Source organism: Oxalobacteraceae sp. CFBP 8761 (assembly GCA_014841595.1).
In the GTDB taxonomy this organism is placed as follows: domain Bacteria; phylum Pseudomonadota; class Gammaproteobacteria; order Burkholderiales; family Burkholderiaceae_D; genus Telluria.
Window position 1 is genome coordinate 2,585,713 of sequence record JACYUE010000001.1, and the last position, 115,343, is coordinate 2,701,055.

Annotated in this window: 98 protein-coding genes and 1 tRNA gene (2 of these 99 only partly in view); 45 read left to right on the forward strand and 54 right to left on the reverse strand. The window is 65.1% G+C overall.

Annotated features, from left to right (window positions below; translation table 11 throughout):
* On the forward strand, nucleotides 1–250 hold the 3' portion of the coding sequence (locus IFU00_11195) for a metallophosphoesterase (GenBank protein ID MBD8542848.1). Its footprint begins 860 nt before the window's first position; 250 of the gene's 1,110 nt are visible here — the last part of the coding sequence; its start codon lies beyond the left edge, outside the window; the stop codon is at nucleotides 248–250.
* A 28-nt stretch (nucleotides 251–278) separates the two neighbouring features.
* Here IFU00_11195 and IFU00_11200 read toward each other — a convergent pair whose 3' ends face one another.
* The gene (locus tag IFU00_11200) at nucleotides 279–1,379 is read right to left on the reverse strand and encodes an MBL fold metallo-hydrolase (GenBank protein ID MBD8542849.1); all 1,101 of its coding nucleotides are present in this window, start codon (nucleotides 1,377–1,379) and stop codon (nucleotides 279–281) included.
* A gap of 269 nt (nucleotides 1,380–1,648) precedes the next feature.
* Here IFU00_11200 and IFU00_11205 point away from each other — a divergent pair, with 269 nt between their 5' ends.
* The 6 genes from IFU00_11205 to IFU00_11230 all read left to right on the forward strand — a co-directional run bounded on the left by IFU00_11205 (nucleotide 1,649) and on the right by IFU00_11230 (nucleotide 5,899).
* Complete coding sequence (locus tag IFU00_11205; GenBank protein ID MBD8542850.1) at nucleotides 1,649–2,815, forward strand: exo-alpha-sialidase; 1,167 nt, start codon at nucleotides 1,649–1,651, stop codon at nucleotides 2,813–2,815.
* Complete coding sequence (locus tag IFU00_11210) at nucleotides 2,816–3,544, forward strand: hypothetical protein (protein ID MBD8542851.1); 729 nt, start codon at nucleotides 2,816–2,818, stop codon at nucleotides 3,542–3,544.
* Entirely contained in the window at nucleotides 3,534–4,361 is an 828-nt protein-coding gene (locus IFU00_11215; GenBank protein MBD8542852.1) for a hypothetical protein, read from the forward strand. The genes IFU00_11210 and IFU00_11215 overlap by 11 nt, the downstream gene beginning before the upstream one ends.
* A 77-nt stretch (nucleotides 4,362–4,438) precedes the next feature.
* Nucleotides 4,439–4,876: a DUF2384 domain-containing protein gene (locus IFU00_11220; GenBank protein ID MBD8542853.1), complete on the forward strand. Its 438-nt coding sequence runs from the start codon at nucleotides 4,439–4,441 to the stop codon at nucleotides 4,874–4,876.
* On the forward strand, nucleotides 4,873–5,562 hold the full coding sequence (locus IFU00_11225) for an RES family NAD+ phosphorylase (GenBank protein MBD8542854.1): 690 nt from the start codon (nucleotides 4,873–4,875) through the stop codon (nucleotides 5,560–5,562). Before IFU00_11220 ends, IFU00_11225 begins: the two co-directional genes overlap by 4 nt.
* 16 nt (nucleotides 5,563–5,578) lie before the next feature.
* Entirely contained in the window at nucleotides 5,579–5,899 is a 321-nt protein-coding gene (locus tag IFU00_11230) for a DUF2288 domain-containing protein (GenBank protein MBD8542855.1), read from the forward strand.
* Nucleotides 5,900–5,944: 45 nt separating this feature from the next.
* On the opposite strand, the gene IFU00_11235 is transcribed toward IFU00_11230, so the two are convergent.
* Entirely contained in the window at nucleotides 5,945–7,966 is a 2,022-nt protein-coding gene (locus tag IFU00_11235) for a bifunctional 2',3'-cyclic-nucleotide 2'-phosphodiesterase/3'-nucleotidase (GenBank protein MBD8542856.1), read from the reverse strand.
* A 133-nt stretch (nucleotides 7,967–8,099) separates the two neighbouring features.
* Between IFU00_11235 and prfB the strand changes: the two genes are divergently transcribed.
* The 3 genes from prfB to lysS all read left to right on the forward strand — a co-directional run bounded on the left by prfB (nucleotide 8,100) and on the right by lysS (nucleotide 11,477).
* A protein-coding gene (prfB, locus tag IFU00_11240) for a peptide chain release factor 2 (protein MBD8542857.1) occupies nucleotides 8,100–9,204 on the forward strand; the annotation gives its coding sequence in 2 pieces (ribosomal slippage) (nucleotides 8,100–8,180 and nucleotides 8,182–9,204; 1,104 coding nt in all).
* A gap of 13 nt (nucleotides 9,205–9,217) precedes the next feature.
* The gene (locus IFU00_11245; protein ID MBD8542858.1) at nucleotides 9,218–9,889 is read left to right on the forward strand and encodes an HAD family phosphatase; all 672 of its coding nucleotides are present in this window, start codon (nucleotides 9,218–9,220) and stop codon (nucleotides 9,887–9,889) included.
* Nucleotides 9,890–9,941: 52 nt separating this feature from the next.
* Nucleotides 9,942–11,477: a lysine--tRNA ligase gene (gene lysS / locus IFU00_11250; protein ID MBD8542859.1), complete on the forward strand. Its 1,536-nt coding sequence runs from the start codon at nucleotides 9,942–9,944 to the stop codon at nucleotides 11,475–11,477.
* 58 nt (nucleotides 11,478–11,535) lie between these two features.
* Here the strand turns inward: lysS and IFU00_11255 are convergent, their stop codons facing one another.
* The gene (locus tag IFU00_11255) at nucleotides 11,536–12,915 is read right to left on the reverse strand and encodes an LOG family protein (protein ID MBD8542860.1); all 1,380 of its coding nucleotides are present in this window, start codon (nucleotides 12,913–12,915) and stop codon (nucleotides 11,536–11,538) included.
* Between the two features lie 302 nt (nucleotides 12,916–13,217).
* Between IFU00_11255 and IFU00_11260 the strand changes: the two genes are divergently transcribed.
* The gene (locus IFU00_11260; protein ID MBD8542861.1) at nucleotides 13,218–14,723 is read left to right on the forward strand and encodes an MFS transporter; all 1,506 of its coding nucleotides are present in this window, start codon (nucleotides 13,218–13,220) and stop codon (nucleotides 14,721–14,723) included.
* A 437-nt stretch (nucleotides 14,724–15,160) separates the two neighbouring features.
* On the opposite strand, the gene IFU00_11265 is transcribed toward IFU00_11260, so the two are convergent.
* On the reverse strand, nucleotides 15,161–17,407 hold the full coding sequence (locus IFU00_11265; GenBank protein ID MBD8542862.1) for an oligopeptide transporter, OPT family: 2,247 nt from the start codon (nucleotides 17,405–17,407) through the stop codon (nucleotides 15,161–15,163).
* A 205-nt stretch (nucleotides 17,408–17,612) separates the two neighbouring features.
* Between IFU00_11265 and IFU00_11270 the strand changes: the two genes are divergently transcribed.
* Nucleotides 17,613–20,081: a penicillin-binding protein 1A gene (locus IFU00_11270; GenBank protein ID MBD8542863.1), complete on the forward strand. Its 2,469-nt coding sequence runs from the start codon at nucleotides 17,613–17,615 to the stop codon at nucleotides 20,079–20,081.
* A 96-nt stretch (nucleotides 20,082–20,177) separates the two neighbouring features.
* Nucleotides 20,178–20,537 carry a DUF1428 domain-containing protein gene (locus IFU00_11275; protein MBD8542864.1) on the forward strand — a complete coding sequence of 120 codons (360 nt, stop codon included), beginning with the start codon at nucleotides 20,178–20,180 and terminating at the stop codon, nucleotides 20,535–20,537.
* A gap of 14 nt (nucleotides 20,538–20,551) precedes the next feature.
* Here IFU00_11275 and IFU00_11280 read toward each other — a convergent pair whose 3' ends face one another.
* A complete protein-coding gene (locus IFU00_11280; protein ID MBD8542865.1) occupies nucleotides 20,552–21,778 on the reverse strand; it encodes an AMP-binding protein in 1,227 nt (408 codons plus the stop codon).
* A 193-nt stretch (nucleotides 21,779–21,971) separates the two neighbouring features.
* On the opposite strand from IFU00_11280, the gene IFU00_11285 reads away from it, so the two are divergent.
* The 7 genes from IFU00_11285 to IFU00_11315 all read left to right on the forward strand — a co-directional run bounded on the left by IFU00_11285 (nucleotide 21,972) and on the right by IFU00_11315 (nucleotide 28,320).
* Nucleotides 21,972–22,355, forward strand: coding sequence for a phosphonate transporter (locus IFU00_11285; protein MBD8542866.1), 384 nt, complete (start codon nucleotides 21,972–21,974; stop codon nucleotides 22,353–22,355).
* Complete coding sequence (locus IFU00_11290; protein MBD8542867.1) at nucleotides 22,352–23,716, forward strand: diguanylate cyclase; 1,365 nt, start codon at nucleotides 22,352–22,354, stop codon at nucleotides 23,714–23,716. Before IFU00_11285 ends, IFU00_11290 begins: the two co-directional genes overlap by 4 nt.
* On the forward strand, nucleotides 23,706–25,484 hold the full coding sequence (locus IFU00_11295) for a bifunctional diguanylate cyclase/phosphodiesterase (protein MBD8542868.1): 1,779 nt from the start codon (nucleotides 23,706–23,708) through the stop codon (nucleotides 25,482–25,484). Before IFU00_11290 ends, IFU00_11295 begins: the two co-directional genes overlap by 11 nt.
* Before the next feature lie 140 nt (nucleotides 25,485–25,624).
* Nucleotides 25,625–25,885, forward strand: coding sequence for a hypothetical protein (locus IFU00_11300; protein MBD8542869.1), 261 nt, complete (start codon nucleotides 25,625–25,627; stop codon nucleotides 25,883–25,885).
* 119 nt (nucleotides 25,886–26,004) lie between these two features.
* On the forward strand, nucleotides 26,005–26,274 hold the full coding sequence (locus IFU00_11305) for a hypothetical protein (protein ID MBD8542870.1): 270 nt from the start codon (nucleotides 26,005–26,007) through the stop codon (nucleotides 26,272–26,274).
* Between the two features lie 90 nt (nucleotides 26,275–26,364).
* Nucleotides 26,365–27,372 carry an HDOD domain-containing protein gene (locus IFU00_11310; GenBank protein ID MBD8542871.1) on the forward strand — a complete coding sequence of 336 codons (1,008 nt, stop codon included), beginning with the start codon at nucleotides 26,365–26,367 and terminating at the stop codon, nucleotides 27,370–27,372.
* Nucleotides 27,373–28,320: a 5'-nucleotidase gene (locus IFU00_11315; GenBank protein MBD8542872.1), complete on the forward strand. Its 948-nt coding sequence runs from the start codon at nucleotides 27,373–27,375 to the stop codon at nucleotides 28,318–28,320.
* Here IFU00_11315 and IFU00_11320 read toward each other — a convergent pair.
* Entirely contained in the window at nucleotides 28,317–29,636 is a 1,320-nt protein-coding gene (locus tag IFU00_11320) for a 1,4-beta-D-glucan glucohydrolase (GenBank protein ID MBD8542873.1), read from the reverse strand. The two genes, IFU00_11315 and IFU00_11320, sit on opposite strands and share 4 nt — an antisense overlap.
* A gap of 157 nt (nucleotides 29,637–29,793) precedes the next feature.
* Between IFU00_11320 and mfd the strand changes: the two genes are divergently transcribed.
* The 3 genes from mfd to IFU00_11335 all read left to right on the forward strand — a co-directional run bounded on the left by mfd (nucleotide 29,794) and on the right by IFU00_11335 (nucleotide 34,645).
* A complete protein-coding gene (mfd, locus tag IFU00_11325; GenBank protein ID MBD8542874.1) occupies nucleotides 29,794–33,240 on the forward strand; it encodes a transcription-repair coupling factor in 3,447 nt (1,148 codons plus the stop codon).
* A gap of 8 nt (nucleotides 33,241–33,248) precedes the next feature.
* Complete coding sequence (serB, locus tag IFU00_11330) at nucleotides 33,249–34,091, forward strand: phosphoserine phosphatase SerB (GenBank protein MBD8542875.1); 843 nt, start codon at nucleotides 33,249–33,251, stop codon at nucleotides 34,089–34,091.
* A gap of 107 nt (nucleotides 34,092–34,198) precedes the next feature.
* Nucleotides 34,199–34,645 (forward strand): hypothetical protein, encoded by a 447-nt coding sequence (locus tag IFU00_11335; protein ID MBD8542876.1) that lies wholly within the window; start codon nucleotides 34,199–34,201, stop codon nucleotides 34,643–34,645.
* Between the two features lie 329 nt (nucleotides 34,646–34,974).
* Here the strand turns inward: IFU00_11335 and IFU00_11340 are convergent, their stop codons facing one another.
* The 3 genes from IFU00_11340 to IFU00_11350 form a co-directional block, all read right to left on the reverse strand.
* Nucleotides 34,975–35,550, reverse strand: coding sequence for a DUF1349 domain-containing protein (locus tag IFU00_11340; GenBank protein MBD8542877.1), 576 nt, complete (start codon nucleotides 35,548–35,550; stop codon nucleotides 34,975–34,977).
* Nucleotides 35,551–35,588: 38 nt separating this feature from the next.
* On the reverse strand, nucleotides 35,589–35,969 hold the full coding sequence (locus IFU00_11345) for a hypothetical protein (GenBank protein ID MBD8542878.1): 381 nt from the start codon (nucleotides 35,967–35,969) through the stop codon (nucleotides 35,589–35,591).
* A gap of 65 nt (nucleotides 35,970–36,034) precedes the next feature.
* Nucleotides 36,035–36,841, reverse strand: coding sequence for a DUF72 domain-containing protein (locus tag IFU00_11350; protein MBD8542879.1), 807 nt, complete (start codon nucleotides 36,839–36,841; stop codon nucleotides 36,035–36,037).
* 143 nt (nucleotides 36,842–36,984) lie between these two features.
* Here IFU00_11350 and trxC point away from each other — a divergent pair, with 143 nt between their 5' ends.
* Entirely contained in the window at nucleotides 36,985–37,422 is a 438-nt protein-coding gene (trxC, locus tag IFU00_11355; GenBank protein ID MBD8542880.1) for a thioredoxin TrxC, read from the forward strand.
* A gap of 73 nt (nucleotides 37,423–37,495) precedes the next feature.
* Nucleotides 37,496–37,858, forward strand: a complete 363-nt coding sequence (locus tag IFU00_11360) for a hypothetical protein (GenBank protein ID MBD8542881.1) — start codon at nucleotides 37,496–37,498, stop codon at nucleotides 37,856–37,858.
* A 31-nt stretch (nucleotides 37,859–37,889) separates the two neighbouring features.
* Here the strand turns inward: IFU00_11360 and IFU00_11365 are convergent, their stop codons facing one another.
* The 4 genes from IFU00_11365 to phaC all read right to left on the reverse strand — a co-directional run bounded on the left by IFU00_11365 (nucleotide 37,890) and on the right by phaC (nucleotide 43,130).
* Complete coding sequence (locus IFU00_11365; protein ID MBD8542882.1) at nucleotides 37,890–39,050, reverse strand: cystathionine beta-lyase; 1,161 nt, start codon at nucleotides 39,048–39,050, stop codon at nucleotides 37,890–37,892.
* A 12-nt stretch (nucleotides 39,051–39,062) separates the two neighbouring features.
* Complete coding sequence (gene rimO, locus IFU00_11370; GenBank protein ID MBD8542883.1) at nucleotides 39,063–40,424, reverse strand: 30S ribosomal protein S12 methylthiotransferase RimO; 1,362 nt, start codon at nucleotides 40,422–40,424, stop codon at nucleotides 39,063–39,065.
* A gap of 174 nt (nucleotides 40,425–40,598) precedes the next feature.
* On the reverse strand, nucleotides 40,599–41,165 hold the full coding sequence (gene phaR / locus IFU00_11375) for a polyhydroxyalkanoate synthesis repressor PhaR (GenBank protein MBD8542884.1): 567 nt from the start codon (nucleotides 41,163–41,165) through the stop codon (nucleotides 40,599–40,601).
* Nucleotides 41,166–41,369: 204 nt separating this feature from the next.
* Nucleotides 41,370–43,130: a class I poly(R)-hydroxyalkanoic acid synthase gene (gene phaC, locus IFU00_11380; GenBank protein ID MBD8542885.1), complete on the reverse strand. Its 1,761-nt coding sequence runs from the start codon at nucleotides 43,128–43,130 to the stop codon at nucleotides 41,370–41,372.
* Nucleotides 43,131–43,191: 61 nt separating this feature from the next.
* Here phaC and IFU00_11385 point away from each other — a divergent pair, with 61 nt between their 5' ends.
* Nucleotides 43,192–43,437 carry a hypothetical protein gene (locus IFU00_11385; GenBank protein MBD8542886.1) on the forward strand — a complete coding sequence of 82 codons (246 nt, stop codon included), beginning with the start codon at nucleotides 43,192–43,194 and terminating at the stop codon, nucleotides 43,435–43,437.
* A 24-nt stretch (nucleotides 43,438–43,461) separates the two neighbouring features.
* On the opposite strand, the gene pgeF is transcribed toward IFU00_11385, so the two are convergent.
* Nucleotides 43,462–44,247: a peptidoglycan editing factor PgeF gene (pgeF, locus tag IFU00_11390; protein ID MBD8542887.1), complete on the reverse strand. Its 786-nt coding sequence runs from the start codon at nucleotides 44,245–44,247 to the stop codon at nucleotides 43,462–43,464.
* The gene (locus tag IFU00_11395; protein ID MBD8542888.1) at nucleotides 44,244–45,341 is read right to left on the reverse strand and encodes an RluA family pseudouridine synthase; all 1,098 of its coding nucleotides are present in this window, start codon (nucleotides 45,339–45,341) and stop codon (nucleotides 44,244–44,246) included. Before IFU00_11395 ends, pgeF begins: the two co-directional genes overlap by 4 nt.
* A 65-nt stretch (nucleotides 45,342–45,406) precedes the next feature.
* On the opposite strand from IFU00_11395, the gene IFU00_11400 reads away from it, so the two are divergent.
* Nucleotides 45,407–46,246, forward strand: a complete 840-nt coding sequence (locus IFU00_11400; protein ID MBD8542889.1) for an outer membrane protein assembly factor BamD — start codon at nucleotides 45,407–45,409, stop codon at nucleotides 46,244–46,246.
* Nucleotides 46,247–46,301: 55 nt separating this feature from the next.
* Here IFU00_11400 and yaaA read toward each other — a convergent pair whose 3' ends face one another.
* A complete protein-coding gene (gene yaaA, locus IFU00_11405; protein ID MBD8542890.1) occupies nucleotides 46,302–47,072 on the reverse strand; it encodes a peroxide stress protein YaaA in 771 nt (256 codons plus the stop codon).
* Between the two features lie 36 nt (nucleotides 47,073–47,108).
* Between yaaA and IFU00_11410 the strand changes: the two genes are divergently transcribed.
* Together IFU00_11410 and IFU00_11415 are read left to right on the forward strand one after the other, a co-directional pair.
* Nucleotides 47,109–47,576, forward strand: a complete 468-nt coding sequence (locus IFU00_11410; GenBank protein ID MBD8542891.1) for a putative toxin-antitoxin system toxin component, PIN family — start codon at nucleotides 47,109–47,111, stop codon at nucleotides 47,574–47,576.
* Nucleotides 47,577–47,612: 36 nt separating this feature from the next.
* The gene (locus tag IFU00_11415) at nucleotides 47,613–48,770 is read left to right on the forward strand and encodes a pyridoxal phosphate-dependent aminotransferase (protein MBD8542892.1); all 1,158 of its coding nucleotides are present in this window, start codon (nucleotides 47,613–47,615) and stop codon (nucleotides 48,768–48,770) included.
* Between the two features lie 30 nt (nucleotides 48,771–48,800).
* Here the strand turns inward: IFU00_11415 and IFU00_11420 are convergent, their stop codons facing one another.
* The 18 genes from IFU00_11420 to IFU00_11505 all read right to left on the reverse strand — a co-directional run bounded on the left by IFU00_11420 (nucleotide 48,801) and on the right by IFU00_11505 (nucleotide 69,184).
* Complete coding sequence (locus IFU00_11420) at nucleotides 48,801–50,132, reverse strand: HlyC/CorC family transporter (protein MBD8542893.1); 1,332 nt, start codon at nucleotides 50,130–50,132, stop codon at nucleotides 48,801–48,803.
* A gap of 108 nt (nucleotides 50,133–50,240) precedes the next feature.
* Nucleotides 50,241–51,287 carry a tetratricopeptide repeat protein gene (locus tag IFU00_11425; GenBank protein MBD8542894.1) on the reverse strand — a complete coding sequence of 349 codons (1,047 nt, stop codon included), beginning with the start codon at nucleotides 51,285–51,287 and terminating at the stop codon, nucleotides 50,241–50,243.
* Nucleotides 51,284–52,174: an AAA family ATPase gene (locus IFU00_11430; GenBank protein MBD8542895.1), complete on the reverse strand. Its 891-nt coding sequence runs from the start codon at nucleotides 52,172–52,174 to the stop codon at nucleotides 51,284–51,286. Before IFU00_11430 ends, IFU00_11425 begins: the two co-directional genes overlap by 4 nt.
* The gene (mshL, locus tag IFU00_11435; protein ID MBD8542896.1) at nucleotides 52,174–53,991 is read right to left on the reverse strand and encodes a pilus (MSHA type) biogenesis protein MshL; all 1,818 of its coding nucleotides are present in this window, start codon (nucleotides 53,989–53,991) and stop codon (nucleotides 52,174–52,176) included. Before mshL ends, IFU00_11430 begins: the two co-directional genes overlap by 1 nt.
* A 39-nt stretch (nucleotides 53,992–54,030) precedes the next feature.
* Nucleotides 54,031–54,393 (reverse strand): hypothetical protein, encoded by a 363-nt coding sequence (locus tag IFU00_11440; GenBank protein ID MBD8542897.1) that lies wholly within the window; start codon nucleotides 54,391–54,393, stop codon nucleotides 54,031–54,033.
* Nucleotides 54,378–55,070: a hypothetical protein gene (locus tag IFU00_11445; protein ID MBD8542898.1), complete on the reverse strand. Its 693-nt coding sequence runs from the start codon at nucleotides 55,068–55,070 to the stop codon at nucleotides 54,378–54,380. The genes IFU00_11440 and IFU00_11445 overlap by 16 nt, the downstream gene beginning before the upstream one ends.
* Before the next feature lie 8 nt (nucleotides 55,071–55,078).
* Complete coding sequence (locus tag IFU00_11450; GenBank protein ID MBD8542899.1) at nucleotides 55,079–55,738, reverse strand: hypothetical protein; 660 nt, start codon at nucleotides 55,736–55,738, stop codon at nucleotides 55,079–55,081.
* Complete coding sequence (locus tag IFU00_11455; GenBank protein ID MBD8542900.1) at nucleotides 55,735–56,664, reverse strand: agglutinin biogenesis protein MshI; 930 nt, start codon at nucleotides 56,662–56,664, stop codon at nucleotides 55,735–55,737. The genes IFU00_11450 and IFU00_11455 overlap by 4 nt, the downstream gene beginning before the upstream one ends.
* A gap of 240 nt (nucleotides 56,665–56,904) precedes the next feature.
* Nucleotides 56,905–57,363 carry a prepilin-type N-terminal cleavage/methylation domain-containing protein gene (locus tag IFU00_11460; protein ID MBD8542901.1) on the reverse strand — a complete coding sequence of 153 codons (459 nt, stop codon included), beginning with the start codon at nucleotides 57,361–57,363 and terminating at the stop codon, nucleotides 56,905–56,907.
* Between the two features lie 271 nt (nucleotides 57,364–57,634).
* Nucleotides 57,635–58,882 carry a type II secretion system F family protein gene (locus tag IFU00_11465; GenBank protein MBD8542902.1) on the reverse strand — a complete coding sequence of 416 codons (1,248 nt, stop codon included), beginning with the start codon at nucleotides 58,880–58,882 and terminating at the stop codon, nucleotides 57,635–57,637.
* A gap of 18 nt (nucleotides 58,883–58,900) precedes the next feature.
* Nucleotides 58,901–60,604 (reverse strand): Flp pilus assembly complex ATPase component TadA, encoded by a 1,704-nt coding sequence (gene tadA / locus IFU00_11470; GenBank protein ID MBD8542903.1) that lies wholly within the window; start codon nucleotides 60,602–60,604, stop codon nucleotides 58,901–58,903.
* 266 nt (nucleotides 60,605–60,870) lie between these two features.
* Nucleotides 60,871–61,704 carry a PEP-CTERM sorting domain-containing protein gene (locus tag IFU00_11475; protein ID MBD8542904.1) on the reverse strand — a complete coding sequence of 278 codons (834 nt, stop codon included), beginning with the start codon at nucleotides 61,702–61,704 and terminating at the stop codon, nucleotides 60,871–60,873.
* A 359-nt stretch (nucleotides 61,705–62,063) separates the two neighbouring features.
* Nucleotides 62,064–64,376 carry a carboxy terminal-processing peptidase gene (locus tag IFU00_11480; protein MBD8542905.1) on the reverse strand — a complete coding sequence of 771 codons (2,313 nt, stop codon included), beginning with the start codon at nucleotides 64,374–64,376 and terminating at the stop codon, nucleotides 62,064–62,066.
* Between the two features lie 221 nt (nucleotides 64,377–64,597).
* Complete coding sequence (locus IFU00_11485) at nucleotides 64,598–65,143, reverse strand: hypothetical protein (protein ID MBD8542906.1); 546 nt, start codon at nucleotides 65,141–65,143, stop codon at nucleotides 64,598–64,600.
* A gap of 49 nt (nucleotides 65,144–65,192) precedes the next feature.
* Nucleotides 65,193–65,744 (reverse strand): thymidine kinase, encoded by a 552-nt coding sequence (locus IFU00_11490; protein ID MBD8542907.1) that lies wholly within the window; start codon nucleotides 65,742–65,744, stop codon nucleotides 65,193–65,195.
* A 90-nt stretch (nucleotides 65,745–65,834) separates the two neighbouring features.
* Nucleotides 65,835–68,099, reverse strand: a complete 2,265-nt coding sequence (locus tag IFU00_11495; GenBank protein ID MBD8542908.1) for a penicillin acylase family protein — start codon at nucleotides 68,097–68,099, stop codon at nucleotides 65,835–65,837.
* A gap of 31 nt (nucleotides 68,100–68,130) precedes the next feature.
* Complete coding sequence (locus IFU00_11500; protein ID MBD8542909.1) at nucleotides 68,131–68,922, reverse strand: hypothetical protein; 792 nt, start codon at nucleotides 68,920–68,922, stop codon at nucleotides 68,131–68,133.
* Nucleotides 68,923–69,099: 177 nt separating this feature from the next.
* Nucleotides 69,100–69,184 (reverse strand) — tRNA-Leu (locus IFU00_11505).
* A gap of 247 nt (nucleotides 69,185–69,431) precedes the next feature.
* On the opposite strand from IFU00_11505, the gene paoA reads away from it, so the two are divergent.
* From paoA to IFU00_11525, 4 genes are all read left to right on the forward strand, one after another.
* Nucleotides 69,432–70,079 (forward strand): aldehyde dehydrogenase iron-sulfur subunit, encoded by a 648-nt coding sequence (gene paoA, locus IFU00_11510; protein MBD8542910.1) that lies wholly within the window; start codon nucleotides 69,432–69,434, stop codon nucleotides 70,077–70,079.
* Nucleotides 70,076–71,029, forward strand: a complete 954-nt coding sequence (locus IFU00_11515; protein ID MBD8542911.1) for a xanthine dehydrogenase family protein subunit M — start codon at nucleotides 70,076–70,078, stop codon at nucleotides 71,027–71,029. Before paoA ends, IFU00_11515 begins: the two co-directional genes overlap by 4 nt.
* A 3-nt stretch (nucleotides 71,030–71,032) precedes the next feature.
* Nucleotides 71,033–73,240, forward strand: a complete 2,208-nt coding sequence (locus IFU00_11520) for a xanthine dehydrogenase family protein molybdopterin-binding subunit (GenBank protein ID MBD8542912.1) — start codon at nucleotides 71,033–71,035, stop codon at nucleotides 73,238–73,240.
* A gap of 153 nt (nucleotides 73,241–73,393) precedes the next feature.
* Complete coding sequence (locus IFU00_11525) at nucleotides 73,394–75,595, forward strand: xanthine dehydrogenase family protein molybdopterin-binding subunit (protein MBD8542913.1); 2,202 nt, start codon at nucleotides 73,394–73,396, stop codon at nucleotides 75,593–75,595.
* Here IFU00_11525 and IFU00_11530 read toward each other — a convergent pair.
* Genes IFU00_11530 through IFU00_11540 form a run of 3 tightly spaced genes read right to left on the reverse strand, consistent with a single transcriptional unit; the run spans nucleotide 75,552 to nucleotide 77,190 of the window.
* Complete coding sequence (locus tag IFU00_11530; protein MBD8542914.1) at nucleotides 75,552–76,553, reverse strand: GGDEF domain-containing protein; 1,002 nt, start codon at nucleotides 76,551–76,553, stop codon at nucleotides 75,552–75,554. The genes IFU00_11525 and IFU00_11530 overlap by 44 nt on opposite strands.
* Nucleotides 76,554–76,557: 4 nt before the next feature.
* Nucleotides 76,558–76,767 (reverse strand): hypothetical protein, encoded by a 210-nt coding sequence (locus IFU00_11535; GenBank protein ID MBD8542915.1) that lies wholly within the window; start codon nucleotides 76,765–76,767, stop codon nucleotides 76,558–76,560.
* 15 nt (nucleotides 76,768–76,782) lie between these two features.
* Complete coding sequence (locus tag IFU00_11540; protein ID MBD8542916.1) at nucleotides 76,783–77,190, reverse strand: hypothetical protein; 408 nt, start codon at nucleotides 77,188–77,190, stop codon at nucleotides 76,783–76,785.
* Nucleotides 77,191–77,319: 129 nt separating this feature from the next.
* Here IFU00_11540 and IFU00_11545 point away from each other — a divergent pair, with 129 nt between their 5' ends.
* Nucleotides 77,320–77,997, forward strand: a complete 678-nt coding sequence (locus IFU00_11545) for an SOS response-associated peptidase (GenBank protein ID MBD8542917.1) — start codon at nucleotides 77,320–77,322, stop codon at nucleotides 77,995–77,997.
* Between the two features lie 135 nt (nucleotides 77,998–78,132).
* The gene (locus IFU00_11550) at nucleotides 78,133–78,504 is read left to right on the forward strand and encodes a DUF1566 domain-containing protein (protein ID MBD8542918.1); all 372 of its coding nucleotides are present in this window, start codon (nucleotides 78,133–78,135) and stop codon (nucleotides 78,502–78,504) included.
* A gap of 42 nt (nucleotides 78,505–78,546) precedes the next feature.
* Here the strand turns inward: IFU00_11550 and IFU00_11555 are convergent, their stop codons facing one another.
* Complete coding sequence (locus IFU00_11555) at nucleotides 78,547–79,992, reverse strand: M20/M25/M40 family metallo-hydrolase (protein MBD8542919.1); 1,446 nt, start codon at nucleotides 79,990–79,992, stop codon at nucleotides 78,547–78,549.
* A 100-nt stretch (nucleotides 79,993–80,092) separates the two neighbouring features.
* Complete coding sequence (locus tag IFU00_11560; GenBank protein ID MBD8542920.1) at nucleotides 80,093–81,229, reverse strand: metallophosphoesterase; 1,137 nt, start codon at nucleotides 81,227–81,229, stop codon at nucleotides 80,093–80,095.
* A gap of 197 nt (nucleotides 81,230–81,426) precedes the next feature.
* Between IFU00_11560 and IFU00_11565 the strand changes: the two genes are divergently transcribed.
* From IFU00_11565 to IFU00_11585, 5 genes are all read left to right on the forward strand, one after another.
* Nucleotides 81,427–81,918 carry a hypothetical protein gene (locus tag IFU00_11565; GenBank protein MBD8542921.1) on the forward strand — a complete coding sequence of 164 codons (492 nt, stop codon included), beginning with the start codon at nucleotides 81,427–81,429 and terminating at the stop codon, nucleotides 81,916–81,918.
* Between the two features lie 475 nt (nucleotides 81,919–82,393).
* Nucleotides 82,394–83,362: a serine/threonine protein kinase gene (locus IFU00_11570; protein ID MBD8542922.1), complete on the forward strand. Its 969-nt coding sequence runs from the start codon at nucleotides 82,394–82,396 to the stop codon at nucleotides 83,360–83,362.
* On the forward strand, nucleotides 83,359–85,719 hold the full coding sequence (locus IFU00_11575; GenBank protein ID MBD8542923.1) for an FtsW/RodA/SpoVE family cell cycle protein: 2,361 nt from the start codon (nucleotides 83,359–83,361) through the stop codon (nucleotides 85,717–85,719). Before IFU00_11570 ends, IFU00_11575 begins: the two co-directional genes overlap by 4 nt.
* The gene (locus tag IFU00_11580; protein MBD8542924.1) at nucleotides 85,680–87,245 is read left to right on the forward strand and encodes a hypothetical protein; all 1,566 of its coding nucleotides are present in this window, start codon (nucleotides 85,680–85,682) and stop codon (nucleotides 87,243–87,245) included. The genes IFU00_11575 and IFU00_11580 overlap by 40 nt, the downstream gene beginning before the upstream one ends.
* 7 nt (nucleotides 87,246–87,252) lie before the next feature.
* Nucleotides 87,253–87,729 (forward strand): SH3 domain-containing protein, encoded by a 477-nt coding sequence (locus IFU00_11585; protein ID MBD8542925.1) that lies wholly within the window; start codon nucleotides 87,253–87,255, stop codon nucleotides 87,727–87,729.
* Nucleotides 87,730–88,214: 485 nt separating this feature from the next.
* Here the strand turns inward: IFU00_11585 and IFU00_11590 are convergent, their stop codons facing one another.
* A complete protein-coding gene (locus IFU00_11590) occupies nucleotides 88,215–89,837 on the reverse strand; it encodes a DUF4214 domain-containing protein (GenBank protein MBD8542926.1) in 1,623 nt (540 codons plus the stop codon).
* 235 nt (nucleotides 89,838–90,072) lie between these two features.
* On the opposite strand from IFU00_11590, the gene IFU00_11595 reads away from it, so the two are divergent.
* Nucleotides 90,073–90,627 carry a hypothetical protein gene (locus tag IFU00_11595; protein ID MBD8542927.1) on the forward strand — a complete coding sequence of 185 codons (555 nt, stop codon included), beginning with the start codon at nucleotides 90,073–90,075 and terminating at the stop codon, nucleotides 90,625–90,627.
* Nucleotides 90,628–90,756: 129 nt separating this feature from the next.
* On the opposite strand, the gene IFU00_11600 is transcribed toward IFU00_11595, so the two are convergent.
* From IFU00_11600 to IFU00_11620, 5 genes are all read right to left on the reverse strand, one after another.
* A complete protein-coding gene (locus IFU00_11600) occupies nucleotides 90,757–91,488 on the reverse strand; it encodes a hypothetical protein (GenBank protein MBD8542928.1) in 732 nt (243 codons plus the stop codon).
* 70 nt (nucleotides 91,489–91,558) lie between these two features.
* Nucleotides 91,559–93,688: an EAL domain-containing protein gene (locus IFU00_11605; protein MBD8542929.1), complete on the reverse strand. Its 2,130-nt coding sequence runs from the start codon at nucleotides 93,686–93,688 to the stop codon at nucleotides 91,559–91,561.
* 32 nt (nucleotides 93,689–93,720) lie between these two features.
* Nucleotides 93,721–94,662: a polysaccharide pyruvyl transferase family protein gene (locus IFU00_11610; protein ID MBD8542930.1), complete on the reverse strand. Its 942-nt coding sequence runs from the start codon at nucleotides 94,660–94,662 to the stop codon at nucleotides 93,721–93,723.
* Between the two features lie 21 nt (nucleotides 94,663–94,683).
* Nucleotides 94,684–95,970 carry a hypothetical protein gene (locus IFU00_11615; protein MBD8542931.1) on the reverse strand — a complete coding sequence of 429 codons (1,287 nt, stop codon included), beginning with the start codon at nucleotides 95,968–95,970 and terminating at the stop codon, nucleotides 94,684–94,686.
* Between the two features lie 264 nt (nucleotides 95,971–96,234).
* Nucleotides 96,235–96,711 (reverse strand): GNAT family N-acetyltransferase, encoded by a 477-nt coding sequence (locus IFU00_11620; GenBank protein ID MBD8542932.1) that lies wholly within the window; start codon nucleotides 96,709–96,711, stop codon nucleotides 96,235–96,237.
* A gap of 177 nt (nucleotides 96,712–96,888) precedes the next feature.
* Between IFU00_11620 and IFU00_11625 the strand changes: the two genes are divergently transcribed.
* Nucleotides 96,889–97,869, forward strand: coding sequence for a protein phosphatase (locus tag IFU00_11625; protein MBD8542933.1), 981 nt, complete (start codon nucleotides 96,889–96,891; stop codon nucleotides 97,867–97,869).
* A gap of 138 nt (nucleotides 97,870–98,007) precedes the next feature.
* Nucleotides 98,008–99,603, forward strand: a complete 1,596-nt coding sequence (locus IFU00_11630; protein MBD8542934.1) for an FHA domain-containing protein — start codon at nucleotides 98,008–98,010, stop codon at nucleotides 99,601–99,603.
* A gap of 201 nt (nucleotides 99,604–99,804) precedes the next feature.
* On the opposite strand, the gene IFU00_11635 is transcribed toward IFU00_11630, so the two are convergent.
* From IFU00_11635 to IFU00_11670, 8 genes are all read right to left on the reverse strand, one after another.
* Nucleotides 99,805–100,695 (reverse strand): pirin family protein, encoded by an 891-nt coding sequence (locus tag IFU00_11635; GenBank protein ID MBD8542935.1) that lies wholly within the window; start codon nucleotides 100,693–100,695, stop codon nucleotides 99,805–99,807.
* A gap of 69 nt (nucleotides 100,696–100,764) precedes the next feature.
* Complete coding sequence (locus IFU00_11640; GenBank protein MBD8542936.1) at nucleotides 100,765–103,047, reverse strand: SUMF1/EgtB/PvdO family nonheme iron enzyme; 2,283 nt, start codon at nucleotides 103,045–103,047, stop codon at nucleotides 100,765–100,767.
* Nucleotides 103,048–103,054: 7 nt separating this feature from the next.
* Nucleotides 103,055–105,109, reverse strand: coding sequence for a hypothetical protein (locus IFU00_11645; GenBank protein MBD8542937.1), 2,055 nt, complete (start codon nucleotides 105,107–105,109; stop codon nucleotides 103,055–103,057).
* A 149-nt stretch (nucleotides 105,110–105,258) separates the two neighbouring features.
* Nucleotides 105,259–106,263, reverse strand: coding sequence for a hypothetical protein (locus tag IFU00_11650; protein ID MBD8542938.1), 1,005 nt, complete (start codon nucleotides 106,261–106,263; stop codon nucleotides 105,259–105,261).
* Complete coding sequence (locus IFU00_11655) at nucleotides 106,260–107,339, reverse strand: hypothetical protein (GenBank protein ID MBD8542939.1); 1,080 nt, start codon at nucleotides 107,337–107,339, stop codon at nucleotides 106,260–106,262. The genes IFU00_11650 and IFU00_11655 overlap by 4 nt, the downstream gene beginning before the upstream one ends.
* Before the next feature lie 30 nt (nucleotides 107,340–107,369).
* Nucleotides 107,370–107,927 carry a hypothetical protein gene (locus IFU00_11660; GenBank protein ID MBD8542940.1) on the reverse strand — a complete coding sequence of 186 codons (558 nt, stop codon included), beginning with the start codon at nucleotides 107,925–107,927 and terminating at the stop codon, nucleotides 107,370–107,372.
* Nucleotides 107,918–109,204, reverse strand: coding sequence for a hypothetical protein (locus IFU00_11665; GenBank protein ID MBD8542941.1), 1,287 nt, complete (start codon nucleotides 109,202–109,204; stop codon nucleotides 107,918–107,920). Before IFU00_11665 ends, IFU00_11660 begins: the two co-directional genes overlap by 10 nt.
* Before the next feature lie 91 nt (nucleotides 109,205–109,295).
* Nucleotides 109,296–112,382 carry a hypothetical protein gene (locus IFU00_11670; protein ID MBD8542942.1) on the reverse strand — a complete coding sequence of 1,029 codons (3,087 nt, stop codon included), beginning with the start codon at nucleotides 112,380–112,382 and terminating at the stop codon, nucleotides 109,296–109,298.
* Between the two features lie 225 nt (nucleotides 112,383–112,607).
* On the opposite strand from IFU00_11670, the gene IFU00_11675 reads away from it, so the two are divergent.
* Together IFU00_11675 and IFU00_11680 are read left to right on the forward strand one after the other, a co-directional pair.
* Complete coding sequence (locus IFU00_11675; GenBank protein ID MBD8542943.1) at nucleotides 112,608–112,844, forward strand: hypothetical protein; 237 nt, start codon at nucleotides 112,608–112,610, stop codon at nucleotides 112,842–112,844.
* Between the two features lie 163 nt (nucleotides 112,845–113,007).
* Nucleotides 113,008–113,589: a YXWGXW repeat-containing protein gene (locus IFU00_11680; protein MBD8542944.1), complete on the forward strand. Its 582-nt coding sequence runs from the start codon at nucleotides 113,008–113,010 to the stop codon at nucleotides 113,587–113,589.
* A 9-nt stretch (nucleotides 113,590–113,598) separates the two neighbouring features.
* On the opposite strand, the gene IFU00_11685 is transcribed toward IFU00_11680, so the two are convergent.
* On the reverse strand, nucleotides 113,599–115,343 hold the 3' portion of the coding sequence (locus IFU00_11685) for a S9 family peptidase (GenBank protein ID MBD8542945.1). 190 nt of this gene lie beyond the right edge of the window; 1,745 of the gene's 1,935 nt are visible here — the last part of the coding sequence; the start codon falls outside the window, past its right edge; it ends in the stop codon at nucleotides 113,599–113,601.

Sequence of the window (115,343 nt, forward strand, 5' to 3'; positions counted from 1 at the left end):
CCCCGACCCTCTACTAATCGAGCGCGCTGCGCAAAAGGACATCGACCTGATGCTGTCCGGGCATACCCACGGCGGCCAAGTCTGGCCATTCACGTATCTGGCCCAGCGCGAGTTTCCCTATCTGGTGGGCTGGTACCGCATCGGCCACATGCAGCTTGTGGTCAGCCGCGGTGCCGGTGGCTGGGGCCCGCGCATGCGGCTCTGGCAACCCGGCGAGATTCTCAAGCTGACCCTGCGCGCCCAGCCTTGACCCAGGGGCATGAGCACCCCGCCGCCACTCACGGCGCGATGGGTGGCCTGTACGTTTGCCCGTGCCGCATCACGAAGAACGCATCGTCCGCCACACCCTGCGCCGCGCGCGCCAGTGCCAGGTCGCGCGGCGCCTGGTCGAGGCGCTCCTGCCCCATCGGATAGGTCCCCCAATGCATGCCCACGCTGCGCTTGACGCGCAGCTCACGGTGGATGCGCACCGCCTCGTCGGGACTCACGTGCGAATTGCGGTACCACAGCGGCTGGTAGGCCCCGATGCCGATGGCCGCGAGATCGAAGCCACCGAAGCGCGCGGCGATGTCGCCGATGTCCTTCGAATAGCCCAGGTCACCCGAGAAGAAGAATGCAAACCCCGGGCGCGTGACGGCAAAGCCGCCCCACAGTGTCGCGTTGCGGTCCCACAGCGAGCGGGCCGACCAGTGATGCACCGGCAGCAGGTGCAGTTCCAGCCCCCGGTATGCCGTCTTTTCCCACCAGTCGAGCTTGACGATGCGCGAGCGGTCGCCCCCCGTCACGTTCTTCGCGAGCCAGATATCGACGCCCAGCGGCGCCACCAGCAGCGGCGGCCCGCCCGGCTGGCGGTACAGCGCGCGCAGCGACGCCTTCGACAAGTGGTCGTAGTGAGAATGACTGAGCAGGATGACGTCGATGCGCGGCAAGTCGGCCAGCGCCACACCGGGCGCCTGATGGCGCCTGGGTCCCGCGAACGGCAGCGGCGAAGCACGCTCGTCGAACACGGGGTCGATCAGGATGTTCACGCCGGTTCCGCTCTGGAACAGGAACGTTGCGTGGCCGATCCAGGTCAGCGCCGGTTCGCTGTGATTGGCGTGAATGAAGGCCAGGTCGGGCGCCACCGGCGCGATCGGCGCAAGCGGTGCACGCACGGCGGCGTCCTCGGTCCAGTTGGCGATCCGCGCCGCCCAGCCCTCGAAGAAGCCGCGCGGCGGCCGCTGATACGCAGGGTTGGCTGGATAATTGTTCGCAAAGCCTTCGACGCGATGATGGGTTTTGGCGGCGTCGTAATAGGGATTATGGTGCGCGCAACCGGTTGCAAGCAGAGCGCACGCAAGAACGGAAGCAGTCAGCAATGGCGTCAGTATGGTGCGCATGCGGCAATACCCGAACGGTCAAAAAGGCCAGTATAGGCGGTGTTACCGACGACGCGCGGGATGCGAATCGTCGCGTCGTTTCGGCGCGTAACGACGCGTCTTTTATCAGCGCCCAATGTTCTTTCTCGCTGCTTTACGGTAGGATAGCGCCTTTTCCCGGTCACGATCGTACGCTGGCGCCCGCGACATTGGCATGACTTTACCGGTGAAAAATTCATTGCCCGAACCCCGTGCGCAACGCACTTGCCGGGTTCTTCGACTGGAAGCGAATGGAGAAGTCCGCGATCCCCCGGCCGCCTAGACATCATGCGATCCTTCTCGGCGGCCTGCTGCTTGCCGTGCTGGTGCTCGTGATCGCCGCGGAGGCGCTGCGCTGGCGCGGCGCGTCTGGTGCAGCTGCCATGCCCACCGTGACCACGGCGAGCCCTGGCCGCGTGACGCTCACCGAACTCTCGCACGCCCACATCCCCGCGCCGCGCGGCATGCCATCGGCCCACGCCAGCACGCTGGCCGCCCTGCCAGGCAATCGCATGCTCGCGTTCTGGTGGGCCGGCAGCCGCGAGAGCGGTCCGGATGTCAAAGTCTTTGCCTCGACCTGGGCCCACGGTGCGTGGAGCGCGCCAAGGATGGTCGCCAGCCGCGATACGCTGGGCGCCGAACTGGGTTTCGGCGTGCGCCGCATCGGCAACCCCGTCGCCTGGACCGACCGCGCCGGCAAGATCCACCTGTACGTGGTGGCCACGGGCCTGGGCGGCTGGGCCGCCGCGCGCATTGCGCACCTGGTGTCGAACGACCAGGGCGCTACCTTCCACGTGCGCCGGATCCTGCCGACCTCGCCCCTGTTCAACACCAGCGCGCTGGTGCGCACCGCACCGCTGATGCTGAGCGATGGCGGCTGGTGGCTCCCCGTGTATTTCGAGATCGGCAACAAGTACCCGATGCTGATGGCGTTCGACGCCGACGGCAACCCGACCACGCTGGCGCGCATCGGTAACAGCACCACGACGCTGCAGCCGGCCCTCGTGGCCATCTCGAAGAACGAAGTGCGCGCCGTGATGCGCGACGACAGCGAACAGCAACTGGTCCAGCATGCGGCAAGTCTCGATGGCGGCGCCACCTGGCGCGATCTGCCGGCGCTCGACCTGCCCAATTACAGCACGTCGGTCGCCGCGATACGCCTTTCCAGCGGCCAGTTCCTGATGCTGCATAATCACGTCGAAGGCGGCGCGTCGGCGCGCAGCATCCTGCGCCTGTCGATCTCGGACGACATGCGCAGCTGGCGCACGATCGCCGACATCGCCAAGGGGCCGGCCGGCGACGAATTTTCGTACCCGTCGATGCAGCAGGTCGGCAACGAACTGCACATTACCTACACCTGGCAGCGCCAGGCGATTGCGCACCATCGCTACCGTATTCAACCGGAAGGTTCCACCTAGATGACACTGCCGGATCTCGCAAGCCAGATCGTGTACGGCCGCATTGGCTGGGCGATTGTCGCCGCCACCGTGGCCTGCGCGCTGTGGCGCGGTGCGGCGCCGCTGTCGCGCACCGGGGTGGCTGCCATCCTTGGCGGCACACTGGCCCTGATGGCGCTGCCCGGCAACCTGTCGCCCGCCTGGTACCTGGGTCTGGCGTTCCAGTATCCGAGCGGCCTGCTGGTAGGCTGCTGCCTGGTCCGCCTGACGGAGCGCTGGAACGGCGCCCGCCGCAGCGCGGCCATGCCGCCATCGCTGGCAGGGGTGCTGGCCGTGGCCGGAACGCTGCTGTACGTCGACGCAGTCGGCTTTCTCACGAGCGGTTACTATTACGCCGGTTTCGGCAGCGTCCTGGCGCCGCTCGTCGCGGTCATCCTGGCCGGCGCCTGCGCACTGGCGATCGTGCGGCATCATGCACGCGGGACTGCGGCAGCGGTGCTGGGCGCGGTCGTCCTGTTCTCGGTGCTGCGCCTGCCAAGCGGAAATCTGTGGGACGCCCTGCTCGACCCGCTGCTGTTTGGCTGGGCCATTGCGGCGCTGCTGGCCGGCGCGCTGCGCCGCAGGGGGCGCCGCGTCGCTGATCGCAGCCCATCAAGTCATAGCGATCCCGATTCCGCACCGGGCCCCGCGCTGCAGCCAATCGCGGCTGAACATTTTACGTCTCTGAAGGAGCAAGTTGGTGGTCAATAAGTTAGCAGTCAATCATCCCTGGTACAAACATCCGGTCATCATTTCGGCCACCATCATCAACGCTTTCATTCTGCTGCTGGCACTGGCATGGTCGGGCAATCCGCATGAGCTCTCGCGCCTGCTGGTCGAGGATGGCATCGTCGAATGGATGCAGTTCCTGGCGTTCTCGCTCACATCGGGCTTGCTCGGCTACGTGGCGGTGGACCGCTGGAAGAACGGCGGCATGCGGCTCGAAGTGCTGGTGCTGCTTGGCCTGACCGGTCTGGTGGCCGTGGCTGCACTGGAAGAAATCAGCTGGTTCCAGCGAATCCTGCAGATCCAGTCGCCCGAGTTCTTCCTGCAAAATAACCGCCAGGCCGAAACCAATCTGCACAACCTGGGTTTTGGCGAGGAAAGCCTGCACAAGGCCGTGCTGCTCAAGGTCATCCTGATTTCGGGCCTGATCCACAACCTGTTCCTGCCGCTGCTGGCGCGCAAGCGCCCTGCCGTGCGCACCTTCGTCGAGCGCTTCGGCCTGTACCTGCCGCCGCTGGCCGCCTCGATTCCGTACCTGGTGCTGGTGATCCTGTCGCACCTGCTGATCGACCATCCGCGCAAGGGCGAACTGGGCGAGACGTTCGGCGCCGTGCACTACCTCGCCACCGTGTTCGGCGCCTACTTCGTTGGCGTCGCCTACGACAAGAAGCCGCTGTTTGCGGGCCTGGATGCCCGCCGCGTCTCGGTGTTGTTTACGCTGCTGATGTTCTATCTCTTGATGACGGGCTGGATGCTCAGCGCCGGCGCTGGCGCGATCGTCACCGCGGTTGGCGCCGACTGAGTCGATCGTGCGCCAGCCGTACGGGGCTTGCGATCGATCCCGAATTGGAGTATAAATACTCCAAAACCGGAGGAATCATGAGCCTTGCCTATGCCTACCCCAAGAGCCGTTTCGAGCCGGCGACGCTGGTCGACCTGACATCCAAGGCCGAGCGCGAGCGTTTGTCGCGTTCGGCCCTGACGGGCTTTTTCCGGCTTGCCGCCGCCTGGGGCCTGCGTGACGACGATGCGCGCGAGCTGCTCGGCGGCCTGTCATCGTCGTCGTTCTACGACTGGAAGAAAAACCCCGACCGGGTGCTCGAAGTCGACCGCATCACACGCATCTCGTACCTGCTCGGCATCTACAAAAGCCTGCACATCCTGTATGGCGACAAGCTCGCCGACGAATGGGTGCGCCTGCCCAACACCAACCCGATTTTTGTCGGCCGCACGCCGCTCGCCTTCATGCAGGCCGGCGGCCTGCTGGCGATGCAAACCGTGCGCAAGCTGCTCGACGCCAGGCGCGGCGGCCTGTGAGCTCGCACGTCACGCCAAGGCTGACGCTGCTGCGCCAGCTCGATACCTGCCGCCTGATCCCGTCGCGCTTCGCCGATGTCGAAGACTCGGTGCTCGCCCCCCTGGCCGACAGCGACGACGCGCTGCGCGACCTGTTCGACCTGGATAACGCCACCAATGAACGCCTGCGCGCCGAATCCGGCCAGGCCCCTGGCATCGGCATGGACGAACTGGTGTTCGGCGTGCCGAACTTCCGGATCATCAACGCTGCGTTTACGTATGCGCGCCCGGAAGGCAGCCGTTTCAACGACGGCGAACGTGGCGCCTGGTACTGCGGGTTCGATGCGGCCACGTCGCTGGCCGAAGTCATCTTTCACAAGACCGTCGAATACGCCGAAATCAACCGTTTCGATGACAGCGTCAGCTACCAGTGCCTGCTGGCCGACTTCAGCGCGACCTTCCACGACCTGCGCGGCATCGCCGCTTTCGACGATTGCCTCGACCCGGCCAGCTACGTGGCCTCGCAGGCTCTGGCCAACGAGTTGCTGGCCGCCGGTTCGCTCGGCGTGATCTTCCCCAGCGTGCGCCAGGCCGGCGGCACGTGCCTGGCGTGCTTCCGCCCGGCGCTGGTGGGCAACGTGCGCAAGGCGCACACCTATCGTTTAACATGGGCGGGTTCGCCGCAACCTGCGGTCGAGATTCTTTGACCAGATGACCATGCACATGAAGACCAAACCCGAGAACGACACCGAACTGCACGACAAGATCAACCGCGAGACCGGCCGCGTCGCCTGGAGCGAGCTGCAACGCCACTTTGCCAGCGGCAGCGTGGTGTGGGTGTCGAGCACACTGGACCTGATCGATGTCGCACTGCGCATCGCGCACGACGACCGTGACAGCATCACGCGCTGGATGGGCGATGGCCAGGTGGCCAAGGTCAGCGACGAGCAGGCGCAAGCCTGGCTGGCGACGGATGCGACGCTGTGGGCATCGGTCGTGAGCCCGTTCGTGCTGGTGCAGGACGAGAAAAAGCCGGTGCACTGAAAAAAATGCCGGCCCTCGGGCCGGCATTTATGAAGGCAAAACGGCTTACTTCGACAGCTCAACCGCGTACAACGCCGTCCCCTTGCCGCTGCCATCGTCGGCCTTTACCTGGCTGACATTGCCGAGCCCCGCTTCGCGTGCCAGCCCTTCCAGGCCTGGCGCCGAATGGAATACCACCTGCCCCTTCGTCTCGACCCGTGCAAACCGCCAGCTGCGCGCCGCGCCATGCGACGCGCGCGTCAGTTCTTTCGCTGCGCGGATGTGCGCGATCAGGATGTCGCGGTTATTGTCGGGCGACGCGATGACGACATTGCTGCCATCGAGTCCCGGGAAGCCGCCACCGCCACTGGCGCGGTAGTTGTTGGTCGCAACCAGGAACGCCTGCGCCGGCGCCACCGGTTTACCCAGATACGTCAGGTTCACAATGCGCTCGCCCGGCTTCCTGGTCACGTCGATCTCGTAGCTGACATCCTTTGACGTGATCGTGTCGAAGTTAAAACTCGGGAAGCGCGTGTTGACCAGCTCCTGCGGCGCGGCTACCGCCGGGTCGATCGTGTTGAAACGCTGCGCCGCCGTCTCCAGCCACGCCTTCAGACCTGCGCCATCGACCTTCACCGCATACAGCGAGTTCGGGAACAGGTACAGGTCGGCCGCGTTGTTCAGCGCCAGGTCGCCGGCCGGCACGTCGGTGTAATCCGTCACGCTCGGAAACCCCGCCTTGAACGGCGCCGACACCGACAGCACCGGCACGCCGGCGTACTGCGGCAGGTTGGTCTTGACGTAGTTGCTCACGTACTCGGCCTGCGCGCGGTTGACGACTTCAAGCGCCGACGGGTCGCCCACGTCAGCGAAATAACTCGTCATGCGAAACGCCGAGCGCCCCACCGGCGTTTTCACGTACGCGATCGTCGCCTCGTGCTCGGCGCGCACCAGGGCGGCTACTTCAGCATCCGGTTCGACAAAGGTCTTGGGTCCCGTTTGCGTGGCGCGTGCCTGCACGGCGGTCTTGTCCTTGTCGACCGCCCAGGTCTTGCCGTCATAGGTCAGGTGCAGCTGGACCACGCCCAGGTGCTTGCCCCACTGGCTCGGCATCACGGTCGGCACGCCGTGCACCAGCCCTCGCACCTTGTCCACGCCCGGCAGGTTAAATTGCGGGACCGTGCTGTCGGCATTCGGGAACAGCTGGTGCGCGTGCCCCATCAGCATGACGTCGATGCCCGGCACCTTGGCCAGATGCCAGTTGGCGTTTTCCATGGCCGGCGAATACGGGCTGTCGTCCAGGCCACCGTGCGACAGCGCCACGATCAGCTGCGCGCCTTTCTTGCGCATCTCGGGGATGTATTTTTCCGCCGTTTCGCGCACGCCGGCGGTGACCACGCGGCCTTCCAGCCAGCGCTTGTCCCACGCCATGATGTCAGGCGGCGTGAAGCCGATGATGCCGACCTTTACCAGCGTTTCGACCGGCTTGCCATCGGGGCCGCGCGCCGTGATCTTCTTGTCGATGATCCGGTATGGCGCAAACAGCGGCGCTTTTGTTTGCAGGCTGTTCACGTTGGCCAGCACGATCGGGAACGCCGGACCGGCGCAGCGCGGGCCCTTGTCGACGCCCTTGACCTGGAACTGGCTGCCCGTGATCCGGTTCAGGAACGGCAGTCCGTAGTTGAATTCGTGGTTGCCAACCGTGCCGCCTTCATAGCCCAGCGCATTCATGATCTTGTAGATGCCCAGCACCTCGTTGCAAGCGGGCGGTTTGACCAGTGCCTGGTAGTCGGCGAACGCCGTGCCCTGGATCGTGTCGCCGTTGTCGAGCAACAGCGTGTTGGCGAATTCCTTGCGCGCCTGCCGGATCAGCGTGGCGGTGCGATCGACGCCGATCGAGGGCTCGGCAGCCAGCTTGTAATAGTCGTAGCCGACGACGTTGGCGTGCAGGTCGGACGTTTCCAGCACGGCCAGGACGGCGGTGGCGCCGGCGGGCGCTTTGGCCGCATAGGCAGGAGCATTGAACAGCAATGGAGCGAAGGTGGTGACGAGCGCGGTGCCGATCTGATAACGCAGGGAGCGGTTCATGGGTAATCCGGGTAACGAGACCGCGCGATGGTACCCCTTGCCCTGCCGCCGGGCAAGCCATAGCGCTACATTGGGGCTACGCGTCGGGTATAATCCCCGGTTCGATTCAACCCACATTGAGACTGCCGATATCATGGAAGCCGAACGCATCAACGCCATTTCCGCCCTGCTGAACGACCTGACGGGTCGTGAGGCCGAACTTCGGAGGTATCTTTGACTTCGATAAGAAGTCAGAGAAACTAGAACAGGTCAACCAGGAGCTGGAAGACCCGGCGATCTGGAATGACCAGAAGCGCGCCCAGGAAATGGGCAAAGAAAAGAAGGCGCTCGAGGGCGTCGTGCTGACACTCGAAAAAGCCAAGGCCGATCTCGCCGACGCCCTGGACCTGTTCCAGATGGCGCGCGAAGAAGGCGACGAAGACACGATGGAAGCCGTCGCGGGCGACGTCGAGGCGATCCAGAAGATCATCGAGGCCATGGAATTCCGCCGGATGTTCTCCAATCCGATGGACCACGCCAGCTGCTTCATCGACATCCAGGCCGGCGCCGGCGGCACCGAGGCGCAGGACTGGGCCTCGATGCTGCTGCGTCAATACCTGCGCTACTGCGAACGCAAGGGCTTCAAGGCCGAGATCCTCGAGCAGTCCGACGGTGAAGTCGCGGGCATCAAGACCGCCACCATCAAGGTCGACGGCGAATACGCGTATGGCCACCTTCGCACCGAAACGGGCGTGCACCGCCTCGTGCGCAAGTCGCCGTTCGACTCGGCCAACGGTCGCCACACGTCGTTCACCTCGCTGTTCGTGTACCCCGAAGTCGACGATTCGATCGAGATCGAAATCAATCCGGCCGACGTGCGCATCGATACCTACCGCGCGTCCGGCGCCGGTGGTCAGCACATCAACAAGACCGACTCCGCAGTGCGCCTGACGCACGGCCCGTCGGGCATCGTGGTCCAGTGCCAGAACGACCGCTCGCAGCACCGCAACAAGGCCGAAGCCTGGGACATGCTGCGCGCCAAGCTGTACGAACTCGAACTGCGCAACCGCATGAGCGAGCAGCAGAAGCTCGAAGACTCCAAGACCGACGTCGGCTGGGGCCACCAGATCCGTTCTTACGTGCTGGACCAGTCGCGCATCAAGGATTTGCGTACTGGCTTCGAGACCGGCAACACCAAGAACGTCCTCGACGGCGATCTTGATGATTTCATCTCGGCGTCCCTGAAGCAAAACGTATAAAGGCTTTCATCGCATGACGACACCCGCCCGCGCGCTGATCTTCGACATGGATGGCACCATCGTCGACAACATGGACTTCCACACCCGTGCGTGGATCACGTTCTTTGCGCGGCGGGGCCAAACCATCGAGCCCGATGCGTTCTTTCGCGACACGGCCGGCCGCCAGGGCAAGGAAATCCTGCGCCACTATCTGGGCGCAGAGCTGGACGACGACGCACTGGCCAAGCTGAACCACGAAAAGGAAGTGCTGTACCGCGAGCTGTATGGCCCGCACCGGCGCACGATCGACGGCTTCGACGCCTTCATCGACCGCGCACGCGAACAGGGCTGGGCCCTGGCGGTGGCCACGTCGGCGTCGCCAGGCAGCGCCCGTTTCATCCTCGACGAGATGGACCTGCAGCGCAAGTTCGATGCCGTCGTCGTCGGTACCGTGGATGTCCCGCGCGGCAAACCGCACCCTGACGTGTTCCTCAAGGCCGCCGACCGCTGCAGCGTACTGCCAGCGCACTGCATCGTGTTCGAAGATGCGCCGCTGGGCGTGGAAGCCGCGCGCCGCGCGGGCATGCGCGCCGTGGTGCTGACCACCACGCTGCCCGCCGAGGCGTTTGCCGAATTTGATAACGTCATTGCGATCGTCAACGACTTCACGCAGCTGGACGTTGAAGCGCTGCTCTCGCTGTCTTAATTACTGCGCGCCGTACCGGCGGCATGCTCAACCAATATCAACCACCACCACTATGACCACCGAGAATCAAGAACAGGCACCATTGCCAGGCGCCGACGAAAACAAGATCATGGCCGAGCGCCGCGTCAAGCTGGCGGCGATCCGCGAGAAAGGCGTCGCATTCCCGAACGACTTCGTCCCTCAGCACAAGGCGGCCGACCTGGTCCAGGCGTATGGCGAAAAAACGCGCGAAGAACTCGAAGCCGAGCCGATCCCGGTGGTGCTGGCAGGCCGCATGATGCTGCGCCGCGAAGCAGGCAAGAAAGCGGCGTTCGCCACGCTGCAGGACAGCTCGGGCCCGTCGGCCAGCGGCCGCATCCAGATCTACATCACGCTCGACAGCGCCGGCGAAGCCGCGATGGACGAACTGCGCAGTTATGATTTGGGCGACATTCTGGGCGTCGAAGGCACGCTGTTCAAGACCAAGGTCGACGAACTCACGGTCAAGGTCAGCCAGCTGCGCCTGATCACGAAGGCGATCCGTCCGCTGCCGGACAAGTTCCACGGCCTGGCCGACCAGGAAACGAAGTACCGCCAGCGTTACGTCGACCTGATCATGAACGAAGACACGCGTCGCACGTTCAAGGCGCGCACCGCCGCGATGTCGTCGATGCGCCGCTTCATGGAAGACAACGGCTTCATGGAAGTCGAAACGCCGATGCTGCACCCGATCCCGGGCGGCGCCGCGGCCAAGCCGTTCGTCACGCACCACAATGCGCTGGACATGGAAATGTACCTGCGCATCGCACCGGAGCTGTACCTCAAGCGCCTGGTGGTCGGCGGGTTCGACCGCGTGTTCGAAGTGAACCGCAACTTCCGCAACGAAGGCGTCTCGGTCCGCCACAACCCTGAATTCACGATGATGGAATTCTATGCGGCGTACACCGACTACAAGTGGATCATGAACTTCACCGAACAGGTGATCCGCCAGGCCGCGGTCGACGCGCATGGCAGCGCCGTGCTGTCGTACGGTGGCCGTGAGCTGGACCTGTCCAAGCCGTTCCAGCGCCTGACCATCATCGAGGCGATCGACAAGTACGCGCCGGGCTACACGCCGGAGCAGCTGAACGACGCCGAGTTCATCAAGACCGAACTGAAGAAGTTCGGCGTCAAGCCATTCGCCACCGCCGGCCTGGGCGCGCTGCAACTGGCGCTGTTCGAAGAAACCGCCGAAGCGCAGCTGTGGGAGCCGACCTTCATCGTCGACTACCCGGCCGAAGTCTCGCCACTGGCGCGCGCATCGGACACCCGCGCCGGCGTGACCGAACGCTTCGAGCTGTTCATGGTCGGCCGCGAGATCGCCAACGGCTTCTCGGAGCTGAACGATCCCGAAGACCAGGCAGCGCGCTTCCTGGCGCAGGTCGAGGCCAAGGATGCGGGCGATGAAGAGGCGATGTTCTACGACGCCGACTACATCCGCGCGCTGGAATACGGCATGCCGCCGGCAGGTGGTTGCGGCATCGGCATCGATCGCCTGATGATGCTGATTACCGATTCGCCGAACATCCGCGACGTGCTGCTGTTCCCGCACTTGCGCAAGGAAGACTGAGTAACCGGGCGTTGACGCTTGAATGAAAAAGGCCGCCTTCGGGCGGCCTTTTTTTTGCTTACTGCACGATCGTGTAGCAAGGCGTATAAGCCTTGCCCGGCAACTTCATGCGGCTTTGTTCGACGAACGACGCCAGCAGCGCATCCATCGGCCCCATGATCGCGGCTTCGCCACGGATCTCGTACTTCCCGAATTGCTCGATCGCGCGGATCCCCTCTTCCTTCACATTCCCGGCCACCACGCCCGAAAATGCCCGGCGCAGATTGGCCGCCAGCAGGTGCGTCGGGATACCCCGGTGCAGGTCGAGGTTGCGCATGTTCTCGTGCGTCGGGCGGAACGGCTTCTGGAATTCGTGGTCGATCTTCAGGCGCCAGTTGTAATAGTAGGCGTCGCTGTGCGCCTTGCGGAAGGCCCGCACTTCGCTGATGCCCTTGACCATTGCGACGGCTACCGCATCCGGATCGTCGATGATGATCTGGTAGCGCTTCTGCGCCGCCTCGCCCAGCGTCAGCGCCAGGAAGGCGTCGATCTGCGTGAAGTAGTCGCGCGACGATGCCGGGCCGGTGAAGATCAGCGGGAACGGGATCTCGGCGTTATCGGGATGCAGCAAGATACCGAGGATGTACAGGATTTCTTCGGCCGTGCCCGCACCGCCCGGGAACACCACGATACCGTGGCCCGTGCGCACGAAGGCTTCGAGGCGCTTTTCGATGTCCGGCATGATCACCAGGTCATTGACGATCGGGTTCGGGGACTCGGCCGCGATGATGCCCGGCTCCGAAATGCCCAGATAACGACCGCCCGACAGGCGCTGCTTCGAATGGCCAATCGTGGCACCTTTCATCGGCCCCTTCATCGCGCCCGGGCCGCAGCCGGTGCAGATATCGAGTTCGCGCAGGCCGAGCGCGTAGCCGACCTTCTTCGTGTAGTTGTACTCGATGCGCGAAATCGAGTGGCCGCCCCAGCACACGACCAGATTGGGATTGCGCTGCGCCTGCAGCACATTGGCGTTGCGCAGGATGTGGAATACGGCATCGGTGATGCCGTCAGTGCGGGTCAGGTCGAACTTCGGGTTGTCGGTGACGTCGAAATTGACGAACACGATGTCGCGCAGTACGGCGAACAGGTGCTCGTGAATCCCGCGGATCATTTTGCCATCGACGAACGCGCTGGCCGGCGCGCCGCGGATATCGAGCTTGATGCCGCGCTCGCGCTGCAGGATGCTGATGTCGAAGCTCGCGTACCGCTCGAGCAGTTCCTTGCCGTCGTCGATGTCGCTGCCGCTATTGAGTACTGCAAGCGCACATTTGCGAAACACGTCGTACAGGCCGGTGCGGCCGGTGTCGAGCAGCTTGCTGACTTCGGATTTGGACAGCACTTCGAGCTGGCCTTCCGGCGAAATCAGCGTGTCGACGACCTGCCGGCTTTCGGGGGACAACTCGGTATCTACTACGGGTAATTCACTTGCTGCTTGCGTCATGGTCTGATGTCCTCGTTCGATTCTGTGATGCGGACTGCCAATAATCTGACCGTCCTGTACAGCAATATACGCCAATCCGATGGCGCATGCGCGCCCCAAAACAGGGTGCAGTGCACCATGTTCGGGACCCGTTGGCGCACCGGCAAAAAAGCTTCGTATGATGCAGGATATGCACTAGAATGCGTGCCTATTGGAACGTTCGCCCGTCGAATAGCGCCATATAACAATTACCTTGTCATTACATTTTCGGGAGGAACCGCATGAGCGGTGCAGCTACTACCCCAGCTCGGGGACCTCTTCCAGAGTTCAAGCAGATCATGGGCCATCCAGCACCGCTGTGGATGCTGTTCATGACGGAATTCTGGGAGCGCTTCGCTTTTTATGGCATTCGTTGGGCACTCGTCCTCTACATCGTCGGCCAGTTCTATGCCGGCGACGCGGCTGGCCAGGCCAGTGCCAACCTCACCTACGGTTCCTACCTCGCGCTGGTGTATGCCGGCGCCGTCTTCGGCGGCTATGTGGCCGACCGCGTCATCGGTTATCAACGCTCGATCCTGGTCGGCGCCATCTTCATGGCAGCCGGCCTGTTCATGATTTCGATTCCGAACCAGGACGTGTTCAAGCTGGGCCTGGCGACCATCATCGTCGGTAACGGCATGTTCAAACCGAACATCTCGGCCATGGTTGGCCAGCTGTACGCGCTGAACGACACCCGTCGCGATTCCGGCTTCACCATCTTCTACATGGGCATCAACGTCGGCGCATTCTTTGCACCGATCCTGACCCAGCTGCTGGCTGAAAAAGTGTTCGGCACCGCCGCCATGCCAGCGTACAAGATCGTGTTCCTGGCCTCGGGCATCGGCATGCTGATCTCGCTGGTCTGGTTCTTCATCGGCCGCAAGACGCTCCAGGGCATCGGCGCACCGGTCGGCGAACTGGCCAGCCCAAAGCGCCTGGCCGTCGTCATCGTCGGTTCGCTGATCGTGATCCCGATCGTCTACATGCTGCTGCAAGCAGGCGCCGCCAACCTGCAGATCCTGCTGACGGTCCTGTTCATCGGCCTGGCCGCGATGCTGATCATCGAAGGTATCCGCGAAGGCAAAGTCGCCCGCGACAAGACCTGGGCGATGATGATCATCTTCTTCTTCAACGTCCTGTTCTGGTGCTTCTTCGAGCAGGCCGGCAGCTCGTTCACCTTCCTGGCCGATAACATCGTCGACCGCGACCTGAACGGCTGGACCTTCCCTGTCGCCTGGTTCCAGTCGGTGAACTCGGTGGCCATCATCGTCTTCGCACCGATCATCGCTGCCGTCTGGGTCTGGCTGGGCAAGCGCAACGCCAACCCATCGATCCCGCGCAAATTCGGCCTGGGCCTGATCTTCAACGGTATCGCGTTCGGCCTGCTGGTCTACGCCCTGTCGCAGCTGATCGACGGTAACGGCAAGATCCCGTTCTGGACACTGTTCGCCGTCTACGTGATCCAGTCGGTCGGTGAGCTGTGCCTGTCGCCAATCGGCCTGTCGATGGTCACCAAGCTGGCCCCTACCCGCCTCGTCGGCCTGGGCATGGGCGGCTGGTTCCTGTCGACCGGTATCGGCAACAACCTGTCAGGCATCTTCGCCTCGCACGTCTCGGGTGAAACCGGCATGACGGTGGCATCGGCGCTCGACGGCTACAACTTCGGCCTGCTGTCGCTGCTGGGCGGCGGCATCCTGCTGGTGCTGCTGGCACCGGTGATCCAGAAGCTGATGCACGGCGTGAAGTAACAGCGCTACGCACGAACAAAAACGGCGGCCTGCGGGCCGCCGTTTTCGTTTCAACCACCTCACATCGCTTGGAGGCAAAAGCGCGGTCAAAAAGCCGGGGTCAGGTCTGACATTCGGACACGATCTCAACCAACAGCCGGGGTCAGGTCTGACATTCGGACACGATCTCAACCAACAGCCGGGGTCAGGTCTGACATTTGGACACGATCTCGACAGTCGGGGACTCGGAACTAGCTGGTCCGTAGCCATGCCAATACTGGCAACGCGGCTTTGGAAGTGTCTAAGGCTGAGGCCGTGTCCGAATGTCAGACCTGACCCCAGCTGTTGCCTTGCTAATACTGGCAACACGGCTTTGGAAGTGTCCAAGGCTGAGGTCGTGTCCGAATGTCAGACCTGACCCCAGCTGTTGACTTGGCGGCTGCGCGCCCCGGTCCGTCCTACTTCACTGGCTTTTCACGCGCCACCCAGAACAGCAGGCCGACGATTACCGCATATGGCAGCATGCTCAGCACGTTGGCGCTGTCGCCGGCGAAGAACGGGTTGTAGGCTTCGGCCCAGCGCGCCGCGGCGGCGTCGAAGTCGGTCAGCACGCCCGCCGTGATCGCGATGATGATCCCGGCCAGCGCGCCGCCAGCGATATAGCCCGATGCCAGCAGCACGCCCGAGCTGCGGTCGTTTGCTGCCTGGCGTTCTTCTTCGTTCAGGCCCACATTCTGCGGCAGCTTGTTGTTGCGGCGGTCTGCCAGCCAGCGCACCGTGCCGCCAATGGCGATCGGCAGCGTCGCCACCAGCGGCAGGTAGACGCCCACCGAAAACGCCAGCGATGCGATCCCCGCCATTTCCAGCACGATCGCGATCATCACGCCAAACAGCACGAGCGTCCACGGCAGCTCGCGGTCCAGGATGCCCTTGATGATGTACGACATCAGCACCGCTTTCGGCGCATCGTATTTCTTCACTTCGGTGCCGTCGGGCCGCGTCTTGTGGTGGCCGTTGATGCCCGGGTCGACCAGGTACACGGCCTTGCCTGCGTTGTCGACGAAGTACTTGCCGGCCGGGCCGCCGACCGTGTCGGTCTTGTGCCAGACCTTATAGGTGTTCTTGTCCGTGTCGGCTTGCGGACCATGCAGCGTGCCGGTGTCGGTCAGCTTCGACGCATCGACCGTCAAGCCAGGCGCCACCTGCGCTGCCGGCACGTAGACGGTGCCCGCGTCGTTCAGCTTGAGCAGCACCGGCCCCAGGATCAGCGCCGATGCAAACGCGCCGCACAGGATCGCGTACTGCTGCATGCGCGGCGTGGAGCCGACCAGGTAGCCGGTCTTCAGATCCTGCGACGTCGTGCCGGCATTGCTGGCGGCGATGCAGACGATGGCGCCGACCGACAGCGCGGTCACATAGTACTGGCCGCCCGTCCAGCCCATCAGCAGGAAGATCAGGCAGGTAAACAGCAGCGTGGCCACGGCCATCCCCGAAATGGGATTGGACGACGACCCGATCTCGCCGACCAGCCGCGACGACACGGTCGCGAACAGAAAGCCGAATACCAGGATCAGCACCGCACCGAGCACGTTCATGTGCAGCGGCGCGGCCAGCGAAATCACGGCGACAATCGCGAGGCAACCGATGACGACCCACTTCATCGGGATGTCGCGGTCGGTGCGCAGCGACGCATCGGCGCTGCTGCCATTCTTCATGCCCGCCAGGCCGCCGCGCAAGCCATTCCAGATCGTCGGCAGCGAGCGCGCCAGCGAGATCAGGCCGCCCGTGGCGACGGCGCCGGCGCCGATGTAGAGAATATAGGCGCTACGGATATCGTCGCCCGTCATGTCGCGGATCGGGATCGTGCCGGGCGAGAGCGGCGTGCTGGCCAGCTCGCCGAAGAACTTGATCATCGGGACCAGCATCAGCGACGCCAGCACGCCGCCGGCCGCCATCGTGAAGGCGATGCGCGGCCCGATGATGTAGCCCACGCCCACCAGCTCGGGAGAGATCTCGGCGCCGATGCTGCCGGTCTTGAGCGGCGCGCCGAACTCGAAGTTGACCGTGTCGCGCCAGCCCTTGAACGACACGCTGAGCGTCTTGTACAGGATGCCGATGCCAAAGCCGCCGAAGATCAACAGCGCGCGGCGCTTGGCGATGCGGACTGCGTCGCTGCCGGCAATGCGTACTTCGCCTGCCGCGTCGCGCGAGACGTCGGTGGCCGCAGCCTTGAGCACTTCGGCGCAGGCCGTGCCTTCCGGGTATTTCAGTTCGCGGTGCTGATCGACGATCAGCGTGCGGCGCAGCGGAATCATCATCAGGATGCCCAGCAGGCCGCCGAGCACGCCCACCAGCAGCACGCGCGAGATTTCCAGGTCGAAGCCCAGGATCAGGATCGCCGGCATGGTCACGCCCAGGCCGAAGGCCAGCGATTCGCCGGCCGAACCGGCCGTCTGCGCGATGCTGTTTTCCAGGATCGTCGATTCGCGCGCGCCGAGCTGCCTGGCCACGCCGAACAGCGTGATGGCGATGACCGCCACCGGGATCGACGCGCTGACGGTCAGCCCGACCTTGAGCACCAGATAGAGCGACGACGCGCCGAAGATCATGCCGAGGATGACGCCCATGATCAGAGCGCGCGGCGTCATTTCGGCCAGTTGGGCATGAGCGGGAATATAGGGTTTAAAACTTGAATCGGGCGGCATGGTGTCCTTGGTTGCGGGCGTAGCTCGCCGCTGCGGACGAACCGAAAGCAGGAATATCGCACATGCACGTACGGAAAGAAAGCGCGCGCTGAAAGCGGACTATAATCGCCCGATCCTGGCCCGTCACGTGGTCCGCAGCAAGTTTTAAAGTGAGAGTTCGGCATTGAAAGCGACCAACCAACAGTCCGGAAAAACCCTGCTGGGCATGAAGCGCGCGTACGCGTACGTGCTGATCTTTTTCGCCGCGCTGGTGCTGATCGCGGCCGGCCTGGCCATCGGCGTGTGGAGCGCGATCAGCGCCAAGGTGCCGCCGATCGATGCCGTCACCGACTACCGTCCCAAGATCCCGCTGCGCATCTACACGCAAGACAATGTACTGATCGGCCAGTTCGGCGTCGAGCACCGCGACTTTGTCCCGATCGCGAAAATCCCCACGATGATGAAAAGCGCCGTGCTCGCGATCGAGGACACGCGCTTCTATGAACACGGCGGCATCGACTTCATCCGCGCGATGGGCGCGGCCCGTGCCAACCTGCGCGGCGGCTTCCGCCAGGGCGCATCGACCATCACGATGCAGGTCGCCCGCAACTTCTTCCTCACCAACGAAAAGACCCTCTCGCGCAAGCTGACCGAAGTCGCCCTGGCCTACAAGATCGAAGGTTCGCTGACCAAGGACCAGATCCTCGAGCTGTACATGAACCAGATCTACCTGGGCCAGCGCTCGTATGGTTTTTCGAGCGCTGCGCGCAGCTACTTCGGCAAGACGCTCGATCAGCTGTCGCTGGCCGAGACGGCGATGCTGGCCGGCCTGCCGCAGAATCCGGCGCGTACCAATCCCGTGTCGAACCCGAAACGCGCCGCGGCGCGCCAGCACGCCATCCTCAAGCGCCTGCTCGAACTGGGAACGATCACCCAGGCGCAGTACACCGCGGCCCTCGCCGAACCGCTGCGCGTCAAGCGCGACGCCGGCCAGAAATTCGACACGCCGGCCCAGTATGTCGCGGAGCTGGCGCGCCAGGCGGTCTACGAACAGTTCGGCGAAGAAGCCTACACGCGCGGCATCGTGGTCACGACAACGATTCGCGCGGCCGAGCAAAAGGCCGCATACGAATCGGTGCGCCGCAACGTGCTGGCCTACGATGGCCGCCATGGCTACCGGGGCCCCGAGGCGCGCGTCGAGCTGCCGCAGGACCCCGAGCAGCGCGACGAAGCCATTGCCGATGCGCTGCAGGCGCGCCGCTCCAGCGACGGCTTGCTGGCCGGTGTCGTGCTGGCGGCCAGCCCGAGCCAGGTGCGGGTGACGCTGCTGTCCGGCGAAGACGTCGTCGTCAAGGGCGCCGGTCTGAAGTTCGCCAGCCCGGGCCTGCAGCCGACGGCGCGCGAGTCGCTGCGGATCACGCCGGGCGCCGTCATCCGCGTCAGCAAGGACAAGGCCGGCGACTGGGCCATCGTGCAGGTGCCGCAAGTCGAGGCGGCGTTCGTCGCGATCGACGCCGACACGGGCGCCTACCACGCGCTGGTCGGCGGCTTCGACTACAACCTGCACAAGTTCAACCACGTGACGCAGGCGTGGCGCCAGCCGGGATCGAGCATCAAGCCATTCGTGTATTCGGCCGCCCTTGAAAAAGGCTACTCACCCACCACCCGCATTCTCGATGCGCCGATCGAACTGCCCGGCGCCAGCGAAGACAATCCGTGGCGCCCGCAGAACGACGACGGTGTGTTCGACGGCGAAGTCACGCTGCGTCAGGCGCTCGTCAAGTCGAAGAACGTGCCAACGGTGCGCGTGCTGCGCGCGGTGTCGGTCGATTTCGCGCACCAGTATCTCGAGCACTTCGGCTTCGACCTGGCCCGCCACCCGCGCAACTACACGATGGCGCTGGGCACGGGCGCCGTCACGCCGCTGCAGCTGGCCGGCGCGTACTCGGTGTTTGCCAACGGCGGCTACCGCGTCAAGCCCTACCTGATCCAGCGCATCGTCGACGGCAATGGCAGCGTGATTGCCGATGTGCCGCCGTCGCAGGGTCCGCAGGAAGCCAACCGCGTCATCACGGCGAGGAATGCCTTCGTCGTCGACAGCATGCTGCGCGATGTGGCCCGCTTCGGCACTGCCGCCGGCTCGGCCAAGCAGCTCGGCCGCACCGACCTGGCCGGCAAGACCGGCACCACGAACGATGCCATTGACGGCTGGTTCGCCGGCTACGCGGGCAAGGTAGTGGCGGTATCGTGGATGGGCTACGACGAACCGCGCTCGCTGGGCGGCCGTGAATTCGGCTCGACGCTGGCCATGCCGATCTGGATCGACTACATGCGTGTGGCGCTGGCCAAGGTGCCACCGCAGGAGCGCACGCCGCCGGAGGACCTGGTCAACGATGGCCGCGACTGGATCTATCCCGAATACGCCGATGCGGCCGAGACCCGCACCATCGACATCGCAGTCGCGCCGCCGGCTGCGCCCATGGACGAATTCCAGCAGCCGCTCGACGACGCGCCGCTCGAGGGACCGTCGCCGCTCGAGGCCCTGCCCAATGTCGCGCCCCCGTCGCCGCCGGTGCAGCCGCCGCTGCAATCACCGCAGCAATCACCGCAGCCGGCACCGCAAGCACCGCAGCCGCCACCACTGCCCCCGCAACAACCCCCGCAAGCACCGCCCCCCGACAACAGCGTGTGGTAGCCTGATGTTCCCGCCACCACTGGCGGGAACATCGTGGACCGTGTACTGGTGGGTCACAGGCGCGCTCCGCGCATCCAACTGTCCAGGGAGATCCACATGGCATATGTCGATGGTTTTGTCCTTCCGCTTCCCACCTCCAGCATCGAAGCATATCGCGCCCAGGCGCAGCTGGCCGGCGCCGTCTGGCGCGAGCATGGCGCGCTCGAATACCGTGAATGGATCGCGGACGATGTCCCGTCCGGCGAACACACGTCGTTCCCGCGAAGTGTACAACTCGAAGAAGGCGAAACGGTGATCCTCGCCTGGGCCGTCTATGAATCGCGCGCCCACCGCGACGCGGTCAACGAAAAGGTCATGAACGATCCGCGCCTGGCCGCCATGATGCAACCGGGCGGCGTACCGTTCGACGTCAAGCGCATGTTCTTTGGCGGCTTCGAAAGCTTCGTCGCGCTGTAGGCCCGCGCACGCCGCTAGACGTCGCTGTCGATGATCCAGTCGGCCAGCTTGCCGCTCGCCCCACGCGGCAGGCGCGGTCCGAATGAATAGGCCCCCGGGCATTCGGGCGCCGTCAGGCGCTCGCTCAGCCAGGCATGCAAACTGGTCTGCAAACCGGCGTCAAGCGTGACGCCGTCACGCACCACCACGAAGGCCTTGAGCCGCTCCCCTTCATCAGGCCGCATGCGGCGTACGCTCGCCTCCAGCACGGCCGGATGCAGCCGCAGCACATCGGCAACATAACCCGGGAACACATTGACGCCGCCGACCTGCACCGCCTGGTCGATGCGCCCGTCCGGCTGAAAACGCCCGTCGTCGCGCCACGCCAACCGGTCCTGCAACAAGGCTGGCTGGCGCGTCCCGTCCGGACACTGGCGCGTCAGGCCATCGCCCTGGCCAGTGCGCGACCAGTACGGGAACAGCAGATAGCCGCCCTCCGGTTCGTCGCGCCAGCCGACGCCGGCGGTCTCCGAGCTGCCATACACCTGCACCAGCCGCGCCAACCCCGTGCCGAGCGCCGCCCGGGCCACCTCGGGCGGGCACGGCGCCGTCGACGTCACACCGACCACGTCCGGCGCCAGCGGCCCGGCAGCCTGGCCGAACGCGCGCCACAGATCGGGATGCCCGATGACGAGATCGCCCGCCCTCAACTGGGCCGCCAGCGCCGCCGGCGCATGGCCGCGCAGGTCGCACACGTCGATACCCAGGCGGCGCGGCAGCAGGACAGTAAACAGGAAGCCATAGATATGGTGCGCCGCCACCAGGCTGACGATGCGCCGGCGGCCGGGCAGCAATTGGGCGAGCGCCTCGACCTCTTGCCACAACAAGGCCAGCGGATGCGTGCATGGCTTGGGGGCGCCGCTGCTGCCTGAAGTGCGAAACGTCAGCGCACTCCCGTCAGCTTCCAGGCCGGCGCGCGCCGCGTCCAGCCAGTCTGCCAGGCGCGTTTGCACCAGCAATGGCGCGTCGGCCGCCCCCTGCAGGTGCAATTGGGTTTCCAGCGCCGACGCCAGTCCCATCAGCTCGAGGGAATCGGCGCCCAGATCGCCGCGCAGATCGAGCGACGCCGGCCAGGGCTGCGCCAGCGTCTGCCTGCCGGGCCGCAGCGCCGCCAGTTCGGCGCCCAGCAGGTCGGCGACCACGCGCTGCAGGCTGGTCCCGTCCCGCCACCAGCAGGCCGCATCATCCGGTTTGTGTGTCATGAAATGTGAGAACATGAAGAGGAAGGCATGGTGACGTTGAAACACAAGGCTGTCAATTTGCCGGCGACTGTGGTGAAACACACATTCTCGCAATTAAATAGTGAATTGTTGCAATCGGGCAATTGACACGGGTTTATTGCACATGGCAACATCAATGACCAACATCCAATGGCCGCGCGTCGGCATCCAATTCATGATTTTTGCCTTTGACTTTCCCGAGATGGCCAGCCGACTCGACGCGTGTTCTTCCGAAGAACTGGACCAGCTCGATTTCGGCGTCATCGGTTTCGACGCGAACACCGAGGTCACCCGCTACAACGCGTTCGAGTCGCAAGCCGCAGGCCTGTCGCCTCAGCGCGTCCTGGGCCACCCGCTGTTTACGAACGTCGCACCGTGCATGAACAACTTCATGGTGGCGCAGCGTTTCGATGACGCGCTGGAACAGAACAGTGCCCTCGACGAAACCATCGACTACGTGCTGACGCTGCGCATGCGTCCCGTCAAAGTCGCGTTGCGCCTGCTGTCCACCCCGGGCAGCGCGACGCGCTACGTCCTGGTCAAGCGGCAGCCAAAATGACTGACGACCTCGCCCAACTCAGCGCGGAATACGAGGCGCTGATCCAGTTCCTGTATCTCGCGCCGGTTGGGCTGGTCCAGCTCGACGCCGACGGTGAGATCGCCATGATCAACCCGATCGCGGCCCAACTGCTGATGCCGCACTCGCGCAATGGCGGACTCGATAACCTGTTCGTCGCGCTCGAGGACATCGCACCCGACCTGCGCAATCTGTGCCAGCAAAGCACGGTCCAGAGCGGCAAGATCTGCGACGGCATGCACGTGCACCTGCATGCCGGCAGCGGCTGCAGCAAGCGCATGCCGCAGATCCTGTCGATCACGCTGCTCCGGCTCGATGCCAGCCGCATCATGGCCGTCATCGACGACATCACCGAGCAGGTACGACGCGAATGCCGCCAGCGGCAGAACGACGCCTGGCTCAATGCGGTCCTGACAGGTATCACCGATTACGCATTGGCCAGCCTGGACTCCCAGGGCCGCCTGTGCGAATGGAACCCGAGCATCGGCCGCGTAACCGGCTTCGGCCCGGACACCGAGGGCCAGAGCTACACGATGTTCTATCCGGAAGATGCGATCACGCCCGAGCGCGCACTGGACCGCCTGCGCGAAGCCGATGCCGATGGCTGGGCGCTGGACGAAAGCCGCCTGCTGCGCGCCGACGGCAGCGCATTCTGGGGCAGCGTGATGATCGCACCGCTGCCGGAAGCCGATCGTGACGCCGCCGATGGCGCACCTGGCCTGCCGTGCGAAGAAGGCCCGGCCTACTGCCTGATCCTGCGCGACGTGACCGACAAGCGCGACATCGCCGAGCGGCGCCGGCGCGAAGCATTCAGCGACCACCTCACTGGCCTGGCCAACCGCCGCGCGCTGTTCGACGCCGCCAGCCAGGAGTTCGAACGCAGCCGCGCCGCGCCGCGGCCGACGGCGATGATCATCCTCGACGCCGACCACTTCAAGGCCATCAACGACCGCTTCGGACATCCGGGCGGCGATGCCGTGCTGCAGCACCTGGCGGCGATCCTGCTCGACTTCTTCCGCGAAGTCGACGTCGTGGCGCGCATCGGCGGCGAGGAATTCGCCGTGCTGCTGCCGTCGACCGACCTGGCACATGCGCTGGATCTGGCCGAACGCCTGTGCGCGCGCGTCGCGCTGGACGCCAAGAGCTTCGACGGCCAGGCGATCGTGTGCACGATCAGCGCCGGCGTGGCAGTCGCCCTCGACGGCCATGGCGGCGTCGACCTGCTCATCAAGCAAGCCGACCAGGCCCTGTACACCGCCAAGCGCGCAGGCCGCAACCGCGCCCTGGCCTGGCAACCCGAAGCCGCCGTTGCTACTCCCCAGGAGGCGCTCGATGGAGCCTAAAGTGCAGCATGAGGCGGTCGATGCCTACGAAGCGCTGGTGCAGTTCCTGTACCGGGCGCCGATCGGCCTGGCCCAGACCTCGCTCGACGGCACGGTCGACATGCTCAACCCGATGGCGTCGCGGCTCCTGATGCCGCTGGCCACCGCGCAGGGCCTGGACAACCTGTTCGACGTGCTCGCGCCCGTGGCACCGCACCTGGCGTCGATGGTCGAGGCATTTCTCGAACCGTCCGGCATGATCTGCGAAGGCCTGCGCCTGCCGGTGGGCGTGCCGCACGCCGCCAGCGGCAGCCTGCAGGTACTGGCACTCAACCTGATGAAGCTCGACCCCGAACGCCTGATGGCGACCGTGGCCGACGCCACGTTCGAAGTGCAGCGCGAGCAAGAGGTGCTGTCGCGCCGCCTGCGCAACGCCGCGCGCACCGACAACCTGACCCGCATGCCCAACCGCGAAGCGGTGCGCGACGCGCTGCAGCACCTGCTGGCGCAGCCGGTGTCCGACGTCGGCTTCGCGGTGCTGACCCTGAACTGCGACCGCTTCCGCCAGCTCAACGACAGCCTGGGCCAGGCCGTCGGCGACCATCTGCTGATGCACATGGCCGACCGCCTGCGCGGCGCGCTGCGCCCGGCGCTGGGCCGTATTGAACCAGGCACGCAGGCCGGCCAGCTGGCAGCCCGCACGGGTGGAGACGAATTCGTCGTCCTGCTCGACGGCCTGCGCGGACGCGCCGACGCCGAGCGCATCGCGCTGCGCCTGCTCGACGCACTGGCCCACCCGTATCTGGTGGATGGCCACGACATCGTCTGCGGCGCCAGCGTGGGCCTGGCCTGGAGCCAGGACGACCCGGAGATCGCACTGCGCGAGCCGGACGACGTGCTGCGCGACGCCGGCATCGCGATGGTCGAGGCCAAGCGGGCCGGCGGCAACCGCCACGTGGTATTCGCGCCAAGCATGCGCGAACGCGCTGCGCGCCGCGCCGGCATCGAAGCCGAACTGCGTCAGGCCCTGGTCGAAGAACAGCTGTTCGTCGTGTACCAGCCGGTCGTGCGCCTGCTGCCGTGCGGCGGTGTCGATTACGCCGCCGGAGTCGAGGCGCTGGTACGCTGGCGCCATCCGGTGCGCGGCATCGTGCCGCCGATCGACTTCATTGAAGTGGCCGAGGAATGCGGCCTGATCGGCATGCTGGGCGACTTCGTCCTCGAACGCGCCTGTCGCGATTTTCTCGACTGGCGCGCGCGCCTGGGCGACCGTGCCCCTGGCCTGATGGCCGTGAACCTGTCGCGCGCGCAGCTGGCGCAACCGGGCTGGATCGACGGCGTACGCCGGATCCTGCGCGACACCGGCATGCCGCCGGGCTGCCTGCAGCTGGAAGTGACCGAAAGCCTGGCCGCCCAGGACCAGGATATCCAGCAGCGCCTGCACGACCTGAAGGCGCTGGGCATCCAGCTGGCGCTCGACGACTTCGGTACCGGTTATTCATCGCTGTCGAGTTTGCACCTGCTGCCGGTGGACACGGTCAAGATCGATCGCTCGTTCGTCTGCCAGGCCGATACCAGCGCCCACCATCGCGTGCTGATCGAAGCCACCGTCAAGGTCGCCCGCAGCCTGGGGATGACCACGGTGGCCGAGGGCATCGAAACGCAGTCTCAGCTGGACGTGGTCCGCAATCACCTGTGCGATAAGGTACAAGGCTATTTCTACAGCAGACCGTTACCAGCCCCTGAGCTGCTGGCCTGGCTGGCTACGCACGACGCAGAAGTTCATTGACCCCTGTACTGAGCCCTGCACTGACGCCTGCGCTGACGTGCGCTGGGCGTGTCGTCCTACAAGAATGAACTCTCCGTTCCTATTCGTGTGAACCCGCGGTTGCTTGATGATAAAACAACTTAATCATCACGGAGACAACCATGACACGCACCCTCGGAACCGCACTGATCGCAGGCATGATGGCTTTTGGCCTGGCAGCATGCGATACGCCAAGCAAGACGACCGACAGCATGTCGGGCTCGAGCAGCACGATGTCGACCACCGGCTCGGTGCAGACCCCAAGCACCACCGCAGGTCAGGGTAGCTGGAATTCGGGCGCCACCGGTGCTACCGGCGTGAACAGCGCCTCGGGCACCACCAGCAACAACGAGCCAGTCACCAACTCGGCCACCGGCCGCTGATCCAGAAGAAGCAGCAGAAGCACGAACCCACAGCGGCACACCGTGCGCGTGGGTAGTCAGTCGGTCACCCGCGGGTGGCCGCACCTGACCACGTCATTCCACTCTCAAGGAGCAACGCGATGAAAACTCTTCACACTGCACTCATTGGCGGCATCATGGCTCTCGCACTGGCCGGTTGCAATACCACCGACACCATGGGCACCAGCAGCAGCGGTTCATCCTCGATGGGCACCACGGCTGCCGGCTCGACCGGCAACGCGACGGTCGATGCACAAATGGGCATCACCCCAACCGATGGCACCAATGGCGGTGCGCCAATGGCCACTGGCACTGCCAACACGCCAACCAACACTGGTCACACAACGACCAGCTCGGACACCAGGAAGTAATTTCATTCACGCATGGCCGGGTCGCCGGTCGTGTATCGGGCTGGCGCGGTAGAATCGCTCCATGCCCACACCTTTCCCGATGTCCTCCCCATGAAGCGCTGGCTCGCTCGCCTGTTTGGTGCCGCGCCCGCAGGGCCTGTGGCCCATCCTCCCGCCCCGCCTACCTTGCCGCCGTCCGATGCGGCAATCACGCCACTCGCCGACGATTCGACTGCACTCGATCTGGATCTCGCCTTTTTTCACTGGTTGGCCGGTCCACACGTGACGGGCGCAGCAGGCGACGAAACCCTGGTGCTCGACGAACTGGCGCGGCTCGTACGCGATCCGCACACCGCAAGCACCCTCGTCCCGCGCGTCCCGGCCGTGATCCCGCAAGTGCTGCGCAGCCTGCGGAGTGATTCCGCCTCGTCGGCTGACCTTGCACGCCAGGTGGCGCAGGATACCGTCCTGGTTGCGGAAGTCATCCGCGAAGTCAACAGCCCTTATTACCAGCCCGGCACGCCGGTGCGTAATCTGGAGGGTGCGTTGCTGCTGCTTGGCCAGAACGGCTTGCGCATGCTGCTGGCGCGCGTTGCGTTTCGCCGGATTATCAGCCTGCAGACCAGCCGCCTGGCACGCCTCGTCGCACCGCAATTGTGGAACCAGTCCGAGAAATGCGCGCAGGCGGCGAGCCTGCTGGCACCTGGCCATGGCGCCGATCCGTTCGAAGCTTACCTGGCAGGGCTGATGCACAATGTCGGCCTGGTCGTCGCCCTGCGCGTGATCGATGGCCTGCTGCCGGCCGGCGGCCTGCCCGACAGCGATGCTTTCGGCCTGCGTCTGGTGCACGCCGCGCGCCTGATCTCGGCCGGGATTGCTGGCCAGTGGGAACTGCCACCGGCCATCGGCCACGCCATCGCGCATCTGGGCGATGCCGCGACCGTGTCCACCAGTCTGCCCGCCGCGCTGGGCGAGGCCGACCGCCTGGCCAAGCTGCACATGCTGGCCGGGGGCGGCCAGCCGGCATTCGTGGCCGCCGTGGCTGCCTTGCCTGAGGACCTGCGGCAGGTCTACGACACCTTCAACGACACCGACAACGCCGACCAGCAGGACGCCTGAATGCCCTTTCCCATCGAAGAAAAACTCGTGATCGGCGTTGCCTCCAGCGCGCTGTTCGACCTGTCCGACTCGCACCAGGTCTATCTGGACGAAGGGCCGGAAGCCTACCGCAACCACCAGGCGTGCCAGCGCGACGTGATCCTGGCGCGCGGGGTCGCGTTCCCGTTCATCCGGCGCTTCCTGAGCATCAACCGGTGCTTTCCGCAGCAGGCGCCCGTCGAAGTGGTGCTGTTCTCGCGCAATTCGCCAGAAACGGGTCTGCGCGTGATGCGTTCGATCGCCCACTATGGGCTGGACATTTCGCGCGCCGTGTTCATGAGCGGCAAATCGCCCTACCCGTATCTGCCGGCATTCAACACGGCCCTGTTCCTGTCCGCGAACGAAGAGGACGTCAAGAGCGCCATTGCCGTCGATTACCCCGCTGGTCTGGTGCTGCCATCGGCGATCGCCGACGAGGAAGACGACATCGAGCTGCGGGTGGCGTTCGACTTCGACGGCGTCATCGCCGACGATGAGTCCGAAACGGTCTACAAGCGCAACAACGACCTGGGCGAATTCCACGCCCACGAAACCCTGCACATGGCGCGCCCGCACCAACCTGGCCCACTGGCCGGCATGTTTCGAAAGCTGGCCATGCTGCAGCAGCTCGAGCACGATGCCCAGCAGGCCGACCCGGACTACCGCCGCATCGTGCGTATCGCCATCATCACGGCGCGCAGTGCCCCGGCGCACGAGCGCGTCGTCACGACGCTGGGCAGCTGGGGCGTCTCGGCCGACGAGACGTTTTTCCTGGGCGGGATGGACAAGGCGCGCGTGCTGTCGGTGTTCAAGCCGCACATCTTTTTTGATGACCAGCTCACGCATCTCAAATCCGGCCCGGGCGGCAGGATCCCGATGGTGCACGTGCCGTTTGGCGTCGCGAACCGGCGCGTTGTTGAGGGTTCCTAGAGCCGCGACAGCGCCATCAGGCGGTCGAGTTCAGGCTGCATCGCCTTCGCCCAGATCGCGTAGCCTGCTTCGTTCGGATGCAGCAAGTCGGGCATGATGGTTTTGCTCAAGGTGCCGTCCGGCGTGAGGAAGGCGCGGTTCACGTCCAGGAACACGATGCGATTGCCATCGGCCAGTGATGGCAATTGCGCATTGATCGACTCGTTGATGCGCCGGAGCGGGCTCTCGGGCGTCGCGTCGCGCGGGAAGATCGCCACCAACAGGATGCGCGTGCGCGGCAGCCGTTGGCGAAGCTCGTCGAGATTGCGGCGGATGCCCGCCACGGTATTGGCCGGGAAATCGCCGCGCAGTCCCGTGTTGTTGGTGCCGATCATCAGCACCGCCACCTTCGGATCGAGCCCGTCGACGGCGCCATTCTGCAATCGCCACAAGACGTTTTCGGTGCGATCGCCCCCAAAACCGAGGTCCAGCGCATCGTAGCGCGCATAGTGCGTCTGCCAGATCGGCATCCCTTCCTTCTCCCAGCCCTGTGTGATCGAGTCGCCGATGAAGACCAGTTGCGGGCTGCGCGCTGCTCGCACCATCTGCTGCGCCTCGTCCAGTTTCTGGCGATGGCGGGGCAGCCACCAGTCGATCGACCAGGCTTCGTCGAGTTTGGCGGGCGTGACGGCGACCGTGCGCCAATCTGCGCATGCCATATTCGGCGTGCCGCCCGGTGCGATGGCCACATTGGCGATGCTGACCTGGCCGCTACCGGTGCCTTCCAGCGCAAACGGCCGGGCCACCTGCGAGAAATCGTCGCCATCGCGCGCGAAGCACGACAGTGCGAGTACGACACGCTGCCAGCCCTTGCCCTGGGCGGCGCGCCCCGGCAGCACGTACGGCACCTGGCGCTCGCACGACGGACCGCACCCGACCTTGACCATGAGGCCACCGGCGTCGAGCGCATCGACCTTCAGGTCGAACGCCAGCGTGCCGCGCGCGATAAATGGCCGCAGGTCCTGCGGGGCCGTCTGCAAGGCCACGCCGCTTTTCCAGATCTTGCGCCATTGCAGCGTGAGCGCGGCGCCGCCGTCGGTCCGCTTGCTGCGCGCGAGTTCGATGGCGCTGTCGTTGAAAGTCGTGCGCAGCGCGGCGTCGGCGGTGACCATCTCGCCTTCCAGCGGGTGCGTGGTATCGGGCGCCAGCGCCACGATCTCGACACCGGGTCGCGGCGCATCGCCCAGCAGGACTACCGGCGCTGGCGGCGCCGCGCCGACTGCTGCACTCAGCAGGCATGAAACAATCAGGGGCAAGGCAGCAAAGGCTGGGCGCATCGTGTCTCCGTCATTTTTATGTTAGCGCAATCATGCCCGTGATCCGGCGTCAGGACAAGCTGTCGATCTCCACTCGGCGCGGCGGGTAAGCACGCGTTCGACTATAATTGGCCACCACTTTCCAGCGCATTTTTCACGGATATCTCAAGCACGCGGCATGCCTTTCGACCTCGAGAAACACCTCCCCAAAGCAGGCCATCGTTTCGTCCTGCCGCTCCTTCACGGTTCGTCCGACGCCTACGCGCTGGCGGTTGCCGCCCTTGCTCTCAAGGCCCAGGGCCAGATGCTCACCGTCGTCGTGGCCAATGCCAGCGACGGCCAGCGGCTGCTCGATGAAATCCCGTGGTTCGCCGATGGCAAGCTGGCCTGCCACCTGCTGCCGGACTGGGAAACGCTGCCGTACGATGCGTTCTCGCCGCACCAGGACCTGGTGTCCGAACGCCTGGCCACGCTGCACGAAATCCGCAATGGCCAGTGCGACGTGCTGATGGTGCCGGCGACCACGGCGCTGGTGCGCCTGGCGCCGCCGTCGTTCCTGGCGGCCTACACGTTCTTCTTCCGCCAGGGCGAGCGCCTCGACGAAGCACGCCTCAAGGCGCAGCTGACGCTGGCCGGTTATACGCACGTGTCGCAGGTGATGTCGCCGGGCGAGTACTCGGTGCGCGGCGGCCTGATCGACCTGTTCCCGATGGGCTCCGCCCTGCCCTACCGGCTTGACCTGTTTGGCGACGAGATCGAATCGATCCGCACGTTCGATGCCGATACCCAGCGCTCGTTGTACCCGGTACGCGAAGTGCGCCTGCTGCCAGGCCGCGAATTCCCGATGGACGAAGCGGCAAGAACCGGCTTTCGCGGCCGCTGGCGCGAGCGCTTCGAGGGCGACCCGTCACGCTCGCCAATTTATCGCGACATCGGCAACGGCATCGCCGCGGCGGGTATCGAGTACTACCTGCCGCTGTTCTTCGACACCACGTCGACGCTGCTGGATTACCTGCCCGACGGCGCGTCGCTGGCACTGGTCGGCGATATCGAGGGCGCCATCAACCGCTTTTGGATGGACACCGAGTCGCGCTACCGCTTCCTGAAAAGCGACCGTGAGCGACCGATCCTGGAGCCGACCGAACTGTTCCTGAGCGCCGAGCAGTTCTTCACCTGTATCAAGCCGCATGGCCGCTGGAACATCGCGCGCGATCCGCTGGCACCGGCCTCCGAACTGTCGGCGCCGATTCCCGACGTCGCCGTCAACCGCCGCCTCGACGATCCGCTGGCCAGCCTTCGCACGTACCTGGAGCGCAGCGACACGCGCGTGATGATCTGCGCCGATTCGGCCGGCCGGCGCGAAACGCTGCAGCAGTACTTCAGCGAATACCGGCTCGATCTGGTACCGGTCGAAGGCTTCGAGGGCTTCCGCGCCAGCGACGCCCGCCTGGCGCTGGGCGTGGCGCCACTGCAGGCCGGGTTCGAGCTGCTCGATGCGGGCGCCGGCCACCTGGTGTTCATCACCGAGACCGAGCTGTATGCCGGTTCGGGCCGGCGCGCCGGCAAGAAGAAGCAGGAAGCGACCAGCCAGGTCGAGTCGATGGTACGCGACTTGTCCGAGCTCAAGATCGGCGACCCGGTCGTGCACATCAACCACGGCATCGGGCGCTACATGGGCCTGACCAGCATGGACCTGGGCGAAGGCGAGACCGAATTCCTGCACCTGGAATACGCGAAAGACACGAAGCTGTACGTGCCGGTGTCGCAGCTGCACGTGATCGCGCGCTACTCGGGCACGGCGGCCGAAGACGCGCCGCTGCACTCGCTCGGCTCGGGCCAGTGGGAAAAGGCCAAGCGCAAGGCCGCCGAGCAGGTGCGCGACACCGCCGCCGAACTCCTGAACCTGTACGCGCGCCGCGCGCTGCGCCAGGGCCATGCGTTCGAGTATTCGAATGTCGACTACGAAAACTTCTCGCAGAGCTTCGGCTTCGAAGAGACGCCCGACCAGGCTGAGGCGATCCACAACGTCATCAAGGACATGACGTCGGGCCGCCCGATGGACCGCCTGGTGTGCGGCGACGTCGGCTTCGGCAAGACCGAGGTCGCGCTGCGCGCCGCCTTCATCGCCGTCATGGGTGGCAAGCAGGTCGCGATTCTGGCACCGACGACACTGCTGGCCGAGCAGCATGCACAGACCTTCGCCGACCGCTTTGCCGACTGGCCTGTGAAGATCGCCGAGCTGTCGCGCTTTCGCACCGGCAAGGAGATCAACAACGCGATCAAGGGCATGGCCGACGGCACGCTCGACATCGTCATCGGCACCCACAAGCTGCTCTCGCCCGACGTGAAGTTCACACGTCTGGGCCTGGTGATCATCGACGAAGAACACCGCTTTGGCGTGCGCCAGAAAGAAGCGCTGAAATCGCTGCGCGCCGAAGTCGACGTGCTGACGCTGACCGCCACGCCGATCCCACGCACGCTAGGCATGGCGCTGGAAGGCCTGCGCGACTTTTCGATCATCGCCACCGCGCCGCAAAAGCGCTTGGCGATCAAAACCTTCGTACGGAGCGAAGACGGCTCGATCATCCGCGAGGCCTGCCTGCGTGAACTCAAGCGCGGCGGCCAGATCTACTTCCTGCACAACGAAGTGGACACCATCGAGAACCGCCGCGCGATGCTGCAGGAGCTGCTGCCCGAGGCCCGCATCGGCGTGGCCCACGGCCAGATGCACGAGCGCGACCTGGAAAAAGTCATGCGCGACTTCGTGGCGCAGCGCTTCAACATCCTGCTGTGCACGACCATCATCGAGACCGGCATCGACGTGCCCACCGCGAACACGATCATCATGCACCGCGCCGACAAGTTCGGCCTGGCGCAGCTGCACCAGCTGCGCGGGCGCGTGGGCCGCTCGCACCACCAGGCATATGCGTACCTCCTGGTGAGCGACGTGCAGAACCTGACCAAGCAATCGCAGCGCCGCCTGGACGCCATCCAGCAGATGGAAGAACTGGGCAGCGGCTTTTACCTGGCGATGCACGACCTGGAAATCCGGGGCGCGGGCGAAGTACTGGGCGAGAACCAGTCCGGCGAGATGCTGGAGATCGGCTTCCAGCTGTATTCGGACATGCTCAACGAGGCGGTGCGCTCGCTCAAGGCCGGCAAGGAACCCGACCTGGCTGCACCGCTGTCGTCGACCACCGAGATCAATCTGCACGTGCCCGCCCTGCTCCCGGCCGACTACTGCGGCGACGTGCACGAGCGCCTGTCGATCTACAAGCGCCTGGCCAACTGCGAAAGCGCGGACCGTATCGACAGCATGCAAGAGGAGCTGATCGACCGCTTCGGCAAGCTGCCCGAGCCCGTGAAGGCGCTGGTCGAGACGCACCGGTTGCGCATCGCCGCCAAGGCCGTGGGCATCGTCAAGATCGACGCCCACGGCGAAGCGGCCAGTCTGCAGTTCATGGAAAAGCCGCCGATCGATCCAATCAGGATCATCACGCTGATCCAGAAGAACCGCCACGTCAAGCTGGCCGGCCAGGACAAGCTGCGCATCACGGCCAGCATGCCTGACCTGTCGGCGCGCGTGAACCAGATCAAACAGACCATCAAACAACTACTCGCATGAACACGACGATGAATCTGGTGCTGCAAGGCCCGCAGGCCGATCCCGCCACACTGGCACGCCTGGCGCAACTGGCCAATCCGCAGCGCACCACGGGCCTGGGTGCGCATGCGTTGCGCTGTGAAGGTGTAGCGTTCGACGCCGACCTGAAAGCCCGTGTCGACGCTGCTGCGTTCGAGGCGGGCGTGGACGCCACCTTCATCGCCGCTGGCCGCTCGCTGGCCGACGTGCGTCTGGTGGCGATGGACATGGATTCGACGCTGATCACGATCGAGTGCATCGACGAAATCGCCGACATGCAGGGCCTCAAGCCGCAAGTGTCCGAGATCACCGAGGCAGCGATGCGGGGCGAGCTCGATTTCTCGGAAAGCCTCAGGCGCCGCGTGGCCTTGCTGGCGGGGCTGGACGCGGGCGCGCTGCAGCGGGTGTACGACGAGCGCCTGCGCATCTCGCCGGGTGGCGAAACAATGCTCAAAGCCGTGCAGGCGGCCGGCATCAAGACGCTGCTGGTGTCGGGTGGGTTCACGTTCTTCACCGAGCGTCTCGGCGCGCGCCTGGGGCTGGACTACACACACGCGAACGTGCTCGAGATAGCGGATGGCAAGCTGACCGGCCGCGTCGTCGGCGGGATCGTCGATGCGGAAGAAAAGAAACGTACCGTCGAGCGCGTGTGTGCTGAACTGGGTATCTCGCCGTCGCAGGCAGTCGTGATGGGAGACGGCGCCAACGACCTCAGCATGATGGGCATTGCCGGGCTGTCAGTGGCGTTTCGCGCCAAGCCGGTCGTGCGCACGCAGGCCGATGTGGCGTTGAATTTTTCCGGGCTGGACGGGTTGCTGACGATCCTGGCTTGATGCGCAGCCAAGCATGTGTAGCGGTTGTTTGCACGCTGTAACAGCGTGTAAAACCGTGCGCCGCCTTGTGCGCGAGCTCGTATGATGGCTTGATCAGGAGGAGCGCCATGAAAAATCTTGCCATCATTATCGTGTCTCTGGGCGCGCTGGCCGGTTGCGCCGCGCCAGGCCCCTACTACAGCAATCAAGGCTACGCCCAACCGGGAGATCCGAGCCAGTGGCGTGTCGTGTCCGTGACACCCGTGCCAATCGGTACCGGTGCGCGCGTGGCATCGTCGGGAGGCAGCACCGTCACCTCGACGCCTGTGCCTGCGACGAGCTATTCGACGCCTTACTACACGCCGCAGCAACCGGTGTATGTCCAGCAGCAACCAGTGTATATCCAGCAACAGCCGGTGTACGTGCCACAGCCGGTGTATGTCGAGCAGCCAAACTACTGGTATCCGCCGATCTCGATCGGACTGGGTTTCGACTTCGGCCGCAGCAGCTGGCGCGGCCACCGCGGCCGGGGCTGGGGCGGCCATATCGGATCGCATTTCCCATACCGCAGGTAATCCCCAACAAAGCCGGCCGATGCCGGTTTTTTTTCATGCAGAAAAGCGGGGGTCAGGTCTGACATTCGGACACGATCTCTGCAGAAAAGCGGGGGTCATGCAGAAAAGCGGGGGTCAGGTCTGACATTCGGACACGATCTCGACAATGAGGTAAGCGGAACCAGCTGGCAACGGGCTATGCTGATACTTGTCATGACGCCGGTCGATTAGCCCAAGGCTGAGGTCGTGTCCGAATGTCAGACCTGACCCCGGCTCTGCCTTGGACTGGCCTAAGGCTGAGGTCGTGTCCGAATGTCAGACCTGACCCCGGCTGTGGCACGGCGCTGCGCTTAGGACAGATCGTGCAACTCTTTTTGCAGTGCCGGTTGTACCGAGAACTTGCTGAACAGTACCTCCAGGCCACCACGTTGCGGCGTGCAGCACATGGGGCCGACGACGTAACGATCCGCGACGGGAAACGGTGCCAGGCGTAGCATTGGCCACACGATCCCATCGACCGAATACTGTGCCCTGACAGTGCCGGCACTAACCGTCACACGGATCCAGAAGCCGTCGCTGATGGACGGTGCAGGCATCACCGCCCAGTCTGACTTTTCATCGGTCAGCACGGTGCTGAGCATTAGCTGATCATCCGAGTACTCCACACCGATCTTGATCCAGCGGGTCTCGTCGATTCTCACCATCAAGCCGGCCTGGTCGTACAAGGACTGGAAGTCCGCGCGCACATGTAGTTGGGCGGTAAATGCATGATCGACGGGCCTGCCAAAGAAGTGGCCGTTATCATGAATGAAATCGTATTGGGTGATGCGCCAGAAGTCCGTGTTCTCGCTGGTGATGACCTTTAACGTGTCGTGGTCGATCCGGCATTCGGGTGGCGTGTGAAGCCAGGTGCATTCGTCGAACATGTCATCTCTCTTTCGTACTGTCTCGCTGCGATCAGCGATTAACTGCCAAATAGATCGTGCGCATCAAGGATGGCCCAGGCAATCTCGGGCCGCGTGGTCAGGCAGCGCCGCACTGCGGCCGGCACGGATTGCCGCACCTTCTTGCACAGACCAGGGCGGTCTTCGAGCACGATCACGATGCCGCGCACGCTGCGCACTTCGTTTGGCCCCGGTGCGATGTGCAGCGTTGCGCCGATGTTCTTGTGGATCAGCCCCTGCACGTGCTGCAGATCAGCCAGACTGTCGACGCGTTCGATCCGCTCGATCAGCTTGAGTTCTTGCTGGCGCGTGATCGTCAGCGGTCGCTGATCCAGATGCGGGTCGGCCAGCACGCGCGCCCGGTCGCAGACGCAGGCGCCTGGCGGGCACTCGACCCGCATAGGCACGGCAGCAGGCTGCGGGCCTGCAATCGTGCCCGGCTCTGACTGGACGGCGGTGGATGAGTTCACTCGGATAGCGCGGTGACGTTTGGATTCGCTGATTCTACCCTGCCCCGGTCACCCGACGGACCCACTTCGTGCCCCATCAGTTCGAGCGCATTGGGCACGGCCGCGCCCTCGGCTGTATTGTCGAAGATACACCACACCGTGCGTCCCGCCGCGACATCGCGATCGAGACGGTGACGCCAGCGGGCGATCTCGTCGCCCGGATAGGCCGAATAATAGATGCGCGGCGCGCCGTGCAGGCGCACGTAGACGTGGGCGTCGCTTGTCGGCTCGTGCTCCCCTGGCTGGCCGGCGGCAGGATCTGCGATGACGCGCACTACCCCGCACTCGCGCAGCGTCGCCGTGGCAGCCTCCGAAAACCAGCTCGCGTGCCGCGCTTCGAACGCAATGCTGCACCCGAAACGCTCACGCACTTGCCCGAAGAACGCATGTGCCAGCACGTCATCAAAGCCAAAGCGTGGCGGCAGCTGGACCAGCAGGCAGCCGAGCTTGTCGCCCAGCATGCCGACTTCGCCCTGGAACCGGTCGAGCAATGCATCGACATCCCGCAGACGGGCGTCATGCGTGATCGCGCGCGGCACCTTGACAGCGAAGCGGAAGTGCTCGGGCACGCTGGCGGCCCAGCGCGCATACGTCTCGGGTTTGTGCGGCCGGTAGAACGACGAATTGATTTCCACCGCCGGAAACACGGCGGCATAGCGCTCAAGGTGGCTGCCCTCTGCCGGAAACGCGGCGAAGTCCTTGCTCCCAAGGCTCCAGCCAGCGCAGCCGACCAGCAGGTTGCCGGGCGTATTCTGCTCAGGCATACGATCGTCTCATTTATATTATTGCAATCATTCTAGCGAGCGAAGGCGGCAAGCGGCGCATGGCAGCGCTGGCAACGTCCGGGCGACGTCAAGGCCGGGCCCCGCTTACAATAACGGCATCATATCGACCGGAGGACGCCAGCATGACCGAACCAACCCACATCGTTTGCCCCCACTGCGACGCCGTCAACCGCATGCCGCAGTCGCGCCTGCAGGACGCGCCAACCTGCGGCAAATGCGCGCAGCCCCTGTTCACGGGACGTCCGCTGGACGTCGACAGCGCGCGCTTCGAGCGTCATATCGGCCGCAACGATATTCCCGTGCTGGTGGACTTCTGGGCCGAATGGTGCGGCCCGTGCAAGATGATGGCGCCGGCGTATGCCCAGGCGGCCGGGCAACTCGAGCCGGCCGTGCGCCTGCTGAAAGTGGACACCGAGCGTGCACAGGATCTGTCGGCGCGCTTCGCGATCCGCAGCATCCCGACACTGGCGCTGTTCAAAGGTGGCCGCGAGATCGCGCGCCAGTCCGGCGCGATGGATGCGGTGCGCCTGACTGCATGGGTGCGCCAGCACACCGGGTAAGGCGGCGCCAGCGACCGCAGGTGGTGCTGCTACAATGGCAACAAAGGGGGATGTCCCCGCACGAGGAGACGGTATGTCGCAAGAACTGATTCTGGAACGAGGCGTCGAAGACAACAAGCACTGGGCGCGCATCCTGTATGTGATCCACGCGCTGACGTTCTTCTTTTCGCTCGGCATGCTGTCGATCGTGCCGGTGATCGTCAACTACGTGAAGCGCCCGGACACAGCCGGCACCATGGTCTACACCCACCACACGTGGATGATCCGCTCGTTCTGGTGGTACGTGGTCTGGATGGCGGTTGGCGCGGTGCTGTTCGCCACCATTATCGGCATCCCTGCCGCGTGGGTGGTGTGGCCCGTGGCGTGGATCTGGAAAGCGTATCGCCTGATCCGCGGCTTCATTGACTTGAACAACAACCGTGCGATGCCGGTGTAAAAAAATGGGGCCAGTGGCCCCATTTTTCATGTCATAACGCGTCAAAAGCCTGGGCCAGATCGGCGATCAGGTCGGCCGGGTCTTCCAGCCCCACATTGAAGCGCACCAGTACCCCGCCATCCCACTGATCCCGCAAGCTGCTGATCCGATATGGCATCACGAGGCTGTTGGGTCCGCCCCAGCTGTAGCCGATGCCGAACAGCGTCAGCGCATCGACCATGCGATCGACCTGCGCCTCGTCGAAGCGTGCGTCGAATACCACCGAGAACAAACCACCCGCGCCCGTGAAATCGCGCTGCCAGAACGCATGGCCCGGGCAATCCTCGAATGCCGGATGCAGCACCTTTGCGATCTCGGGCCGCCCCTTGAACCAGGCGGCCAGCTCGCGTGCGCTGGCGTCGTGCCGCTCGAAGCGCATCTTCATCGTCGGCAAGCCGCGCTGCACCAGATACGCATCGTCGGGGCTCACGCCCAGGCCCAGGCGCATGTGCGCCAGCGCCAGCCGGTCGTTGAGCGCCCGGTCGCGCGTGATCACGGCGCCCATCAACAGGTCGGCGCCGCCCGACTGGTACTTGGTCAGCGCATGCATGACGATGTCGGCGCCAAGATCGAACCCGCGCAGCGCCAGACCTGCCGACCACGTGTTATCAAGCGCCACCAGCACGCCCCGCGCGTGCGCCGCATGGCACAGCGCCGGCAGATCCGGCACTTCCATCGACACCGAGCCTGGCGCTTCGGCCCACAGCAGCTTGGTGTTCGGCTGGATCAGCGCGGCGATGCCGGCGCCGATCATCGGATCGTAGTAGCGCGCGGTGACGCCGAAATCGGCGCTGAGCCAGCGGCCCAGTTCACGGTTCGGGTTGTAGACGTTCTCGGGCAACAGCACATCGTCGCCGCTTTTGAGCAGCGCAAAGTCGACCATCGCGATGGCGGCCAGGCCCGACGGCGTGAGCAGGCAGTGATTGCCGCCCTCGATCTCGGCCAGCTTGCCTTCGAGCGTGAACGTGGTCGGCGTGCCGTGCAAGCCGTAGGTATAGGCGCTCTTGTCTTTCCACTGACTCGCGCGCATCGCCGCCGTGTTCGCAAACAGCACGGTCGACGCGCGGTGCGTGGCCGGCGGGAAAGCATCGAACCCCGCCGGTGCGACATAGTCGCTATGCACCAGCGTGGTCTGGATCGACTTGGCGCTCATGAGCTCAGCCGCTTAGACTGGATTGGCCCACAAATCGTGCGCATCGGCCTTTGTGATGACGACATCGGCGAACTGGCCGACGACCAGTTTGCTCTTGCCCGGCACGAGTGGCCGCTTGATGTGCACGACGCCATCGATCTCGGGCGCATCGGCGCTCGAACGGCCGATCGCTTCGCGGGCGCCCACTTCGTCGATCAGCACGCGCAGCGTCTTGCCGACCTTGGCCTGCAGGCGCTTGGCCGAGATCTCTTCTTGCAGCAGCATGACGCGCGCGCGGCGCTCTTCACGCACTTCTTCCGGCACCGGATTGTCGAGCAGGTTCGCGGTCGCGCCTTCGACCGGCGAATAGGCAAAGCAACCCAGACGGTCGATCTGCGCTTCTTTCAGGAAGTCGAGCAGGTACTCGAATTCGGCCTCGGTCTCGCCCGGGAAGCCGGCGATGAAGGTCGAACGGATCGTCAGGTCCGGATTCATCGAACGCCATTTCAGGATGCGCTCGAGGTTGCGCTCGCCGCTGGCCGGGCGCTTCATGCGCTTCAGGACATCCGGGTGCGCGTGCTGCATCGGGATGTCGAGGTACGGCAGCACGTGGCCATCGCCCATGAACGGGATCGCATGGTCGACGTGCGGGTACGGATAGACGTAGTGCAGGCGCACCCAGGCGTCGTACTGGCGCGCGAGCTGGCCCAGCGCTTCGACCAGCTGCGTCATGTGCGTCTTGATCGGGCGGCCATTCCAGAAGCCGGTGCGGAACTTGACGTCCACGCCGTAGGCACTGGTGTCCTGCGAGATCACGAGCAGTTCCTTGACGCCCGACTTGAACAGGTTCTCGGCTTCGACCAGCACTTCGTCGATGCGGCGCGAGACCAGATCGCCGCGCATCGACGGGATGATGCAGAAGCTGCAGCGGTGGTTGCAGCCTTCGGAAATCTTCAGGTAGGCATAGTGCTTCGGCGTGAGTTTCACGCCGTGGTCCGGCACCAGGTCGATGAACGGATCGTGCGGTTTCGGCAGGTGCAGGTGGACCGAGTCCATCACCTCGGCCAGTGCATGCGGGCCGGTCACGGCCAGCACCTTCGGGTGCACCTTGGTGATGATGTCGTCGCCGGCAGCATCCTTCTTGGCGCCCAGGCAGCCGGTGACGATCACCTTGCCGTTTTCGGCCAGCGCTTCGCCGATGGCGTCGAGCGACTCCTGCACGGCAGCGTCGATGAAGCCACAGGTATTGACGATCACGAGATCCGCACCGTCGTACGAGTTGGCGGTCTGGTAGCCTTCGGCGCGTAACTGGGTCAGGATCTGCTCGGAATCGACCAGCGCTTTCGGGCAGCCAAGCGAGACAAAGCCGACCTTCGGCGCGATCACGCCGGGCATGGGCGCCGGAATGATGACGCCAGGCGCCTTGGCTGCGGCAGCCAGGCTGCTAGAGTTGGCGGAAGGACTACGACGAAGTTCAGTCATGGGCAGCGGAAAAGTGTTTGGGCAATCCGCGATTGTACCTGAACCGGGCCTCGAAGGTGAGACCCTGCTGCCGCAATACCAGGTGGTTTATTTCTTGTCGGTCGGCGGGGGCGTCATGCCCGGGAATGGAAACACACCGAACATCGCCTTGCTCTGGCTCTGCATCTGTTCCTGCATCTGGATGAACAGGTTCTTGCTCTGGTCGATGTAGTTGTTCATCATGCCCTGCATCATCGGACCTTGGACGTTCATGAACTGGGTCCACATCTCGGGGCTGAATGGCTTGCCCTCGATGGCGCCGGCGGCGTTGCTGGTGAATTTGTGCTGGATGTCGGTGAAGGCCTGGACGTTCTTCTCCAGGTACGAGCCCATCATGCCCTGCATCGCGTGGCCGTAGTAGCGGATGATTTGCGAGAGCACCGAGCTCGAAAACATCGGCACGCCGTTGGCTTCTTCTTCGAGAATGATCTGGAGCAGGATCGCGCGCGTCAGGTCTTCGCTGCTCTTGGCATCGACCACCGTGAAATCGTCAGCGTCGAGCACCAATTGCTTGACGTCCGACAGCGTGATGTAGGAACTGGTCTGCGTGTCGTACAGACGACGGTTCGGGTATTTCTTGATCAGGCGTTCTGCACTCTTCTTCACACTGCTCATCTCTGGTTCCATGGTTTGCGGCGCCGCTTCGTAAGCCGCGCACTTATGATTATTCTGGCCAGCGTGGCCGGCCCGTCTCCACCCGACCCACGGCCGGATCGACCGTGGGGGATAACAGACACCTTACCATGCAATTGTGGCGGTTGCAGCAATTACCAGATGCATCACAAGTATGGCTTTTATGTCAATACGCGCCGCTGACGGTCAGTCGCCCCTGACCTGCACATAGCGCCCCGGCGCAGGCTCGGACGGTGGATAGTCGCTGCTGCCAGCGACGCCTGGGGCCGGCATTTGCGCGCCGCCGTTCTCCGCCAGAAATTTTGCCCACTCTGGCCACCAACTGCCTTTGTGCTCTGCAGCACTCTCGAACCACGCGCCATCCGTCTTTGGCCGCGACTTGCCGCCCTTGTCGTTGGCCCAGTAACTGCGCTTGTTTTTCGAGGCCGGGTTGATGACACCGGCGATATGGCCCGATGCACCCAGTACGAAGCGGTTCGCCTTCGGATTGCCGGGGTTGAGCAACTGCATCGAGGCGAATGCCGCCGTCCATGGCACGATATGGTCTTCCTTCGAGCCGTAGACGAACACCGGCGCGTCGATGGCGCCCAGGTTGACCGGCACGCCGCACACCGTCAGCGCGCCCGGGTGCTTGAGCTTGTTCTCCAGGTACATATTGCGCAAGTACCAGCAGAACATCGGCCCTGGCAAATTGGTGCTGTCGGCGTTCCAGTACAGCAGATCGAATGCCGGCGGTTCCTTGCCCTTCAGATAGTTTTGCTGGACATAGTTCCAGACCAGATCGTTCGGGCGCAGCGACGAGAAGGTCGTCGCCAGGTCGCGGCCCGGCATCAGGCCGCCGGCAGCGAGCTTCTGCTCGCGCAGCGCCACCTGGGTTTCGTCGATGAACACCTCGAGCACGCCGGCGTCCGAAAAATCCAGCAGCGTGGTCAGCAGCGACAGGCTGGCGGCCGGCTGGCGGCCGCGTGCGGCCAGCACGGCCAGCGCCATGGCGGCGATGGTGCCGCCGACACAGAAGCCGAACACGTGCGCTTTTTCTTGCCCGGTGATCTCGGCGACAACGTCAAGCGCGCGGATCGCGCCGTCTTCGACGTAATCGTCCCAGCGCAGGTGCGACTGGCTGCGGTCCGGATTACGCCAGGACACCATGAACACGGTATGGCCCTGCTCCACCACGTAGCGCACCAGTGAATTTTCGGGCTGCAGGTCGAGGATGTAGAACTTGTTGATGCACGGCGGGATCATGACCAGCGGCACGCTGTGCACGTTCGCCGTGGTTGGCGTGTACTGGATCAGCTGGAACAAGTCGTTTTCAAACACGACCTGACCAGCCGTGTTGCCAACATTGCGGCCCACTTCGAAGGCTGTTTCGTCCGATTGCGAAATGCGGCCCTTCTGCATGTCGGTCAGCATATTGGTCAGGCCTTTGGTCAGGCTTTCGCCCTGGGTCTCGATCATCTGCTGCTGCGCTTCCGGATTCGTGGCCAGGAAGTTGGCCGGCGACATCGCGTCGATCATTTGCTGGACCGAGAAGCGCAGCTTCTGGCGCTCGCGCGGGCCAACCTCGATCGCATCGGCCATGGCCATCATGCATTCGGCGTTCAGCAGGTACGAAGCGGCCGAGAACGCCGACAGCGGATTATTGCGCCATTCGGCTGCAGCGAAGCGCCGGTCGCTCAGTTCGGGCGTCTTGCCCAACATGACGTCTTGCCACAGCTGCGTTGCTTTCTTGAGATAATCGTCACGGATCGCTTCCATGCGGGCCGTGTCGATGCCGGCGCCGGCATCCTTGAGGAAGCCGGCCAGCGGACTGGTGCCGCCCGGCGCGGGCATCGTCGGCATGGCCGGCATGGTGGACATCATCGTCATCCAGGGCTGCCAGGCGGCAGGATCGGACCATTGGGACAACCAGGCGGCGGCAAGCGCTTGTGGATCAGGCATGTTCATGTGGGCATCCGTTGTTAGAATTGCGTCTCTTCAACCAAGTACGACAACCGGGAACTACAGCATGTGGATTGTTGCCATTGCCTGGATCTATGTCGTGGTGCTCATGGCAGCAACTGAGCCGACCGTCGTGGGCGGCATCATGACCTTCGTGTTTTATTGCGCACTGCCATTATCCATACTTTTTTATATCACTGGCGCGAGACGCCGCCGCGTAGGCAGGCAAACGCCGCAGTCACGGCGTAACGTTGGTACGCGGCGTGAATCGCCTTCGGACGACATGGATGACGGCGGCGGTGATGGCGACTGAGCCGTACCGCATCGCGCGCCGGATCTATTTGAGCCAAATGAGGCTAGCCTGGCGGCCGGTCACGCCATCGCGGCGATAGGAATAAAAGCGCTCCGGCGCACTGGCCGTACACAGCCCGCCACCATGCACGCGTTCGACACCGTCACGCGCCAGCATCAAACGTGCGAGCGTGAACATGTCAGCGAGGTATTTACCGGGGCGACCCGGGTAGGCAGAGAAACAGGCACGTGTTGCGTCGCCCGGCAGCGTCGCGGCAAATGCCGCCACTACGTCGTCGCCAACCTCGAACGCGGCGGGACCGATCGCCGGCCCCATCCACGCTGTGATCTCGCCCGCGCCGGCCGCACGCATCGCGCGCACGGTGGCGCCCAGCACGCCACCAGCCAACCCGCGCCAGCCAGCGTGCGCTGCGCCCACCACCTTGCCATCCAAGTCGGCAAACAGCACGGGCAGGCAATCGGCAGTCATGATGCCGCAGACGACGCCAGGCATCGTTGCGATGCTGGCGTCGCCCGTGCGCACGGGCTGGCCTGGACCCACGGTGCCGGCGTCAACGACGTCGGCGCCATGCACCTGGGCGATCCAGGCCGGGCGGCCCGGCAGCCAGTCTTGCAGCAAGGCGCGGTTGGCGGCGACCGCCTCAGGCGCGTCGTTCACGTGAAGGCCCAGATTCAGGCCCCCACCGCCCTTGCCGTCATCGTACGGACCGACGGAGACGCCGCCATCGCGGCTGGTCGCCAGCGCGCCGACGGTTGCCGGCAAGTCAGGCCAATCGGGCCAGACCAGCGCTGACCGGTCCAGCGTGCTCATGCGCGGTAGGTGACGACGCCGTTGTCGTCGTCGGCGGCATCATCGATCGCCGTGCCGAACTCACCCAGTTCCGGCTCTTCGATGCCCGCACGCGCGATCAGCTCGGCGAAATCGTCGGCCAGCGGCACGGTCCATTCGCATTGCTCACCGGTGGCCGGATGCACGAGACCCAGGCGGCGCGCCTGCAGCGCCTGGCGCGGGAACACGGGCGTCAGGTGCCGCTTGCCATACACCGCGTCGCCGACGAGCGAAAAGCCCAGCGACTGCATGTGCACGCGAATCTGGTGGGTGCGACCTGTTTCCAGGCGGCAGCGCACCAGCGTGACGGGACGCCGATCGAGCTCGCCCGAAATGACACGCTCGTAATGGGTGATCGCCGGCTTGGCGAACGGGCTGCTCGAGACCGCCATCTTGACGCGGTCTTTGGCATCGCGCCCCATCGGGCTGTCGATCGTGCCCGACAGGCGCGGCGTGCCCCACACCAGCGCGAAGTATTCGCGCTTGACGGTGCGTGCCTGCAACTGGCGCACGAGGTCGGTTTGCGCGGCGAGCGTTTTACCGACGACCATCAGGCCACTGGTATCCTTGTCGAGACGGTGGACGATGCCGGCGCGCGGCACGCCGACCAGTTGCGGGCAGTGGTGCAGCAAGCCGTTGAGCAGCGTGCCGGTCCAGTTGCCCGAACCCGGGTGCACGACGAGGCCCGCCGGCTTGTTGACGACCATGATGTCGTCGTCTTCGTACACGATGGTGAGATCCATCGCTTCCGGCGCGAACGCCGTGTCTTCAGGCGCAGCTTGTGGCACGACGACAATGGCTTCATCGCCATAGGCCGTGTCCTTGCCCCGGGCCGGTTTACCGTCAACCGTGATGTGGCCGCTTTCAAACCATTGCTGCAGGCGGCTGCGCGAGAACTGCGGCACGAGGCCGGCCACTACCTTGTCGAGGCGCTGGCCGCAGTGTTCCTCTTGCAGCGCCAGGGTAATGGGCGACAGATCGGTGCCTGGCAACGGGACGAACCCGATCTCCAGTTCATCGTCAAAATCAGGGTCAATCGGTAAATCCGCCGGATTCGGCGCAGGAGTTAATATCACGTGAGTCCCATCGGCTATAATCAGCCGTTCGTTGAATCTAGGTAAAACATTTCTTGCAAAAAGCTATGCAAAAAAAATTGTCTGTGTTGGTCGCTACTTGCGCCCTCGTCGGTCTGTCGGCATGCAGTATGCTGCCTAAGGCCAAGGACGAGTCCAAAAACTGGTCGGCGGAGAAATTATACGCTGAGGCGCGCGAAGAGATGGCAGGTGGGCACTACGAAGCCGCAATCCCGTTGTTCCAGCGGCTCGAAACCAACTTCCCATTCGGCGTGTACGCAACACAAGCGCAAATGGAAGTGGCGTACGCCCACTACAAGTCGGCTGACCAGGCGCAAGCGCTGGCGGCGGTCGAGCGCTTCATCAAGCTGCACCCGAACCACCCCCAGGTCGACTACATGTACTACCTGCGTGGCCTGATCAATTTCAACGATCAGCTCGGGTTCTTCAGCTTCGTGTACTCGCAGGACCCGACCGAGCGCGATCCGCGTGCAACGCGTGAAGCGTTCGCGGCGTTCAAGGCGCTGGTCGACAAGTACCCGAACAGCAAGTACGCGGCCGACGCAACCGAGCGCATGAGCTACTTGATCAATGCGATGGCCCAGTACGAAGTGCACGTGGCGAATTATTACTACCGCCGCGGCTCGTACCTGGCGGCGCTCAATCGTGCCCAGGATGCGGTGACCAACTACACCGACGCTCCGGCGCGTGAAGAAGCGCTGTTCATCATGATCCGCGCGTACGACAAGCTCGGCATGCCGCTGCTGCGCGACGATACGCAGCGTGTGTTCGCGCTGAACTATCCGGACAGCTACTTCCTGAACCCGAACGCACGCGGCGATGCGCCGTGGTGGAAGTTCTGGTCCAAAGGTGGTGCCAAGGCGGCGCCGAAGGATGCGGTGCAGTAAGCGCCGGGTCCGTCAAAGAACAAAGGCGCCACGCGGCGCCTTTGTCGTGTCTGCTCTACACTGCGATGCGGCGCCGGAACACCCACGCGCGCTCGCTTGAAGCCGCCGGCTCGAAGGCATAGCCGTCGACATCGAAGTCCTTGAGCCCCTCCGGATCGGTGATGCCGTTCTCGGTGGCATAGCGCGCCATCATCCCGCGCGCGCGCTTGGCGTAGAACGAGATGATCTTGTAGTTGCCATTTTTCCAGTCCTGGAACACGGGCTCGATGACGGGCGCGGCCAGCAGCCTGGGCTTGACCGACTTGAAGTACTCGGTCGAGGCCAGATTCACCAGCGCCGTCGAGCCGTTTACGGCCAGTTGCTGATTCAGGGCGGTGGTGATCGTCTCGCCCCAGAACGCATACAGGTCCTTGCCGCGCGGGGTGGCCAGCCGGGTACCCATTTCCAGGCGATACGGATGCATCTGGTCGAGCGGGCGCAGTACGCCGTACAGGCCCGACAGGATGCGCACATGGCGCTGGGCAAACGTCAGCGCCTCCGTGTTCAACGTGCGCGCATCGAAGCCGGTGTACACGTCGCCATTGAACGACATGATCGCCGGCCGCGCTTGTCCATGATCGGCATCCCAGTGGGCGTAGCGCCCGACGTTGAGCATCGACAGCGCGTCGGACAGGTCCATCAGTTCGCTGATCGAGGCGGGCGAATGGCCGCGCAGGACTTCGATCAGTTCGCCCGCGTGGGCAATGAAGTCGGGGGTGGACTGGTGCGGCGTGGTCAGGGGCGATTCGAGATCGAGGGACTTGGCGGGAGACAGGACAATCAGCATGGCCGTACGAAACTTTTCCATAAATAAACAACCGACATGATAACCGCTCCAGCCCCAACCATCGTCATCGACACCAATGTGCTGCTCGACCTGTTCGTGTTCCACGATCCGCGCTGGGCCGACCTGCTTGCCGCCATCGAATCGAAGGAGATCGACGCCATCACACGCGCCGACTGCCGCGCCGAATACCTGGCCGTGCTGCACTACCAGCACCTGCCGCTGGACGACGACAGCCGCCTGGCCGCCGCCGCCCGCTTCGACGCGCTGCTGCGCCTCGTTGACGTCGATTCGAAAGCGATCCGCCTGCCCGTGTGTACCGACCGCGACGACCAGAAATTTATGGAGCTCGCACGCGACGCCGGCGCGTCGATCCTGATCAGCAAGGACAAGGCGCTGCTCAAGCTGGGACGCAAGACGACGCAGGCGGGCCTGTTTCGCATCATGCTGCCCGAGGTGTGGGTCGCCACGTGGCGCCAGGCCAGGGCAGAAGGCACGCTAGAATAAGGTTTTATCCCATTTGCTTTCGATCAGGATGCATTCATGAGCCTTCCACCGCTGGTCTCCCGCCTGCCGCACGTCGGCACCACCGTGTTCACCCGCATGTCGCAACTGGCCATCGACCATGGCGCCGTCAACCTGGGCCAGGGTTTCCCCGATTTCGCGTGCGACCCGGCGCTGGTCGACCTGGTGACCGACGCGATGCGCGCCGGGCATAACCAGTACCCGCCAATGACCGGCCTGCCGGCACTGCGCCAGGCGATTGCGGCCAAGATCGAAACCACCTACGGCCAGCGCTACGACGCCAACAGCGAGATCACCGTCACCGCCGGCGCCAGCCAGGCGATCCAGTCGGCGATCCTGGCCGTCGTGCACCCGGGCGACGAGGTGATCGTCATCGAGCCGGCCTACGATTGCTATGCGCCGGCCATTGCGCTGGCAGGTGGCGTCGTGGTGCCGGTGACGATGCGGCTGGACGCCGATGGCTACCGCGTTGAATGGAACGACGTGCGGGCAGCGGTCACGCCGCGCACACGCATGGTCGTCATCAACACGCCGCACAACCCGACCGGCACGATCCTGCGCCAGGCCGATCTCGAGGCCCTAGTGGCGATCGTGCAGGACACGCAGATCCTGGTGCTGTCGGACGAAGTGTATGAACACATGGTGTTCGACGGCGAGCCGCATGCATCGGTGGCGCGCCACCCGGCGCTGGCCGAACGCGCATTCGTCGTCTCGAGCTTCGGCAAGACGTTCCACGTGACCGGCTGGAAGATCGGTTACGTGGCCGCACCGGCTGCGTTGATGATCGAGTTTCGCAAGGTCCACCAGTACAACGTCTTTTGCGTCAACGCGCCGATGCAGCACGCGATTGCCGCCTACCTGCAGGACCCGGCGCCGTGGCGCGACCTGCCGGCGTTCTACCAGGCCAAGCGCGACCTGTTCCGCGAGGGGCTGGCGGCGTCGCGCTTCACGCTGCTGCCATCGGACGGCACCTACTTCCAGTGCGTGCGCTACGACGCGATCTCGAGCCTGAGTGAAGCGGAGTTTGCCGAATGGCTCACGCGCGAGATCAAGGTCGCCGCCATTCCTGTTTCGGCGTTCTACAGCCAGCCGAAGGAATCGCACGTGGTGCGTTTCTGCTTCGCGAAAAAAGACGAGACGCTGCAGCTTGCGCTGGAGCGTCTCGCACGGTTGTAGGCGCAGTCGTAAGCGCAGTTTCGCCGATACCTAGTGGGCGGCAGGCGTCGCCGCCCCGAGCGCCTTCTGCCCCGGGTCGAGGCGCTTGACCAGTATCTGGTCGATGCGGTGATGGTCGACGTCGAGTACCTCGAAACGCATGCCTTCGTACTCGACGCTGTCGGTCTGCTTGGGCACCTTGCGCAGCATGAACATCATGAAGCCGGCTGCCGTTTCGTAGCGCTCTTCTTCGGGCAGCGACTGCAGGTCGATCACGCGCTTCATCTCGGCCACCGGCGTGCTGCCGTCGATCAGCCACGAGCCGTCTTCGCGCTGCATCGTTTGCTGGTCCGCTTCCAGCGGGCTGCCCCAGCGCCCCATCACCGTCACCATGATGTCCGACAGCGTGATCACGCCGACGACGAACGCATACTCGTTGATCACGACCGCGAAGGTCTCCTTGCTGGAGCGGAAGCGGTCCAGCAGCTCGGACAGCGTCAGGCTGTCGGGGATGATCAAGACCGTACGGATCGTCGATTCGCTCAGGTGGAAGTGCGACTGGTTGTTCAAGAGGCGCACCAGGATGTCGCGGGTGTCGACATAGCCGACCACGCGGTCGATCACGCCATCGCAGACAGGGAATTTCGACAACGAATGCGCAGCGATCTTCTGGCGCACGCTTTCTTCGGGCTCGGTCAGGTCGAAGAACACGATGTTTTCTCGCGTCGTCATCGTCGACGTCACGGCGCGCGACTCGAGTTCGAACACGTTCTCGATGAAGTGCTGCTCCTGCTTTTGCAGCACGCCGGCCTGCGCGCCCGCTTCGACCACGGCCGAAATTTCATCGAACGTGATGCGGTCTTCGCGCGTCATGTTGATGCCGAAGAGCTTGAACAAGCCGTTGGCGATCACGTTCAGCGTCCACGAGAACGGTTTGAACAGGCGGATGACGAACAGCACCGGGCGGATCACCGCCATCGCCGTCGTCTCGGGCGAGATCAGGGCCAGGCGTTTGGGCATCAGGTCCGAGAACAGCACGAACAGCGTGGTGACGAACACGAACGACAGCGTGAAGGCGATGTTCTCGCGCCCCGGGCCCGTGTAGACCACGGACAGCCACTCGAGGAAGAACGGGCGCAGCGCCCCTTCGCCCAGAATACCGCCGAGGATCGCAATGGCGTTCAGGCCGAGCTGCGAGGCGGCGAAGAAGTCGGCCGAATGCGCCTGCAGTGCCATGACCTTGCGGGCACGGTCGTCGCCCGCCTCGGCCAGCAATTTGAGTTTGATTTTGCGGGCGCCTGCCAGCGAGATCTCGGTGAGCGACAGGAAGCCCGCCGCAAGCACCAGCACGGCCAGCAAGGCCAAATGTTCGAACAAGTTCATGGACACCCGGGGTACTGTTATTGGGTCACGCTCGTTGACCGGGGAGCTGCGCAGGGGTACCTGCGCAGGCATGACACTTTACCATGCCCGCCCTCCCCGACGGCGGCCTCAACGACCGAGTTGGCCCAGCCGACGCTCGACGAAGGCCTGCAGTTCAGGCGACAGCGTCCCGCTGGCCTGGGCCTGCGTGAAGGCAGCGCGGCTTTCGGCGTCGCGCTTGTCGGCCTGCAGCGCGATGCCCAGGCCCATCCACCAGACGCCATTGCCGGGCGAGCGCTTGAGCGCGGCCTGGTAATGGTCGGCCGCTTCATGGACACGACCTTCGCGCTGCAGCACACCGGCCAGGAATGCGTGGTACTCGCCATTGCCCGCCGCATAGGGCAGCGTGCGCATCAGGGTATCGATGGCCGGCCCGCCCCGTTCGAGCTGCAGGCGTGCCAGCAGCATCGCCAGCGCCGGCTGGCGCGCGTCGAGCGCGAGCGCGGCCTGCAACTGGCGCATCGCATCGTCCGGACGGCCAGCCTCGATCAGCAGGCCGACCAGCGTCTGGCGCGCTGCTTCGTGGCGCGGATCGATCTGCAGGCCCGCCTGCAGCGTGGCGATCGCCTCGGTCACGCGGCCGTCTTCGAGCACAGCGAGCGCGCGCCGGTAGGCGTTTTCGGCCCGTTGCGATGGCGTGTCGGTGCGACCGGCTGCCGGCGCAGCCGGTGCATTCTGCACCACGGAGACCGTGCGTGGCGCGGGCCTGGCGGTTGGTGCCGCAGCGACCGGCGCGGCACGCCTGGCTGCCGGTGCCGGTGCTGGTTCCGGTGCCGGCTCTGGTTCCGGTGCCGGCACCGGCGCAGCTGGCGCCACATCGACCACCTGCACCGGCGCTGCCGCCGGCATGTCCACCACCACCGCCGTGCGTGCCGGGACTGGCGCAGCGGCCAGCACGGCAGGCGCCGGTGTCGGCGCAGGCGCCGTCTGCATCGTCTTCCAGCCGGCGACACCTGCGCCGACCGCCAGCAGCGCGCCACCGACCAGCGCCGCACGCAGCGCCGGTCCGCGCCGCTCCGGTGCAGCCACGGGCCGCACGTCGGCCGGCAGCGGCGCCGCGCCAGGCTGGCCGGCGCGCGCGTCGAGGTCCTTGAGCATCTTGTTAATCAGGCTCATGGCGCCACCACCCAGGCAAACACGCCGAGGGCGCCCATGATGATCGCGCCGCCCGTCAGCCACTGGCGGATCGCGCGCCCCACGCCCACCGTGTCACGCGCGGCGATGGCAACATGGCCTCCCGCGACCTGCTGCTTACCCTGGCCGTAACTGAGCATCATCGCCTTGTGCGCCATGATGTTGACCAGGCGCGGCACGCCCCCGCTGGCCCTGTACAGGCTGCGGATCGCGGCGCTGGAAAACAGCCGCGCGCCGGTGAAACCGGCCACGCGCAGCCGGTGCGCCACGTAGAAATCGATGTCGTCGCGATTCAATGGTCCCAGGTGGTAGTGGAACGTGATGCGCTGTGCCAGCTGGCGGATCGAGTCCAGTTGCAGCTTGCGATTGAGTTCGGGCTGCCCGAACAGGACGATCTGCAGCAGCTTGCGCTTTTCCGTTTCCAGGTTGGTCAGCAGCCGCAGGGCTTCCAGGCTGTCGACGGGAATCGCCTGCGCTTCGTCCAGGCACAGCACGACGCGCAGGTCCTGCGCGGCCAGTTGCAGCAGGCGCAGGTTGATTGCCTTGAGCAGCTGGTGCTGGTCGACATCACGCTCGAGCACGATCTCCAGTTCGTCGGCCAGCGCCAGCATCAAGGTGCGCGGTTCGAGATACGGGTTCGGGATGTAGGCCGTGACGAACCCTTCCCCCAGCGTCGCCATGAACTTGCGGCACAACAGTGTCTTGCCGGTGCCGACTTCACCCGTGATCTTGATGAAGCCTTCGCCGCTGCGCGCCGCCACCAGGAGCGTGTTGAGCGCTTCCTGCGAGCGCGGGCTGCCGAAGAAAAAGCTGGTGTCCGGCGTGATCCCGAACGGCAGCTCGCGCAGGCCAAAGTGCGCCGCGTACATCAGTCAACGCCCCAGCCGGAAGCACGGCTGCGTGGATCGAGCTGCTCGATGCGGCGGCTCGCGTCCATCATGTCTTCGCTCCAGTCGCTGGCGCCTTCGACGATGGTCGGCTTGATCAGCACGACCAGCTCGCGCTTCTGGTTGGTCCGGTTCTTGTTGCGGAACAGGTTACCGAGCAGCGGGATCTTGTCCGCGCCCGGCAGCTGGTCGGTGTCGCCGGTGGATGCCTGGCGCATCAAGCCACCGATGGCAACCACCTGCCCGTTGCGGCCGCGCACGATGCTGTCGAGTTCCGACGTGCTCGATGCCGCCAGCGGCAAGCGCAGCGTGCCGCCCGAGCCCAGGTCGACATCCTTGTTGACGGTGGTCACCTGGCTGACCGACGGGTGCACGTGGAGCAGGATGTTGCCGTTGGCGTCGATCTGCGGTGTCACGTCGAGCACGACGCCGGAGAAGAACGGCTGCACCGTCACGCTCGGGCTGACGATGCTGCCGTTGTCGCCGGTCGTGATGTTGTTGGTCACGCCGGTGACGAAGAATTCATCGGTGCCGATCTTGAGCACGGCCTTCTGGTTGTTGACCGCCGCAATGCGGGGACTCGACAGCACGTGCACGCTGCCCTGCGACTCGAGGAACGTGATCAGCGCCGCGAAGTTATTCGTCTGGAAGGCGAAGCCGAACAACGAACCGGCCGCCGTGGCAGCATTCGACAGCGAGAAGCCGGTGCTGGCCGCGAGGCCCTGGCCGCTGTTGATGACAGGCGGCTGGCCGCCCGTGTACGGCAGTGGCGCCAGGTTGGCGCCGGGCGAGATCAGGCCACCGGAAACGCGGTTCGGGTGCGAGCCGCGGAACGATGCGAACGAGGCCCAGTTGATGCCGCTCTGGAAGCTGTCGTTGAGTTCGACCTCGAGGATCTTGGCTTCCAGGATGACCTGGCGGTCGACCGACAGCTGGGTGGCCTTCAGGTAGGCGTCGACGTTGCGCAATTCGTCCGGCATCGCGCGGATCACGAGCACGCCCGATTGCGGGCTGACGACGACACTGCGACCGCCTTCGGTCGAGCCGACGATGGCGGCAATCGACAGCTTCAGGTCGCCCCAGAAATCGTTGTCCGAGCGCGTGCGCACATCGGTGCTGTTGGTCTGGGTCTGGCCGTTGCCGTTGTTACCGTTGTTGTTGCCGTTGTTACCGTTGTTGTTGCCGTTATTGCCGTTGTTGTTGCCGTTGTTCTGGCTGCCGTTGTTGCCGCCACCATTGTTATTGTTGTTGCCATTGCCGGCGTCGGCTACCGACGTGGACGACACGCGCAGGTTGGACGTGCCGCTGCGCTGCGCCGTCAGGTAGTTCACATGGAACATCCGGGTCTGCATCGTCAGCGGGCGGATCGCGATGCGGGCGCCGTCGATCTTGTAGTCGTAGCCGTACATGTCGCGCACCGCTTCCAGCGTTTCGACCAGCGTCACGTCCTTCAGGTTGGCGCTGATATTGCCTGTCACGTCCGGGTGCACCAGCATGTTGTAGCGGGTGCCGGCCACGATCGAGCGGAAGAACTGCTGCGCCGGGACGTTGTTGAAGGCGACGTTGAAGCGCTCTTCCAGCGCCGGGCGCGCCTTGGGCAACTGGCTGGCGAGCGTCGCTGCCGGTGGCAGCAGCGCATTGGCCACCGCATCGTCCACCGCAGGGCGGGCGCCCTGCTGGGTGCTGGCTTTGGTCAGCTCTTTCGTGATCGCGTCATAGGTGGCGTTCTGTGGCGCGCTCTGGCAGCCGCCGAGGAGCACGGTGACGGCAAGCGCCACGGCCAGCGCGCGCGGCGCCATTACAAACTTGGGTGTCATGGTGGGTGGGTACTTCATCGGTTAGCGGGCAACCGGCGTCATGCCGGACAGCGGTGCATCCATGCGCAGCACCTGGCGCGCGTTGCCGCGCATGAGGATGACCTCGCCAGGCTTGATACTCGTGATCCGCGCGCCCTTGTAAAACTCGCCCAGGCGCAGCGTCTCGCCGTCGATGACGGCGACGTGGCGCCCGCCCGCATGCGGCGCGATCAGCACTGATTGCAGGCGCGGGACGTCGCGCTGCACGGCCGGATCGAGCGCGATCCGGTCCATGCCGGCCGGCGGGCGGGTCGGGTCCTGCAACGGCTGCGCGACGGCAGGCAGCTGGCACAGCGCGAGGCAGGTCAGCACGGTCTTGGTCAGGTTCTTCACAGCTTCATCCATTGTCGGTCCAGGCTGAGCGTATGCAGCGTGAGCGTCAGGCGCGCGGTTGGATAGGTTTCGACGTCGAGCTGGGCGCGGCCCCAGAACATCCGCGTCGGCATCGCGTCGAGTGTGCTCATGTAGTCGACCATGTCGAGGTAGTTGCCGCGCACCGTGACTTCGACGCCGTGCCGGTACAGCAACGGCACGTCGCCCCCCGCTGCAGGCGCAGCGTCTGCTGCGGCAGCCGGGGCGGTAGTAGCGCCCGGTGCGGCCAGCGGTTCGGCCGGCAACGTCCGCATCGAGACGAGCTTGAGGCGGCCGTTGGCGCGCAGAATGCTTTCGACCAGTGGTCCCATGCGCTCGGGCGGCACCAGGCCGTGTTCGAGCGCCAGCAGCTCGCTGCCCAGTTGCCCCATCTCTTGCTGCATCGTGTTCAGGCGCGTGCGTGCCTGGGCGTCGGGGTCGATCCGGGAACCCTCCACACGCGCCGTGATCTCGCCATCGATGGCGGCACTCGCGGCCTGCTGCTGCTCGATCTGCGTGCGCAGCGCTGCCTGTTTTGCGTCCTGCGGCGCCAGCACGAACGTGTGCCCGGCAAATGCCAGCACGGCGATGGTGGCGCCGAACACCATGCCGCGCTCGCGCAGCGACAGGGCGTCGATCCGAGCCGCAAGTTGGAGCACGCGCTGCTTGATCGACGCGCTCATGGCCGTGGCTCCTCGGCGACCGACTGCAGGCTGAATTCGACATACGGTGCGGCGCGGGTGACGGGCTGGCCGTCCGCACCGGGCACGGCTGCTGGCACTGGCAGCGCCGCCGCTTCGCCGATTTGCAGGCTGGCGAACGACTTGCCCTGCATCAGGGGCTCGCTCGTCAGGCGATTCAGGTAGCCAGGCACCATGGCCGGGTCCATGGCACGGCCGCGGATGCCGATCTGGGCGCCGCCCGCGTCGACTGTCACGCCGGTCAGCCACAGACCCGGCATGCTCTGGCGCGCGAGCGCCTTGAAGTAGCCGCCGAAGCCGTTCGTGTCACCCAGTTCGCCCCGTGCCAGAGCGCCCGATACATGGCGCATGGCGGCCAGCTTGCGGTCGGCGCCAAGGAGCTGGTCCGCCATCGTCGCGTCTTTCGCGCGCGGCACGAATTCGGTGTTGACCGAGGCCAGGCGTGCTTGCCGCTTGTCGAGCTGCACCGCACCGGCATCCGCCTGCCGCTGCAGTTCGGCCGTCCGCATGCTCCCCATGAGCGCCAGGCCGGCGATGCCGACGACGATCACGCCGGCGGCCAGCGCCAGCTGCGCTGCCGACAGCACGTGCTTTTGCGGCTGGAACGCCGGATTGAACAGATTGATTTGCTGGGTCATGCGCCCTCCCCGTCCCGCAGCGCGGCGCCGATGGCCAGGAAGAAGCGTTGCTGCTGGGCCAGGTCGGCCAGCTCGGGCGTGCGTGACAGGTCGAACAGGGTGGCCAGGTTCAGCGTTTCTACCGGCGTGTACAGATTGCTGGACAGGTATTCGTCGAGCCCCGTCACGGCCGATGGGCCAAGAATGAGCTTGGCGATGCTGATGAACGAATACTGGCGCTCGAAATGGTCGAGCGAGCGCTGCAGCTCGAGCGTGATCTTGTCGAAGCTCGCATGCTTGCGGTCGTGGTCCGGTTCGAGCAATTGCGCCAGCGTGACATCGAAGCGGCGCGACAGGTACAGCTCGCCGCGGTACGACACCGTCAGCAGACTGCCATCAACGCCAAACGACAGCATGGCGATGCCACGGCCTTCCGGCTCGAGCATGGCCGACACATTGCGCTGGGCCATTTCCGGGATATCGATGGCGGCCAGTTCGACCTTGGCATCCAGGAACAGTTTCTGGCGCGGCGCAATGATGCTGTTTTTCGCCGCGATGACGAACACCGATTGCTGCGCGCGCGAGTTGGCGTCCAGCGCAATGTCGAGCACGTCGATGGTCGCTTCGGCGGCGGGAAAGTCGAGGACGTCTTTCAGGCGCCAGCGCATCGCCGTTTTCATTTCTTCGCGCGGCACGCTGGGCGCTTCGACGTTGAGGATCTGGTAGTCGCCGCCGGTGAGCAGCGTGGTGCAATGGCGCCCCGCTGCCTGCGCGTCGCCTGCCAGCTTGTCGATCGTATCGCGCGATACACCGGTGGCCGCCTGGACGGCGAGCACAGTCGCCTGGGCGCCAGGCGTCTTCGCCACGCTCGCAACGAACACATTGTCGCCAGCGATGGCAAAACTCAGCCAGCCAATTTTTTTCTTGGATTTCTTAAACAAACGCATGCAGGCCGCAATCTGGTCGCACTATGGGTCGTTACCGACAATTTCTTGATTATAGACAAGAGTGATTGAGGGCAATTACAAAAAGACGCACGGTAAGTGAAGTTATTTCCGGCGTGTGGCTAGCAAGCCACCGATTTCGCCGCTCCCGCTTTCCACGCCTGGTGCCATCCAGCGCTGACGAGGGCTGCGCCATAAAAAAAGCGCTGCCGCAGCAGCGCTTTCTCGATCAGCTCACAAGGATCATTCGCACTTGGTGCTGATCACCTGGATGACCGGTGCCGGGACAGCGGCGGTCGCTTCGGTGTAGCGCACGTTGCAGGTGTTATCCAGGGCTGCCGGCATGTTCAACGGCGTGAACGTGACGGTCTGACCATTGATTGCCGGCTTGTAGTCCTTGTCGCTCAGACCCGCTGCCGCGCCAATGGTGGCCACGCTTGGGTAGCCATTGACCATCTTGATGGTCTCGCCTTCGACAACGATGTCGGTGGCATTGGTAATCAGGAATTTGCCACGCAACATCGACGACGCTGCGCTCAGGGCACCGCGGGCGCCCTGCAGCGACGCTGCACGGGCATCGCCGCTCAGGCTGGCGAATTTCGGCAGCGCCGTTGCTGCCAGAATGCCCAGGATGACGATCACGACGATCAGTTCGATCAGGGTGAAACCGCCTTGCGCGCCTTTGTTGAAACCTTTGTTCATCGCTACTCTCCGTATGATTGAAAGGAAAAAATTCCTTTCGACTGGTTGATCGAGGACCGGTGCACCAAGGCACGCCGTGGACCGATCCTCCTGATATCTTCGCCCTCATCCAGGCCTGACGGCAGAGAGCGCATAAAGAATTCTACATTGACCCTAGGAAATTTCGATATCCAGGAAGAACTTTCCACAAAGTATTTTGAGCTAGTGCGACTTTTCCGCCCGGCAAGCCTTATTTTGGTGCCATTACGCAACACTCGGCTGCGACCCTGTGTTATTTCGGATGCAATGCCGCCTGTCCCAGATCCCAGATTGGCAGGAAAATACCCAGCGCCAGTATCAGCACCATGACACCCAGGAAGGTGATCAGGATTGGCTCTATCTGGCTCGAGAGTGTCTTGAGCTCGTAGTCGACTTCGCGCTCGTACATCAGGGCGATCTCGTCCATCAAGTCATCGATCGAACCGGTTTCCTCGCCCACGGCGATCATCTGCAGCACGATCGGCGTAAACACGTTCGCAGCGGTTGACGTGCGCAGGATGCTCTCCCCGCGCTCAACGCCGTCGCGCATCTGGTCGATGCGCGAACTGAGGTAGGCGTTGTCCGCCGTCTGCGACACCACCGTCAATGCCTGCACGATCGGTACGCCGCTGCGCAGCGACAGCGCGAAGCTGCGCGCGAAACGCGCCATCGTCCCTTTGTGGATGATCTTGCCGGCAATGGGCAGGCGCAGCTTGACGCGGTCCCAGACCAGCCGGCCATTTACCGTGCGGGTCCATGCCTTGAAGCCGACAATGGATGCAACAGTCACGCCGGCGAGCGCCGGCCACCACGCAATGGTGAATTGCGAGGTCGTCAGCAGGACGCGCGTCATCAGGGGCAGTTCGGCACCAAACGACGCGAACACCGAGGCAAACTTGGGGATCACGAAAATATTCACGACGACCATCGCCAGCACCATGGCGATCACGACAAAGGTCGGATAGCGCAGCGCCGTCTTGACGCGCTCGCGCATGTCGCGATCGAACTCGAGGTGGTCGAACAGACGCAGGAATACTTCTTCCAGGCGCCCCGTCATTTCACCGACCTTCACCATCGACAGGTAGAACGGCGTAAAGACGAGCGGGTGACGGCCCATCGCGATGGACAGCTCACGGCCGGCGTCGAGTGACTCGCGCAGGTCCTTGATGATGCGCGCGAACGCCGGGCTGATGGCTGACTCCTGCAGCCCGGCCAGCCCGCGCATGATCGGCACGCCCGATTTCAGCAGCGTGTAGATCTGGCGGCTGAACAGTTGCACGTCCATCGACGTGACCTTTTTCTCGAACAGGCGCTCGCGCCAGCCCACGCTGCTGCTCCCGGCGCCACCACTGGTCGCGCGGCGCTTGGTCACGCTGATCTCGAGCGGCGTCACGCCGCTGCCGAACAGCTGGTCGGCGACGGCGCCGCTGTCGGCGCCTTCGAGCACGCCCTGGAGCAACACGCCGCGTCCGTCGCGGCCTTTATAGGCGAAAAATGGCATCGTTTATCGGTCCCCGGCTCAATCGTCGAACTGATTACTGACCCGCATCGCCTCGGAGATCGTCGAGCGTCCCTGCACGGCCAGGCTTACCGCATGGCGGCGCAGCGTGTCGCCGCGCATCTCGGCCTGGGCCACTTTCAGGAAGTGTGCCGGATCGGGATGGTTGACGGCCTCGGTCACGGCGCGCGTCATTTCCAGCAATTCGTAGACGCCGGTACGGCCCCGGTAGCCGGTGCCATTGCAATGCGAGCAGCCTTTGCCGTGGAAGAAGCGCGTGGTCGCGGCGAGTTCCTTCAGTTCGGAGCGCAGCCACTCGACCTCGTTTGCGGCCGGCTGGTAGTCGACCGTGCAGCTCTCGCAGATCACGCGCACCAGGCGCTGGGCCAGCACGGCCTGCAGCGAGCCACCGACCATGTAGCGCGGCACGCCCATGTCCATCAGGCGCAGCGGCGTGCTGGCGGCATCGTTCGTGTGCAGCGTCGAGAGCACCAGGTGACCCGTCATTGCGGCGCGCAGGCCGATCTGCGCCGTTTCCTGGTCGCGCATCTCGCCCACCAGCACGATGTCCGGGTCTTGGCGCAGTGCCGAGCGCAGCACGCGCGCGAAGGACAGTTCGATCTTGTCGTTGACCTGCACCTGGTTGATGCCCGACAGGCGGTACTCGACCGGGTCCTCGACCGTGATCAGTTTTTTCTCGACCGAATTGAGTTCGGCCAGCGCGCTGTAGAGCGTCGTCGTCTTGCCGCTACCGGTCGGCCCGGTCACCAGCACCAGCCCGTTCGGGCGCGCGACAATCGCGCGGAAACGCTCGACCAGGCGTGCCGGCATGCCGATCGCGTCCAGGCGCAGATTGGTGCCGCCCTGGTTCAGCAGACGCATGACGACCGATTCGCCGTACTGCGTCGGCATCGTCGAGATACGCACGTCGATACGCTGGTTGCGCACCTTGACGGCAAAGCGGCCATCCTGCGGCAACCGTTTTTCGGAAATGTCCAGGTCGGCCATCAGCTTGAGGCGCAGCGCCAGCGGCGTGGCCACCTTCAGGTCGGCCTCGGTCTGCAGATGCAGCACGCCGTCGATGCGGAAGCGAATTTGCAGGCGCCCGTCCTGCGGTTCGATGTGGATGTCCGATGCACGCACCTGGGCAGCATCGTCGAACACCGATTGCAGCAGCTTGACGATCGGCGCTTCTTCGAGGCCCGGGTTGGCCGCCAGCGCGCCGAAGTCGATGGACACGTCGCCCAGGTCGGCCTCGACTTCGCGGGCCAGACCCGTGATCTCGCCGGTGCGGCGGTAGATGCGGTCGATCGCGCCCAGCACTTCGGTCTCGTTGACCACGGCCAGCTCGACGCCCTTCTTGATCAGGCGCGCAATCTCATCGTAGGCAAACAGGTCGGTGGGGTCTGATACGCCCACCAGCATGGCGTCGCCCCGGTCTTCCAGCACCAGTGCGCGAAAACGACGCGCGGCCGTCTCGGGCAATAGCCGCACCAGGTCGGCATTGATGTTGTAGAACTTGAGGTTGATGTACGGGATGTCGAGCTGGCGCGCCAGTGCGCCTGAAATCTGATCCTCGGTGACAAAGCCGCTCTCGACGAAAACGCGCCCGAGTTTGCGACCCGTGCGCTTCTGATCCGCAAGGGCTTGCTGGAGTTGTTCTTCACTCAACAGCTTTTGCTGCATCAATACTTCGCCGAGACGCACTTTCTCTGGCCGTGCCATACCGTTCCTTGGTCTAATTCTTGCAGCGTAGATTCTATGCCAGAAAGAATAAAAATTGACTCAAGGAATTAAAATGTGTCGGCTTTTGGCGTCAGTCCTGCTGCTGGACCATGCCGAAACCATATCAAAACACCGGTTCCGAGCATTCCAGGCTGACAAACCTGGCACCACGTCGAAGGCACCAATATGCAAATGGCGCCAGACGAGGCTGGCGCCATGGTGATCGAGCAGCCATCAAGACTGCCCTGCATGCCACATCAAGAGACTTATTTGGCCTTGCGACGGCGACCGATCATGCCCACGCCAGCCAGACCGGCCAGCATCAACGCGATCGTACCTGGCTCAGGCACTTCGTTGATCTCATTTGGCAGGATCAGGCTCGGATCGGCAGCGACCGGCACCGCTGCAACCGGCTCCGTCACTGGCTGGGTCGCATTGCTATCGCCGGTCTCGTCCGTGACAGGCGGCAGGCTGATGTCGACGCTGCCGCTACCACCGGCAACTGGCGCGCTACCACCGCTCGCACCGCCACCGCTTGCCGGGGCGCTGCCATTGCTGGCGCCAACGCCAGCCGAACCGCCGCCAGTCGAGCCCCCGCCAGTCGAGCCGCCTGCGGAACCGGTACCGGAGCCACTACCGCCACCAACTGCCGCGCCGCCGCCGGCCGCGCCGCCAGCCACTGGCGACGTTGCGCCGCTGCTGCTCTGACCGGTCTGCCCTTGCACGATCTTGACGCCGTCGCCATCGTTGATGACTGCTGCGGAGTTACCGAAGCGGGCTGCCAGCAAGCCGTTACCGGCGCTCAGCACGTAGCTGGCGTCGATGCCTTGCTGTACAAACAGTTTCTGGGCATCCGATTGCGACAGGCTGGCGCTTGCTTTGCCGACCAGAACCGATGTCAGATCCGTATTGGCATTGTGTGCAATGCCGCCAACCAGGCTGACACCGCTACCGAATACGCCGGAGCCAATGACACTGGAACCATTACCCGTAGTCCAGCCGTTCTGGAACGCAGGCTGCGAAGTCGACGACACGACATCGGCCTGGGCCGCGCCGGCGGAGATCAGAAGCGAAGCAACAACAAGGTGGCGAATTGACATGAAAGTAACTCCTAGGAAATTAAAGATTATTCTTTTTACAAGCACGAAGTCATCCTAGCATGCGTTACGGAAAGCCAACTCTTAGTCGAAATCAAATCGTGCATACCATATTTACATCATTCCATAGCTTATTCATCCCAACAAATCAAAATTTGTTAGGATGAACAACATAGATTTCATTCCACAAACAAAATAGAATCGATGATCACCCATGAAGCAATGTTGATATTTTTATGACAATTCTCGTATTATTTTGTCACTACCTGACTGGGCCATTTGTAGTGCAAATAAAAAAGGCTGCATCCGAAAGAATGCAGCCTTGTTTGCGTGGCGCGACGTTGTCGCGCTGATTGTGACGCTTACTTGACGGTGGCGCTGACAGCCCCGCCGGCCGGCGCGACGACCATGTACGGCATCACGCGCGACGCCATCCGCATATCCGTTTTGAGCATGCCCACTTCATCGGCGAGGATGTTGGCCGCCTCTTGCAGCATGACGTCCTTGGCATCCTTGGCCGCCTTCTCTGCTGCCAGCTCTAACTGCAGATTGCGCTCGTCTGCCTGCAGACCGTCATCCTGACGTGGCGCACCGCGCACGGCGACCACCGACTTCTTGGCCTTGGTCGGATCCGGCGCTTCGGCGCGCTTTTCCTTGCTGCCCGGACCGCTGACAGGTTCGTCCGGCGTCGCCGACGTGCCGCCCAGGCGGGCTTCACGCAGCTTCGAGCGGGCATCCTGCGTATCGCGCTCCTTGCGGCGGATGGTCTCGTTCAGCGAAATCACGTTTTCCTTGCGCAGCTTGAGCACTTCGGCAATGTCTTCTTGCAGGAACTGGAAGTCCTTGTCCTTGGCAATACGCGCTTCATGCCGTTGCTGCAGCGGCGCCACCAGTTCTTTCAGGTCGCCCGCCGGCATGTAGGTAGCCGGCTTGATCGCCACCCATGGCAGCGCATTGTCGTACGACGATTCGCCAAAGCTGTCGAGGTCGGTCATGACCGGCAGCTTGATGTCCGGCGTCACGCCGCGCAGCTGCGTGGTGCCGCCATTGATACGGAAGAACTGGGCGATCGTCATCTTCAGCTCGCCGTAGCGGGCTTTTTCACCCGGTGCGAAGCGGTCGAGGTCGATCAGCGTCTGGACCGTGCCCTTGCCGAAGCTCGGCTCGCCAATGACGAGACCGCGACCGTAATCCTGGATCGCCGCCGCGAAAATCTCGGACGCCGAGGCCGAACCACGGTTGATCAGTACGCCCATCGGGCCATCCCACGCCAGCCCGGCCTTGACGTCGCTTTCGACTTCGACGCGGCCTTCTGCCGTGCGCTGCATGACGACCGGGCCCTTGTCGATGAACAGGCCCGTCAGTTCGACAGCCTCGGTCAGCGAACCGCCACCGTTGTTGCGCAGGTCGATCAGGACGTTATCGACTTTTTCTTTCTTGAGCTCGACCAGGATGCGCTCGACGTCGCGCGTGGCGCTGCGGAAGTCTTTTTCACCCTTGCGGCGGCCTTCGAAGTCTTGATAGAAGGTCGGCAGTGCGATCACGCCGATGCGGCGCTCGACGCCGTTTTCCTTGACCTTGATGATCGACTTCTTGGCAGCCTGCTCTTCCATGCTGATCTTGTTGCGGACCATCGACACGCTGACGTGCTTGGCGTCGACGCCGCCGTCGCCCGGAATCACGTCCAGACGGACCGTGGTGCCCTTTTCGCCGCGTACCAGCGCGACGACGTCGTCCAGACGCCAGCCGAGCACGTCGGTGAACGGTGCATTGCCCTGTGCGACGCCGACGATGCGGTCGCCAACCTTGAGCTTGCCGGACTTTTCAGCCGGGCTGCCAGGCACGACTTCGCGGATGATCGTGTAGTCATCGCGCGACTGCAGCACGCAGCCGATGCCTTCGAGCGACAGGCGCATCGCGATATCGAAGTTGTCGGCCGAGCGCGGGCCAAGATAGTTGGTGTGCGGCTCGATGGCGGTGGCATACGCGTTCATGAACATCTGGAACACGTCTTCGTTGTTCAGCTTGCCAATGCGGTTGACGTAGTTCTCGTAGCGCTTGTCGAGCGTTTCGCGGATCGATTTATCGTCCTTGCCGGCAAGCTTGAGGCGCAGCCAGTCGTTCTTGACGCGCTTGCGCCACAGATCGTGGATTTCATCTTCGCTCTTGGCCCACGATGCTTTTTCGCGGTCCAGCTGCATCGTTTCTTCGGTCGAGAAGTCGAAGTTGCCCTTGAGCAGACTACGCGCGTACGCCATGCGTTCGCCGAAGCGCTTCTGATACATGTTGTAGATCGAGAATGGCGCGCTCAGGTCTTCGTTGTTGATGGCGTCGTCCATCTTCGTGCGCAGGGCGCCGAAGCTGTCGAGGTCAGCCTGCACGAAGTACAGTTTTTCGCTGTCGAGGCCTTCGAAGTATTTATCGAAAATCTTGGCCGACATGGCGTCGTCGAGAGGGACCGGGCTGTAGTGGTAGCGGCCCAGCACGCGCGAGGCCCACAGCGCGGCCTGGGTCTGGGCGGCGATCGGCTTCATGTCGGCTGGAATGGCCGGGGTGGCGGATTTGCCGGCGGGCTTGGCAGCAGACTTCGCCGAATCGGCGGGCTTGGCCGGAGCCGGTGGCGTTGCGACGGCAGCGGATTTCTCGGGCTGCGCGGTCACCACATGGGCGGACATGGCAAACGCCATGGCGGCGAGGAGCACGTGCTTCTTCATTCTGCGATTCTCCGAACGGGATTCCTGTTGCGGTTGCGGCATGGCGCAAGGCAAACCTGCCATACCGCGCTTTTCGTTTCATTCTACAGGTAGATCGGCGCGCAAGCGGCAGCCTGACCCGTTTGCGGCACCGCAAATACTGACAATTAAGGTTGCCGTAAGCCTGCCCACGCTCCCTGTATTTACCCTTTGACAAGCATCAATAGCGTGTCGCCGTAATACCAGAGCAAACCGACCAGGACCAGCAGCGGCGCCCATGGCCACGACCGCGCAGCAAGCTTCCAGTCGACAGGCGACGGCCAGAACGACAGGAACTGCGGCGCGAGAAACACCATCAACGCCAGGTCGACCGGCTCGAAGGCCAGCCCACGACGCGTGCGCCACCAGGCCACGCCCAGCGGCACGAACAGCACCAGGAGCGGCGCCAGCGCAGCCGGCGCCGCGTTGTACCAGCGCAGGTTGGCAAACGTGACCGAGCCCAGTTCCCAGTTGTGCCCACCTGCCTTGCTGCCCTTGGCCCGCTTGATGCGGCGCGGCAGCACGCTCATCCCGACCGGTTCGGCATTGGTGAGCAGGCCCACGGAGAAATGGGCCAGTTCGTGGCACAGTGTGCCGGCAGCGGTGAACACGAAAAAGACAGGGTGCGCGGCCGAGGCGATCCACAGCAGGAACGCCAGCGCGGCCGACGGCATCAGATAGATGAGGATGTCGAGCGATGATGCCGCCATGGCGCAGGCGGCGGCGGGAAGCCAGGCGCTGCAGCCGCCGAGCATCGCGTCAGCGTGCGTAGAAGCAGCGCCCGCACGCCTGGCGGTAGCTTTCGTTGCCGCCGATACTGACCTGCTCGCCTTCGCGGATACGGCGGCCCTGCTCGTCGACGCGGATATTCATCGTCGCCTTCTTGCCGCAGGTGCAGATGTTCTTGATTTCCTCGATATCGTCGGCCAGCGCCAGCAGATAGGCCGAGCCGGGGAATGGCTCGCCGCGAAAATCGCTGCGCAGGCCGTAGCAGATCACGGGCACGCCGCGCAGCTGGGCCAGCTGGTGCAGCTGGCTGACCTGGGCCGCTGTCAAGAATTGCGACTCGTCCACCAGCAGGCAGGCCACGTTCTCGACCTGGTCAAGAAAGTTGGTGTCTGCGTGAAAGACTTCGGCCGGCCGCTGCGCGCCCAGGCGCGACGTGATCACGCCAACGCCGTAGCGGTTGTCGATGGCTGCCGTGTAGAGCTTGACCTGCTGGCCCTGCTCTTCGTAGTTGTGCGCGACCTGTAACAGGGCCGTCGATTTGCCGGCGTTCATCGCCGAGTACCTGAAATAAAGTTTGGCCACTGCCCTGTCCTGCCTGTCTATCCAATGCGACGAAGGCTGCGATTATAGCGTGCCGGCAACGTACGCCGCCAGCCAATCGCGGCCCCATCGTCAATTGCCCGGATGGTATTTCCGCTCGAGATTGCGCTCGATATCTTCCTTGTAGAACAGCACGTCCTTGAACTCGCCGCGCGCATACATGGCGGCCTGATCGTTAAAGTGCGGCGAACGGGGATCGCTGCTCTGGCCGCCGGCCAGGATGCTCTTGGCGCGCACCTTCGGGCCGAACTCGACGGCAGCGACAAAGCTGTTGCCGCGGTCACCATAGATGCGCTTTGTCGTCTGTTTGGCCGTCATGCCGAACGATGCCAGCGAACCCCAGTTGGCCGATGTGAACGGTACGGGAATGCTGGGCTTGCTGTCGTCGTATTGCTGGTCGACCGCGCCCGACAGGCGCTGGAAGCGGTTGATCTCGCCCCATGGCGTGCGCCAGTCGCCGAAGTCGGCCGTCAGTTTCTCCGACGCGCGCAGCAAGCCGTCGAGCCGGTCCGCCGGGGTCAGGCGCTGGGCGATGTAGTCGACCGGCGGGATCGTCTCCAGTTTTGCGCGTGCGCCGTGCTGCGCCACCAGGTCCTGGCCCCAATACACGGCCAGCGACGTGGGGACCGAGTCGATGGCGTAGCGCATGTTCCAGCTGCGCAGCGCGTCGATCTGTTCGGCCAGCGCCGCCTTGCGCGGGTCTTCCGGCGGCAAGGCGTCGTAGTCGGCAATGACGGCCGGCACGAGCGGCTCGAACGCCTGCAGGCGCGTGTCGTACGAGGCCGCGATCAGGCTGTCGATGTCGAGCCCCTTGGCCTCCTTGAATACGCGCGCGGCATTGCGGCCACGCGCATTCTCGGGCAGCGACCACATATACGACGGGTAGCTCGCACACTTGGGACTGCTCACGCCAGCTGCCGTGCAGGGCCAGTTGTTGGTATTGAAGATGTAGCCGCTGGCCGGGTTGAACAGCGTTATGGTCTCGTCGATCTCGTGCAGGCGCTGCCATTCGTTGGCGGGATTGCTGCCGTCCACCGGACGGGTCCAGTCCACGCGCGGGTCGCGTTTCGGGATGAAGTTGCCGTGGAAGTAAGCGATATTGCCCTTCGCATCGGCATACACGGTGTTGTTGGACGAATTGGTGCGAAGCTCCATGGCCTTGTAGAACGCGCTGTAGTCGCGCGCCTTGGTGCGGGTATACGACTGGGTCAGCGCATTGAGCGGGTCGTCCATCAGCTTGACCGACACCCACTTGCCGCCCTCGGCGCGCACGACCGGGCCGTGGTGCGTGAAGTAGGCGGTGACGCTGCGGCTGGCCATCGTCCCATCCGGCATCTTGTACGGCAGCGCAATCGCGACCTTGCGCATCGGCGCTTCGTGCTTGCCGTATTTATAGAAGTACTCGCCGTTACGGTCGACGACCGTTTCCAGGTATTCGTCGATGACGTCGCCACCGCCGGACGTGTGCATCCAGCCCAGCTTGTCGTTGAAGCCCTGGTAGATGAAGAACTGGCCCCAGGTCACGGCGCCATAGGCATTCAGGCCCTCTTCGCTGATCATGTGCACTTCGGGGCGGAAGTAGAACGATGTGTGCGGGTTGATCATCAACAGCGCGCGGCCATTGGCGCTCAGTTTCGGCGCGATGGCAAAGCCGTTCGAGCCGCGCGGTTCGGGGGCGAAGCCGCGCGGGTCGTGGCGTTTGAGATCCAATTGCGCATTCAGTTGCGCCACTGCCGGGCGCTTGCCATAGAACGCGGCCAGGTCGGCCAGCTCGATCGATTCGATGTCGCCACCGATACTGCCTTCGCTGAACGTGAGCGCCATCCACGGCTCGAAATGGGTCAGGAGCTTCGGCTTGACCTCGGGATGCGTGTACAGGTAGTAGTTCAGGCCATCGGCAAACGCCTTCATCAGGTTCTGCAGCCAGGCCGGACTGGCGGCATATTGCGCCTGCATGGCGGCCGGCTGCACGTACAGCTTCATGCGCAGATCGCGCCAGATCTCGGCCTCGCCCTCGACTTCGGCCAGGCGCCCCATCGCATTGATGTAATTGAGCTCGATGCGGTTGAAGTCGTCCTCGGCCTGTGCGTACAGCGTGCCGAACACGGTATCGGCATCGGTGCGGCCAAACACGTGCGGAATGCCCCACTTGTCGCGCATGATCGTCACGCGCTCGGCCGCAGCCTTCCAGCGCGCGACCGTGGCCGCGCTCGGCGCAGCTTGCGCGCTGGTAGCGACGATCGGTGTCTTCCTGGGCGCAACGGCAAACGATGGCGCAGCGGCGCCGATCAGGAGCAAGCCGAGCAATGCCGGCGTGAACGAACGTGACGTGGGCATACGGGCGGACTCCTTCAGGGCGTGGCGAGGTTCAGTCGGCGCCGAGACCGGCGTTGACGAGGCGTTGTTTGAGGCGTTCGTTTTCGGTCAGCAGCGTGGCCAGGCGATCTTTCATCGCCGCGCGTTCGCTGCGCAGCGTGACCAGCTCGTCGGCCGGATCGATCACTTCTTTCTCTTTGCGCGGGCGGGCCGCACTTTTCTGTTCGCGCACCTGGCGCGCGGCCTGCTGCAATTCCTTGCGTCCGCCGGCCACGGCGGCCAGTTGCGCCGATTCGGGCAGCTGCGCCACATTGGCGGCGGCATTGATCGAGATGGTGCCGGTGCGCACCGCTTCGCGCAGCTCGGGGGTGGCGGCCTTCTGGATGCGCTCGATCTGGCTGATCGTATTGCTCGACACACGCGCCGCACGCGCGACATCTTCGCGCGTATTCCATGGCGGCGAGGCAGGGTCAAGCGCCGCGTCGGCATCGCTACCCTCATCGGCGGGACGCTCGGCCACGCGGGCCGAGACGATCTCTTTCTTCTTCAGCGCCAGCACGCCGCGCTGGAAGTCCGATACGCTGCGGCGCGCCAGGTGGTTATCGATCATCCACAGCATGACGTCTTCGATCGATTCGAACGTGTTGTTGTGGACGGTGCGGAACGGGATGCCGTGCTTCTGGCACAGTTCATAGCGATTGTGGCCGTCGATCAGCGTATCGCGCCAGAGTACCAATGCATCGCGGCAACCTTCGGCCAAGAGGCTGCGCTCGAGCGCGGCTTGTTCGATCGGGCTGAGTGGATCGACGAAAGAGCGCAATTCGTCGTTGATCGTGATATTCAATTCGGGTCCTTGCATGTCGTGCTGGGGAGTGTCGTGGTGCGGCGGCGGCATTGAGGTGCCGCATGGCATGCTACACCATACAGACGAGACCGCTGAGCTGCGCTTGCCCTGCCTGGATGGTTGGGGGTTGCGCGCCAGGGTTCGTGCATCGGCGCTGTGGAGCGCCGGGATCATTCGTGGTGCGGGCAGCCGGAATCGAACCGGCACGCCTCACGGCGGCAGATTTTAAGTCTGATGCGTCTACCAATTTCGCCATGCCCGCGCCGCCCGGATTGTACTACGTGGAGCAACTCGGGTGTTAGTGGCTGAGCTACGCCGCCGGATATAAACACATACTCTCAACATGGCTATTACACCAAAGTGCTTCAGGTTTCAAGGGAGCGCGGCCTTCACGCGAGCTGACATAAAATCAACGCATTAACTTGTCATTTCTTTTCGCCTGGGTGGCGCCCTCGTATCGACGCCAACGCCACGGTGAACAACGTACTGTATAGAAGGAACTTCCAAACATGGAACAATTCAGGGAAATCAAGCTGTCCCGGCGCGATGTATTGATCGCCGGCGCGGTATCGGCCTCGGCCGTGGCAATGCCGGGCGCAAACGCGCAAACGGCCGCCAACGCCCCGGCCGCCAACCCGGAGCCGGTCAAGGTCGGCGTCTCCTTCAACGTCAACGGCAAGGATGTCACGCTCGAACTCGACACGCGCACGACGCTGCTCGACGCGCTGCGTGAGCATCTGCACCTGACCGGCTCGAAAAAAGGCTGCGACCAGGGCCAGTGCGGCGCCTGCACCATCATCATGGATGGCCGCCGCATCAACTCGTGCCTGTCGCTGGCGATCATGCACGACGGCGCCAAGATCACGACGATCGAAGGTCTCGGCACGCCGGACAAACTGCACCCGATGCAGGCTGCCTTCGTCAAGCACGACGGCTACCAGTGCGGGTACTGTACCCCGGGCCAGATCTGTGCCAGCGTGTCGGTGATCGAAGAAATTCGCGCCGGCATGCCGAGCCACGTCACGGCCGACCTCAACGCCAAGCCACAGATGACCGTGGAAGAAATCCGTGAGCGCATGAGCGGCAATATCTGCCGATGTGGCGCCTACTCCAACATCATCGATGCCATCAAGGAAGTGGGAGGGGTCAAAGCATGAAGGTCTTTACTTACCAACGCGCCACCACGCCTGCACAGGCAGCGCAGACCGTGGCCCGCACACCAGGCGCACGTTTCATCGCCGGCGGCACCAACCTGCTCGACCTGATGAAGCTCGAGATCGAAACGCCGGGCGCCCTGGTCGACGTCAATAAACTGGGCTTCGACAAGATCGAGCCCACTGCCAACGGCGGCCTGCGCATCGGCGCCTTCGTGCGCAACACCGATCTGGCATCCGACCCGCGCGTGCGCAAGGACTACGCCGTGCTGTCGCGCGCCCTGCTGTCGGGCGCGTCGACCCAGTTGCGCAACAAGGCAACGACGTCGGGCAACCTGCTGCAGCGCACCCGCTGCTCGTACTTCTACGACACCGCGCAAAAGTGCAACAAACGCCAGCCGGGCAGCGGTTGCGCCGCCATCGGCGGCTTCACGCGCAACCTGGCCGTGGTCGGCACGAGCGACGCCTGCATCGCCACGCACCCGAGCGACATGGCGGTTGCCATGCGCCTGCTGGATGCCGAGGTCGAAACCGTGCGCGCCGATGGCAGCAAGCGCACGATCCCGATCGCCGATTTCCACCGCCTGCCGGGCAACACCCCGCACATCGAAACGGTGCTGGAACCAGGTGAGCTGATCACGTATGTGACGCTGCCGAAGCCGCTGGGCGGCGTGCACGCGTACAAGAAAGTCCGTGACCGCGCATCGTATGCGTTCGCGCTGGTGTCGGTTGCCACCGTGATCCTGCCGGACGGCAGCGGCCGCGTGGCTGTTGGCGGCGTGGCCCACAAGCCATGGCGCGTCGAAGCCGCCGAGCAGCAGATGGGCGCGGGCGCCAAGGCCGTGGCCGACCGCCTGATGGCCGGCGCCAAGACCACCGAAGAGAATGCCTTCAAGGTTCCTTTGGTTCACCGTATTTTGGCCGCAGCAATGCAAGACGCAAAGAAAGCCTAAGCCATGAAATTCCTGACTCCAGCAACCACCAATCCGATTGACCGCATGCGCTATGTCGGTCAGCCGACCAACCGCATCGACGGCAAACTCAAGACCACCGGCACCGCACCGTACGCGTACGAGCATCACAAGGAAGTACCGAACGCCGCCCAAGGCTTCGTCGTGGGCTCCGGTATCGCTAAAGGCCGCATCGCATCGATCGACATCGAGGCTGCGCGCCGCGCACCGGGCGTACTGGCTGTTGTCACGGCCGAGAACGCCGGCAAACTGGGCAAGGGCGACATGAACACCGCCCACCTGCTGGCCGGCCCGAACATCCAGCACTATCACCAGGCCGTCGCGCTGGTGGTGGCGGAAACGTTCGAGCAGGCGCGCGCCGCCGCCGGCCTGGTCAAGGTCAACTACACGGTCCAGAAGGGTCGCTTCGACCTGGACGCCGAAAAAGGCAACGCCGTCAAACCGACCGGCGAACAGGATCCGCCGGATACCAAGACGGGCAACTTCGCGCGCGGTTTCGAGACCTCGCCTGTCAAGCTCGACGCCACCTACCACACGCCGGACCAGTCGCACGCGATGATGGAGCCGCATGCCTCGACCGCCTTCTGGGAAGGCGACAAGGTCACGGTCTACACGTCGAACCAGATGATCGCCTGGTGCCGCAGCGACCTGGCAAAGACGCTGGCCATCCCGAAAGAAAAAGTGCGCGTGGTCTCGCCGTATGTCGGCGGCGGCTTCGGCTCGAAGCTGTTCCTGCGCGCCGATGCACTGCTGGCAGCCCTGGGCGCGCGCGCGGCCAAACGGCCAGTCAAGGTCTCGCTGCATCGTCACCTGATCTTCAACAACACGACGCACCGCCCGGCAACGATCCAGCGCATCCGCATCGGCGCCGGTCGTGACGGCCGCATCATGGCCATCGGCCACGAAACCTGGAACGGCAACCTGCCAAAAGGCAGCGCCGAAGTGGCGACGGCGCAAACGCGTCTGCTGTACGCCGGCGCCGATCGCATGACCACCACCCGCGTGGCCGAGCTCGATCTGCCCGAAGGCAATGCGATGCGCGCACCGGGCGAAGCGCCGGGCATGATGGCGCTCGAAGTGGCGATGGACGAGATGGCCGAAAAGCTGAACATGGACCCGGTCCAGTTCCGCATCCTGAACGACACCAAGGTCGATCCGGAAAAGCCGATCCGCAAGTTTTCGGAGCGCCGCTACATCGAGTGCATGCGCATGGGCGCCGACAAGTTCGGCTGGGCCAAGCGCAATGCCAAGCCGGGCCAGGTCCGTGAAGGCCGCTGGCTGATCGGCCATGGCGTGGCGTCTGCCTTCCGTAACAGCCCGGTGATGAAATCGGGCGCGCGCGTCAAGCTGGGCACGGATGGTCGCGTGACGGTGGAAACCGACATGACCGATATCGGTACCGGCAGCTACACGATCATTGCGCAGACCACGGCCGAAATGCTGGGCGTGCCGCTGGACCGTATCGATGTGCGCCTGGGCGACTCGGACTTCCCGGCATCGTCGGGTTCGGGTGGCCAGTGGGGCGCCAATAGCGCGACCTCGGGCGTGTACGCAGCCTGCGTCAAGCTGCGCGAGCAGGTCGCGGCCAAGCTGGGCGTGAAGGAAGCCGACGCCGAATTCGTCGACGGCACCGTGCGCGTGGGCGGCAACAGCCAGCCACTGATCAAGGCAGCGGCGGGTGGTGAGCTGGTGGGCGAAGACACGATCGAATTCACCGGCGGTCTGGACAAGAAAAACCAGCTGTCGACGTTCGGCGCGCACTTCGTCGAAGTCGCGGTCGATTCGGTCACGGGCGAAACGCGCGTGCGCCGCATGCTGGCCGTGTGCGCAGCAGGCCGTATCCTGAACCCGATGCAGGCACGCAGCCAGGTCATCGGCGGCATGACGATGGGTATCGGCGGCGCGCTGATGGAGCACCTGGTGGTCGACAAGCGCCTGGGCTTCTTCGCCAACCACGACATGGCGACCTACGAGGTGCCGGTGCACGCCGACGTGCCGCACCAGGAAGTCATCTTCCTGAAGGAAGAAGATGAAATCTCATCGCCAATGAAGGCCAAGGGCATCGGCGAGCTGGGTCTGTGCGGTGTTGCTGCGGCCGTTGCCAACGCAATCTACAACGCGACCGGCGTGCGTGTGCGCGAGTATCCGATCACGCTCGACAAGCTGATCGAAAAGATGCCACTGTCGGTTTGATGGTCTTTTGAAGTGCCCGTGGCGGCGGCATGATGCCGTTCGCCACCTTGCCCTCGTGGCCCCGTCCCTGGCGGCCACGAGGCGCTCCCCTCTTTTTTCCGGTGCACCGAACCCCTCCCCCGCGCCATGCGGAGGCGAACAAAGGCCGAGCCCATGAAATTCAATACCCCCGCTACTACCAATCCCATCGACACGCTGCGCCACGTCGGCAAGCCGTACGACCGTGTCGATGGCCCGCTCAAGTGCACCGGCCAGGCACCGTATGCCTATGAACACCACGCCGCCGTACCGGGCGCCGCCCACGGCGTGATGGTCGGCGCCACAATCGCCAAGGGCACGATCGCGAGTATTGACGATGCAGCCGCCCGCCGCGCGCCCGGTGTGCTGGCGGTGGTTACCGCAGCCAACGCCGGCACACTGGGCAAGGGACAGAAGAACACCGCCCTGCTCCTGGGCGGGCCCGAGGTCATGCACTACCATCAGGCCGTCGCCCTCGTGGTGGCCGAGACGTTCGAGCAGGCGCGCGCCGCCGCCCATCTGGTCAGGATCAGCTACCGCGAGGCCAAGGGCAGCTTCGATCTGGCCAGCGTCAAGGACACGGGCGTGCCGCCCAAGCCCGAGCGTGACTATCCGCCCGACACCCGCGTTGGCGACTTCGAACGCATGTTCGACAGTGCCCCCGTCAAGCTCGACGCCACCTACACGACGCCCGACCAGGCGCACGCGATGATGGAACCGCATGCGACCACCGCGCGCTGGGACGGCGACAAGCTCACGGTGTGGACGTCGACCCAGATGGTCGACTGGTGCCGCACCGATCTGGCCAAGACACTCAACATCAACAAGGACAAGGTGCGCGTCGTCTCGCCTTACATTGGCGGCGGCTTCGGCGGCAAGCTGTTCCTGCGCACCGACGCGGTGCTGGCCGCGCTGGGTGCCCGCGCCGCCGGCCGCCCCGTGAAGGTGGCCTTGCAGCGCCACCAGATCTTCAACAACACGACGCACCGGCCGAAGACGATCCAGCGGCTGCGTATCGGCGTGGGCCGCGATGGCCGCATCCAGGCCATCGGCCATGAAACATGGAACGGCAACCTCCCGGGTGGCCGGCCCGAGGTCGCCACGCAGCAAACGCGCCTGCTGTACGCGGGTGCGCACCGGATGACGACGACCCGCCTGGCCGTGCTGGATCTGCCAGAGAGCAATTCGATGCGCGCGCCAGGCGAGGCGCCGGGCCTGATGGCCCTGGAAATCGCGATGGATGAACTGGCCGAGAAGCTCGGGATGGACCCGGTGCAGCTGCGCATCCTGAACGACACGAAGGTCGACCCGGAAAAGCCGAACCGTCCGTTTTCCGAGCGGCGTCTGGTCGACTGCCTGCGCACCGGGGCCGAACGCTTCGGCTGGAAGGCGCGCAATGCCAAACCGGCCCAGGTCCGTGAGGGCCAGTGGCTGATCGGCCACGGCGTCGCGGCGGCCTTTCGCAACAGCCCCGTGGTCAAGTCGGCCGCCCGCGTGCGCCTTGGCACGGATGGCATCCTGACCGTCGAAACGGACATGACCGACATCGGTACCGGCAGCTACACGATCATCGCGCAGACGGCCGCCGAAATGCTGGGCTTGCCGCTCGAGCGCGTGAAGGTGAAGCTGGGCGACTCGGACTTTCCCGTGTCCGCCGGCTCGGGCGGCCAGTTCGGCGCCAACAGTGCAACGGCCGGCGTGTACGCGGCCTGCGTCAAGCTGCGCGAACAGATTGCCGCCAGGTTGACCATGACGGACCCGGTGTTTGCCGACGGCACCGTGCGCGCTGGCGGCGCCAGCCAGCCGCTGGCCAAGGCGGCCGAGGGGGGCGAACTGGTGGCCGAAGATGTCATCGAATTCGGCGAGCTGGCAAAAAAGAACCAGCTCTCCACCTTCGGCGCGCATTTCGTCGAAGTCGCGGTCGATTCAGTCACGGGCGAGACGCGCGTGCGGCGCATGCTGGCCGTCTGCGCGGCAGGCCGCATCTTGAATCCGAAGTCGGCACGCAGCCAGGTCATTGGCTCGATGACGATGGGTGTGGGCGGCGCGCTGATGGAGCACCTGGTGGTCGACAAGCGCCTGGGCTTCTTTGCCAACCACGACATGGCGACCTACGAGGTGCCCGTGCATGCCGACATCCCGCATCAGGACGTGATCTTCCTCGATGAAGAAGACGAGTATTCGTCGCCGATGAAGGCCAAGGGTGTGGGTGAACTGGGGCTGTGCGGCGTGGCGGCAGCGATTGCCAATGCGGTCTACAACGCCACTGGCGTGCGGGTGCGCGAGTATCCTGTCACGCTGGACAAGCTGCTGGAGAAGATGCCGCTGCCGGTCTAGTGTCGCCATCGGCCACGACGCAGTTGCGGCCGCCATCCTTGGCGGCATACAGCGCCGCGTCCGCAGCGTCGATCAGCGTGGCTTCGTCAGTCTGGCGGCCGGGCCCGAACGCGGCCACACCCACGCTGACCGTCACGTGGCGGTAGACCGCGGCCGGGGCGTGCGGCAGGTTCAACGCAGCGATGTGGGCGCGAATGCGCTCGGCCATCGCCCGCGCCTGTTCAAGCGTGGTGTCGGGCAGGATCGCCGCGAATTCTTCGCCACCATAGCGCGCGGCCAGATCGGCGGGCCGCTTCAGGATGCCTGCAATCTCCTGTGCCACGCGGATCAGGCACGTGTCGCCGTCCTGGTGACCGAAATGGTCGTTATAGGCCTTGAACGTATCGATATCGAACATCAGCAGCGCGAGTGGGGTGTCGCCACGCCGGGCGCGCCGCAGCTCGCGCGCCAGCGTGGCGTCGAACTGGCGGCGGTTGGCGATGCCGGTCAGGCCGTCGATGAACGAGCGCGCCCGCATGGCCTCGGCGTGCTCCAGCAGACGGCGCTCGCGTTCGGCGGTATCGCTGATGTCGCGGATTTCAATAAGGCAAAACCGTTGGCCCACGTCGTCGAACGGCGTGACTGCCACCGCCTGGTCGATCAGATCGCCGTCGAAGCTGCCGGCCGGCCGTAGAGGAAAAGGGTTGCGGTTGCCGGCGTCGGGCACATGGGTGGTGACCGTACCGTCGGTCAGCGCCGCCTGCACGGCGGCTTCGACGCACGAGCCGCGCAGAACGGGAAACACCTCGATCAGGGGATGGCCCACGACGCGTGCCGCGCCGCGCCCGCAGCGCTGCACCAGCCAGCCATTCCAGTGGACGATACAGGCCTGCGCGTCGAGCACGATCACGCCGCAATCGACGAGATCGAGCACGCGCGATACGAGTCCGATTGCCAAACCCGGCGTTGGCGTCGTCACCCCGTCAGGCTTGCTGGCCGAGCATGTGCCAGGCCATGGCGCAGCAGAGAATCACGACGCAGCACAGCAGGCCGTAGACGAAGATGCGCATCGACGTGGCCAGGCCGGTCACGGCGCGGTTGGCGTTATCGCCGAGCTTGCCGCGCTTGCGCGCGCTGTTCATCAGCATCGAGAAGAAGATGAACAGCGTTGCGCAAATCAGGACGACTTTCATGACAGCCTTTGTCGACTAGGTACGCACGGCCACGAGCACGAGCGCCACGACCGACAGCAGGCCAGACAGCGCTGCGGTCGCGCCCATCCACGTCATCTTCTGGCGCTGGGCATCCATCTTGGCGATGAGCTGCGCATTCTGGTCGGCCAGATTGGCGATAATCTCGGACGCCGAACGCATCTGGTTACGCAGATCGGTGATTTCGGCATCATTGCGCTCGACGCTGCGGATCAGGATATCGAACACGTCTTCTTCTTGCCCTGCCATCCCGGGCGCCACGCCCATTGGCTCGTCGGGCATGCCCTGCCGGTTGCGGTTGACCGTGTCCCACAGCCGCCGCGCGCCATTTGCCACCTGCGGCGCTGCGCTGATGACGTCGCTCCAGGGAACCGTTCTCAATACTGTCCACCAACCTGCTGCCATACCTGCTCCTCATCAATCGTTGTATTCCTGAGCATACCATTGCGGCGTGCTGCGGCCAAATGCCACACGCGTCGCGCGTCGGCAAACGCAGTGCGACGCGCCCGGCCGCGTTGCGCTACCATGATTTCCATGTGTGGACGACTTGACCAAAGCCAAACGGCCCGTTACTACGCCAGCGTCATCGGCTGGCTCGACGCCGTGTATGACAGCGAATCCGAACCGGCCTATAACGTGCCACCGGGCACCTATCGCCCTGTGCTGCATCTGCAGGACGGTGAACGGCGCGTGGACGACGTGTACTGGAGCTACCAGGCGCGCTGGGCCAAGGGCAAGGTCCCGGTGACCATCAACGCGCGTATGGACAAGCTGGACAACCGCTACTGGCGCGGCCTGCTCAAATCAGGGCGCGCGCTCGTGCCTGCTTCGGGCTGGTACGAGTGGACGGGCGAAAAAGGCAGCAAGCAGCCGTGGCATATCCACCGCAAGGATGGCGCGCCGCTGTTCATGCTGGCGCTGGCGAACTTTGGCAGTTTCACCGAAAACCGCGCCGAAGCCGGCTTTGTCATCGTGACCGACGATGCCTCCGGCGGCATGCTCGATATCCACGACCGGCGGCCGGTGGTGCTGGACGCGCAGGACGCCGAGCGCTGGCTCGATCCGGCGCTGTCGAGCGAAGAGGCATTGGCGCTGGCCCGCTCGGCCGCCCTGCCCCCGGACGCGTTTGCCTGGCACGAAGTCAGCACGCAGGTCAATCGCGCCGGCGCCGGTGGACCTGAGGTGGCGCAACCCATCGACAGCGACGCCTGAGCCATCCCGCCGCACAGTCCGGCGGTATGAATATCCTGGAACCCGTCAGTTGTCTGATCTGGATCGAACCCGGGATGCAACCAAACGTCGTGTTCGCCAGTCTTACCGGATTGCTACCACACGTGAGGTGAATCCATGGGCGAATACATGCAAATCCGGGGCCTGCTGCAAGAGGGTGAAGAATACGCTGGTCTCATCCTGGGCAAAGACGACCCCGACTACCACCTGGTCTTGCTGCCAGGCGACAGCGCCGACGTCAGCTGGCCCACGGCCGCCGACTGGGCCGCCAGCCAGGGCGGCGCCCTGCCCACGCGGCGCGAGCTGGCGCTGCTGTTTGCGAATCTGCGTGAATCATTCCAGCGCGACTGGTACTGGTCCAGCGAGCCGCACGCCACGCGCGCCCAGCTGGTCTGGGGGCAGAATTTCGCCAGTGGCATCCAGACCATCTACGGCCGGCCGTACCGCGGGCATGCGCGCGCGGTGCGGCGGATCAGTACGGCGGCCTGAACCGCGGGCTGAACCGAGGACTGACCTGCAACCTGACCCGCGTCACGGCGCCGGCACGCTGGAGCGGCCGATTGGCTGCTCCATATTGGCCAGATACCAGGCCGTGGCCGCCATCAGCGCGACGTTGCGGCGCAGGCTGTCGGGATCGACCTTGTCCAGCGTATCGGCCGGCGTGTGGTGGATGTCGAAATAGTTCGCCGTGTCGACGATCGGCGCGAAGCTTGGCACGCCTGCGCGTTCCAGGCCGGCCAGGTCGCCCGTCGCCAGCACGTCCTGGCGCTGGAACACGCCGGCGCCGATCGGCTGCAGGGCCGCTTGCAGGGGCGCGAACAGCTTGACCGACTGCGGCGTGACGCTGGCGCGCAGGCCGAACGGGCGGCCAACGCCATTGTCACTTTCGATCGCGCCGAAGTGCCTGGCGGTGTTCGCCTGTTCGGCGGCAAGGTAGGTGCTCGCGCCGCGCATGCCGTTTTCTTCGTTCATCCACGCGATGAAGCGGATCGTGCGGCGCGGCCGGTAATCGAGTTTTTTCAGGACGTCGAACACGGCCATCGCGCTGGCCACGGCGGCGGCGTCATCGTGCGCACCGGGCGACAAGTCCCACGAATCGAGGTGCCCCGAGACGATGACGATTTCTTCCGGCTTTTCCGTGCCCGGCAGATCGGCGATCACATTGAAGCTGTCGGCGTCGGGCAGGTTCTTCGGCGTCAGCACGAGTTTGAGCTTGACCGGGCCGCGCTTGGCCAGGCGCGCCATCAGCATGGCGTCTTCCGCCGTCACGGCCGCTGCCGGGATGCGCGCGTCGTCCGACAGGCCGGACGAACCCGTGTGCGGCAAACGGTAAGCTGCGCCACCGACCGAACGCACCAGTGCGCCGACAGCACCCAGCTCGGCCGCCAGGCGCGGACCGTTGCGGCGGTAGTTCGAGCCCGCACCATAGGCCGGGCCGGCCAGGCCGCGGTCGGCCATGTGCTGGTCGAAGGCGACATCGAACAGCACGATCTTGCCCTTGACCTCGGCGGAGCGCGCCTTGAGTTCCTCGAAACTATTGAGCACGAGCACCGGCGCGACGAGGCCTTCGACCGGCGTGGCGCCCGAGCCGCCCAGCGCGGTCAGCACGATGCGCTGCGTGATGCCTGCCGGGCGGCCCGTGTAATCGACCAGTTCGCCCGTCTCGATCCCGCGCACCCAGTGCGGCACCTTCACCGGCTGCAGCGTCACCTTCGCGCCCAGCTTGCGCATGGCGTCGGCAACCTGGGTTACCGCCGCCGCCGCGCCAGGCGAACCCGACAGGCGCGGGCCGATCAGGTCGGTCATGTCTTCCGTGCGTTGCCAGGCGTAGTCGCTCGTCATCGCCGCGTCGCGGATCATGACCAGCGCAGCAGGATCGTTGCCGGGACTGGCGGCCAGGGCCGCGGGAACGATCAGCGCGCCAGCGATGGCGCCCAGGATGGGAAGACGGCGAAGATGGCGACCGGGGAAGTTCATGCGTGAATCCTTGCGGTATTGAAAGGATTCAAACAATAGCGCATCTGGCAAGGTTTTGCCCCGACTTTCCTGATGGAGAGGCCGGGGCGAAGTTCGACTGTCAGGCCGTCACCAGGCGCACCAACGTGATTTCTGACGGCGCCCCGAAGCGCTTCGGCGGGCCCCAGTAGCCCGTGCCACGGCTCGTGTACACCCACATCTCGCGCACCCGGTTCAAGCCAGCCACGAACGGTTGCTGTAGCGGCACGAACAGGTTCCACGGGAAGAACTGACCGCCGTGCGTATGACCCGACAGTTGCAGATCGAACCCTGCCGCGGCCGCCGCCGTCGCGCTGCGCGGCTGGTGCGCGAGCAGCACGCGCGCACCGACGCCGGCCGGCGCACCGGCCGCGGCGCGTTGCGGATCGCTCTTGTGCTCGGGGTGGAAATGGTGGGCGTGATAGTCGGCCACGCCTGCAATCATCAGGCGCGCGTCGCCCTTGTGCACGATCACGTGCTGGTTCATCAGCACATTCAACCCCAGGCGCCGCACTTCGGCAATCCACTCGAGCGCGCCCGAATAGTACTCGTGGTTGCCGGTCACGAAATACACGCCGTCGCCCGCGCGCAGGCGGCTCAGGGGTTCGGTGTGCGGCGCCAGCCGCTGCACGCTGCCGTCGACCAGGTCGCCCGTAACGGCAATTGCATCGGCTTCCAGCGCGTTGACTTTATCGACGATGGCGTTCAGGTAGGCGCGTTTGATGGTCGGGCCCACATGCACGTCAGAAATCTGCGCAATCGTGTAGCCGTGCAGCGCTTCCGGCAAGTCACGGATCGGCACATCGACTTTCACGATGCGCGCGACGCGGCGCGCGTTGGCGTAGCCGATCAGCGTCACCACCAGCGCGACCAGCGGCACCGCCAGCGCGCTGATGTACAGCACCGGGGCCGTTGCTGCGCCAATGACGATCAGCGCCAGCAGCACCAGGTCGCGCAGCACCGTCGCCACCAGCAGCGACGAGAACAGACCCATCGACAGCAAGCCGACCCATGCCACAGCATCGGACCAGCGGCGCCGGCGCATCGACGCCGACATCAGCCCGACCGGCACCAGGATCCCCAGCAGGCATAGCAGTAGTCCTGAAACAAGGTTGCCGACCATGCCAAAGGCCAGGTCGGGCAACAGGCGCACGCCGATATACACCAGCAGCATGACCATCAAAAAGAGAACGACGAAAAAGCTTCGGCTTGGACGCATGAGGGAAATAGATGAAAAGCAATAGAAGCTACATGGGGCACATGGGCCGAGATGCAAGCGAGGATGTTACAGACCGAGCATCACTTGTAAAAATCTGTATTAGCAGATGGCACTATTCAAAACCAAGAATATAGTGATTCTTACCCGGTGAGCGAGAACATCATTCCGATCTCCGCTGGGGCAAAAAGGAAAAAGCCATGTTCAAATCGAAGACCTTTGGTGCTGTGCTGCTGGCCGCCGTCGCCGTATCGCCGGCGGCAATGGCCGGCGATCGTGGTACCAATACGGCCATCGGCGCCGTGCTCGGTGCAGTTGTTGGCCACACAGTCGGCGGTACCGGCGGCGCGGTGGCCGGCGGTGTGATCGGCGCGGCAGTGGGCAACTCGGTCCACTCGCGCGATGACCGTCGCCACTACGGCGATCGCGGTAACTATTACGATAATCGCGGCGGGTATTACCAGTCGCAACCGACCTACGTCCAGCAGCGTCCGGTCTACGTCCAGCAGCGCCCTGTGTATGTCCAGCCACGCCCGGTGTACGTGGAATCGCGTCCTGTGTACGTACAGCCACGTCCGGTCTACGTCGAATACCGTGACGGCGGCCGCGGCTGGGACCGTCATGACCGCCGCGACCGTTACGATCGCCACGACCGCTGGGACCGCGATGACCGTCGCGGCTACGGCCGCTAACCCCGAAAGCCGCGCACCGCGCGGCTTTTTCTTTGCCCACAGACGGCACAGCCGGGGTCAGGTCTGACATTCAGACACGACCTCAGCCTTATCCACTTCCAACGGTGTCTTGTCCAGCATTAGCGTGGCCTTTTTTCCAGCCAGGCCCGATGTCCGACTACGCGACTGTCGAGATCGTGTCCGAATGTCAGACCTGACCCCCGCTTTTTCCTGGCCCCCGCTTTTTCCCACAGCCGGGGTCAGGTCTGACATTCAGACACGACCTCAGCCTTAGCCACTTCCAATGGTGTCTTGCCCAGCATTAGCGTGGCCATTTTTCCAGCCAGGCCCGATGTCCGGCTACGCGACTGTCGAGGTCGTGTCCGAATGTCAGACCTGCCCCCCGCTTTTGTTTGTGCCCCCGCTTTTGCAGTCTTTTCTCCTTCCCTCCGCTGTGATTCTGCATCGGCGCCTCGCGCCATGCTCGGGGGATACCATGTACGACGCAGGCACCGTCATTTCGCTCAGCGGCGGCCAATATCGCTTGCGCGAACCGCTGGCTGGCGCGGCCTATGGCGTTGTCTGGCGCGCCGACAGCCTGCATGCCATCGGGGCCGTCGCCCTCAAGCTCGTCAACCTCGACCAGATGGCGCGAGCACCGGCCGCACTGCGCATCCGCTGGCTGGACAGCGCCAACACCGAGATCGCATTCCTGCGCAGCCTCGCGCCGTGGGACGGCCGCCACATCGTGCGCCTGCTCGACAGCGGTGAGCATCTGGGCCTGCCGGCACTGGCCCTGGAATTGCTTGATGGCGACCTGGCCGCTTACTTGGCGGAGCACATCGCTGCCGGTCACACGATCGCCCCGGCCCGCGCCCTGGCCTGGACCGGCCAGGTCAATCAGGCGCTGGCCAAGGTCCACGCCAACGGCTGGCGCTACCTCGACCTGAAACCGGGCAACCTGTTGCTCGACCGTGCCACCGACACGCTCAAGCTGGCCGACTTTGGCACCAACCGGCGCCTGGACGACCTGCGCGCCCATACCTATGCCGGCACCGCCAACTGGCAGGCGCCGGAGCAGTTCTTCCCGGACGCCGACGCAGATGGCTACGCCACCGAAGCGCGCACCGACTATTTCGCCCTGGGCGCCCTTTTCTATTACCTCGTCTGCGGCCGCCTGCTGCGTTACAGCAGCACCTGCGGCCAGGCCTGGCAAACGCATGGCCGCGATGGTGCTGCCACCCTGCTGGCCGCGTACCAGGCGCGCCCGCCCGTGCTGCAACTCGATGAAGCGACGCTGTTTGCCAACCGCCTGGGCCAGGCCGCCGTGCCGGGCCTGGCGCTGCTGCGCCGCCTGCTGGCCGACAGCCCTGCCGAGCGGCCGCAGCACGCACTGGAGATCAGCCGCCTGCTTGGGCAAGCGACCAGCCTGCTTGGCGCCCCGCCAGCCAGGAGCGCAGCATGAAATCCAGTCACCCGCGCATGTTTTTTGGCGCCGTGACGGCTTCAATTCTGCTCGCGCTGTTGTGCGCCGTGCAGCTGCTGGCCATCTTGCGCGCACCTGTCGCCTGGCTGCCGCGCGAGATTGCGGTGACCCTTCAGCCGGGCGCATCGATTGTGCTCGGCCGTGCGGAACTGGGCGCGCCGCGCGCCGCCGCGCGCCAGCTGACCTTGCGCCGCGATATCGCCGGCGCCTGGTGGCTGCGCAATCTGGAACCGGTCCAGCCCATCGTGCTGCGCCGTGGCGACGCGCGCGTGCGCACCAGCGACGTCCCGCTGGAACGTGGCCAGCAGATCCAGGCTGGCGCTGCGCGCTTTACCGTGCTGGCGCACGATGCCGGCAGCGTGACGCTGTCGAACGGCGAGCGATCCTGGCGCTACGACGGCGCCACGCTGCTGCAGGACGGCGCACTGCAACCGGCCTGTCCCGATGCCCCTCTCGCCAGCCGTGCGCTCGCGTTGTGGAACCGCGTCACGCCGCACTCCCTGGGCCTGGCGCGGCCCGTCAGCCTGGGCGGCCTGCTGTATTGCGGCAACCGGCTGGCCAGCAGCACGTTCGAGGCGGGGACTGCGTCGCTGGGGCGCCTGCCGGATGGCCGTATCGCGCTCTCGGTACGGGGCGACCAGCCGGTGCTCATCTCGACTGCGAACGGGTGGGAAGACGCTGCCCAGCGCGACCAGCCGCTGGCAACCACGGATGCCTTCGCCGTCGGCCGCACTGTTTTCACGCTGGCGCAAAATGGCGACATGCTGCACTTGACACCATCGGGGCAGGTCGCGCTGTCAGACGCGCCGCAGGTCCAGTTGCCCGACGCCGTGCGCTGGCAGTGGCAGGAACGCACGCTGTTCGCGCTGCCTGCCCCCACGCCGCTGGCCTGGGCCGCCGCGCTTGGCGTGCTGCTGCTGGGTGCGGCCAGCGTACTGCCCCTGCTGCGCCAGCGCGCGGATCGCGCACGTGTCGCCATGCCGGTGGCTGCGGCGCTGATCGCCGCCAGCGCCACACTGCTGCTGGTGGCACAACGCAGCAGCGGCGCACCCGGCGTGGGCGTCTCGCTGCTGCTGGCCTGGGCCACGCTATGGCTGGCCCTGCGTTTTCAAGCACGCATCAGCTTGTTGACCGCTGCCGCCGTCCTGCTGCTGGGCGCCGGTCTGCTGGTGCAGCTCGAGATGGGCCTGGGCGCGAGCGACACCGCCTGGCTGCGGCACTTCCAGAACTCCACTGCGTTGCTGGGCCTCGGCTTGCCGGGCACACTGCTGCTCTTGTCCTCCGTCGGCCGCAACAACCTGTCGCGCCCCGTCACCGAACGCGTGCTGCTGGTTCTCGCCGGGATCGCGCTGGTCGGCGTGCTGCTGCAGGTCTGCTTCGGCAGCGAGACGGGCGTGTTCGACATCCAGCCGTTCGAGTTCGCGAAGTTCGCGCTGGCCGCGCTCAGCGCCCACTGCCTGGCACTGGTCGCGGGCGGCGCGACGCACCAGCAGCGCAACTGGCGCTTCTGGCTGCGCATGGCCGCGCCCGTGCTGCTGTTCGTGTTCCTGCTGGGGGTTGCGCTGGTGCGGGTCGACGATTATTCGCCACTGGTGCTGCTGCTGGTCTGGAGCGGCGCGATGGCGCTGGTCTGGTGCGCGAGCCGTGGCCGGCGCGCCGCCCTTGTCACGGTCACTGTCGCCGTCTGCCTGCTGGTAGCCGGCGGCGCCGCGCTGCGCAGCAGCGGCGCCTTCCTTGGCGCGCTGGGCTTTTATCCCGAGCGGTTTCAGGTCTGGAGCGCACCCACCGTCCATCCGCACACGGGCCAGCAGATGCTGCTCGGCGCCCGCGCCATCGCCCAGGGCGGCTGGCTGGGCGCCGACAGCGCGCTCGGACTTGCTGCGCTGGGCGGTGCGGCCGGCGACGCGCTGGCGATCCCTGCGATCCAGGATGACTTCGCGCCGGCCTTCCTGCTGCAGCGCCACGGCCTGGCCGCCGGCCTGGCGCTGTGGACGTTGCAGGCGTTGTTCCTGGTGGCGCTGGTGCGCGTTGCCGCCGGCGCCTGGGCTCGCGCCTTGGCAGCCAACGATTTCCGGCGCGCCTGGCTGGGGCGCTTCCAGTGCTTCGCGCTGTGCGGTGGCGCCGCGTTCGTCGCCGGCCACCTGCTGCTGTCGTGGGGCACCAACCTGGCGATGTTCCCGATCATGGGCCAGCCGATGAGTTTCCTGTCGGCCGGCGGCTCGCATCTGCTGTTTTTCATCTGCCCCCTGCTAGCGTTTGGCATGGCAAGCACCCCATTCAACGAGGAGATTCAATCATGCCGGTCTATGTCCAACACGAAGTCCTGGGCAAGGTAGAAGACGTGTTCAATGCCGACGCGCTGTGGCAGGCGCCCGGCCTGTCGCTGTTCTCGCGCCGCGCGCTGCTGCGCGACCTGCTCGAACGCTCGCCGCGCGAACTGCGCGGCCGCGCCGCAACGCGCTGCTTCTCGCACGTGACGCTGATGCTGCCGCAGGACGACGTCGACGACGACCGGCACCTCACCCGCGGCGCGCGCGTGCGCGACCTGGCGCAGTCGCTGGCCGCGCTGCACCAGAAGGATTTCGGCGACCTGCTCGGCGGCGATGAGGTGCGCTATTTCATTTCGGGCGACGAGCGCATCGCGCCCGGCGAAGTACAGGTCAAGTTCGGCCACGCCGTCTACCTGCCGGCACCGGGCGAACAGGTGCAATACACGGTGACCGCTTCGCGTGACAGCGCGATCTGGCAGCCCGTGTGTGCGATCTACCCGAACCAGCGCCTGACCCTGGTGGGCATGGACCCAGCCAATGCCACGTTCGCCGTGCCGGGCTGGCCGTTCGGTCCGGACGGCGGCTTGCTCCTCGTGAACGACGGACCGGAAGCGCCCCTCGAGCTGCAGGTGCGCCCGAAAGACAGTTTCGACTGCGTCTTCGATGCCACCAATGGCTACTACGTCCTGCGCGGCAAGGGCGCGAGCGCCCAGCGCCTGCTACTCAAAATCAGTCGCGCTGGCGCAGGCCTGAAGCCACCGGTGTCCGCGGCTGCTGCGCCTGCAGCCCCAGCCACCGCGCCCCAGCGCAGTCCCGCCGTCTGGAAATCACGCAGCAGCACGCCACCGGCCGACCTGACCGCGATGCCGCTGGCAGCGCCAGCGCCCGTGGCCACACCGGCGCCCGCACCGACGCCGGAAACGGACACCACCTACGCGCCCGTCGCGCGCCATCGCATCACGCTGGCCGCGCTGGCCCTGCCGCGCCTGAGCCGCTACCGCGACACGGGTGCGCAGGCGCTCGAAGTGGGTCTCGATGCGCAACTCGTACCGGCTGCGCCAGGCAAGGACAACGTGATCCGCTTCGCCATCGACGATGCGGACGAACTGCATGCAATCACCCCGGCCGGTCGCCAGCGGATTGCCGTGCCGTCGCAGTTCTCGCCGATGGATGGAGCCAGCATCGGCCTGCTCGCCGCGCCGCAGTCGATGGCGGAGCGCTACAGCGCCCTTCTGGTGCTGCCGCAAGGCCCGTCGCAACCGGCGGCAGGCGGCTCACGCCTGACGTTCGGACGCGGCATGCCGTCACTGGCAGCACTGCGCGTGCTCGATGCGCCGCAGTTCGTGCGCCAGGCCGACGGCGCCACCGCCAGCGCTGACCGGCTCGGCCTGTCGCGCAGCGCCTTCAGCTGGGAAGCATCGGGCGATGGCCTGCGCGTCGTGCGCCTGTCGCCCAGCCAGGCGTTGTATCACCTCGACGCCGGACTGGCCCTGGTGGCGCAGATCGACGCGGCCACGCAGGAAGCGCCTTACCTGATCCCATCGGGCCATCACCTGGTGGCCGGCCACTACGTGCTGCGCTTCGACGCCTGAGGCCAGCATGCCATCGTCGACCCACGTCGCGGCGCATTTTGCCACGTACATTGGCGCGTTCGGCGCGGCCCTCGTGCTGACGCTGTGCGCCTGCGCGTGGCTCACGCCGCGCAGTTGGTGGCGCCGGCCCAACGCCCGCGCGCTGGGCGTGCTGGCCGCCGGTACGGCGGCCGGCGGCGCACTGCTGCTGGCATTGTTCGGCGCACCGGGCACGCTGCCGCAGCCCGCCGAACTGGCCGAGGCGCCACTGCCGGCAACCGACGTGCCCGTGGCCGGCGCGCCCTACCGCGTGCGCGATGCGCTCAATCTGCGCGTTGCAGGCGGCATCGGCGCCGAGCGCCTGCTGGTGGTGCCGGGCGGTGCGCGCGTGATTGCGACCGGGCGCCGCGATGGCGACTGGTGGCAGGTGCGCGCTACGCTCGATGGCCAGGATGTCGAAGGATGGGCCAGCAGCCTGTGGCTGCGGCGCGCGGACGAACGTTAATTTGCTATGCTGACTTGAACGGTTTGCGTCGGCCATGAGCAGCTGTTCAGACGATCACGTCAAACCTCGCTTATCATTGAATTTCCTCTTTTCTCTTATTTCCGCGCCCAGACCATGCAACTTCGATGTCCAAACTGCCAATCCAGACTCGGCATCTTTACGGAATCCGACGGTCAAAAGCGTGTCAAACATGGCGCGTGCCCGAACTGCGGGCAAAAAATCACCATCAGCGCCAGCGGAAAAGCGCTCGCTCTCGTCGTTCCACTAATCGTTGTCCTGGCCTGGCTTAGCTGGAACTGGTTACCGCCTGCAATCCTGGGGCTGTGCGCGGGTGCGCTGATCTGGTTCACGGCGGTCAGGTTGGACAAAGCCACCTGACGCGATCCAGTCATCGTGCCCTTTGGGGCAGTGAGAATTCAACCATTTTCCCCAGGATTCACGAAGAAAAAGCCGTTGATTACGCCTGGTTGGCTGCGCAGCCGTGTTCATCCCCAGGGCTGGTAGTCGATGCCCTGGGCGATCAGCGGCGTGACAGCATTGACGTTCTCGGCACTCTCGCTGAACGACGCCAGCACGCCAGCCAGGTCGCCGCGTCCGGAATCGAGCACCGCGACCCAGAAGTCAAAGCCGGCCTGCTCCGGTTCTCGGTCCAGGATATTGCGGTACAACCGGCCGATGATGTCGACGTTGGTCGGCGCAGTGCCATACACGTCGCGAAACTCGGCGGATGCGACAAAACCGTGCGCCACCGTGTCGAGCGCGCTGCCAGCGTCGAGGGCTGCGATCCAGAAGCCCAGGCCCACCTCGTCCGGTACGCGGTCGAAGGCGGCCCGGTAGATGCGGTACGCCTGGCCAGCCGTGCCCGACAAGTCGAGCGCCATTGCACCATCGGCGAACAGCAGGCGTTCCAGGGCGGCAGTGTTGTCGACACCCTCGCCACGCTTGCCGTCAAGCTCCCTGACCTGCCAGTCTGCACCGCTGCTTTTTCTGACTACCTCATAGGCCGCGCGCGGCCCTGTGTATAACGCGGTGTCCAGGCCAAGCCCGCCATCGAGGCGGTCGTTGCCGGCGCTCCCCCGCAGGATGTCGCTGCCATCGCCGCCATACATGAAGTCGTTGCCTGCGCCACCGTCGATCCGGTCATCGCCATCGTCGCCGTAGATGTGCTCGTCAATGGCGCTGCCGTGCAGAACGTCGTCCAGACGGCCACCAAACAGGCGGGTCGACATACCGTCGCCTTCGAGCGTGATGCCGCGTGTGGACCCGTCCGGGTGCCAGCCGCCCGCGAAATTGGCGTCGCCCAGCTGTGTAGCCAGCACATTCTCGAGAATGATGCGTGTGATGAATACGCCGGGGCCAGCCGCGCCATCGTCATCGGTCCGCACCAGCACCCGGCTGCCGTCCTGCACCAGGCGCAGCCCACCGACGGCGCCGAACGGGTTGCCTGCAATCCGATGGAAGAGGTCAGACAGGTCGAGCACGTCGCCGCCGGCCCCGGCCTCGAAATCGAGCACCGTCACCACAGGTGGTGCGAAGCTCGACGCGACGAACACCGTATCGCTGCCAGCCCCGCCACGGATCGTCACGGGGCGCTCGACCAGAGCGTCGTCGATCCTGATCGTGTCGTTGCCATCGCCGGTATCGATTGACAACGGCGCGATGCCGGTGAGCTGGCCGCTGTAGTACACGACGACGCGATCGTCCCCACTACCGCCCAGTACGCTCTTGACCTCAGGACTGGCATGCAGGCTGTCGTTGCCGGCTCCGCCGTCGAGCACGGTTTCGCTCACCCGGGACGCTGCATCAGGGCGACGCCAGTTCATGCTGACAAGAAGCCAGTCGTCGCCATCGCCGCCCCGCAGGATGTCGGCGCCGCCGCCTTCGCCGCCGATGAGGGTATCGTTGCCGGCACCGCCGTCGAGCGTATCGTTGCCGGCGCCGCCGTCGAGGGTATCGTTGCCGGCTTCGCCGAAGATGGTGTCATCCAGCGCTGATCCCGTCAATTGATCATCACCTGCAGAGCCGGTCAGCGTCAGGCCGGCACTCTGGATAGTGGAAAGGGCAGCACTGTAGCGCGCATTGGCGGCCATCTTTGAAAGCAATGTCATCACGTGGACCGTACGGTGTCGAAGCGCTGATTATTGCCTTTTTTATCATGTTCTCCAAGGTAAACACCAAACTCATGCGCAGAGGGTATTCCTCGTCATCGCCTCCTTCCAATGGTAAATTCCTGAAAATAATGCGATGTTTCGGACAATGAACCTGCCCATGCTGAATCGAACCTTCACTGCACTATGTCTTTGTGCCCTCACGACCTTCTGCAACGTCGTCGATGCCGAAGAAATTTCATCGGACAACTGTGGACATGACCGTGCCCGCCTGCTTTCCCTGGACGAGAACGAATTTGATCAGGATATGGCGGGAGGATGGCGAGCGTTGGCGGCGACACCTGGCTGCCTCCTGATTGCCGCCGACCTGGTGCGCGATTACCGGAACGCGCATCACAAACACGCCGGGCTATTGTTCTGGCATGAAGCCCAGGTGCGGGCCGATGCCGGGCAGTATGCCGAAGCGATCGCCTTGATGAAAAACGCCTACAAGCCTGCAAAAGACGACAAGGCCGGTTGGAATCCATACGTCGATGCAACCATTGCCTTTCTGCGCAGGGACCGCTCTGCGCTGCAGCGGGCTCGGGCAACGCTTGCTGCAGTCCCACCGCCCACAGGCGTGGGTGTGCCGCCTGTGATTGACGGCTACATGGAGGCGGACTTCGACGATGGAACAAAGAAAAGAATTCGTTGGCCCATCAATATCGATGTCGTCGAAGGACTCGAACATTGCTTCGACAAGCCCTATGCCGAAGCCTACAAGGATGTATGTCGCCCAAAACAGCAATGAGCTCAACCAGGCGCCGCGCGTTCGCTTCGGCGTAGACGCCGCTTCCACAACCTGTTATCAGGTCAACCGTGTCCGTCAGTGCGCCGCGCGCGAGCAGCAACGCCATCGTCAGCGTTGCCGGTACACGGCTCAATCACGCGCAGTGCGCCATTCCTGCCGCCGGGCCGGTTCTTCATCCTTCGGACAGGTCGTGTAGCGCTGCTTGCCGTGCTTTTCGAACATCTCGACGTCGGTGGTCGGCGCGCGGTCCGTCAGGCAGTAAGTGCCGTTTGCGGTAATCACGCGGGTGCGCCGCGCGCCATCGCCCGTGTTGTTGACCAGTTCAACGACGCGCGGCGCCTCCCACAGGCGCGGCGGCGCCATCTCGCGCGCATGCTCGATGCCGCGGCGCAGGCGCAGTTGCGGGCTGTCCGGCGGCAGCACGATCGTTGGCTGGCGTTCCTTGCGCAGTGCCCGATCGATGTCGCCGATACTGCGGCGTGCGCTGTCCATGATGGCGGCGGTGCTGGGGATGGCCGGTTCAACCGGCGCTGGCGGCGCATCGGGCGCTGACGTGGTCACCGTTGTCGGTACAGGAATTTGTGCCGGCGTCTCTGCCTGTGCCACAGGCACCGGCCGCGGACGCGTACTACGCGTCGGCGTCGGCGCAGCCTCACGCTGGACCGGCTGCCCGACAACGATGCGCGGTGCTGGCGCTGGCACCCGCAGCCACAGCATCGCCGCATCGTCACCCGCAACCGGGGCCGGCAACGTGCGCGCCATCTGCCACCCCAGGATCAACAGCCCGTGCACGAGCAGCGTGGCCGCCAGGCCCGCGCTGCGGGGGTCGGTGAAACGGTAACGCGAAGAGGCGCGGTTCATATCCGCTCAGTATAGCCAGTCCGATGGCGTCACTTATTCAACAATTACCACCGCGCCCGGCCGTCTCCCGTCACGCGGCGGCAGACGCCGGAACCCTGGCAGCGTGCAGCGCCATCAGCGACGTGACCAGGTTCGCCGGCAGCGGGCGGCTGACCAGGTAGCCCTGGATCTGGTCGCACCCGTGCGCCAGCAGGAAGGTCTTCTGCGCCGGCGTCTCGACGCCTTCGGCGACGACCTGCACGTTCAGACTGTGGGCCATCGTGATGATCGCGTTGACGATGGCGGCGTCTTCGGCATTGGTGGTCACGTCGCGAATGAACGCAATATCGATCTTGAGCTTGTCAATCGGGAAACGGCGCAGATAGGCCAGGCTCGAATAACCGGTGCCGAAATCATCGACCGAGACCTGGATGCCGCGTGCGCGCAGGTTGCTCAGGCATTGCATCGTGCGCTCGGTGTTGATCATCAGCGACGTCTCGGTCAGTTCCAGTTCCAGCATTGCGGCTGGCACGTCATGCTCCGCCAGGGCGCGCATCACGTCGCCTTCGAGGTCGCCCTCGGCGAACTGGCGCCCCGCGATATTGACTGACACCTGCATTGGCCCCGTCTTCTGAAGCGTCCAGGCCTTGATCTGGCGGCAGGCCGTGTCGATCACCCAGCGGCCGACGCGCACGATCAGTCCCGTCTCTTCCAGCACCGGCACGAACAGGCCCGGCGACACCAGCCCATGACCGGGCCGGTCCCAGCGCAGCAGCGCTTCCACACCGACAATGGTGTCCGCACCGAGCTGCAACTTGGGCTGGTAATACAGTTCGAACTCCTCGTTCTCGACCGCCTTGCGCAGCGCGTGCTCGAGGTCCTGGCGCTGCAACGCATCGGCGTTCATCTGGGCCGTGAAGAAGCGGTAGGTGTCGCGCCCGGCCTGCTTGGCCTCGTACATGGCCGTGTCGGCGTACTTGATCAGCACCTCGGGATCGGCGCCATCTTGCGGATGCACCGTGATGCCGACGCTGGCCGTGACAATCACCTCGAAGCCGCGCAGGTTAAACGGCGGATACAGCACCTCGGCGATCCGGCCGGCCACGGTGGCCGCGTGCGCCGGGTCTTGGTCGAGCATCAGGATCAGGCCGAATTCATCCCCGCCCAGGCGTGCGACGGTATCGCGTTCGCCGACGCAGGTGGCCAGACGGGCGCTGAACTGCACCAGCAATTCGTCGCCCATGGCGTGACCGAGCGTGTCGTTGACATTCTTGAAGCGATCGAGATCGAGAAAGACCACCGCAACACGGGGACTGGCACTGTGCGTCGCCCGCACAGTGCTGTGGAGCGCCTCGTAGAACCAGGCCCGGTTAGGCAGCCCGGTGAGCACGTCGTGGCTGGCCTGGTACTGCAAAATTTGCTGCGCGACTCTACGCTCCGTGATGTCGCGCACCACGCTGACGATGATCCAGTCATTCCCGGACAACAGGGCCTGGCGGTGGATCTCCACATCCACCAACCCGCCATTCTTGCAGTGCAGCGTGACCTCGCTCAGTCGGGGCTTGATCCGGCCACCCGGCGTCGGCTCGAACATCGCCTCGAGTTCATCGTGCGTCGCCGCGCCCAGCGCCACCGGCCCCAGGGTCAGCATCTCGGCGCGCGTGTAGCCCAGCATGGCGCAGGTGGTGTCGTTGACCTCGACGAAGTGCATCGTGTCGCGGCTGACCAGCATGAGGGCGTCCGGCGTCGCATTCATCGCCGTGCGAAAGCGCAGCAGGTCGGCCGTGCGGGCAGCGATTTTCTGCTCGAGCACAAGCACCTGGTCTTCCAGGTCGCCCATGTCCTTCAGGCGCAGCAGATTGCGCACCCGCAATCCGAGCTCCGTGGGATCGACAGGTTTGCTCAGGAATTCCTCGGCCCCCGCCTCCAGTCCCGCCTGGCGCGTGCCGATGTCTTCCACGCCGGTAACCATGATGATCGGGATATTCTCGGTCGCCGGATCGGCCTTGAGGATGCTGGCCACCTGGCAGCCGTCGATGCCCGGCATCGTCTGCGCAATCAGGATCAGGTCCGGCGCTTCGCAGGCGACCGAGGACAATGCTTCTTCACCGCTGGCGGCGCTGGTCGTGTCATAGCCTCCGGGCGCCAGCAGGCAGGCCAGCCGGTCGCGGCTCTTGGCTTCATCGTCGACGATCAGGACAGTCGGGGCGGAGGTGGTCATCAGGTACTATCCTTGGAAAAAGCGGGCATGCGTCAGACCTTCACCAGTCGCACCAGATCGCTGTGGACCGTCCATTCGTCGATGTACGTGGAATTCTTGCCGTAACTGTTGTCGATCACGGTGTGGTGCTTGTCCATCAGGCACGCCAGGATGTGGCCGTGCAGGCGGTCCGTGACGATATGGTCATGGCGGGCGAACAGCGCCACGGCCCTGGACGAAAAGCGCTGTGCGACCGGTATCCAGTACCATGGCCCGACCAGCTTCTTGCAGATTTGCCAGCCGCGCTTGATGAAGGCGCCCTGAATGCGCCAGGCAAAGTCGATCAGTCGCTTTTCCTTGCCCACGACCTCGATCCAGTCGGTGCGGGTGTTGAATTGCGCGTCTTTCAGCGACGCCGGCACGACCGGCTTTTCCGTGTCCACGCGCTCGATGCGCAGCACGCCGCTGCCGTTACCGACGCTGGCGACCGGATACAGGTGGTGCGCCATATCGGGCGCCAGATACACATTGTCCGAAAACAGATTCGCAATCTGCTGCGACACTTTATCTCGAACAAAAATGTGGACATCGGCATGCCGCCGAAACACGGCAACCGACCGGTCACGGGTCGCTTCACTCTCAAAAAACACCGTTTGCGGCAACATCACGATGCGGTTATCCGGGAAGCGCGTGATGATCTCTTCGCGTATTTCGTTGATGTTTGCGTACAGGTCGCCGAAATTGCCGCCACCGTGAAACACCAGGATATCGCGCGGCTTGACCCATGACGGATCGAATGCCCACGACGTCGATATCGTGCGCGGAGACAGGCGCTTCTTCTTGAAGAACGCCAGCGTGCCCTGCATGATCAAGAGATCACCGATATTGTCGTGCATCGGAATATCGATGTAATGAAAGTCTCTGCCCTTCAGCAAATCATGGATGGTGTCATGCTTGTTTTGCAGATCCAGCATCATCGAACGGTGGTTATTCAAGGCTACTCCCGAAAAATCAAGTTACTTGGCACGCGTCACCACCCGGCGCAGGATGGCAAGGTCGCCGCGGGTCGGGATGAAGTCGGGCATCGGCTCATTGAGCCGGCGCACCCCGAGAATGATCGTCGTGATCAGGCGCAGGCACGCCCCCGCCAGCATCAGCCCCGCCAGCCAGACATACGTATTTTCCTGCGGCAGAAACGGTATGGCGATCAGCACCGGGACCACGGCGATGATCTGGCGCGCCAGCACCAGCCCCGGTTGTCCGGCGGCGGTGAAACGTTGCGCCAGCGTCCAGCTGGCGCCGCCGATCACGCATTCGAACAGCAGGATCGCGAACGGCATCGTCATCGCCGCAAACGATTTGCCGTAGATAAGATTGAGCAGCCAGGGCGATAACGCGCCGCCAATCGCGGCCAGCACCATCAGCGGCACGAAAGTGACGCGGAACGTGTTGCGCACCGCCTGGCTCAGCGCTTGCTCATCCCGGCCGGCAAAGCGCGAGAACAACGCGACCGACGCCGATTCCTGCACAGCGCCGATCAGGCGCGACGTCGTGAATGCCAGCGCGTAGAAACCGTATTCGCGGATGGTGCCGCGATTAAGCAGAAACAGCTTGTCGAAATTGACCAGAAACAGGCTCAACAAGCCGATGCCCTGCTGGTGAAAACCATAGCGCAAGACGCCCCAGGGCTGTACCGGCGCCTTGACATCGGTTTTCAATTCCCAGATCCGGTGCTTGCGCGCCCACCACAGCCCCATGACCGTGACGCCGATCAGCATCAGCAATTGCGTGGCCAGTATCTGTTCAAAGGTCACCACGTCGAACCACAACACCAATGGCAGCATCAGGACCAGATTCCCGAACACCTGCGTGAAGCGCAGGATGTTGAAAAAATGAAGATCCGAATGGAGTTGTGTGAGCGTGTAAAGATAGGTCTGGCTTGCCATGAATGCCGCAAACGCCAGGATCAGCCACATGAAGCGGTGCAGTTGCACCGCATCGCTCAATTGCAGCCCGGCGGCGGCCAGCGCAGTGGCAAAGATGCTGATGCTCAGCAGCGACAGGAGAAGGAAGCGCAGATAAGGAAACTGCCGCGCCGCGCCGAAGTGATACAGATAACTGCTGCCCATGCCGCACTGCGCGACACCGGCAGCCAGCGAACAGACCAGGATGGCTGCCGACAGCAGGCCACGCCCTTCCGGCCCCAATATGCGCGCGGTAATGACGGATGAGATGAATCCCACCACGGTCATGCCCATGGTGGTCATCAGGGTTTTGCCGAATGCGCGTGAAATGGAAGGCATTGATGGCGCAGTCGCGCTCATGCCAATGTCTCCCATGCTGCCTTGGGCAGGACGTTTGCAGGAAGTTTGCGGATCAGGTTATTCAGGATCATCATCATCAAAACTCGCCGAGCACGGCGCAGCAATGCGTCGCTCACGCCCGATCGATACGGACCGACTGCCATTGTAACCTGCTGCCAAAACGAAAACTTTTGTCGCGAGGCAATATATACTGAAAGTGCACAGCGCGTCACCTGCTGGTTGCGCGACGAAGGTACAAGCCGCTCAATCCCCCGCCCAGGCGAGGAGCATCGGATTGAACGAGAGTCCCTTGACGCACTGGGTCGGCGCCACCCGCACGAAGCCAAGCCGTTCATATGCCGGCACGGCGTAGTTCGACGCGTTGACCGTGAAATTGCCGTCCCCGCCGCGCGCGATGGCGGCGGCGCGCGCCACGTGCCACAAGCGCCGCGCCAGTCCCTGCCGCTGCCAGGCTGTGCCGACAAACAAGTGAAACAGATGGCTGTTGTCACGGATGGCGATGAAGCCGGCCAGCTGGTCGCCATCGAGCGCCACATGACAGGCATGCCCCCGCGCCAGGTAGCCGCGGATGCCGTGCTCGTCATTCTCGGCCAGGAATGCCGCGGCCCCAAGCGGCGTTGATTCGTGCACAACGAATTGCAGTGCCAGGCTACGCAGCAGCGCTGCCATGGCCGGCACCAGGACTGGCACGTCGGCAGAGTCAAGGGGGCGCACTTCCATGGCGCGTTTCAAAAAGGTGGCGTTGGGAATGTAAATATACCATGACAGGTATATCGGGCTGCAGGTTCATTGCCCGTGGTTGGCGCGGATAAGGGCATCTGTTCAGCGCATGACTTGCCAACAAACAGTAGTACAGTGGCATCACTCAGTGTCATCACACGATTACGCCCTCACCCCATGCCGCCGACGCTTGCCGATTTTCGCTTTGCCCCCTCCTTCGACGTCGCCGTGACGAGCCGTGTCGGCGTCGGGCCCGCCATCCGCAGCGAAAACCAGGACAATCTCGTCGTCATCGATTTCGACGGCCGCGCCTGCCATCTGCACGACCAGCTGCCGGTCATCACGACCATTGCAGGGTGGCCAGCCGGCCATGGCCGACTGGCGGTGCTCGACGGGATGGGCGGCCATGGCCATGGGCGCGAAGCGGCCGAAGCACTTGCTGCCGGCCTTGTCGCCATGGCGCCGTGTACGACGCTCGACGCGTTGACGGCTCACCTCGATGTCCTGCACGCCAAGCTGCAGGCGCAGTTTGCCGATGGCACGGGCGCGACGGGCCGGCCCGGCACGACGCTGACGCTGCTCGAACTGCCGCCCGGCGGCGCACCGCTGCTGTACCAGGTGGGCGACTCGCGACTGTATGAACTCGATGCGCAGCAGGCCACGGTGCTGACGGTCGACCACGTACCGGCCACCGGCGCCGCACTTGCCGGCCGGCTTGGCGAAGCCGACTGGTGGCGCGAAGTCCATGGCCGCCACGCGCCGCAGATTGCTCAGGCGTTCATTCTAGGCAATGCCTTTGCCGATCCGTCGCGTCTGTCCGATGGCTTGTTTGCCCTCACGCCCGCGAACCTGCCATGCTGGCTGGCCCACCTGCCCGATCGCCGCGCGCTGCCAATGCGGGCTGACGCAGCGTATCTGCTGGCCACCGACGGGTTCTGGTCGTGCGCCCAGCCAGATGCGTTTGTCGCGCGCTGGCCCACACTGCTGGGCGATGCGCCAGCGGCCGTGACGCTCGTCGAACGCCTGTTCGACATGATGGAGAACGATCCGCCGGCTGGTCTGCAACCGGATAATCTGACGGCGCTCGTGCTGCGCCCCCTGCCCCGTCACGCCGATGAAACCGCCTTGCCGCTGGACGACAACGCTGCGGGTTATTGAACGTTGGAAAGATGACAAAATGTTCTGATGCTGTAGATAAATAATGTTGATAATCAACGAGCTCGGTGCGCCGTGCCTGCTGAAAACAGCGTAAGCTTGCAATACCGTTTTCGAACCTACTGAACTGATCGATCTGACATGAATCGCTGCTGCAATCCCGCGCATCCGCACTGCACCGTCTGGGTCGCCCCCGGCGAGGTGCGGTGCGCGCACGGGCATGCCCAGCCCGAGGCTGCGGCCGGCGCGTATCAGGCACATGCCGCGCCGTTGCCGCAGTCCGCGCATCCGGTGGTCGATGGCTTGCCGGCCAGTTTCGACACGATCAGCGCCGTGCGCACGCGCCGTGATACGGTCGTTTCGGCAACCTCGCCGGTACCTGAACCGTCGAGCCTGCAGCGTCCGCAATTGCACATCAGCGGGTTCGATCCGCGTGCAGCCGGTGGCCGCCAGGCGCTGCGCCTTGAGCTGCGCGGCATGCCAATGGATTGCGCGCCCGACGTGCGCATGCTCGTGCACTCGGCGCTGCGCCTGCACGGCGGCGAGAGCTACTGCTTCCAGCGCACCTCGCGCGGCGACTGGCGGCCGCTGTTTCTCGAATTCTCATCGCGTGGCCTCGAACATGGCCAATATCGCATCGAAATCGAGCTGCATAGCCGCCACGTGCATGCGCCCGACGCGAGCCGCACCTGGACCTGCTCGCCGGTGATCCTGGTGCCGCGCCAGGATGCCAGCCTGGGCGAAATCCACCAGACCTTCCTCGCCACGCACAAGAACGTGCGCGTCACGGCCGACGACGCCGGCATCGCCCGCGTTAATGCACCGGGTGGCGGCCGGATCGACATCGACGTCGTGGCCCGCAATGCCTCCATCGCCCACCTGAACCTGGACGGCGGCAATGGCAGCGGCAAGATCGACATGGGCATGACCACCATTGCCTGGGACGAAGACCTGATCGAGATCGACCTGCCGGCCCAGCCTGCCGCGCACCCGTGCCTGACCGACAGCGCGTGCCTCGTGCACGCCGAAGCCGATTCGGCCACGCAGCGCCACGTGCGCCTGTTCGCGCTGGACGAATTCATGCTGGGTCGCTTCGAGCACGACGCACCCGATGCCGACGTACTGCTGGCCCACCATGGCGAAACCGGCATGGACATCGGTGGCCTGACGCGCCGGCTGTCGGGGCGCCACGCCATCATCCGCCGCAGCCGCGCCGGGTTCGAGATCGAAGACGTGTCGCGCTATGGCTTGCTGCTCGACGGCGTCTGGCCCGGGAAGCACATGCCGGTGCAGCTGCGCCTGGGCATGCGCATTGAACTGACGGCAAGCATCAAGGGGATCGTCACGCTCGAAGTGACGGCGCTGCTGGCGCATGCGGTCGTGCTGCACCGGCTCGACGCGGGCGCCCGCGCCGAGTGTTTTTATCTGATGGCGCCGGACGCCGTGCCGCCTGCTGGCCAGGCCGCGCTCAACGGCGCCAGCGCTGGCACCCAGTCGGTGACAATGCCGCGCGCCGTCGCCCTGCCGCTGCTGTTCCACCGTAATGGCGGCTTTTGGCAACGTGACCGCGCAAGCGGACGCGACGCGCCGCTGGCTACCAGTGGCACACTCGATCGGGTGCAACAACCCGGCATCGGCATGGCGGCGCGCTTTGTCCCCAATGCCTATCCCGAGGCGCGCACCGACCGGCGCAGCGTCGACCGCCGCACCCTGCCTGCTGCGGCTCTCAGCGCCTGATCAGCCGTACGACGGCACCAGCACCAGAAAGACCAGCGCCGCACCGGCCAGCAACACGGCCTGCAGGGCGAACACGATCGCCGGCGCACGCAGGTGTTCAGGAATTTTCATGACATCACCTCATTCGTATTGACACACAAAGGGTGATCCCAGATTACGCCCGCCCGCACCGAACGGGCGCGCGTTAGCCGCGCGGCAAGGTCAGTCGCGGCGCCAGGTTGGCGGCCACTGCGGCAACGGGATGCGTTCATTGTCGCCAGCCAACGGCACAAAACGGTCGTGTTCCCAGTCGCGCGCTGCCTGTTCGATGCGCTCGCGGCTGCTCGACACGAAGTTCCAGAAAATGAAGCGCTTGCCGTCGAGCGGTGCCCCGCCGATTACGACAAAGCGCGCGCCGGCAGCGGCGCTCACCCGCACCGCCGCCCCCGGCTCGAGCATCGCCATCGTGTTGGCGGCCACGGGCTCGCCGTCAATCTCGATCGTACCGAACGGTGCATACAGCGCGGTTTCGTCGGGCAAGTCGTCCAGCTCGATGGCCGCGCCGGGCGCCAGTTGTACGTCAAGGTAGAGCGTCTGGCTGAAGGTCGGCACGGGCGACGTCTGACCGAACGCACTGCCCACCAGCAGCCGCACCGTGGCGCCGGGCAGTGCAATCTCGGGAATCCGGTCGGCCGGTGTGTGGCTGAACGCAGCCGGCGTTTCTTCGTGCTCGCGCGGCAGCGCCGCCCACAGTTGCAGGCCGTGCGTGCGGCGCGTGCGATCGAGCAGATCTTCAGGCGTGCGCTCGGAATGCACGATGCCGCTGCCGGCCGTCATCCAGTTGACGGCGCCCGGCTCGATGCGCTGCTCGGTGCCCAGGCTGTCGCGGTGCATGATCGCGCCTTCGAACAGGTAGGTGACCGTGGCCAGCCCGATGTGCGGATGCGGCCGCACATCGTGGCGGGCGCCGGCCGGCGCTTCCACCGGTCCCATGTGGTCGAAAAACAGGAACGGGCCGATCGATTGGCGGGCCGCAGCGGGCAACAGGCGGCGCACGGTAAAACCGCCGCCCAGGTCTTTATCGTGGGATCGAAACAGGTGCGCGATGGCCATGGCAGGTGTCGTAGAAAGGAAGGGAATGCCTGACTGTACACCGGATCGCCCGGCGCCTTCCAGTCTTGTCTACATCAGTTCGCGCACGACGCGCAGGCCGACGATATCGTTGGACAGCACGGCCGAGAAACCGTTGCGCAGCGCCGAGCGCAGGTAGCGCGGGTTGTACAGCCACGAGCCGCCGCGCAGGATGCGGCGCACCTGGTCGCCGCCCGTTTCCCAGGCGCTGCCATCGCCCGGCGCGCCGTCGTAATTCTCGTGCACCACGTCCTGTACCCATTCCCAGACATTGCCGTGCATGTCGTGCAGGCCCCAGGCGTTCGGTGCGAAGGTATCGACCTTCGTGGTGCCATGCCGGAATTCGCCGCGCGGCCCGCCGTTGTACGTGAACGTGCCATCGAAGTTGGCTTGCGTCGTGGCGATCGTGTCGCCCGTGTTGAACGCGGTCTTCGTGCCGGCACGGCACGCGTATTCCCATTCGGCTTCGCTTGGCAGGCGATAGCGCTTGCCCGTCGCTGCGCTCAGCCACGCCACGTATTGCAGCGCGTCGAACCACGTCACGCCGACCACCGGATGGTCGTCGGTCTGCGGGAAGCCAGGCGCGGCCCAGTCGACCTCGCCGGCCGGCTGCCAGCTGCTTGCCTGCGCGAAGACGCGCCACTCGCCCACCGTCACCGGATAGCGGCCCATCGCAAACGGGCGCTCGATGCCGATCCAGTGCTGCGGCGTTTCACGCGCGATCCAGTTCTTCTGCGAACCGGCTGCCATCGCGATGCGCCGCTCGTGCTCGGGCGAGCCCATCTGGAAGCGCCCCGTCTGGATCAGCACCATCGCCGGACCACTGCCACTACCGTCAATGAAGGCGTCGCGCAGGATGCCGGTGTCGGCGACCGGCGCCGCCGCCGTCGGGACATCTGCCACTGCCACGGCCGCCGCTGCGTCGGGCGCCCGTTCCTGGCTGACAGGCTCGCTCACCGTGCCCGCAGCAGCATCCTCGCGCGCCTTTTTCTGCTGCGCCAGATAGGCTGCCGCAGCCTTCAGTTGCGCGGCCTTGCGCGCTGCTTCTTCCTTGGCCGCCTGGGTCTTGGCGACTTCTTCATCGCGCCGTGCCAGCAGTTGCTGGCGCAGCGATTCCTTGCGCGCCAGGCGTGCCTGTTCGGCCTCGAGCCGCTCGCGCCGCTGCTGCTCGCGCAGCTGAACGCGGCGCTGCTCGTCCTGCTGCGCCTTGATGACGGCGGCCGCCTCGGCCTCGATCGCGCGCCGCGCAGCCAGTTCGCGCGCCACGCGTTCCTGCTCGATGCGCTCGCGGGCGTCCTGCGCCGCCAGTTCGACGGCCGATGGCCCGGCCGCCGCGCGGATCGCCGCCAGCAGCGCGTGCACGCTGGCCGGGCGCACCGCCGGATCACGCCCGAAACCGGCGCGCAGCACTTCCCACTGGCGCGCGCCCAGCGTTTCGGGCACGGTGCCACCCGGCTCACCAGGCAGCACGCCGGTGAGCAGTTGGTGGATCATGACCGAAACCGCATACACGTCCAGTGTGGGTTCTGGCGTGCGCCCTTCGATCACCGCTTCCGGCGCGCGGTAGCCGGCCGTGCCGGACGTGGCCGGTGCATCGAGCTTCGACGCCGGGCCGCTGGCCCGCGCGCGCGCCGCGATGCCGAAGTCGAGCAGCTTGACGTCGCCCTTGGTCGTGACAAACACATTGCCGGGCTTGATGTCGCGGTGGACCAGATGATGCCGTTCCCACGCATAATCCAGCGCAGCAGCGACCGGGTCGAGCAGGGCCAGCACGCGCGCCAATGGCAGGCGGCCTTCGCGCGCCAGCACGGCGTCGAGGTCCTCGCCTTCGAGGTATTCCATGATCAGGAAAAAGCTCGACGTGGCCGGGTCCTGCGCCCATTCGTAGACCCGGACGATGTGTTCGTGCGCCAGGCGCCGCGCGCGCGTGGCTTCCTGGATCAGCAGCTTGGCGTGGCTGGCGGCGGACGTCGCATGGGCCGGCAGGATCTTCAGCGCCACCTGGGCGCTGTGTCCCAGCTCGGCGTGCGTGGCCAGATCGGTCGCCTGCCACACCTGGCCCATGCCGCCATGCGCGATCAGGCGTTCGAGCCGGTAGCGCCGGTTTTGCGGGCCGATTTCCTGGCCCGTCATCAGGCCGATTTCGGTGCCGGGACGCGCAGCAGGCGTGGACGAGGACGCGTCGTACAGCGCATCCGGATCCGCAGGCCGCTCGCCCGGCTGGTAGGCCGCGTCGAGGATCGCGTTCTTGCGCAGCTCGAACTCTTGCCGGCTCAGCAGGCCGTCGTCGTGCAGTGCGCGCAGTTCGCGGATCTTGTCGATGGCTGTTTGCATTGATCGATCAGGCAGACGGCGCCCCGCCGCAAGCGGCGCACACGCGATCGTCGCGTTGCAGGGCATGACCGTGCACGCACTGGCGCGCGCCCGCCACACCGGCTTGCGCATGCAAGGCAGCCTTGTTCACGTCATTCTGCAGTCGCAAGAGGTCGAGCTGATGGCGCCGGTCCTTGTCCACTTCGTGTTCGCGGCGCGCCTGTTCGTCGCGCACCAGCTGCGCCGCCGCGCGCGCTGCTTCGCCCAGCTCGACCTTGCCGGCGCCGGCCACGCCGGCCAGCGCCGTCAACTGGTCGGCATCCATGTCGGCATGCACGCGCGTTTTGAGGTAATCGGCCAGCACGACGGCATTGGCGGCGTCGGCCAGCGCAAGCTTGGCTGTGTCGTCCATCGCGCCCAGCGCTGCGGCGCGCTCCATCGCCAGGCGTGCAAGCGCGATCTCGTGCGCCCGCTCGCCCGCGCGCGCCGCCTCGCCCAGGCCGGCGCGGCGTTCGTCGGCGTGCAGCGTTACGTCCTGCAGCGAGCGTGCCTGCAATGCTTCAAGCTCGATCGTGCGCTGCAGTTTGTCCTGCTGGGCCTCGGCATCGAGCTTGCCGGCGCCGCGCCGCGCGCCCTCGATGCGCTGGCGCGCCTGTTCGTCTTCCCATTCCTGCGTGCGGCCGGCCTCGCGCAGGCGCGCGTCGTTGGCAAGTTTGAGCGCCTGGTAACGCGCCTGATACTCGGCTTCGTCGATGTCGCGCAGGCGGCGCGCCGCTTCAGCTTCGCTCTCGCGCAGGCGAATCAGTTCGTCGCGCTGGCGCGTTGCGTCCTCGATCAGGCGCGCCTGGTCGATCTTGTGGCGGATCTGCTGCTGCAGCAGCTGCTGCGAGAAACGCTGCTGCGCCGACTGGCGCGCATGCTGCGCTTCCTGCTGGGCGCTGGCGACTTCGGCGCGCATGTGCACGCCGGCCAGCGCACGCAGGTGCTGCCACTGCGCCGCTTCGTCCGCGCGCTGCGCCCCTTTCTGCGCGGCCTCGTGCTGCAGCTCGGCCAGCACCTGGCCAGCGCCCTGAGCCATTGCCTGCTCGCGCGAGGTGGCTTCGAGGATGCGGCCATACAATTCGATCTGGCGTGCGCGCACGCCATGTGCGCGGTCGGCGCCCTGCAGCGACATCTCGGCACGTGCGATCGCGTCGTCCTGGCGCAGCTCGGCGCGGCGGATGCGCAGGCGCGCTTCTTCTTCGCTGCGCTTGATGCCCTGCCATTCTTCGGCCGTGTACAGCTCGTCCAGGTGACGCTTGTGCGCCAGTTGCACGTGCTGCTCGTCGGCCGCAAGCCACATGCTGCCCACGCGCGCCCGGTTGGCGTCATATTTGTCGTGGCGCAGCTCCACCGTCTGCACGCTCGTCACGGCCAGGCCGTAGTCGGCCAGCAGGAGCTTGAGGCCGCCCTGCAGGCGTTCGTCGAGTTCTTCGCGCAGCGCGCCGCCTGCCGCCATCTCGCGGATCGAGCGCGCGCCGATGAATTCCAGCGCCAGCTGGCGCACCGGGTGCGCGAGCAGTTCGCGCAACTCGGGCGTGCCGATGGTGCCGGGCGTGGTCATGAAGTGGCGCGCAAAGGCCGGGACGTTTTCAATTTTGATGCTGACCGTGAAGCGCACCGAAATGGCAAGCTGCTCGCAGGTGAGTATGTCGTCGAACTCAAATGGCACCGGCAGCGCCGTCGTGCGCGTGACGAGGATTTCGGCGTGCTGGTCGCGCAGCAGATGGTTCAGGCGCGTGAAGAAGCCTTCGAGTTCGTATTCGCCCTGCGGTACCTCGGTCGCCTTGTCGCCCTGCAGGATGAAGCCGCGCGCCGTGGCCGGCACGCGCAGCGTCTTGACGAACAGCCCGGACAATTCACGCAGGCCAAAGAACACGGCCAGTTCATCGGGCGCGGGCACCCAGCGGTTCTCGACCAGTACCGGCTTGCTGCGCGGCGCGCCCAGGATCACGCCACAGCCCGCACAGTAGCGTGCATCGACCCCATTCTTGCGCTCGCACCGCGGGCAGCTGGCGCCGTTTACTCCGAACATGTGCAACATAGCTGACTCCGTTTTCTCTCTTGCCTTCTGCTTGCCAACCCGCTGTCGAACCTGTCGACGAACCTGCCGACGAACCTGCTGATTCTAGCAGCGCACTGTCTGCGGCCGCGGTGCGCTCGCGCACGCCCGCGATGTCAAAACCCGTGATCTCAAATGATGCCGATGCGCTCAACACACGCGAGGCTCGCGCCGCGCGCACGCAACGCTTCGCGCATGCCCTGCGGCAGCGCTGTTTCCCATGCCTTGGGCAGCAGGATGCGGTCGCCCGGCCCCGCTTCGCGCAGGATCAGCGCGCACTTCGGCGCCAGCGCGTCCACGGTCTCGACCTTGCCTGCATGCCAGGCGCCCGACGTGCCGGTGGCGATCACCCTGCCCCGCGCCATGAATTCACGGCCGCGCGCGATGCGGTCAGCCATCACCAGCGCCAGACCATACGAGTCGCCCGAAAAACCCGTCTCGCCAAAGCGCACCGTGGTTTTCCACTGGCCCTGGCCGCGGCCGTCGAAGTGACGGGCGCCGGCCAGCACGGCCCGCGCCTGGCCCTGGCGCAGCGCGTCCAGGTCGGGCACGCTGATGGCATCGTCGTCAGTCTCCATGGCGCCGGCCAGTGGCCGCACGCTCACGTCGACCCAGCCGAGATCATCGTGGTCACCGCCGCTGTGCAGCGGGAACCAGGCGCGCGCGCTCGCTGTCGCTGCACCCGGATCGGGCTGGCCGGTCAGCGCGCCCAGGTGCGGCAAGCCGTCCGGGCCACCGGCCAGCACGCCGCCGGGCACATTGACCAGGGCGCGGCCGTCGATCCGTCCCAGATGCCAGGCGTCGGACCAGCCATTGGCCACCACGGGTCGCGCTGCCTGAAACACGCCGCGCACGATGCGGTCGGCCAGCACGGCGGCCAGTTCCCAGTCGCGCGTGGCCTGATCGAACGCGCGGTCGGCGCTGAGCACCACCTGGTCGCGGCTGTCGTAGCGCGGCTCGGTATGGCGCGCCAGGCGCACTACCTGCTGCATCCGCTCGGCCTGCGCCGGTGCGCCGGGCACGCTGCACTTGACATCGGCGCGGCCCGCGCGCGGGCGGCGCGTGGCGGTAATCGTCAGCATGCTGCCGTCGGGCAGGATGGTCCGGCAGCTTGCTTCGAACACAGGCGTCGTCATGCCGTCACCTCGTCCTGCACGTGCGTGACGCGGCGTGCGCCAGTTTCAAGCTCGAGATTGGCAACGATGCGGTCGGCCTCGTCGAACAGCACGTCGAGCGGCCCTTCACCAGCCACTTTCATGCGCGCCAGCAGCGCCCACGCTTCATCGAGCGCGGCGGCGGCGCGGCGGCTGTGGCGCGCGCGGCGCAGCTGCTCCTCGAGGGCCAATGGCTGGCCCGGCGCAGCCAGTTCGAGCGCCGGCATCGTGCCAACTGACAGGCTGACCAGGTCGAGCCGGCGCAGCAACTCCTGGTGCTGGCGGAAGCGCCCCTGATCGGCCGGCAGCACGGCCATGCGCACTGCGCACATCAGGCACGGCAACTCCAGGAACAGGCGCCGCAATGCGCGGGCATCTTCGCAGCCCGGCACGAATGCTTCGGCTGGCATTGCAGCCGCTGGTTCGACCGTTGCTGCCGCAGTCACTGGGACGGCCTGCGCCGCCAGCCGTGCTTCGAGCAGCGCCGGGTAATCGTGCGTCGCGCCAAGGTCGACCGGCACGCAATCGTCGACCGTCACACCGAAACGCGTGTACATCAACTGGTTGAAGCCGGACCGGAACGTGTTCCATTCTTCGAGCGTCGTGCAGGGTGGCAGTTCGAGATTGCCCTGGGCCAGCTCGCGCTGCAGCGCCGTTTGCGCCAGCGCGCCAAAGCCCGCGAGATCGACCGCGCTGCCCGCCTCACTGGCCAGGAACAGGTCGAAACGCTGGTGCGTGGCGCGCGGATCGCTGGCGTCGACGGCAAAGCTCACGCGCAGGCCGATCTCGGGCGCGCCGGCAAACGGGACGAGGTCACAGGTGTACGGCCCTGGATGCACGCACCAGGCGGTTTCCCCTTCCAGCACTGCGATGCGGCTGCCCGATGCCAGGCGCCGGCTACGGCCACCGCGGTCGACCAGCACGGCAGCGCACGGCGCAGGAATGGTGATCCCGGCTGGCGCCGGCAACGCGATTGCCACGCTGCCAAGCAGGGTCGCGTCGAACGCGTCCTGCCGTGGCAGGCGTCGCAGGGGATTCCTGAACAGTGAACCTAACATCGTTATCCTTGAGCGAATTCGGGAACTGCACTATGTGGATGGGGGCACGGGCATCACATCAAAGCGCGCGCCATGCCGTTGAAAATGGACCGACGGGGACGCCGCAAACGGCCACGGGCCTTCGCACTCGCCGTCCGCGTCCAGGCTGGCCTGCACGATCATGCTGCCAGCGCCGTCGCGCACGGCGATCGTCGCGCGTGTTGCCAGCAATTGCGCGGCGCCCGGCGCGTCCAGATCGAGTTGCACCACCACGCCGGGCACGCCGCCCTGGTCGACGAAGTGCAGGCGCCACATCCGGTCATCCGTGCGCAGCATCTCCAGCGGGGCGCCGCTGTCGGCGGCGCGCAAGCACCCCGCGCTGCCGGTCCAGGTCATGTGCTGCGTGCGGCGCACATCGGCCAGATGGCGCATGCGGCGCAGCGTCAGGGGCGACGCTTGCAGCGCCGCGCGTTCGCCCTGCGTCAGCGGCCGGCTGCCGCTAAGTGCCTGCAGCAGGACGGCGTCGGCCAGCATCAGGCCATCGCCTTCCACGCGGCGCGCCAGCAGCGCGCCGGCCTGCAGTTTGCGATCCAGGTTCGTCATGCCCATCGTTGTTCCTCCTGTAGTCCAGCCACCTCGTTCAGACGCAGTATCGCGGCGTCGCGCCGCTTGCGCAGGGTTGGCAGCGAGACGCCGTCCAGCTGAGCCAGCTGGCCCATCGTCGGCAATTCGCCCGTGGCGGGGTCGCACCATTCGGAAGGGTAACAGTCGTCGAATGGCCCGAGCAGCTTGAGGTACACCGCGAGGCGTACCGGCAAGCTGTCCTGCGCCAACCGGCGCGCCGCCCAGCTGGCGCGGTCCTCGACCGTCGCTGCCACTACCAGGTAGTTGGGGGGCAGTGAAACGCAGGGCGCGATGGAGGTCAGTGGTGCAGTCACTGGCGCGTCGATGTCAGGATCTGAATCCAGGTCGATGTCCAGTGCTTCCTGGCGCGCTTCGAGGATCTGGTCCGGGCCCGGCGTACTGCCCTGTTCGGACTCGTTCAGCACGCGCCAGTAATCGTCGAGCCAGGCATCGGCCGCGCTGGCGTCCTGCAACCAGTCGCTGTCGCGGTTGGCCGACAGCGCGTCGTACTCGCCGATTTCGCGCAGCATTGCGCCGATCTTCTCGGGACTGCTCTTCAGGCTGGCGAAGCGTTTCGAGCGCGTGTGCAACGGCCCGGGTGCGCCGGTGCGCGCTTCCAGGCTCTCGCTCCAGCGCATGATCCATTCGGGCTTGCAGTCGCCGATCGAGCGCAGCTGGCGCACTTCGATCGGCATCGCCTCGACGCTGCGACCCAGGATCGCGCCGACCTGCGCCGCGTGTTCGCGCCAGCTCTCGAACAGGCGCGCGATGTCGTGGTAGGCCGTGTCGAGCATCCGGTAGGCGTACATGCGGTTCGGGCTGCAGGGCCGGCCGCACGCCACCTGATAGTGATCGCTGTCGACCTTGTCGCGCAACACCGCATACAGGTCATTGAATTTCTTGCGCAGCAGCGCTTCGCCGCCAGGTTGCGTCCAGAACGGGCCGATGCGCGCAGCTTCGGTGGCCACGGCCGTGCACAGTGCGGCCCAGTCGGCGGGCCGCGCCTGCAATTCGTAGACGAGGCTCAGGGCCAGTTCGGCGGTCGTCTCGCCATAGCTGTTGCCGGGGGCATGCGCGCGGCTGCCACCCGCGTGCAGGATCGGTGCGACTGCCTCGACATACGCGGCCAGCGACCCGTCCGTATCGGCGCCCTGCAGGCTGACGGGGTCGATGCGGGCGAGCGCCTGCAGGGAACACTGACCCAGCAACTTGCGGACCTGCTCCCAGCCGTGCTCCTGATACCGGGTGCCCGGTAAACGCATACCTTCCTCGTCCTCGATTTCGCTGCGCACGTGTTGCACAGTGAAATAGATGATGCCATACAACTACAGCATTCAGGCGCGATGGAGACCCCTATTTGTGCCTCTTTTCCAACGACTGCCCGGCCATGGATGCCAGCAGGGCCGCCACCACCGGCGCCGCATGGCCACCGCCCGTCAGCGCCGAGTGGCTGACAAAGGCGGCAAATGCCAGCCGGCGGGTCTGGCCCGGCAAGCTGCCCGGTTCCAGATAACCCATGAACCAGACCGTGGCCAGCTCGTCATTGCCAACCGGCGCGGTGCCTGTCTTGCCATACAGGCCGGGGCGCAGCGCAGCGAATGCCGGAGCGCGGAATGCACCGGCCGCCGTGCCGTAATCGATCACGCCCTTCATGCCGGCGCGTACGCGGTCCAGCCGTACTCCAAGAGGCGCGCCCTGGCCGGATGCTGCATCGCGGCCGTCGAGCGCCAGCAGCAGGCGCGGTGTCACGCTGCGCCCTTCGCCGACGCTCGCGGCCACCAGCGCCATCTGCAGGGGCGTGGTCTGCATGCGCAGGCCGATTGCCATCTGGCGCAGTTCATGCCGGCTGTGGACCGGATCGAGCTGCGACGCGGACCCCGACAGCGCATCCCAGTCGCCCCAACGATAGTCCGGCGGCAGCAAGCCGCCATCGAGCCGCAACGGCTGGCCAAAGCCCAGGCGCGCCGCCATCGCGGCCACCGGCCGCGCGGCGTCCAGCGCCCCCGGCTCCAGCGCGGTAGCGCCAGGCATGCCGCCATCGGGCTGGCCGAGCAGCGTGCGGTCGCTCAGCTCACCGGTCCAGGCGAACCAAGTATTGACACTGTGCGCCATCGCGCCGGCCAGCCCCAGGCGACCGTCTGCGGCGCGAGCACCGGTGATCTGGTCGCGGAAATTGGTGATGCGGGCACGCGTGCCGCCCGCCGGGTAGCTGGGCGCATCGGTGCGAAAGTCGTAGCCGCCATCGCCCGCGATACGGTCGACCTGCGGCAACGGCACACCGCCCAGCAGCGCGTCGAGCTGTTTGTCGCCGCGCGCGGCCTGCTCGAGCCCGAGCGCGGTGATCACCTTGAACGTCGAGCCGGGCGCGCGGTGGGCGCCGCCGTCATGCTGAAATGCGGCGATCCGCAGCGGGCTGCGCGCCGGATCGGCACGGTCAAAGTCGCGCACCTCGGGCCAGTTGTCAGGCGCAGCACTATTTCCACCACTCGATGCGGCGGCCAGGATGTCGCCCGTGCCGGCGTCGAGCAGCACCAGGCCGGCGCGCCGCTCGGCGGGCGCGGGCTGGGCGCCACGGCAAACGCGCCCATCCCACTGGCCACCCTGCTGGCCAATGCAGTCGAGCATCACCTGGGCCCGGGCTTGCAGCGTCAGATCGAGCGTCAGGCTCGCCGCATGGTCGCTCCCACCCAGGCGCGCCAGCATGCCGGCCACGCTGCCGTCGTGCTGGCGATGCACGCCCAGCAGCGGCGCCAGGCCGGCCAGCGTGGCCCGGACCGACGGCGCGCCATCCTGCCACAGAGCGTCACCGTTGCGGTCGACCAGGCGTACTGCGGCGCCGGCGGGTCGCACGCTGCGGCTGCCAGCAGGCAGCGCCTGCCATGCGAGCACGCCTCGTTCGACCTTCAGATGGCGGTAGGCGGCGTCGGCGCCGCCGGACAATCTCGCCAGGTCGAGCGGCTCGATCTCGACTTTGACCGCCGTCGCGCCCGGCGACGGCGACAGCACCAGGTGGGCCACGGCGCCCGCCTCCGGACAGGCGCGCCCGTCGCAGACGCCACGGGCCGCCACCGTGGCGCCCAGCACACTGCGCACACGGCCGGCAACCAGCAGCTCCAGCGGCTTGCCTTCTGCTCGTGTATTGAGGATCACGAGGCTGTCACGCCGCCCGCCCTCCCAGCCGCCGACACGATTCCACGGCGCCCAGTCTTGCGGCAACTGCGCGAACAGGCGCATCGCCGCCAGTGGCAAGCCGGCCTCGCGCACGGCCGGGCTGCCTGCCACCGCCGCTTGCCAGACTGCCGTTGCGCCGGGCCGCACGCGCCACGCCACCAGCCGCCGTTCGCTGTTAAATACGCGCACCTGCTCGCGCACGAAGGCGCCGTCGGCGCGGTGATGCAAACGTTCGAGCAGGCGCCGGTCGCCGGCGTCGAGTTGAAAATGTTGCCAGCCGGGCAGCGGCGCGCGTACGGATTCGTCGGCCTGAAGCCAGGCAAGCAAGTCGCGCGGCGCCAGTTCGATCAAGCCGTCGCGGCCAAGGCGCAGCAGCCCGCGCGCTCGCAACGCCTCGAACAGCGACTGGTCTTCCAGGCCGGCGCCCGGGACCAGCGGCACGGTCCAGACGCCGGGACGCAAGCGCAGCGTGACCGGCGCGCCGGATGCCGGAAAGGCCTGCACCAGCGCCGTCGTAGCCCCCTGCTGACCAGGCTGAAAATGCTGCAGCACCAGTTCACCGGCCTGCGGGCAGGCGCCGCTCGGCCGGCGCGTGAAGCGCAGCGCTTCGCCGCGCCACAGCAGCCAGCCCGCGCCGCCCAGCGCGGCCTGGCCGTGGCGCGCATGCGTGGCGACCCCGCCCGATGCGTCGCCGATCCAGCTGGCAGTCCCGAAGCCGGCATTCCAGGCGATCGCCAGGCCAGCGCCCGCATTGCCTGTGATATCGATGCGCGGCATGCCGGAACCGTCACGCGCGAGCAGCACGCTGCGTGCTGGTCCATTGCTACTCCGGGCGAGCGCGGCCGCTTCGCCGAACGGATAACCGACGCGCAGCGGCAGCAGCCGTCCATTCGCCGGATCAAGCATCTGTGTGCACAGGTCGACCCGGACCGCCGGGCCTGCCTGCATGCCGCTGGCAATGACGAGCGCCAGTGCGCCGCGCTGCGTCAGCGACACGCCGCTGTCGGTCGGCACGACGAGCTCCAGGCCCGGCGCCAGCGGCTGCAGCGCTGCCAGCGCCTGGGCGCCAGGGAGGTCGTGCGCATCGTTCGGCAAGGCACGCGCGTGCAGCGCCAGCGCGACCGCGCCGCCCATCACCAGCACCAGCGCGGCCCAGGCCGAGGCGGAACCAAGCGAGATGGTCCAGCCCCGGCGCAGATTGCGGGCACGCCGCCGCGCCGTGCGTGACGCGGCGATGTTGCGGGTCAGGGTGGCGAAGGGGCCGGTCATGCACGAGTCCAGTCGGTAGCGTGGCGCCCATGCGCCCTTGCGCAGGACTAGCGGAGGGCTGGTGAAACCGCTGAGCGGAGTAACGCTGCAAGCGCATGGTCAGGGCCGCCCTGATGCAGCTCACCCCCCGTTTTCTGCGGCTCGTCGCACGCCGTTGGAAGCCCCGCGGGGACACGCCTACAGTACACACATCGACACACCACTCAACCACCAAGGAGAAGCAAAATGAACGTCCTCAAACACATGGAAGCCGTCTTCATCGCCGCCGCCCTGATCGCCGTTCCTGTCGGCTATCTGGCCAAGGTATCGGACGCCAACGCCACCTCTTTCAATGCCAGCAGCGCAGCCATTGCCAGCGGCGCCAAGGTCGCCACCGTAACTGTCACCGCCAAGCGCCTGAGCAACGCCGAGAAGTCGCAGTTGCTGGCACTGGACACCGTCACCGCAGCGAGCCGGCTGTGAACGCGGTCGGTCGTCGTGGCGCCGCCAAAGGGCGGCGCGCGGCGGCCAGGTGGACGGCAAACGCCACCAATCTGTGTCAGATGTAATAACTTGCTTCAGGCTTCGCGTCACCGATCCCGGATTGCTATATTCCGCTTATCCGCTTACGGATCTGGAGACGACCATGAAATCCCCGTTTATTCTTGCAGCCCTGATCGCCATTGGCGCGGCTGCCACCATCCCGCTGTCTGCACAGGCCCAGCCACATGTCTCGGTCGTGATCAGCAACGCCCCGCCCGCCCCCATCTACGAGCGCATTCCTGGCCCGCGTCGCGGCCACGTCTGGGCGCCCGGCTACTGGGAATGGCGCGGTCACCGCCATGACTGGGTGCCCGGCCACTACGTCGTTGCGCGCCCCGGTTACGTGTATGCGCCGCCGAGCTGGCACCATCGCGGCAACCGCTGGGTGATGGAACCGTCGCGCTGGAACCGCGGCCCGGGCCACCACTACGGCCCGCAGCCAGTGTATGTGCGCGGCCATGACGGCTATGACCGCGACCGCGGCTATCGCGACCACCGTGATCGGGATCGGCATCACGGCAACGGCCGCGGGCGCGGACCGGACTTCGATCGCGACGGCGTCCCGAACTACCGCGACCGAGATCGCGACAATGACGGCATCCGCAACCGTCACGACCGCGACCGCGATGGCGATGGCGTGCGCAACCGCCATGACAGCCGTCCGGACAATCCTTATCGCCGTTGATCCACGCTGTTAATTCATCTCCTGGCGTTTCAGGTGCTTGTCCAGAAACGCCAGGATCTTCGCGCTGGCCTCGGTCTGGTTTTTCTTCTTCGAGAAACCATGGCCTTCGTCATCGAACACGACATACTCGACGTCGACCTTGTTCTTGCGGACCGCTTCCACGATTTCGTCGCTCTCGGGCCGGATCACGCGCGGATCGTTCGCGCCCTGGATCACCATCAGCGGCTTGATGATGCGGTGCGCGTGGAACAGCGGCGACGTCTCGACCAGAAATGCCTTGTCCTTGACCGGGTCGCCGATCTCGTCATACAGCGCCTTGCGCTGCGCTTCCCAATACGGCGGAATGCTCTCGAGCGTGCGCACCCAGTTACTCACGCCAAAGATGTCGATGCCGACCTTGAACGCCTCGGGCCGGAACGCCAGCGCTGCCAGCGTCATGTAGCCGCCGTAGCTGCCACCCATGATGCCGATGCGCTCGGGATCGATGTACGACTGGCTGGCCAGCCAGGTTTTCGCTTCGATGCAATCCCACAGCGGCTCCATGCCGTGCTTGCGATCGTCCGCGCGGAAAAACGTCTTGCCATAGCCCGAGCTGCCGCGGTTGTTGATGCCCAGGACCGCATAGCCGTGATTGACCAGGTACTGGATCTGCGCGCTGTAGCCGCGCATCGTCTGTCCGCCCGGCCCACCGTGCACGTACACCACCGCCGGCACCTTCGCATTCGGCGCTGCGCCTTTCGGCTTGTAGTAGATCGACGGGATCACGGTTCCGTCGAACGATTTGAAGCGCACGACTTCGGCTTCCACCAGGTCGTTCGGATCGATGGCCGGGTTCAGGCTGCGCGTGAGCTGGGTGGTCTTCTTGCTGGCAAAGTCATGCACGTACAGGTTGTTCGGCGAGCGGTCGCCATTCAGATAGAACGCCATCAGGCGGCCACTGGCCGAAAACGTCACCTGGCGCATCTCGCCGCCCGGCAGTTTCGGTAGCGTGACCGGTTTGCCGGCGGCGTCGAACACGCGCACGTCGATGCTGCCGTCGCGGTTGACGATGCTGACCCGGTTGGCGCCGTTGCGCGAGTAGCTGGTGTCGAGCAGGTCCCAGTCGGCTTTCTCGAGGTCGCTCGTCGCGCCACTGGCCAGATCGTAAGCGGCGATGCGCGTGAACTCGCCGCCGGCATTGGTGGTGAACAGCAGGCGCTTCGATTGCGGATCGAACGTGGCCGCCGAATGGCTGGCCGGCGCCGTGTGCGGCGTGATGTGCTTCATTGTGCGTGTCGGCAGGTGGTACACGTAGACGTCACTGTCGGACGTGGTGCTGGACTTGTCGAACGCGAGCCAGTTGCCGTCGCGGCTGATGTCCGAGACATTCATACCGCTGTCGTTCTGGTACACCATCGTGCGGTCGTAGCTGCCCACGTCGTACAGGTAGATGTCGAAGAACTTCGGATCGCGCTCGTTGGTGGCGACGTAGAAGCCGCTGCCGTCGGGCTTCCAGCCGGCGAACGAGGCCTTCAGTTTGCCGGGCGTCAGGTCGCGTTCCTTGCCGCCCGGTTCGAGCACGTACAGGTGATTCTGCTCGTCGCCCCCGGTGTCGCGCGTGAACAGGATGCGGTCGTCGTTGTAGAAGTAGCCCACCGCATAGGTGGAATCGACGGTGGACGTGGTCAGCGCGCGCGGCGTGCCGCCGCTTACGGGCAGCGTGTACGCGTTGAAGATGCCGGACGCGTTACTGCTGAACAGGATCTGCCGCTCGT

Coding starts and splice junctions, on each gene's coding strand:
- IFU00_11200 (MBD8542849.1), bottom strand. CDS start 1,379: ATGCGCACCATACTGACGCCATTGCTGACTGCTTCCGTTCTTGCGTGC.
- IFU00_11205 (MBD8542850.1), top strand. CDS start 1,649: ATGGAGAAGTCCGCGATCCCCCGGCCGCCTAGACATCATGCGATCCTT.
- IFU00_11210 (MBD8542851.1), top strand. CDS start 2,816: ATGACACTGCCGGATCTCGCAAGCCAGATCGTGTACGGCCGCATTGGC.
- IFU00_11220 (MBD8542853.1), top strand. CDS start 4,439: ATGAGCCTTGCCTATGCCTACCCCAAGAGCCGTTTCGAGCCGGCGACG.
- IFU00_11230 (MBD8542855.1), top strand. CDS start 5,579: ATGAAGACCAAACCCGAGAACGACACCGAACTGCACGACAAGATCAAC.
- IFU00_11235 (MBD8542856.1), bottom strand. CDS start 7,966: ATGAACCGCTCCCTGCGTTATCAGATCGGCACCGCGCTCGTCACCACC.
- IFU00_11245 (MBD8542858.1), top strand. CDS start 9,218: ATGACGACACCCGCCCGCGCGCTGATCTTCGACATGGATGGCACCATC.
- lysS (MBD8542859.1), top strand. CDS start 9,942: ATGACCACCGAGAATCAAGAACAGGCACCATTGCCAGGCGCCGACGAA.
- IFU00_11260 (MBD8542861.1), top strand. CDS start 13,218: ATGAGCGGTGCAGCTACTACCCCAGCTCGGGGACCTCTTCCAGAGTTC.
- IFU00_11265 (MBD8542862.1), bottom strand. CDS start 17,407: ATGCCGCCCGATTCAAGTTTTAAACCCTATATTCCCGCTCATGCCCAA.
- IFU00_11270 (MBD8542863.1), top strand. CDS start 17,613: ATGAAGCGCGCGTACGCGTACGTGCTGATCTTTTTCGCCGCGCTGGTG.
- IFU00_11275 (MBD8542864.1), top strand. CDS start 20,178: ATGGCATATGTCGATGGTTTTGTCCTTCCGCTTCCCACCTCCAGCATC.
- IFU00_11280 (MBD8542865.1), bottom strand. CDS start 21,778: ATGACACACAAACCGGATGATGCGGCCTGCTGGTGGCGGGACGGGACC.
- IFU00_11285 (MBD8542866.1), top strand. CDS start 21,972: ATGATTTTTGCCTTTGACTTTCCCGAGATGGCCAGCCGACTCGACGCG.
- IFU00_11290 (MBD8542867.1), top strand. CDS start 22,352: ATGACTGACGACCTCGCCCAACTCAGCGCGGAATACGAGGCGCTGATC.
- IFU00_11295 (MBD8542868.1), top strand. CDS start 23,706: ATGGAGCCTAAAGTGCAGCATGAGGCGGTCGATGCCTACGAAGCGCTG.
- IFU00_11300 (MBD8542869.1), top strand. CDS start 25,625: ATGACACGCACCCTCGGAACCGCACTGATCGCAGGCATGATGGCTTTT.
- IFU00_11305 (MBD8542870.1), top strand. CDS start 26,005: ATGAAAACTCTTCACACTGCACTCATTGGCGGCATCATGGCTCTCGCA.
- IFU00_11310 (MBD8542871.1), top strand. CDS start 26,365: ATGAAGCGCTGGCTCGCTCGCCTGTTTGGTGCCGCGCCCGCAGGGCCT.
- IFU00_11315 (MBD8542872.1), top strand. CDS start 27,373: ATGCCCTTTCCCATCGAAGAAAAACTCGTGATCGGCGTTGCCTCCAGC.
- IFU00_11320 (MBD8542873.1), bottom strand. CDS start 29,636: ATGCGCCCAGCCTTTGCTGCCTTGCCCCTGATTGTTTCATGCCTGCTG.
- mfd (MBD8542874.1), top strand. CDS start 29,794: ATGCCTTTCGACCTCGAGAAACACCTCCCCAAAGCAGGCCATCGTTTC.
- serB (MBD8542875.1), top strand. CDS start 33,249: ATGAATCTGGTGCTGCAAGGCCCGCAGGCCGATCCCGCCACACTGGCA.
- IFU00_11335 (MBD8542876.1), top strand. CDS start 34,199: ATGAAAAATCTTGCCATCATTATCGTGTCTCTGGGCGCGCTGGCCGGT.
- IFU00_11340 (MBD8542877.1), bottom strand. CDS start 35,550: ATGTTCGACGAATGCACCTGGCTTCACACGCCACCCGAATGCCGGATC.
- IFU00_11345 (MBD8542878.1), bottom strand. CDS start 35,969: ATGCGGGTCGAGTGCCCGCCAGGCGCCTGCGTCTGCGACCGGGCGCGC.
- IFU00_11350 (MBD8542879.1), bottom strand. CDS start 36,841: ATGCCTGAGCAGAATACGCCCGGCAACCTGCTGGTCGGCTGCGCTGGC.
- trxC (MBD8542880.1), top strand. CDS start 36,985: ATGACCGAACCAACCCACATCGTTTGCCCCCACTGCGACGCCGTCAAC.
- IFU00_11360 (MBD8542881.1), top strand. CDS start 37,496: ATGTCGCAAGAACTGATTCTGGAACGAGGCGTCGAAGACAACAAGCAC.
- IFU00_11365 (MBD8542882.1), bottom strand. CDS start 39,050: ATGAGCGCCAAGTCGATCCAGACCACGCTGGTGCATAGCGACTATGTC.
- rimO (MBD8542883.1), bottom strand. CDS start 40,424: ATGCCCGGCGTGATCGCGCCGAAGGTCGGCTTTGTCTCGCTTGGCTGC.
- phaR (MBD8542884.1), bottom strand. CDS start 41,165: ATGAGCAGTGTGAAGAAGAGTGCAGAACGCCTGATCAAGAAATACCCG.
- phaC (MBD8542885.1), bottom strand. CDS start 43,130: ATGAACATGCCTGATCCACAAGCGCTTGCCGCCGCCTGGTTGTCCCAA.
- IFU00_11385 (MBD8542886.1), top strand. CDS start 43,192: ATGTGGATTGTTGCCATTGCCTGGATCTATGTCGTGGTGCTCATGGCA.
- pgeF (MBD8542887.1), bottom strand. CDS start 44,247: ATGAGCACGCTGGACCGGTCAGCGCTGGTCTGGCCCGATTGGCCTGAC.
- IFU00_11400 (MBD8542889.1), top strand. CDS start 45,407: ATGCAAAAAAAATTGTCTGTGTTGGTCGCTACTTGCGCCCTCGTCGGT.
- yaaA (MBD8542890.1), bottom strand. CDS start 47,072: ATGCTGATTGTCCTGTCTCCCGCCAAGTCCCTCGATCTCGAATCGCCC.
- IFU00_11410 (MBD8542891.1), top strand. CDS start 47,109: ATGATAACCGCTCCAGCCCCAACCATCGTCATCGACACCAATGTGCTG.
- IFU00_11415 (MBD8542892.1), top strand. CDS start 47,613: ATGAGCCTTCCACCGCTGGTCTCCCGCCTGCCGCACGTCGGCACCACC.
- IFU00_11420 (MBD8542893.1), bottom strand. CDS start 50,132: ATGAACTTGTTCGAACATTTGGCCTTGCTGGCCGTGCTGGTGCTTGCG.
- IFU00_11425 (MBD8542894.1), bottom strand. CDS start 51,287: ATGAGCCTGATTAACAAGATGCTCAAGGACCTCGACGCGCGCGCCGGC.
- IFU00_11430 (MBD8542895.1), bottom strand. CDS start 52,174: ATGTACGCGGCGCACTTTGGCCTGCGCGAGCTGCCGTTCGGGATCACG.
- mshL (MBD8542896.1), bottom strand. CDS start 53,991: ATGGCGCCGCGCGCGCTGGCCGTGGCGCTTGCCGTCACCGTGCTCCTC.
- IFU00_11440 (MBD8542897.1), bottom strand. CDS start 54,393: ATGGATGAAGCTGTGAAGAACCTGACCAAGACCGTGCTGACCTGCCTC.
- IFU00_11450 (MBD8542899.1), bottom strand. CDS start 55,738: ATGACCCAGCAAATCAATCTGTTCAATCCGGCGTTCCAGCCGCAAAAG.
- IFU00_11455 (MBD8542900.1), bottom strand. CDS start 56,664: ATGCGTTTGTTTAAGAAATCCAAGAAAAAAATTGGCTGGCTGAGTTTT.
- IFU00_11460 (MBD8542901.1), bottom strand. CDS start 57,363: ATGAACAAAGGTTTCAACAAAGGCGCGCAAGGCGGTTTCACCCTGATC.
- IFU00_11465 (MBD8542902.1), bottom strand. CDS start 58,882: ATGCCATTTTTCGCCTATAAAGGCCGCGACGGACGCGGCGTGTTGCTC.
- tadA (MBD8542903.1), bottom strand. CDS start 60,604: ATGGCACGGCCAGAGAAAGTGCGTCTCGGCGAAGTATTGATGCAGCAA.
- IFU00_11475 (MBD8542904.1), bottom strand. CDS start 61,704: ATGTCAATTCGCCACCTTGTTGTTGCTTCGCTTCTGATCTCCGCCGGC.
- IFU00_11480 (MBD8542905.1), bottom strand. CDS start 64,376: ATGTCCGCCCATGTGGTGACCGCGCAGCCCGAGAAATCCGCTGCCGTC.
- IFU00_11485 (MBD8542906.1), bottom strand. CDS start 65,143: ATGGCGGCATCATCGCTCGACATCCTCATCTATCTGATGCCGTCGGCC.
- IFU00_11495 (MBD8542908.1), bottom strand. CDS start 68,099: ATGCCCACGTCACGTTCGTTCACGCCGGCATTGCTCGGCTTGCTCCTG.
- paoA (MBD8542910.1), top strand. CDS start 69,432: ATGGAACAATTCAGGGAAATCAAGCTGTCCCGGCGCGATGTATTGATC.
- IFU00_11515 (MBD8542911.1), top strand. CDS start 70,076: ATGAAGGTCTTTACTTACCAACGCGCCACCACGCCTGCACAGGCAGCG.
- IFU00_11520 (MBD8542912.1), top strand. CDS start 71,033: ATGAAATTCCTGACTCCAGCAACCACCAATCCGATTGACCGCATGCGC.
- IFU00_11525 (MBD8542913.1), top strand. CDS start 73,394: ATGAAATTCAATACCCCCGCTACTACCAATCCCATCGACACGCTGCGC.
- IFU00_11535 (MBD8542915.1), bottom strand. CDS start 76,767: ATGAAAGTCGTCCTGATTTGCGCAACGCTGTTCATCTTCTTCTCGATG.
- IFU00_11540 (MBD8542916.1), bottom strand. CDS start 77,190: ATGGCAGCAGGTTGGTGGACAGTATTGAGAACGGTTCCCTGGAGCGAC.
- IFU00_11545 (MBD8542917.1), top strand. CDS start 77,320: ATGTGTGGACGACTTGACCAAAGCCAAACGGCCCGTTACTACGCCAGC.
- IFU00_11550 (MBD8542918.1), top strand. CDS start 78,133: ATGGGCGAATACATGCAAATCCGGGGCCTGCTGCAAGAGGGTGAAGAA.
- IFU00_11555 (MBD8542919.1), bottom strand. CDS start 79,992: ATGAACTTCCCCGGTCGCCATCTTCGCCGTCTTCCCATCCTGGGCGCC.
- IFU00_11560 (MBD8542920.1), bottom strand. CDS start 81,229: ATGCGTCCAAGCCGAAGCTTTTTCGTCGTTCTCTTTTTGATGGTCATG.
- IFU00_11565 (MBD8542921.1), top strand. CDS start 81,427: ATGTTCAAATCGAAGACCTTTGGTGCTGTGCTGCTGGCCGCCGTCGCC.
- IFU00_11570 (MBD8542922.1), top strand. CDS start 82,394: ATGTACGACGCAGGCACCGTCATTTCGCTCAGCGGCGGCCAATATCGC.
- IFU00_11575 (MBD8542923.1), top strand. CDS start 83,359: ATGAAATCCAGTCACCCGCGCATGTTTTTTGGCGCCGTGACGGCTTCA.
- IFU00_11580 (MBD8542924.1), top strand. CDS start 85,680: ATGCCGGTCTATGTCCAACACGAAGTCCTGGGCAAGGTAGAAGACGTG.
- IFU00_11585 (MBD8542925.1), top strand. CDS start 87,253: ATGCCATCGTCGACCCACGTCGCGGCGCATTTTGCCACGTACATTGGC.
- IFU00_11590 (MBD8542926.1), bottom strand. CDS start 89,837: ATGACATTGCTTTCAAAGATGGCCGCCAATGCGCGCTACAGTGCTGCC.
- IFU00_11600 (MBD8542928.1), bottom strand. CDS start 91,488: ATGAACCGCGCCTCTTCGCGTTACCGTTTCACCGACCCCCGCAGCGCG.
- IFU00_11605 (MBD8542929.1), bottom strand. CDS start 93,688: ATGACCACCTCCGCCCCGACTGTCCTGATCGTCGACGATGAAGCCAAG.
- IFU00_11615 (MBD8542931.1), bottom strand. CDS start 95,970: ATGCCTTCCATTTCACGCGCATTCGGCAAAACCCTGATGACCACCATG.
- IFU00_11620 (MBD8542932.1), bottom strand. CDS start 96,711: ATGGAAGTGCGCCCCCTTGACTCTGCCGACGTGCCAGTCCTGGTGCCG.
- IFU00_11625 (MBD8542933.1), top strand. CDS start 96,889: ATGCCGCCGACGCTTGCCGATTTTCGCTTTGCCCCCTCCTTCGACGTC.
- IFU00_11630 (MBD8542934.1), top strand. CDS start 98,008: ATGAATCGCTGCTGCAATCCCGCGCATCCGCACTGCACCGTCTGGGTC.
- IFU00_11635 (MBD8542935.1), bottom strand. CDS start 100,695: ATGGCCATCGCGCACCTGTTTCGATCCCACGATAAAGACCTGGGCGGC.
- IFU00_11640 (MBD8542936.1), bottom strand. CDS start 103,047: ATGCAAACAGCCATCGACAAGATCCGCGAACTGCGCGCACTGCACGAC.
- IFU00_11645 (MBD8542937.1), bottom strand. CDS start 105,109: ATGTTGCACATGTTCGGAGTAAACGGCGCCAGCTGCCCGCGGTGCGAG.
- IFU00_11650 (MBD8542938.1), bottom strand. CDS start 106,263: ATGACGACGCCTGTGTTCGAAGCAAGCTGCCGGACCATCCTGCCCGAC.
- IFU00_11655 (MBD8542939.1), bottom strand. CDS start 107,339: ATGTTAGGTTCACTGTTCAGGAATCCCCTGCGACGCCTGCCACGGCAG.
- IFU00_11660 (MBD8542940.1), bottom strand. CDS start 107,927: ATGGGCATGACGAACCTGGATCGCAAACTGCAGGCCGGCGCGCTGCTG.
- IFU00_11665 (MBD8542941.1), bottom strand. CDS start 109,204: ATGCGTTTACCGGGCACCCGGTATCAGGAGCACGGCTGGGAGCAGGTC.
- IFU00_11670 (MBD8542942.1), bottom strand. CDS start 112,382: ATGACCGGCCCCTTCGCCACCCTGACCCGCAACATCGCCGCGTCACGC.
- IFU00_11675 (MBD8542943.1), top strand. CDS start 112,608: ATGAACGTCCTCAAACACATGGAAGCCGTCTTCATCGCCGCCGCCCTG.
- IFU00_11680 (MBD8542944.1), top strand. CDS start 113,008: ATGAAATCCCCGTTTATTCTTGCAGCCCTGATCGCCATTGGCGCGGCT.